Source organism: Aeribacillus sp. FSL k6-2211 (genome assembly GCF_037966125.1).
GTDB lineage: Bacteria > Bacillota > Bacilli > Bacillales > Aeribacillaceae > Aeribacillus > Aeribacillus composti.
On record NZ_CP150190.1, the window covers coordinates 2,291,165 to 2,406,507 of the forward strand.

Annotated in this window: 114 protein-coding genes (2 of these 114 running past the window's edge); 3 read left to right on the forward strand and 111 right to left on the reverse strand. The window is 40.3% G+C overall.

Features of this window, described 5'->3' with window-relative positions:
- From NSU19_RS10960 to NSU19_RS10970, 3 genes are all read right to left on the reverse strand, one after another.
- Nucleotides 1-2,248, reverse strand: partial view of a GLUG motif-containing protein gene (locus NSU19_RS10960; RefSeq protein WP_339196496.1) — the 5' portion only. It extends 635 nt beyond the left edge of the window; only the first 2,248 of its 2,883 coding nucleotides appear in the window; the start codon lies at nucleotides 2,246-2,248; the stop codon falls past the left edge of the window.
- 85 nt (nucleotides 2,249-2,333) lie between these two features.
- Nucleotides 2,334-3,593, reverse strand: coding sequence for a group II intron reverse transcriptase/maturase (gene ltrA / locus NSU19_RS10965; protein ID WP_094245397.1), 1,260 nt, complete (start codon nucleotides 3,591-3,593; stop codon nucleotides 2,334-2,336).
- A 485-nt stretch (nucleotides 3,594-4,078) separates the two neighbouring features.
- Nucleotides 4,079-4,417 (reverse strand): hypothetical protein, encoded by a 339-nt coding sequence (locus tag NSU19_RS10970; protein WP_339196498.1) that lies wholly within the window; start codon nucleotides 4,415-4,417, stop codon nucleotides 4,079-4,081.
- Nucleotides 4,418-4,981: 564 nt separating this feature from the next.
- Here NSU19_RS10970 and NSU19_RS10975 point away from each other — a divergent pair.
- Entirely contained in the window at nucleotides 4,982-7,561 is a 2,580-nt protein-coding gene (locus tag NSU19_RS10975; protein ID WP_339196500.1) for a LuxR C-terminal-related transcriptional regulator, read from the forward strand.
- A 241-nt stretch (nucleotides 7,562-7,802) separates the two neighbouring features.
- Here the strand turns inward: NSU19_RS10975 and NSU19_RS10980 are convergent, their stop codons facing one another.
- The 94 genes from NSU19_RS10980 to fabG all read right to left on the reverse strand — a co-directional run bounded on the left by NSU19_RS10980 (nucleotide 7,803) and on the right by fabG (nucleotide 98,386).
- Complete coding sequence (locus NSU19_RS10980) at nucleotides 7,803-7,985, reverse strand: YfhD family protein (RefSeq protein WP_063386722.1); 183 nt, start codon at nucleotides 7,983-7,985, stop codon at nucleotides 7,803-7,805.
- A gap of 103 nt (nucleotides 7,986-8,088) precedes the next feature.
- The gene (locus NSU19_RS10985; protein ID WP_339196502.1) at nucleotides 8,089-8,217 is read right to left on the reverse strand and encodes a YfhE family protein; all 129 of its coding nucleotides are present in this window, start codon (nucleotides 8,215-8,217) and stop codon (nucleotides 8,089-8,091) included.
- Nucleotides 8,218-8,300: 83 nt separating this feature from the next.
- On the reverse strand, nucleotides 8,301-10,613 hold the full coding sequence (locus NSU19_RS10990; protein ID WP_339196504.1) for a DNA translocase FtsK: 2,313 nt from the start codon (nucleotides 10,611-10,613) through the stop codon (nucleotides 8,301-8,303).
- 135 nt (nucleotides 10,614-10,748) lie between these two features.
- The gene (locus NSU19_RS10995) at nucleotides 10,749-10,967 is read right to left on the reverse strand and encodes a YlzJ-like family protein (protein WP_066246452.1); all 219 of its coding nucleotides are present in this window, start codon (nucleotides 10,965-10,967) and stop codon (nucleotides 10,749-10,751) included.
- Nucleotides 10,964-11,698 carry a ClpP family protease gene (locus NSU19_RS11000; RefSeq protein WP_066246454.1) on the reverse strand — a complete coding sequence of 245 codons (735 nt, stop codon included), beginning with the start codon at nucleotides 11,696-11,698 and terminating at the stop codon, nucleotides 10,964-10,966. The genes NSU19_RS10995 and NSU19_RS11000 overlap by 4 nt, the downstream gene beginning before the upstream one ends.
- A gap of 120 nt (nucleotides 11,699-11,818) precedes the next feature.
- Nucleotides 11,819-13,474, reverse strand: a complete 1,656-nt coding sequence (locus NSU19_RS11005; protein WP_063386718.1) for a ribonuclease J — start codon at nucleotides 13,472-13,474, stop codon at nucleotides 11,819-11,821.
- 187 nt (nucleotides 13,475-13,661) lie between these two features.
- Complete coding sequence (gene dapA / locus NSU19_RS11010) at nucleotides 13,662-14,537, reverse strand: 4-hydroxy-tetrahydrodipicolinate synthase (protein ID WP_117016776.1); 876 nt, start codon at nucleotides 14,535-14,537, stop codon at nucleotides 13,662-13,664.
- Between the two features lie 22 nt (nucleotides 14,538-14,559).
- The gene (gene dapG, locus NSU19_RS11015) at nucleotides 14,560-15,774 is read right to left on the reverse strand and encodes an aspartate kinase (RefSeq protein WP_339196507.1); all 1,215 of its coding nucleotides are present in this window, start codon (nucleotides 15,772-15,774) and stop codon (nucleotides 14,560-14,562) included.
- A 66-nt stretch (nucleotides 15,775-15,840) separates the two neighbouring features.
- Nucleotides 15,841-16,884: an aspartate-semialdehyde dehydrogenase gene (asd, locus tag NSU19_RS11020; protein ID WP_063386716.1), complete on the reverse strand. Its 1,044-nt coding sequence runs from the start codon at nucleotides 16,882-16,884 to the stop codon at nucleotides 15,841-15,843.
- A gap of 127 nt (nucleotides 16,885-17,011) precedes the next feature.
- Nucleotides 17,012-17,602, reverse strand: a complete 591-nt coding sequence (locus tag NSU19_RS11025) for a dipicolinate synthase subunit B (protein WP_063386715.1) — start codon at nucleotides 17,600-17,602, stop codon at nucleotides 17,012-17,014.
- Nucleotides 17,586-18,500 (reverse strand): dipicolinic acid synthetase subunit A, encoded by a 915-nt coding sequence (dpaA, locus tag NSU19_RS11030; protein ID WP_066246456.1) that lies wholly within the window; start codon nucleotides 18,498-18,500, stop codon nucleotides 17,586-17,588. The genes NSU19_RS11025 and dpaA overlap by 17 nt, the downstream gene beginning before the upstream one ends.
- Nucleotides 18,501-18,657: 157 nt before the next feature.
- Nucleotides 18,658-18,918, reverse strand: a complete 261-nt coding sequence (locus tag NSU19_RS11035; protein ID WP_063386713.1) for a YlmC/YmxH family sporulation protein — start codon at nucleotides 18,916-18,918, stop codon at nucleotides 18,658-18,660.
- Nucleotides 18,919-19,047: 129 nt separating this feature from the next.
- Nucleotides 19,048-20,304, reverse strand: a complete 1,257-nt coding sequence (locus tag NSU19_RS11040) for a pitrilysin family protein (protein ID WP_339196511.1) — start codon at nucleotides 20,302-20,304, stop codon at nucleotides 19,048-19,050.
- Between the two features lie 23 nt (nucleotides 20,305-20,327).
- Entirely contained in the window at nucleotides 20,328-21,284 is a 957-nt protein-coding gene (locus tag NSU19_RS11045) for a polysaccharide deacetylase family protein (protein ID WP_339196514.1), read from the reverse strand.
- Between the two features lie 102 nt (nucleotides 21,285-21,386).
- Nucleotides 21,387-23,498, reverse strand: a complete 2,112-nt coding sequence (gene pnp, locus NSU19_RS11050) for a polyribonucleotide nucleotidyltransferase (protein ID WP_063386710.1) — start codon at nucleotides 23,496-23,498, stop codon at nucleotides 21,387-21,389.
- Between the two features lie 162 nt (nucleotides 23,499-23,660).
- Nucleotides 23,661-23,930 carry a 30S ribosomal protein S15 gene (gene rpsO, locus NSU19_RS11055; protein ID WP_063386709.1) on the reverse strand — a complete coding sequence of 90 codons (270 nt, stop codon included), beginning with the start codon at nucleotides 23,928-23,930 and terminating at the stop codon, nucleotides 23,661-23,663.
- A gap of 128 nt (nucleotides 23,931-24,058) precedes the next feature.
- Nucleotides 24,059-25,039 carry a bifunctional riboflavin kinase/FAD synthetase gene (gene ribF / locus NSU19_RS11060; protein ID WP_339196516.1) on the reverse strand — a complete coding sequence of 327 codons (981 nt, stop codon included), beginning with the start codon at nucleotides 25,037-25,039 and terminating at the stop codon, nucleotides 24,059-24,061.
- Between the two features lie 21 nt (nucleotides 25,040-25,060).
- A complete protein-coding gene (gene truB, locus NSU19_RS11065) occupies nucleotides 25,061-25,942 on the reverse strand; it encodes a tRNA pseudouridine(55) synthase TruB (RefSeq protein ID WP_339200013.1) in 882 nt (293 codons plus the stop codon).
- A 107-nt stretch (nucleotides 25,943-26,049) separates the two neighbouring features.
- Nucleotides 26,050-26,409 carry a 30S ribosome-binding factor RbfA gene (gene rbfA, locus NSU19_RS11070; protein ID WP_063386706.1) on the reverse strand — a complete coding sequence of 120 codons (360 nt, stop codon included), beginning with the start codon at nucleotides 26,407-26,409 and terminating at the stop codon, nucleotides 26,050-26,052.
- Nucleotides 26,410-26,425: 16 nt separating this feature from the next.
- Nucleotides 26,426-26,704: a DUF503 family protein gene (locus tag NSU19_RS11075; RefSeq protein WP_063386705.1), complete on the reverse strand. Its 279-nt coding sequence runs from the start codon at nucleotides 26,702-26,704 to the stop codon at nucleotides 26,426-26,428.
- Nucleotides 26,704-28,866, reverse strand: coding sequence for a translation initiation factor IF-2 (infB, locus tag NSU19_RS11080; RefSeq protein WP_130156276.1), 2,163 nt, complete (start codon nucleotides 28,864-28,866; stop codon nucleotides 26,704-26,706). The genes NSU19_RS11075 and infB overlap by 1 nt, the downstream gene beginning before the upstream one ends.
- A 19-nt stretch (nucleotides 28,867-28,885) precedes the next feature.
- Nucleotides 28,886-29,185 (reverse strand): YlxQ family RNA-binding protein, encoded by a 300-nt coding sequence (locus NSU19_RS11085; protein ID WP_063386703.1) that lies wholly within the window; start codon nucleotides 29,183-29,185, stop codon nucleotides 28,886-28,888.
- Nucleotides 29,182-29,466 (reverse strand): YlxR family protein, encoded by a 285-nt coding sequence (locus tag NSU19_RS11090; protein WP_063386702.1) that lies wholly within the window; start codon nucleotides 29,464-29,466, stop codon nucleotides 29,182-29,184. The genes NSU19_RS11085 and NSU19_RS11090 overlap by 4 nt, the downstream gene beginning before the upstream one ends.
- A 12-nt stretch (nucleotides 29,467-29,478) precedes the next feature.
- Nucleotides 29,479-30,600 (reverse strand): transcription termination factor NusA, encoded by a 1,122-nt coding sequence (gene nusA, locus NSU19_RS11095; RefSeq protein ID WP_063386701.1) that lies wholly within the window; start codon nucleotides 30,598-30,600, stop codon nucleotides 29,479-29,481.
- A gap of 23 nt (nucleotides 30,601-30,623) precedes the next feature.
- Nucleotides 30,624-31,100, reverse strand: coding sequence for a ribosome maturation factor RimP (gene rimP / locus NSU19_RS11100; RefSeq protein WP_063386700.1), 477 nt, complete (start codon nucleotides 31,098-31,100; stop codon nucleotides 30,624-30,626).
- Between the two features lie 173 nt (nucleotides 31,101-31,273).
- Complete coding sequence (locus NSU19_RS11105; protein WP_339196519.1) at nucleotides 31,274-35,599, reverse strand: PolC-type DNA polymerase III; 4,326 nt, start codon at nucleotides 35,597-35,599, stop codon at nucleotides 31,274-31,276.
- 118 nt (nucleotides 35,600-35,717) lie between these two features.
- Entirely contained in the window at nucleotides 35,718-37,418 is a 1,701-nt protein-coding gene (locus NSU19_RS11110; protein ID WP_339196522.1) for a proline--tRNA ligase, read from the reverse strand.
- 35 nt (nucleotides 37,419-37,453) lie between these two features.
- Nucleotides 37,454-38,713, reverse strand: coding sequence for an RIP metalloprotease RseP (gene rseP / locus NSU19_RS11115; RefSeq protein WP_063386697.1), 1,260 nt, complete (start codon nucleotides 38,711-38,713; stop codon nucleotides 37,454-37,456).
- A 14-nt stretch (nucleotides 38,714-38,727) separates the two neighbouring features.
- Entirely contained in the window at nucleotides 38,728-39,876 is a 1,149-nt protein-coding gene (gene dxr, locus NSU19_RS11120; RefSeq protein ID WP_339196524.1) for a 1-deoxy-D-xylulose-5-phosphate reductoisomerase, read from the reverse strand.
- A complete protein-coding gene (locus NSU19_RS11125) occupies nucleotides 39,873-40,685 on the reverse strand; it encodes a phosphatidate cytidylyltransferase (protein ID WP_063386695.1) in 813 nt (270 codons plus the stop codon). Before NSU19_RS11125 ends, dxr begins: the two co-directional genes overlap by 4 nt.
- A gap of 14 nt (nucleotides 40,686-40,699) precedes the next feature.
- A complete protein-coding gene (locus NSU19_RS11130) occupies nucleotides 40,700-41,473 on the reverse strand; it encodes an isoprenyl transferase (RefSeq protein WP_063386694.1) in 774 nt (257 codons plus the stop codon).
- Between the two features lie 117 nt (nucleotides 41,474-41,590).
- Complete coding sequence (gene frr, locus NSU19_RS11135) at nucleotides 41,591-42,148, reverse strand: ribosome recycling factor (RefSeq protein ID WP_063386693.1); 558 nt, start codon at nucleotides 42,146-42,148, stop codon at nucleotides 41,591-41,593.
- A 2-nt stretch (nucleotides 42,149-42,150) separates the two neighbouring features.
- Nucleotides 42,151-42,873 (reverse strand): UMP kinase, encoded by a 723-nt coding sequence (gene pyrH, locus NSU19_RS11140; RefSeq protein ID WP_063386692.1) that lies wholly within the window; start codon nucleotides 42,871-42,873, stop codon nucleotides 42,151-42,153.
- 109 nt (nucleotides 42,874-42,982) lie between these two features.
- Complete coding sequence (gene tsf, locus NSU19_RS11145; RefSeq protein WP_063386691.1) at nucleotides 42,983-43,864, reverse strand: translation elongation factor Ts; 882 nt, start codon at nucleotides 43,862-43,864, stop codon at nucleotides 42,983-42,985.
- Between the two features lie 76 nt (nucleotides 43,865-43,940).
- Nucleotides 43,941-44,642 (reverse strand): 30S ribosomal protein S2, encoded by a 702-nt coding sequence (gene rpsB, locus NSU19_RS11150; protein WP_063386690.1) that lies wholly within the window; start codon nucleotides 44,640-44,642, stop codon nucleotides 43,941-43,943.
- 149 nt (nucleotides 44,643-44,791) lie between these two features.
- On the reverse strand, nucleotides 44,792-45,271 hold the full coding sequence (locus NSU19_RS11155; protein ID WP_066246479.1) for a hypothetical protein: 480 nt from the start codon (nucleotides 45,269-45,271) through the stop codon (nucleotides 44,792-44,794).
- Nucleotides 45,272-45,299: 28 nt separating this feature from the next.
- Nucleotides 45,300-46,070: a FliA/WhiG family RNA polymerase sigma factor gene (locus NSU19_RS11160; protein WP_063386688.1), complete on the reverse strand. Its 771-nt coding sequence runs from the start codon at nucleotides 46,068-46,070 to the stop codon at nucleotides 45,300-45,302.
- Nucleotides 46,071-46,105: 35 nt separating this feature from the next.
- Nucleotides 46,106-46,603 (reverse strand): chemotaxis protein CheD, encoded by a 498-nt coding sequence (locus NSU19_RS11165; protein ID WP_063386687.1) that lies wholly within the window; start codon nucleotides 46,601-46,603, stop codon nucleotides 46,106-46,108.
- 4 nt (nucleotides 46,604-46,607) lie between these two features.
- Nucleotides 46,608-47,234, reverse strand: coding sequence for a chemotaxis protein CheC (locus tag NSU19_RS11170; RefSeq protein WP_066246481.1), 627 nt, complete (start codon nucleotides 47,232-47,234; stop codon nucleotides 46,608-46,610).
- Nucleotides 47,218-47,691, reverse strand: a complete 474-nt coding sequence (locus NSU19_RS11175) for a chemotaxis protein CheW (RefSeq protein ID WP_063386685.1) — start codon at nucleotides 47,689-47,691, stop codon at nucleotides 47,218-47,220. Before NSU19_RS11175 ends, NSU19_RS11170 begins: the two co-directional genes overlap by 17 nt.
- A gap of 25 nt (nucleotides 47,692-47,716) precedes the next feature.
- Entirely contained in the window at nucleotides 47,717-49,777 is a 2,061-nt protein-coding gene (locus tag NSU19_RS11180; RefSeq protein ID WP_063386684.1) for a chemotaxis protein CheA, read from the reverse strand.
- Nucleotides 49,778-49,796: 19 nt separating this feature from the next.
- The gene (locus NSU19_RS11185) at nucleotides 49,797-50,849 is read right to left on the reverse strand and encodes a chemotaxis response regulator protein-glutamate methylesterase (RefSeq protein ID WP_063386683.1); all 1,053 of its coding nucleotides are present in this window, start codon (nucleotides 50,847-50,849) and stop codon (nucleotides 49,797-49,799) included.
- Nucleotides 50,850-50,854: 5 nt separating this feature from the next.
- On the reverse strand, nucleotides 50,855-51,730 hold the full coding sequence (locus tag NSU19_RS11190; protein WP_339196530.1) for a MinD/ParA family protein: 876 nt from the start codon (nucleotides 51,728-51,730) through the stop codon (nucleotides 50,855-50,857).
- Nucleotides 51,731-51,736: 6 nt separating this feature from the next.
- On the reverse strand, nucleotides 51,737-52,825 hold the full coding sequence (gene flhF, locus NSU19_RS11195) for a flagellar biosynthesis protein FlhF (protein ID WP_339196533.1): 1,089 nt from the start codon (nucleotides 52,823-52,825) through the stop codon (nucleotides 51,737-51,739).
- Nucleotides 52,825-54,858, reverse strand: coding sequence for a flagellar biosynthesis protein FlhA (gene flhA / locus NSU19_RS11200; protein WP_066246489.1), 2,034 nt, complete (start codon nucleotides 54,856-54,858; stop codon nucleotides 52,825-52,827). The genes flhF and flhA overlap by 1 nt, the downstream gene beginning before the upstream one ends.
- 23 nt (nucleotides 54,859-54,881) lie before the next feature.
- Complete coding sequence (flhB, locus tag NSU19_RS11205) at nucleotides 54,882-55,964, reverse strand: flagellar biosynthesis protein FlhB (protein ID WP_339196536.1); 1,083 nt, start codon at nucleotides 55,962-55,964, stop codon at nucleotides 54,882-54,884.
- On the reverse strand, nucleotides 55,961-56,734 hold the full coding sequence (gene fliR / locus NSU19_RS11210) for a flagellar biosynthetic protein FliR (RefSeq protein ID WP_339196539.1): 774 nt from the start codon (nucleotides 56,732-56,734) through the stop codon (nucleotides 55,961-55,963). Before fliR ends, flhB begins: the two co-directional genes overlap by 4 nt.
- Before the next feature lie 8 nt (nucleotides 56,735-56,742).
- Entirely contained in the window at nucleotides 56,743-57,012 is a 270-nt protein-coding gene (gene fliQ, locus NSU19_RS11215) for a flagellar biosynthesis protein FliQ (protein ID WP_063386677.1), read from the reverse strand.
- Between the two features lie 17 nt (nucleotides 57,013-57,029).
- Nucleotides 57,030-57,695 (reverse strand): flagellar type III secretion system pore protein FliP, encoded by a 666-nt coding sequence (fliP, locus tag NSU19_RS11220; protein WP_063386676.1) that lies wholly within the window; start codon nucleotides 57,693-57,695, stop codon nucleotides 57,030-57,032.
- Nucleotides 57,692-58,333 carry a flagellar biosynthetic protein FliO gene (locus tag NSU19_RS11225; protein ID WP_339196542.1) on the reverse strand — a complete coding sequence of 214 codons (642 nt, stop codon included), beginning with the start codon at nucleotides 58,331-58,333 and terminating at the stop codon, nucleotides 57,692-57,694. Before NSU19_RS11225 ends, fliP begins: the two co-directional genes overlap by 4 nt.
- Before the next feature lie 12 nt (nucleotides 58,334-58,345).
- Nucleotides 58,346-58,708 carry a response regulator gene (locus NSU19_RS11230; protein ID WP_063386674.1) on the reverse strand — a complete coding sequence of 121 codons (363 nt, stop codon included), beginning with the start codon at nucleotides 58,706-58,708 and terminating at the stop codon, nucleotides 58,346-58,348.
- Between the two features lie 21 nt (nucleotides 58,709-58,729).
- Nucleotides 58,730-59,809, reverse strand: a complete 1,080-nt coding sequence (gene fliY / locus NSU19_RS11235) for a flagellar motor switch phosphatase FliY (RefSeq protein ID WP_339196544.1) — start codon at nucleotides 59,807-59,809, stop codon at nucleotides 58,730-58,732.
- The gene (gene fliM / locus NSU19_RS11240; RefSeq protein ID WP_063386672.1) at nucleotides 59,802-60,800 is read right to left on the reverse strand and encodes a flagellar motor switch protein FliM; all 999 of its coding nucleotides are present in this window, start codon (nucleotides 60,798-60,800) and stop codon (nucleotides 59,802-59,804) included. Before fliM ends, fliY begins: the two co-directional genes overlap by 8 nt.
- A gap of 33 nt (nucleotides 60,801-60,833) precedes the next feature.
- A complete protein-coding gene (fliL, locus tag NSU19_RS11245) occupies nucleotides 60,834-61,262 on the reverse strand; it encodes a flagellar basal body-associated protein FliL (RefSeq protein ID WP_066246495.1) in 429 nt (142 codons plus the stop codon).
- Nucleotides 61,255-61,473 carry a flagellar FlbD family protein gene (locus tag NSU19_RS11250; protein ID WP_063386670.1) on the reverse strand — a complete coding sequence of 73 codons (219 nt, stop codon included), beginning with the start codon at nucleotides 61,471-61,473 and terminating at the stop codon, nucleotides 61,255-61,257. Before NSU19_RS11250 ends, fliL begins: the two co-directional genes overlap by 8 nt.
- Before the next feature lie 25 nt (nucleotides 61,474-61,498).
- Nucleotides 61,499-63,028 carry a flagellar hook-basal body complex protein gene (locus tag NSU19_RS11255; RefSeq protein ID WP_094246041.1) on the reverse strand — a complete coding sequence of 510 codons (1,530 nt, stop codon included), beginning with the start codon at nucleotides 63,026-63,028 and terminating at the stop codon, nucleotides 61,499-61,501.
- A gap of 35 nt (nucleotides 63,029-63,063) precedes the next feature.
- Nucleotides 63,064-63,507, reverse strand: a complete 444-nt coding sequence (gene flgD, locus NSU19_RS11260; RefSeq protein WP_063386668.1) for a flagellar hook assembly protein FlgD — start codon at nucleotides 63,505-63,507, stop codon at nucleotides 63,064-63,066.
- Between the two features lie 9 nt (nucleotides 63,508-63,516).
- Entirely contained in the window at nucleotides 63,517-64,788 is a 1,272-nt protein-coding gene (locus NSU19_RS11265) for a flagellar hook-length control protein FliK (protein WP_339196547.1), read from the reverse strand.
- Nucleotides 64,789-64,832: 44 nt separating this feature from the next.
- Complete coding sequence (locus NSU19_RS11270; protein ID WP_327862757.1) at nucleotides 64,833-65,456, reverse strand: hypothetical protein; 624 nt, start codon at nucleotides 65,454-65,456, stop codon at nucleotides 64,833-64,835.
- Nucleotides 65,457-65,465: 9 nt separating this feature from the next.
- Nucleotides 65,466-65,909 (reverse strand): flagellar export protein FliJ, encoded by a 444-nt coding sequence (gene fliJ, locus NSU19_RS11275; protein ID WP_063386665.1) that lies wholly within the window; start codon nucleotides 65,907-65,909, stop codon nucleotides 65,466-65,468.
- Complete coding sequence (fliI, locus tag NSU19_RS11280; protein WP_063386664.1) at nucleotides 65,906-67,222, reverse strand: flagellar protein export ATPase FliI; 1,317 nt, start codon at nucleotides 67,220-67,222, stop codon at nucleotides 65,906-65,908. Before fliI ends, fliJ begins: the two co-directional genes overlap by 4 nt.
- Nucleotides 67,223-67,227: 5 nt before the next feature.
- Complete coding sequence (gene fliH, locus NSU19_RS11285; RefSeq protein WP_161939796.1) at nucleotides 67,228-67,980, reverse strand: flagellar assembly protein FliH; 753 nt, start codon at nucleotides 67,978-67,980, stop codon at nucleotides 67,228-67,230.
- Entirely contained in the window at nucleotides 67,973-68,974 is a 1,002-nt protein-coding gene (fliG, locus tag NSU19_RS11290; protein WP_063386662.1) for a flagellar motor switch protein FliG, read from the reverse strand. Before fliG ends, fliH begins: the two co-directional genes overlap by 8 nt.
- Nucleotides 68,975-68,987: 13 nt before the next feature.
- Nucleotides 68,988-70,592 (reverse strand): flagellar basal-body MS-ring/collar protein FliF, encoded by a 1,605-nt coding sequence (fliF, locus tag NSU19_RS11295; protein WP_063386661.1) that lies wholly within the window; start codon nucleotides 70,590-70,592, stop codon nucleotides 68,988-68,990.
- A 46-nt stretch (nucleotides 70,593-70,638) separates the two neighbouring features.
- Nucleotides 70,639-70,935, reverse strand: coding sequence for a flagellar hook-basal body complex protein FliE (gene fliE / locus NSU19_RS11300; RefSeq protein WP_063386660.1), 297 nt, complete (start codon nucleotides 70,933-70,935; stop codon nucleotides 70,639-70,641).
- 16 nt (nucleotides 70,936-70,951) lie between these two features.
- A complete protein-coding gene (flgC, locus tag NSU19_RS11305; RefSeq protein WP_063386659.1) occupies nucleotides 70,952-71,395 on the reverse strand; it encodes a flagellar basal body rod protein FlgC in 444 nt (147 codons plus the stop codon).
- Nucleotides 71,395-71,784: a flagellar basal body rod protein FlgB gene (gene flgB / locus NSU19_RS11310; protein ID WP_063386658.1), complete on the reverse strand. Its 390-nt coding sequence runs from the start codon at nucleotides 71,782-71,784 to the stop codon at nucleotides 71,395-71,397. The genes flgC and flgB overlap by 1 nt, the downstream gene beginning before the upstream one ends.
- Before the next feature lie 348 nt (nucleotides 71,785-72,132).
- On the reverse strand, nucleotides 72,133-72,912 hold the full coding sequence (gene codY / locus NSU19_RS11315; RefSeq protein WP_339196556.1) for a GTP-sensing pleiotropic transcriptional regulator CodY: 780 nt from the start codon (nucleotides 72,910-72,912) through the stop codon (nucleotides 72,133-72,135).
- Nucleotides 72,913-72,944: 32 nt separating this feature from the next.
- Nucleotides 72,945-74,348 (reverse strand): HslU--HslV peptidase ATPase subunit, encoded by a 1,404-nt coding sequence (gene hslU / locus NSU19_RS11320; RefSeq protein ID WP_339196559.1) that lies wholly within the window; start codon nucleotides 74,346-74,348, stop codon nucleotides 72,945-72,947.
- Nucleotides 74,349-74,363: 15 nt separating this feature from the next.
- Nucleotides 74,364-74,906: an ATP-dependent protease subunit HslV gene (gene hslV / locus NSU19_RS11325; protein WP_339196561.1), complete on the reverse strand. Its 543-nt coding sequence runs from the start codon at nucleotides 74,904-74,906 to the stop codon at nucleotides 74,364-74,366.
- Between the two features lie 14 nt (nucleotides 74,907-74,920).
- A complete protein-coding gene (gene xerC / locus NSU19_RS11330; protein WP_339196564.1) occupies nucleotides 74,921-75,832 on the reverse strand; it encodes a tyrosine recombinase XerC in 912 nt (303 codons plus the stop codon).
- A 63-nt stretch (nucleotides 75,833-75,895) separates the two neighbouring features.
- Nucleotides 75,896-77,203 (reverse strand): FADH(2)-oxidizing methylenetetrahydrofolate--tRNA-(uracil(54)-C(5))-methyltransferase TrmFO, encoded by a 1,308-nt coding sequence (gene trmFO, locus NSU19_RS11335; protein ID WP_339196567.1) that lies wholly within the window; start codon nucleotides 77,201-77,203, stop codon nucleotides 75,896-75,898.
- Nucleotides 77,204-77,321: 118 nt separating this feature from the next.
- Nucleotides 77,322-79,400: a type I DNA topoisomerase gene (gene topA / locus NSU19_RS11340; RefSeq protein WP_339196570.1), complete on the reverse strand. Its 2,079-nt coding sequence runs from the start codon at nucleotides 79,398-79,400 to the stop codon at nucleotides 77,322-77,324.
- 160 nt (nucleotides 79,401-79,560) lie between these two features.
- Complete coding sequence (gene dprA, locus NSU19_RS11345) at nucleotides 79,561-80,526, reverse strand: DNA-processing protein DprA (protein ID WP_082830336.1); 966 nt, start codon at nucleotides 80,524-80,526, stop codon at nucleotides 79,561-79,563.
- Nucleotides 80,504-81,406 carry a succinate--CoA ligase subunit alpha gene (sucD, locus tag NSU19_RS11350; protein WP_066246522.1) on the reverse strand — a complete coding sequence of 301 codons (903 nt, stop codon included), beginning with the start codon at nucleotides 81,404-81,406 and terminating at the stop codon, nucleotides 80,504-80,506. The genes dprA and sucD overlap by 23 nt, the downstream gene beginning before the upstream one ends.
- A gap of 17 nt (nucleotides 81,407-81,423) precedes the next feature.
- Complete coding sequence (gene sucC, locus NSU19_RS11355; RefSeq protein WP_063388418.1) at nucleotides 81,424-82,584, reverse strand: ADP-forming succinate--CoA ligase subunit beta; 1,161 nt, start codon at nucleotides 82,582-82,584, stop codon at nucleotides 81,424-81,426.
- A gap of 118 nt (nucleotides 82,585-82,702) precedes the next feature.
- The gene (locus NSU19_RS11360; RefSeq protein ID WP_063388419.1) at nucleotides 82,703-82,972 is read right to left on the reverse strand and encodes an EscU/YscU/HrcU family type III secretion system export apparatus switch protein; all 270 of its coding nucleotides are present in this window, start codon (nucleotides 82,970-82,972) and stop codon (nucleotides 82,703-82,705) included.
- Complete coding sequence (locus NSU19_RS11365) at nucleotides 82,969-84,456, reverse strand: hypothetical protein (protein ID WP_339192943.1); 1,488 nt, start codon at nucleotides 84,454-84,456, stop codon at nucleotides 82,969-82,971. Before NSU19_RS11365 ends, NSU19_RS11360 begins: the two co-directional genes overlap by 4 nt.
- A 5-nt stretch (nucleotides 84,457-84,461) precedes the next feature.
- Nucleotides 84,462-85,223 carry a ribonuclease HII gene (locus NSU19_RS11370; RefSeq protein ID WP_339200015.1) on the reverse strand — a complete coding sequence of 254 codons (762 nt, stop codon included), beginning with the start codon at nucleotides 85,221-85,223 and terminating at the stop codon, nucleotides 84,462-84,464.
- 298 nt (nucleotides 85,224-85,521) lie between these two features.
- A complete protein-coding gene (gene ylqF / locus NSU19_RS11375; RefSeq protein ID WP_063388422.1) occupies nucleotides 85,522-86,376 on the reverse strand; it encodes a ribosome biogenesis GTPase YlqF in 855 nt (284 codons plus the stop codon).
- A gap of 9 nt (nucleotides 86,377-86,385) precedes the next feature.
- Nucleotides 86,386-86,937, reverse strand: a complete 552-nt coding sequence (gene lepB / locus NSU19_RS11380) for a signal peptidase I (RefSeq protein WP_063388423.1) — start codon at nucleotides 86,935-86,937, stop codon at nucleotides 86,386-86,388.
- A 211-nt stretch (nucleotides 86,938-87,148) separates the two neighbouring features.
- Nucleotides 87,149-87,490: a 50S ribosomal protein L19 gene (gene rplS / locus NSU19_RS11385; protein WP_063388424.1), complete on the reverse strand. Its 342-nt coding sequence runs from the start codon at nucleotides 87,488-87,490 to the stop codon at nucleotides 87,149-87,151.
- Nucleotides 87,491-87,619: 129 nt separating this feature from the next.
- Complete coding sequence (gene trmD / locus NSU19_RS11390; RefSeq protein ID WP_063388425.1) at nucleotides 87,620-88,354, reverse strand: tRNA (guanosine(37)-N1)-methyltransferase TrmD; 735 nt, start codon at nucleotides 88,352-88,354, stop codon at nucleotides 87,620-87,622.
- A complete protein-coding gene (gene rimM / locus NSU19_RS11395) occupies nucleotides 88,351-88,872 on the reverse strand; it encodes a ribosome maturation factor RimM (RefSeq protein ID WP_066246531.1) in 522 nt (173 codons plus the stop codon). The genes trmD and rimM overlap by 4 nt, the downstream gene beginning before the upstream one ends.
- A gap of 10 nt (nucleotides 88,873-88,882) precedes the next feature.
- Nucleotides 88,883-89,263 (reverse strand): YlqD family protein, encoded by a 381-nt coding sequence (locus NSU19_RS11400; protein ID WP_063388427.1) that lies wholly within the window; start codon nucleotides 89,261-89,263, stop codon nucleotides 88,883-88,885.
- Between the two features lie 184 nt (nucleotides 89,264-89,447).
- Nucleotides 89,448-89,678, reverse strand: coding sequence for a KH domain-containing protein (locus NSU19_RS11405; protein ID WP_063388429.1), 231 nt, complete (start codon nucleotides 89,676-89,678; stop codon nucleotides 89,448-89,450).
- Nucleotides 89,679-89,690: 12 nt separating this feature from the next.
- Entirely contained in the window at nucleotides 89,691-89,963 is a 273-nt protein-coding gene (rpsP, locus tag NSU19_RS11410) for a 30S ribosomal protein S16 (RefSeq protein ID WP_063388430.1), read from the reverse strand.
- A gap of 96 nt (nucleotides 89,964-90,059) precedes the next feature.
- On the reverse strand, nucleotides 90,060-91,400 hold the full coding sequence (ffh, locus tag NSU19_RS11415; RefSeq protein WP_066246533.1) for a signal recognition particle protein: 1,341 nt from the start codon (nucleotides 91,398-91,400) through the stop codon (nucleotides 90,060-90,062).
- An 11-nt stretch (nucleotides 91,401-91,411) separates the two neighbouring features.
- Nucleotides 91,412-91,744: a putative DNA-binding protein gene (locus NSU19_RS11420; protein ID WP_063388432.1), complete on the reverse strand. Its 333-nt coding sequence runs from the start codon at nucleotides 91,742-91,744 to the stop codon at nucleotides 91,412-91,414.
- A gap of 94 nt (nucleotides 91,745-91,838) precedes the next feature.
- Entirely contained in the window at nucleotides 91,839-92,822 is a 984-nt protein-coding gene (gene ftsY, locus NSU19_RS11425; protein WP_063388433.1) for a signal recognition particle-docking protein FtsY, read from the reverse strand.
- A gap of 16 nt (nucleotides 92,823-92,838) precedes the next feature.
- Nucleotides 92,839-96,405: a chromosome segregation protein SMC gene (gene smc / locus NSU19_RS11430; protein ID WP_339196576.1), complete on the reverse strand. Its 3,567-nt coding sequence runs from the start codon at nucleotides 96,403-96,405 to the stop codon at nucleotides 92,839-92,841.
- A gap of 86 nt (nucleotides 96,406-96,491) precedes the next feature.
- On the reverse strand, nucleotides 96,492-97,232 hold the full coding sequence (rnc, locus tag NSU19_RS11435) for a ribonuclease III (RefSeq protein ID WP_094246063.1): 741 nt from the start codon (nucleotides 97,230-97,232) through the stop codon (nucleotides 96,492-96,494).
- Nucleotides 97,233-97,345: 113 nt separating this feature from the next.
- Complete coding sequence (locus NSU19_RS11440) at nucleotides 97,346-97,579, reverse strand: acyl carrier protein (RefSeq protein WP_063388436.1); 234 nt, start codon at nucleotides 97,577-97,579, stop codon at nucleotides 97,346-97,348.
- A 63-nt stretch (nucleotides 97,580-97,642) separates the two neighbouring features.
- Entirely contained in the window at nucleotides 97,643-98,386 is a 744-nt protein-coding gene (fabG, locus tag NSU19_RS11445; RefSeq protein ID WP_063388437.1) for a 3-oxoacyl-[acyl-carrier-protein] reductase, read from the reverse strand.
- Nucleotides 98,387-98,818: 432 nt separating this feature from the next.
- On the opposite strand from fabG, the gene NSU19_RS11450 reads away from it, so the two are divergent.
- Nucleotides 98,819-100,048, forward strand: a complete 1,230-nt coding sequence (locus NSU19_RS11450) for an IS110 family transposase (protein WP_027725928.1) — start codon at nucleotides 98,819-98,821, stop codon at nucleotides 100,046-100,048.
- Nucleotides 100,049-100,175: 127 nt separating this feature from the next.
- Here NSU19_RS11450 and fabD read toward each other — a convergent pair whose 3' ends face one another.
- From fabD to NSU19_RS11480, 6 genes are all read right to left on the reverse strand, one after another.
- Entirely contained in the window at nucleotides 100,176-101,132 is a 957-nt protein-coding gene (gene fabD, locus NSU19_RS11455; RefSeq protein WP_339196579.1) for an ACP S-malonyltransferase, read from the reverse strand.
- 2 nt (nucleotides 101,133-101,134) lie between these two features.
- Nucleotides 101,135-102,136, reverse strand: a complete 1,002-nt coding sequence (plsX, locus tag NSU19_RS11460; RefSeq protein ID WP_339196581.1) for a phosphate acyltransferase PlsX — start codon at nucleotides 102,134-102,136, stop codon at nucleotides 101,135-101,137.
- Nucleotides 102,120-102,722: a transcription factor FapR gene (fapR, locus tag NSU19_RS11465; RefSeq protein WP_063388440.1), complete on the reverse strand. Its 603-nt coding sequence runs from the start codon at nucleotides 102,720-102,722 to the stop codon at nucleotides 102,120-102,122. Before fapR ends, plsX begins: the two co-directional genes overlap by 17 nt.
- 92 nt (nucleotides 102,723-102,814) lie before the next feature.
- Nucleotides 102,815-104,860 (reverse strand): ATP-dependent DNA helicase RecG, encoded by a 2,046-nt coding sequence (gene recG / locus NSU19_RS11470; protein WP_339196583.1) that lies wholly within the window; start codon nucleotides 104,858-104,860, stop codon nucleotides 102,815-102,817.
- 127 nt (nucleotides 104,861-104,987) lie between these two features.
- A complete protein-coding gene (locus NSU19_RS11475; RefSeq protein WP_066246543.1) occupies nucleotides 104,988-106,655 on the reverse strand; it encodes a DAK2 domain-containing protein in 1,668 nt (555 codons plus the stop codon).
- 17 nt (nucleotides 106,656-106,672) lie between these two features.
- Nucleotides 106,673-107,035 (reverse strand): Asp23/Gls24 family envelope stress response protein, encoded by a 363-nt coding sequence (locus NSU19_RS11480; RefSeq protein WP_063388443.1) that lies wholly within the window; start codon nucleotides 107,033-107,035, stop codon nucleotides 106,673-106,675.
- 238 nt (nucleotides 107,036-107,273) lie between these two features.
- Between NSU19_RS11480 and rpmB the strand changes: the two genes are divergently transcribed.
- A complete protein-coding gene (rpmB, locus tag NSU19_RS11485) occupies nucleotides 107,274-107,462 on the forward strand; it encodes a 50S ribosomal protein L28 (RefSeq protein WP_063388444.1) in 189 nt (62 codons plus the stop codon).
- 681 nt (nucleotides 107,463-108,143) lie between these two features.
- On the opposite strand, the gene spoVM is transcribed toward rpmB, so the two are convergent.
- From spoVM to fmt, 8 genes are all read right to left on the reverse strand, one after another.
- Nucleotides 108,144-108,224, reverse strand: coding sequence for a stage V sporulation protein SpoVM (gene spoVM, locus NSU19_RS11490; protein ID WP_063388445.1), 81 nt, complete (start codon nucleotides 108,222-108,224; stop codon nucleotides 108,144-108,146).
- A gap of 220 nt (nucleotides 108,225-108,444) precedes the next feature.
- Entirely contained in the window at nucleotides 108,445-109,092 is a 648-nt protein-coding gene (rpe, locus tag NSU19_RS11495) for a ribulose-phosphate 3-epimerase (RefSeq protein ID WP_063388446.1), read from the reverse strand.
- Nucleotides 109,093-109,094: 2 nt separating this feature from the next.
- Nucleotides 109,095-109,979, reverse strand: a complete 885-nt coding sequence (rsgA, locus tag NSU19_RS11500) for a ribosome small subunit-dependent GTPase A (protein ID WP_339196585.1) — start codon at nucleotides 109,977-109,979, stop codon at nucleotides 109,095-109,097.
- Nucleotides 109,980-109,997: 18 nt separating this feature from the next.
- Entirely contained in the window at nucleotides 109,998-111,965 is a 1,968-nt protein-coding gene (gene pknB / locus NSU19_RS11505; RefSeq protein WP_339196587.1) for a Stk1 family PASTA domain-containing Ser/Thr kinase, read from the reverse strand.
- Nucleotides 111,959-112,717: a Stp1/IreP family PP2C-type Ser/Thr phosphatase gene (locus NSU19_RS11510; protein WP_339196590.1), complete on the reverse strand. Its 759-nt coding sequence runs from the start codon at nucleotides 112,715-112,717 to the stop codon at nucleotides 111,959-111,961. Before NSU19_RS11510 ends, pknB begins: the two co-directional genes overlap by 7 nt.
- Before the next feature lie 4 nt (nucleotides 112,718-112,721).
- Nucleotides 112,722-113,783 (reverse strand): 23S rRNA (adenine(2503)-C(2))-methyltransferase RlmN, encoded by a 1,062-nt coding sequence (gene rlmN, locus NSU19_RS11515; protein ID WP_339196593.1) that lies wholly within the window; start codon nucleotides 113,781-113,783, stop codon nucleotides 112,722-112,724.
- Nucleotides 113,783-115,129, reverse strand: a complete 1,347-nt coding sequence (gene rsmB / locus NSU19_RS11520) for a 16S rRNA (cytosine(967)-C(5))-methyltransferase RsmB (protein WP_339196596.1) — start codon at nucleotides 115,127-115,129, stop codon at nucleotides 113,783-113,785. The genes rlmN and rsmB overlap by 1 nt, the downstream gene beginning before the upstream one ends.
- Nucleotides 115,126-115,343, reverse strand: partial view of a methionyl-tRNA formyltransferase gene (gene fmt, locus NSU19_RS11525; protein ID WP_339196598.1) — the end only. It continues 718 nt past the right edge of the window; the window shows 218 of its 936 coding nt (coding positions 719-936); its start codon lies off the right edge, out of view; its stop codon occupies nucleotides 115,126-115,128. The genes rsmB and fmt overlap by 4 nt, the downstream gene beginning before the upstream one ends.

Here is a 115,343-nt window from a genome sequence, read left to right on the forward strand (position 1 = left end):
CAAATCTTGCCATAATTTCGACGTTTTGAGCTGGAATCGTGTAAGTAAAAGTCGGCTCTGTACCTACTTCTATGCCTTCTACGGTCCAATTGATGAAACGATACCCTTTATTTGGTGTCGCTGTTAATGTAATGTTTTCTCCATATTGGTAAGTACCTTCTCCTGAAATCGAACCGCCTTCAGGATGATTTGATTTTACTGTTACTTTATAAGTTAATTTTTCAAAATGAGCTACAATTTCTGCGTCTGTTGCTTGGACAGTATACGTGAATTTTAGATTTTTACTTACTTCAGTACCATTGACAGTCCAATTGACAAAGCGATAGCCCTCATTTGGTGTGGCTTGTAATGAAATTTGGTCCTCAAAAAGATACTTTCCACTATTACCTGTGACTGTACCACCTTTTGGATCGTTTGCTTTCACCGTCACTTCATAATAGGATAGCTTCTCAAAGTTGGCGAGAATTTCAACGTCTTTTGCTTGGACAGTAAAAGTAAATGTTGGATTTTTACTTACTTCTTTACCGTCGACAGTCCAATTGACAAAGCGATAGCCCTCATTTGGTGTGGCTTGTAATGAAATTTGGTCCTCAAAAAGATACTTTCCACTATTACCTGTGACTGTACCACCTTTTGGATCGTTTGCTTTCACCGTCACTTCATAAGATTGTTTTTCAAAATACGCAATGATTTCTACATCCTGTGCTGGCATTTTATAAGTAAAGGTTGAATCGGTTATTTCAGTCGTACCATTGATGACCCATTTCACGAAGCGGTAGCCTTCTTTTGGCGTTGCCTGAAGTTCTATTTCCTCATCATATTCATAACTTCCACTTGCTCCTTTTGTAATCGTACCGCCATTTGGATCATTCACGTTTAAAGTAAGCATCTTGCTGATTTTCTTAAAATTCGCCACAATCGTAATATCTCCAGGTGAGATGGTGTATTGGACAGTTGGTTGGTGGTTCAACTCTACGTTGTCGATTGTCCAATTGACAAATTGATAGCCTGTGTTAGGTTGTGCCATCAAGTTCACTTCTGTTCCAGGCTCATATTGCCCTTGTCCTGTTAATGTACCGGCATTTGTAAAATTAGATTGCAAAGTTACCGTACTTTTTCTTGCAGCACCGATTCCCTCCGTTGTTTGTAATGTAGGATAACCACTTTTATCCATCTTCCATATATGATTAAAATCCCATCCTAAAGCTACATAGGTTTGTTGATTTTGCGCTTCTTCTATACTAATGTCTGTGCCGTTAACACCGTTAGGATTTGTAATATTAAGTATCATATCTTTTAAGGCATAAATATTTGAGAAATTTGGATAATTAGAATCATACTTACCGATGACTTCACCAATATAGATATCACCTTTTACATTTAGATTTATTTGTGCATTTAAAGCGAAGGAATTTAAAGTCTCTCCATTTCCCAATTGCCCAATTAATCCACCGATATGGACTATCCCTGTTACATCTCCTTTTGCGTAAGTTTTTGTTATTTTACTAAATGATCTTCCAACTAATCCACCAACATCAACATCGCCATCTACATCCCCGGTGGCATAGCTGTTTGTGATACTGCCACCACTAGTCTCTCCCACCAATCCACCTATATATGTACCACCTGTTACTTTTCCAGTGGCGAAAGTATTTTCAATTGTGCCTCCAACATTTCCTCCTATTAGTCCACCGACAGATCTTCTTCCTGATACATCCCCTGTCGCATAGGCATTTGTGATTTGCCCATTTGTATTCTGGCCTACTAAACCACCAATATACCATTTGCCATTTACATTTCCTGTGGCAGTGGAGTTTTTAATTGTGCCGTTTTCACTTTTTCCGATTAATCCCCCAACATTGTTTCCAATACCTTGAACATCTTTTGTCGCAGAAGCATTTTCAATTGTTCCGCCATTATGATATCCGATTAGCCCGCCGACATTTTCTGCGCCTTCTACAGTTACTTTGGATAGCAGGAATGTAATATTTCCACTGTTATATCCAACTAGCCCGCCGACAGAATTTTTTCCTTTTACGGTTCCTTCAGCGAGAGAATTTTCAATGGTACCTTGGTTGTATCCAACGATTGCCCCGACATTCTCTTTATCGCTGGTGTTTATATTGACATTTTTTAAGATGACAAATTTAATGACGGCATTTGAATCGGTTGCGCCAAACAAGCCGATGTCGTTTGTCGGGGATTGTTGAATGGTTAAATTGGATATCGTAAATCCGTTTCCATTCAATGTTCCCGTAAATCGAGTAGGAGGGGGTGACTAACCCCCGACCTCTCACACCACCGTACGTACCGTTCGGTATACGGCGGTTCAATTAAGTATGACGTAGTGCTTGATATCTTTCGAATAGACTTCTTAACCCTCGACGCTTCCAATAGGAGTTGTCGAGGGTTTTGTGTAGGATGGGACTGCAGGCAATCCGCCAATATTTCTTGCGTGTATTGCCCCATTCGAATGCTTTATGGCTTGGAACTTCTAATCCTCTGAGTTTCCGAATTCTTGTTTTCGGGGTTTTCCATTCTTTCCACAAACACATCCGAAGCCTTCGTCTAATCCATTCATCAAATTCTTTGAACTTACTTGGTGTTTCTGCCAAGGCAAAATATCCGCACCATCCCATTAAATACTTATTCAGTTTCTCAATCCTTTTCTCCATTGGATACGGTTTCGACCTTGATGTAATTTCACGGATCTTGTTCTTCAAACGTTTCACACTTTCGTTCGCAATCCGTACCTTTGGAGTCTTATTGAGTGTGAAGCTGAAACCGAGAAACTTCCGTTTCCAAGGACGGTCTACCGCCGATTTCTCTTTATTTACCTTGAGCTTTAACTCCTTCTCTATAAAGTTCGTAATGGAGTTCATGACACGAATTCCTGCTTTCTTTGTTTTCACATAGATGTTACAGTCATCCGCATACCGAACAAACTTATGTCCACGTTTCTCAAGCTCTTTATCCAATTCATGAAGCATGATGTTTGATAAAAGTGGACTAAGCGGGCCGCCTTGAGGCGTTCCCATGTCCGTTTCCATTACCACTCCATTGATCATCACGCCTGATTGAAGATACCGGCGAATTACCTTCAGTAGAATTCGATCTTTGATCGTTTTCGCCAAGATCCCCATCAGTTTGTCGTGATTCACCTTGTCAAAGAATTTCTCTAGGTCTATATCGACTACCCAACGATATCCTTCTTTGATATAACCCTTTGCTTCCCTAACCGCATCATGTCCCCTTCTACCTGGTCGGAAACCATAGCTATGGTTCGAGAAGGTCGGATCAAAGATTTTCGTCAACACTTGGGCAATCGCTTGTTGGATGAAACGATCCGTCACGGTAGGGATCCCTAGAAGTCTTACTCCACCGTTCGGTTTCGGGATTTCGACTCGACGGACGGGTAAGGGCTTGTAGGTTCCTTCTCTCAACGACTGTCGAATGGAGTCCCAATTTTCGTAGAGGTGTCTTCGTAGGTCTTTTACGGACATGCCATCTACTCCGTGACCTCCTTTATTCTGTTCGACTCGTTTCAGTGCCGCCAGGAGATTTTCCCGTGACAAAATCATTTCCATCAACATTGATATCCTCTCCACGTGAACGAATTCTTCTATTTGTGCCATCTTCTGCTCCACCCTCTTGAAGTCCCCCGTGGGATTCACCACTTCCTCCTTCAAGTAAGTCCTATCGGATTGTCTGCTTCCACACAGAAGATGAACGCCTAGCGATTCGTTCTCCTTAATTGTTCAGTCCTTCCTCTTTCGTCTCGAGCTCGAAAAGAGTACTATGACTTCTGCTGACTTCTGACTGTTCAGTTATCTATCACTAGATAGGTTACCAAGGTTACTTGGCGTGCCAGCCAGACCTCCCCGGGTAAGAGTGTAATCTTTCCTTCCATCCATCTGCTTCATTTACTCTGTATCACCTTCGGCAGAAAGGGCTTTGTTTTGTCTTGCAAACTCACCCAGTGATACCTAGCCTCATATGAAGTTCGTGTTCCTCAGACCGGAAGTTTGCCGCTCGCTTCCTTCAGATTCCGCGTCACCACGGACACCCTTGCGTTAAGCTAACTGCTACTTCTGCCTTCGCAGCTCGGGACTTTCACCCTATAGATTACACCCATGCCGGGCGCACAAGGAGCGGACTGGCTTCCTATTGGAACCCATTCTGATTCTAAATCCGATAAATCGATGTTTGCCGCTAACTTAAAATGCCTATCTAGATAATTTCTGACGTTGTCTAGCTGCTCGGCAGTTTTAATTAAATACGGGTCATTCGGATCGCCTGAGCCGCCAGCAAATTCAGCGGATTGTGCTTCGACAATCGGCAGCTGGTGCAGCAGGGTGAATATAACTAACAGAAAAGCTAGATTGGTAGATACAATTTTTGTGAAACGTTTTGACACGAAATATCTCTCCTTTTGCAAATCATTCGTAATTTTTTACACATGTTTGCATTAGTAAGTATGCCAGTCTAAAAGAAACTTTTAATTATATGTGGAAGTTGGTTATATACAATTGGTTGAAGCATTTGAGCAATTTTTCTATTAACGTGATGCATTTAAATATTATATATACTAGAATTTATTTGTTTGTAAATCGACCAAAAGGTTGAAGGACTGGGTGGAATTGATAGGGAGATGTTGGTAATAAAGGCGTTTTGACATGTAGAAAACCGTTTTCTTTTTTGTTTGTTTGTCGAATAATCTATGGACATTTATGTGTAATATAGCGAATATTCAAAATTGACTATTTTTAAACATAACTATAGTATAAATTGTGTAAGAAATTGTTATTATTTAGAGGTTTTGATCGAAATATGATGAATTGAATTTGTTCATTTTTTGTTCCACTGCTGTTGACATGCGTTTTGCACTAACTATGAGGTATTCTTAGTCTTAGTTAGTTTAATTTTGCAAAATGTGATAACGTTCTAAAAAAACAGAAGGGAATAAAAAGGGGTTAACGGAATGATCATTGAAACGAAACTTTTTGTCCCGAAAACAAGGGGGAAATTAATTGTCCGTTCCCACTTGAATCATCGTCTTAATGAAGGTCTTTACCGAAAACTTACTATAATAACTGCTCCTGCAGGGTACGGCAAGAGTACGTTACTCAGTGAATGGGTAACAACAATCGATGCACATATTGGATGGATATCTCTAGATGAAAGCGACAATAATCCGGCTCAGTTTTGGGCACATACCATTGGAGCGCTTAAACGAGCTAATCCATCATTTCGTGAAAAAGTTGAGAGGCATTCGATAGAAATAGATTTGTATGGAAATACGCACATTTTTAAGTTAATCAATCTTTTGCATCAATTTTCTGAACAAACGGTGTTGGTTTGGGATGACTTTCATGTTATTAAAGATCCATCCATTTTGGATGGATTGTCTTACTTACTAGAACGTATACCTGCACATGTTCATTTTTATATTGCCACTCGTAATCAACCTATTTTGCCGATATCCCGATTGCGCGTTGAAGGTAATCTCGTTGAACTGGTCGCAGATGATCTGCGGTTTGACATCGAAGAGACAAAAGCTTATTTTAACCAGTGCACTGAGTTGACTTTTAATAACATTGAACTGTTGGACATCTTTCAACGTACGGAAGGTTGGGCTGCCGGGATGCGGATGGCAGCTTTATCCATTGATAATAAATTAAACGGGACGAAGGTTGCTTTGGATATGTCAGGAAAGCAGCGTCATGTGGCTGATTATTTTTTTGAAGAGGTACTAAGCAAACAACCGAAGGACGTTCAACAGTTTTTAATGAAAACATCTATATTGGAACGAATGAATGCTTCCTTATGTGAAGCGATTACCAATGAAACGAATTCATCCACTATTTTGCACCAGCTAGAACGGGAAAACCTGTTTCTTGTGTCATTAGATAAAGACCGAGAGTGGTATCGTTATCATCACCTTTTCCAAGAGTTTTTGCACATGCAACTTCAATTGTCTAGTCCAGAACAAGTGAAAGCTTTGCATGAAACAGCAGGTCGATGGTTTGAGGAAAACGGTTTTCAACAAGAAGCTTTGGAACATTATTTGTCTAGCGGAAATTATGAACACGCCCTTCGTTTACTAGAAAGAATGCTCCCTCTTATGCCAAATTATGAATGGGCGGTTTTGCACCAGTGGCTGAATCGAATTCCGAATTCCGAGCTTTTTAATATACCGATATTTTTTTTAATGAATATTGCGTCTCTTTATTTAACAGGCTATATTTTTGAAGCAACAGAAAAATATTGTTGGGCAATCGATAAACTGGAAAATCATCCTAATTTACTTTCACAAAAAGATAAACAACATTATGGAGCAGGATTGGATTTCCTTGTGGCATTTCGCTCTTTTTTAGAAAAAGATTTTGAGTCTTTTGTAGAATATTCTAAAAGATATTTAGAGCAAGACCCTGACGGTGGGTTTCTTCCTGAATTCGGCATTGAACAAGACGGCTATCATCCGATTTGGGATATTTATTTAACATGTGAAAGTGAAAATCTTTATAAAACAGAAGAAACTTTGCGAATGTTATTAAACATGTGGGGGAAGACAAGACATACATTGTTTTTAGCTCATTTATGTTTAGATTACAGTGTTTTGTTATATGAACGAAACCGCTTGGAAGAAGCTGAATATTATACTCAAAAAGCTTTGGGGATTGGGAAAGAGTGTGACAATCTAAATTTTGTAGTGAAAGCTTCCTTAATGTTGGCGCAAATTGCTGCTTATAGTAACCGTAAACATAAAAGTGACCAAATCATTCATCAATTGATCATCGATGTGGAGCAAAGAAAAATTCTAAGACTATTAAAAGAAATTAAATTGTTCCAAATGCGAGATATGTTAAAAGATGGTGAATTAACTGCGGTGGTAAACTGGGCAAACGAAAATGGCTTTTCTGTATCGGATGAAATTTCCGTTGCGATGATTGAAGAATATGAGTTATTCGCTAGAATGTTATGGATGCAAGGACAAAAAACGGAAGCTATGAACTTGACAAATCGCTTGCTCACTCTTGTGGAAAAGGAAAGAAAACCTCGACACGTTATTCGTCTCACTATTTTGAAAAGTTTATTACTTGCTCAGCAAAATCAAATGCTTGAAAGTTTTCAAGTATTAGAAAATGCACTATCTTTTGCACTCCCCAATGGGTTTTTAAGAGTTTTTCTAGATGAAGGAATGCATTTAGAACAATTACTTAAACGATATGTTCAAGGAGTAAGAAACCACTATATTAATCGATCGAAACACGTTAATTTAGATGATGTGAAAAGATTGCTTGAAAAGATGTCAATGGAATGTTTTGTCAAATCATCAGAAGGAAATGCAAATTTAAGCGAGCATTTGTTAACCAATCAGCAAATGAAAGTTTTAAAACTGATGCAAGAAGGACTTTCGAATAAAGAAATGGCAGAAGAATTGGATGTTTCATTATCTACTGTCAAAACTCATATTAATCATTTATATCGTAAATTAGGAGTCCATAATCGTATGTTAGCTATTAAAAAAGCTCAGGAATTGAATTTGTTTTCCGAATAAAAAATCTAGTTTGAATTCAATTGTGAAAAAAATAAGCTGTAATACTAGAATTTAAACGAAATCTAGAAAAATAAACGTCTTGCAAATTGTTTTGAACTATAAAAATATGCTTGGGATGAAATCTTTACGAACCTATCAGAGATATCCTAAATTATGGAATAATAGTATCTAAAAAGACAACAGAAAATAAATTCTGTTGTCTTTCATCATTATTTTTCAGGCACAGCTTTTGAAACAACCTTTATGTTCTTTTCTGTTGCCTTTTGTCCGCTGCAGCAGAGCGAGCCAATGCTTGAAGATCGTCCTTGTCGGCAAGCTCTCTTGAAAATTCAATACTTTTGCCGTCTGACTTCAAATTTTTTGGCACTTGCGGCAGCTTAGCTTTGTTTTTATCACGCGCTTTTTGCTTATGTGCTCTTCCCATTTTGCGCACCTCCGCAAAGAGGGTGTAGACAGTTGCTTTCACAACATGTCCTATCCATTAGGGTGACATGTTCGGAGCATTTTATAATTGGCATTTTTATGCTTTAATGGCTTTCATGTTTTTCTGAAAAGCCTCCCGCTCTGTCAGCCATTTTAAACTCTCTCGAATAAGTGACTTCTTGGGCGCTGCTCAAACTGCTTTTTGCTTTTTTACGTTTCGCATCTTTTGCCATCCATCGATCTCTCACTTTCTAGTAAATGTAGTTTTAGTATGCCCGTTATTTAAATATTTTTTACATGAAAAACACGAAAATTTTTATGACAAACGTTCCTCCAGCTCTTCTTTAGAAATCAACACTTGGCGCGGCTTGCTTCCCTCATAAGGTCCGACTACCCCTCTCTCTTCCATGGCGTCAATTAATCTCGCAGCTCTTGAGTAGCCGATTCTAAATCTTCTTTGCAGCATGGATACACTTGCACTTTGCATGTCCACAACTAGTTGAACCGCTTCATTATATAATTCATCATCAACATCTCCATGATCCTCGGAATCTTCGTTTGGAATCATTTCTTCTTGATATTGCGCCTTTTGTTGTGAAATGACGTAATTCACGACTTTTTCCACTTCTTCATCTGATAAAAACGCTCCTTGAACACGAATCGGCTTTGATGATCCGACTGGCAAAAACAGCATATCTCCTCTTCCGAGCAGTTTCTCAGCTCCCCCCATATCCAAAATAGTGCGTGAATCGGTTTGGGAGGACACACTAAAGGCAATTCTCGATGGAATATTGGCTTTTATGACTCCTGTAATTACATCAACAGACGGACGTTGAGTCGCAATAATTAAATGAATGCCAGCAGCACGGGCCATTTGCGACAAGCGTGTAATCGAATCTTCTACATCAGAAGAAGCCACCATCATTAAATCAGCAAGCTCATCCACGATGACGACAATAAAAGGAAGCTCAGGCTGCTTCTCTTTTGACAGCGAATTTTGCCTTCTGATCATTTCATTATATCCTTCAATATTGCGCGTTCCAGTATGTGAAAACAGCTCGTATCTTCTTTCCATTTCATTTACTACTTTTTGCAATGCGAGCGACGCTTTTTTCGGATTTGTCACAACAGGAGCCAATAGATGCGGAATCCCATTGTAAACACTTAATTCGACCATTTTTGGATCGATCATCATCATTTTCACTTCATGAGGCTTCGCCCTCATCAAAATGCTTGTAATAATCCCGTTAATGCAGACGCTTTTTCCGCTGCCTGTTGCACCTGCGACAAGCAGATGCGGCATTTTGTTCAGTTCAGCCAGCACCGCTTCTCCAGTTATATCACGTCCTAAGCCGATCAGCAGCTTGGAATCAGGGCGATCGTTCATTTTGGATTCCAGCACCTCGCGCAATGACACCATCGCAATTTCTGAATTCGGCACCTCAATTCCAATTGCAGACTTTCCCGGAATCGGCGCTTCAATCCGAATATCTTTTGCTGCTAAAGCCAGCGCCAGGTCATCGCTTAAACTGACAATTTTGCTTACCTTCACCCCGACATCCGGGTACACTTCATATTTTGTTACAGCAGGCCCTAAATGTACTTGGGTAACCTTTGCCTTCACTCCAAAGCTTTGGAAAGTGCGCTCTAGTTTTCTCGCATTATCGTAAATATTCCGCTTATCGGCATGCTGACCGCTGTATTTTGGAAGAGACAGCAAATCAATCGGAGGCAATTTATAATCTTTGTTTTCTATCTCCTGAAAGGCGATCGGCTCATCCTTTTCTTCAAACGTAATTTGTTCCTGCTTTAAATTATTTTCGGGCTCTTTTTTATCATTTGTCATGATTTCCGGATGGTCTGTAAAACTGGAAATAATCGGTTCAGATGTATTTTCTTCTAAATGTTCATCTTCTTGTTCTTGATCGTCTTCAGCCTGAACCTTATTGGAGCGATGCTTCTTTTGCTTTTTCTTTTGTTTTTTTACTAAGGAAAATAAGTTCTTCATATCATCCACAAAGGCAAAAAATTGTTTTTTGAAAATCCGGCCGATGGACTCAACAATTTTGGAGAGGCTGTTTCCGAGTGATTTTCCGGAAATTAAGATGCAACCAATTATGATCAAGACAATGGAAATAATTCGAGTGCCCCCTGAAGAAAATAAATAGTATGATGCAGCAAAAAAAACGGCGCCGATCATTCCTCCTCCAAGATCTTGAGCGCTTGCCTCCCCGTTTAATTCCTTTAAATACATCTCCCAAGTATTCAATATAACGCTTGGAGAAGCAAAAACTCCTCCCTTTGACAAATTTTCAAACAGCTTCATATGGCTGAGAATTAAAATTGAGCCAACTATAAGATAGATCCCGAGCCATCTTCTCGTTAAAAAATGAGGGAATGTCTTTTTCCAAAATATATATATGGAAAACCATAATAATCCTAGCAAAAAGATAATAAACCATTCTCCAGCGAAGAACCGAAAAAAGGAGACAAGCGCTTTGCCAGCAAATCCAAATTCGCTTAAAGCGATTATCGACAATGATAATAGCAGAAGTCCCGCTATTTCAAATTTTAGTTTATTTTGCCAATCCGTTTTTCTCTTTTTTCGTTTTCTTTTCACTTTTGCCACTTTAATCCCACCTATGTATTATGTAAAACAAGAACGCAGCCACTATTTGGCTGCGAACGACTGTTTGTGTCCATATTATATCATACAAACTTGAATTTAGGTATGCTAGCAACGATGTTGTCTTTAAAAGGAATGTTAGCTTCGAAAAAAAGGTACTTTTTGACCGGGGAAAACAGATTCCAATAAATAATGGTTTGGATTGGTTGAAAGCACTCTGACGATTTGGCATTGATTTTCTCCCGTTTCTTCTATTAATAATGAAATGCCGTTCATCTCAATAATGTGCCTTTTTTGAAAAGCTTCTTGATCTGATGGAAAAATGAGCTCTTCAGGAACAGTCGTGTATAAAATCATTGAAGGATGTCCCCTCCTTTTCCATTCTTTCTTTCTAAAATAAGTTCGTTCAATTTTTTCATCGCGCTTCCTACACCACCTATTTCATCGATCAAGCCGTACTTAACCGCATCTTGACCGATAACATTTGTTCCAATATCCCTTGTTAAATTTCCTTTTGAAAACATCAGCTCTTTAAATTTATCTTCTGTAATATTGGAATGCTTTGTTACAAAACTAATAACCCGCTCCTGCATTTTATCAAGATATTCAAACGTTTGCGGAACACCAATGACCAAACCGGTTAACCTTATCGGGTGAATCGTCATCGTAGCCGTTTCCGCAATAAATGAATAATCGCATGACACAGCGATGGGCACACCGATAGAATGTCCGCCGCCAAGAACGATGGATACAGTCGGTTTCGTAAGCGAAGCAAGCATTTCAGCGATCGCAAGTCCTGCTTCAACATCGCCGCCGACAGTATTTAAAATGACGAGCAGTCCTTCTATTTTCATATTTTGTTCAATCGCCACAATTTGCGGAATGATATGTTCATATTTCGTTGTTTTATTTTGAGCAGGGAGCTGTATATGTCCTTCAATTTGACCGATAATGGTCAAACAATGAATGTTTGTTTCCTGATCCATTTGCGGAATGTTTGTTTGTCCTAACTGCTGAATTTTGTCAACTACATTTTCGCTTCCCTTTTCCACTGGCTGAACAGTCGGTTGATCAGCATTTCCGTTCATCCCAATCATCCTTTCTTCTTACCGTTATGATGTTAGTATGAACGGAATCCATTTTTTCATACGGCTAGGAAACCGTTTAAAAAATGAGAAAAAAGCAGGCTTCGTCGACCTGCTTTTTGTCTAAACCTCCATAATAATTGGCAAAATCATCGGGCGGCGCTTCGTTTGCTCATATAAAAATTGATTCAAGACGTCGCGAATGTTTTGTTTCATTGTTGACCAGTCCATTGAGACATCTTCCATACAAGACGACAGTGTGTCATGCACCATTTTCGTAGCTTTGGAAATTAAGCTTTCAGACTCACGGACATACACAAACCCTCTTGATATAATTTCAGGACCAGCGACAATTTTTTTCATCTCTTTGTTTAACGTAACAACAACAATTAAAATGCCGTCCTGAGATAACAAACGCCGGTCTCTTAGCACGATATTTCCAACATCTCCTACACCAAGCCCGTCAATGAGTACATTTCCAGAAGGTACTTTTGTAACCGTTTTGGCAGATTTAGGGGTGAATTCAACCACATCTCCTTGATCGAGCAAAAAAATGTTTTCTTCGCGTATTCCGATCGATTGCGCAATTTTAGCATGCGCTATTTGCATTTTAAATTCACCATGAACGGGAATAAAGTATTTTGGTTTCATTAAATGTAGCATAAGCTTCAGCTCTTCTTGGCAGCCATGACCAGAAAAAAACGCTTTTTTATCAATCGAAACAACATTGGCTCCTGCTCGAAACAGCAAATCAATCGTTTTCGAATAAATAAGTTCTTGTCCGGGTGTTGGGGTCTGAGCAATTAAAACCGTATCATCGGAAGTTATATGATGTTGCTTGTGAATGCCTTTTGCCATTTTTGAAATTTCCGCAAGCGGATCGAATGAATCGCTTGCACATAGTAGAACAGAGTTTTGTTTTTCAAGCTTTTTTAAATGCGACACCGGAATAAACAAATCATCGTCAGCCTTTAAATACCGTAATTGTCTTGCAAGCTCAATAATTTTGGCAAACGATTTCCCTATAATTGCTATTTTTCTTCCAGTCTCAACTGCGGCATTGAAAATTTGCTGAATTCGGTAAATATTCGTCTCTGCTACAGATACAACAACTCTTCCAGGCGAATTATACATAACATCGTTGATCATTTCTCCGGCAAGAGCTTCGGAACCAGAAAAGCCGGGTCTTTCTGCATTGATACTGTCGGAAAGCAAACAAAGAACTCCGCTATTACCGATTTCCGCCATTTTACCAAAATCAAGAAAATGACTTCCGATCGAGGATTGCTCTAATTTAAAATCGCCTGTATGCACGATCGCTCCCATTGACGTATGGAAACAAACTCCCATAGAATCAGGAATATTTGAGAATGTGCGAAAAAAAGAAACCGTCACTTGAGGAAAATGTACAGGCTTTCGCATATTCACTTCGCGAAAATCAGCGGTAACAGAATATTGCTTCATTCTTTCTTTTGTCAAGGCAATTGTCCATTTCGTTCCGTAAACTGGCGCATTGATATGTTTTAAAATGTAGAAAATCGCACCGATCCGATCCAATCTGCCATTTGTTAAGAAGATGGCCCGAACCCTATCTTTACGTTCAAGCAAATATGTAATATCCGGTATCACCACATCAATTCCGAGCATCTCGTTTTCAGGATATTTCAAGCCGGCATCCACAATAAAAATATCCGAGTCGATTTCGACGATGTACAGGTTTTTTCCGACTTCCCCAACCCCTCCTAAAGCAATAAGTTGAATTTTTTCAGCTTTTTTCATAAGTGTTAGTGATCCTCCCTAAATATCCCCGTCCAAAGCACTTAGCAATATTATACCTGATGAAAGAAATGGAATACAAGTTAATTTATATCAGGCACACTTATCCGAAAAATTAAGCCGCTAGACACAGCTGTTTTGAATGGGGCAGAGTGGAATTTTTAAAATAAAAAAAGGCTAATCACGATGATCAGCCTAATTCATGGATCACAGCGGCTAATGATGTTCGCTCATCTGTTGTTAACGGAACTAACGGCAAGCGCACCGGACCAACATCCAGACCTTTTATTTGCAGCGCTGCTTTCACTGGAACAGGGTTTGGCGCCTTAAACAGTTCTTTCATTAATGGGAGAAGTCTTCGATGAAGGCTTCCGGCTTTTTTCACATCACCTGACAAAAAGGCTTGAATCATTTCTTGCATTTCATCTCCTACAACATGGGAGGCTACAGATATGACGCCATCACCGCCTATTGATAATGTCGGCAGCGTTAAGCTGTCGTCCCCAGTGTATAAAGCAAAATCATCTGGCGTTTTCTCGATAATTTTGGCCATATTATCAAGATCTCCGCTAGCTTCTTTAATCGCAACGATATTGTCAATTTCCGATAGACGAATAACCGTTTCAGGCGCGATCGAGGACGATGTTCTGCCAGGCACATTGTAAAGCATCACAGGAAGATGCGTGCTTTCTGCTATCGCTTTAAAGTGCTGATAAATCCCTTCCTGATTCGGTTTGTTGTAGTATGGAGTGACAAGCATAATCGCATCGACGCCGGTTTGTTCCGCCTTTTTTGTCAGTTCTATGGAAGCTCTTGTATTGTTTGTACCTGTCCCTGCAATCACTGGAACTCTTTTATTGACAACAGAAACGACATGTTTAAATAAAGCGAGCTTTTCTTCCGTTGTTAAAGTTGGAGATTCACCCGTTGTTCCAGCCACAACAATTGAATCTGTTCCATGATGGATTAAATATTCTACTAATTTTTCTGTTTTTTGGAAATCAATATTCCCGTTATTGTCAAACGGGGTAACCATTGCAGTTGAAATTCTTCCAAACATACCCACTTGTTCCTCACACCTTTATCGATTATTTTCCAAGATCAAACGCTTTATGAAGTGCATTAACTGCTTGAATCATTTCACTTTCCTTCACAAGCACCCAAATTGTTGTATGGCTGTCTGCCGATTGCAAAATTTGTATCCCTTCCTCCGATAAAGCAGCAACGATTTTGGAAGCGACTCCAGGGACTCCTTGAATGCCTGCTCCTACAATTGAGACTTTTGCACAATGCCGCGTGATCATCGGATCATATCCGATCTCTTTCAAAATTCCAACAGCAAGATCCGTTACATCCCCATGAACAGTATATATGACACTCTTAGGGGTAATATTAAAGAAGTCGACGCTAATTCCGCTTGTAGCCATCGCTTTAAAAATTTCTTGATGAAAACGGAAATTCCCTTCTTTTGCATCTACTTTAATTTGCGTGACATCGGAAACATGAGCTATTCCAGTAATTAAACGTTCTTTTATGTCCGCACCTAGTTTATCCTGATGGTGAGAAGTGATGATCGTTCCTTTCGATTTAGAATAAGTGGAACGAATGCGAATCGGGATTTTGGCTTGCATAGCGATTTCAACCGCACGCGGATGAATCACCTTTGCTCCTTGATAGGCCAAATTGCAAATTTCCGTATACGTCACAAATGAAAGGGGCTTTGCATCCTTAACAATACGAGGATCCGCTGTCATAACTCCTTCCACATCTGTAAAAATGTCTACATATTCTGCTTTTAAAGCTGCTCCAAGTGCTGTTGCTGAAGTGTCACTGCCGCCGCGCCCAATTGTCGTCACATCTCCATTTGCTTGTGCTCCTTGAAAGCCTGCGACAACAACGACATCATTTGTTTCTAGAAGCCCGAGCAGGCGATCACATTTCAATTCTAATATTTTAGCATTTGTATGTTCACTTGTCGTCAAAAAACCTGCCTGCGCTCCGCTTAAAGCTGCCGCTTTTATTCCTTTCCCTTTTAGCATGCTAGTAAATACGACAGAAGAGATGATTTCTCCGCAGGACAGCAACATATCCTGTTCACGTTTGGAAATGGTGTCGATCCCGCCTTCCACAAGGCTGATCAGCGTATCTGTTGCGTACGGATCTCCTTTTCTCCCCATCGCTGATACGACGACGACCACTTTTTTTTTCTCAGACAAGGCTTCCTTTATATGTTCGTACGCATGTCTTCTGCCTTGTTCATCACGGACAGACGTTCCTCCAAACTTTTGAACAACAATGCTCATGATGTTCACCTCTATAAAATAACTAAACAGAAGAGAGCTGATGGCTTCAACTCTCTTCTTTTCACCTTATACTAGTTTCAGTTTAATTAAACTTTCGGCAATTTGTACAGAGTTTAATGCTGCCCCTTTTAATAAATTGTCGGATACAACCCAAAGGTGGAAGCCGTTTGGCCGATCTAAGTCTTTGCGAATTCGGCCTACAAATGTATCGTATTTGCCTTCTGCAAAAGCAGGCATTGGATAAATTTGATTTGCCGGATCATCTTCAAGCGTAACGCCAGGCGCATCTCTTAATACATTGCGAATATCATTTACAGTAACATCGTCCCTGTCGATTTCAATGTAGACTGATTCTGAATGCCCGATGACGACCGGCAAGCGGACGCAGGTCGCTGCAACTTCCAGATCCTTCATATGCATAATTTTTTTTGTTTCATTGATCATTTTCATTTCTTCAAATGTAAATCCATTTTCCTGGAACTTATCAATTTGCGGAATTGCATTAAACGCAATTTGATAATGTTTTTCGTCACTTTTAACAGGTAAAATTTCAGGTACAAACGGCTTTCCTTCTAAAATCGCTTTAGACTGTTCTTTCAATTCCTGAATCGCTTGTGCCCCCGCACCTGATACTGCTTGATAAGTGGAAACAATGACTTTTTTCAGCCCGAACGCTTTACGGATCGGCTGCAATGCAACAACCATTTGGATCGTCGAACAATTCGGGTTGGCAATAATACCGTTATGCCATTTTATATCCTCTTCGTTCACTTCCGGTACTACGAGAGGAACGTTTTCATCCATTCTAAATGCGCTCGTATTGTCGATCACGACCGCGCCTCTTTTAGCTGCTTCCGGTGCAAGCTGCTTCGACACGCTTCCTCCAGCGCTGAAAAGAGCGATATCAACCCCTTCAAAGCTCTCCGGTTCCGCTTTTTGTACTGTGATTGGTTTTCCTTTAAATGTAGCTGTCTTTCCTGCAGATCGTTCGGATGATAAGAGCGTTAAAGTTTCCACAGGAAAATTTCTTTTTTCCAATGTTTCGATCATTCGTGTTCCTACTGCTCCAGTTGCTCCGACAACTGCTACATGAAAACCTTTTTGAGCCATTTTCTATCTATCTCCTTCCAAAATGCATCAGAGTCGAATAATCATGTATTCGTATTACGTTTAATTGTATCACAGTAGCCAAAAAAAGTGATGAGCGATTTTTCATGAAAGCGTTTTATTTGTTTGATTATTTTTTATGTTCAATAATAACCGGCTGAAGCTGTCTATGTTCAAGCGCATGTTCAACTGTTTCCACTAACCGATCCATATTCGCCACCATTGAATTCGGTTTTTGGTGGGGTGCATCTTGGCCGAACGGAACAAAGAAAATATTTTTTGCCGCCATTAGCTTCATTAAATTTACGCCATTTAACCCGAGAGCATCGTTTGTAGAAATGGCTAGTACAACGGGGCGATGGTTTCTCATAGTCGCTTTTGCAGCCATCAATACAGGAGAGTCCGTCAAGGCATTCGCCAGTTTGCTCATCGAATTGCCGGTCATCGGCGCAATGACCATGCAATCAAGAGGAATTTTCGGACCTAAAGGCTCGGCATCCACGATCGAATCAATTACTTGATTTCCAGTCGCTTCTTCAATTCTTTTGACCCATTCTTCTCCTTCCCCGAATCTAGTTGTTGTCGTCTTTACGGTCGAGGTGACAATTGGCAAAACGTTTGCTCCTTTTTCAACGAGCTTTTGAATTTGCGGAAATACCGCATCATAAGTACAATGAGAGCCTGTTAAACCAAATCCGATCCGTTTACCTTTCACTTCCATTATCCATACTCCTTTCAAGCTGATGCTGTTCAGTTAAAAGGATTGTCAACGCATTCGCCAAAATTTGGCCCGCTGTCCTCGGTGCGACAATTCCTGGAAGACCAGGTGCTAAAATGGCTTTCATACCTCTTTTTTCAGCATAGTGGAAATCGGTTCCTCCCGGCTTTGATGCTAAATCGATAATAAGAGCGTGGACAGGCATAGCTGCCAAAACATTAGAAGACAACACCAACGCTGGAACTGTATTTATGCAAATATCGATCGACGACAATTCGTCCTTCAGTTCACTCAAATGAAACGGCTTCATTCCCATTTCCGTGATCCTGGCCAAATCTTTCTGTTTGCGAGCGCCTACCTTCACATTAGCTCCTAATGCTGCAAAAGTGCGGGCAACACTCATTCCTGTCCGTCCAAATCCGATAACGGCAATGTTGGAACCATGAATGGTAAAATCAGTATGTTGAATAACGAGCATTATGGTCCCTTCTACTGTCGGAATGGAATTATATATCGCTACATCATCACGGTCCAGTATCGGTACAAGCTTTCGTTTTTCTTTTTCCATTAACTCTTCTAAATATTTTGTGCGTATCCCAGAATAAAAGATGCAATGCTCAGGAGTGGAGGCCACCATTTCTCTTGTCAGTACGATTTCTTCAGCGGAAAAAACTGCTTCGACCTGTCCTTCGCTTCCGGTTCCTGAAACAGGCAATATTACTGCGTCCATTCCTTCCAGACTAATATTATGGCTGTTTATTTTTACTGATCCTGTATACCCATGTTCAAGCTGATCAAATCCGATTAAAAATAGATTGGCATCGTGCTCTGATAGCCTTCGGATCACCTCTAGCTGCCGGGCGTCACCGCCAATTACAGCAACGTTTAAGCCAGTTAACATCCTTTTTTTCACCTTCTTTATGGCAATTCAGTTCAGTTTCGAAAACCATAATTAGCTCCCTGTTTTAAGCATATTATGTAGGCGGCAGCCGATAGGTGAATCGCATCGAAAAATTGCCAAAAAAATAAAGCCGGCTTCTTTAGCCGGCGGATCTTCATTAGTCATCAATTTTATTTAAGGAATTTTCCGGTACGTCAATAATGATCATATCTTGACCAATTTTTTTGATATGCTCCCACGGTACTCGAATATCATGTCCTTGTTTCCTTAAACCGAACCACTTTAAAGAAGGAATAATAAGCGCCGTGATTTGTCCAGTTTCCGCATTGATTTCAAAGTCTGTTTGACCGAGCACGCCTAGACGTTCCGCTCGTTTTACATCGACGATTTCTTTTCCGCTTAACTCGGATAAACGCATAGTATTGGCTCCCCTCTTTCATTATAAATATACGAACATATTCACAGGCAGAGATTGATTCGAAACTGATGAACATAGCTTTCCATACATGTATACGTTTTTGGCAAATAAAAAATGCCCGCCAATCCATCATAGCAGGCATTTTAATTCTGGAATTGCAGAAGAAAGATTCTCTTCTGGACTAATTAAAGATACAGCATATTCATCTGTAAAAATATGTTGAATAAGTTCATTGACGCTCATGATATCAACACGGTTAACCGTTTCGATAATTTCATCCAAAGATCGATGTTTGCCTAAGAGCAGCTCATTTTTGCCGTTTCTGCTCATTCTTGCATTTGTACTTTCAAGACTAAGCATTAAATTCCCTTTAATTTGTTCTTTTGAATGCATTAATTCTTTTTCAGTAATACCGCTTTTTTTCAATTTTTCAATTGTTTGAAAAATCGTTTCAAATAAAATATTCAGCTGGTTTCTTCCAGTCCCACCGTAAATTGTGAGCACTCCGCTGTCTTCATATGAAGTGTGGTAAGAGAAAATAGAATAAGCAAGCCCTTTTTCTTCCCTCACCTCTTGGAATAATCGGCTTGACATGCTCCCGCCCAAAATATTGTTTAACACAATTAAGCTGTAAATGTCGTCATGACCGACTCTCAACCCTTTAAACCCAATGCAGAGATGCGCTTGCTCCGTCTCTTTTTTCTTGGCGATTTTTTGGTCCAAAAAAACCGGTTCCTTATATTTTTCTTTTTTATGAGACGACTTAAAATTGCCGAACCATTTCTCAACCTCTTGAATAAAGCTTTCTTGAACGTTTCCAGCTACTGAAATGACGATATTGTCAGGAGTATAGTATTTTTCCATATAGCTTTTCAACGCATCGCCGTTAAAACTAGATAAAGTTTTTTCTGTGCCTAAAATCGGATAGCCAAGCGGATGATCGCCAAACGCAGCCTGGCTTAACAAATCGTGCACAATATCGTCTGGAGTATCTTCATACATTTTGATCTCTTCTAAAACAACATTTCGTTCTTTGTTTAATTCTTCTTCTTCAAATACTGAGTTAAAAAACATATCAGCCAGCACTTCAAGTGCATAATTTGCATGCTCATCGAGCACTTTTGCATAATAGCAGGTGTATTCTTTTGAGGTGAAGGCATTCACCTGACCGCCAATTTTGTCAAAAGCTTCTGCAATTTCTCTAGCTGTTCTTTTTTCTGTTCCTTTAAAAAACATATGCTCTAAAAAATGAGAAATGCCGTTTGTTTCTTTCGTCTCGTTTCTAGAACCTGTGCCAATCCAAACTCCGATAGCAACGGAGCGAACAGTCGGAATGGATTCTAAAATGATTCTAACACCATTTTGGCATGTATATTTCTTGATCAAATTGTAACCCCCTGTTCTTCCAATCAGTCAAGACGTTTTTCATCCAGCAGACTAGAAAGTGAACCGATGGAAAGATTTTTTTCTTTAATCTTTTTAATTAATGAATCTAGACTCTCTGCGGTCGATGACGTCGGATGCATTAAGATCATGGCGCCGTTATGAATTTTTGACATCACTCGATTGATTAACGTTTCAGGCCGCGGCTTTTGCCAATCAATCGTGTCAACAGACCACATGATCGTTTCCATGTTCATATCTGCCGCTATATCTACGACCTCCTTGCGAAAGCTGCCGCTTGGAGGCGCAAACCATTTCACGTTTTTTCCTGTCGTCGCTTTGATGATTTTGTTCGTCTCTTCCATCTCTTGTCTAATTCTTGCAGACGGCAGGCGGGCCATATCTGGATGCGAGTATGAATGATTTCCAATTTCATGGCCGCTTTCTACAATCATTTTAGCCAGTTCAGGATTTTCTTTTACCCATCTTCCTTCTAAAAAAAACGTCGCTTTGACATGGTGCTTTTTTAGCACGGCCAACATTTTAGGAAGATACTCATTTCCCCATGCAACATTTATTAAAAAGGATACCATTGGCTTATCCGGATGTCCACGGTAGATCGCTTCGTTCGGCAAATCGCTTAAATGAACAGAAGGCGGAATTTGCTTGAATACAAGAAGCTTCGGATCAAAAGAACCCTTTTTCTTCATTCTCTTATACGATTCGTCAATGTCGACTGATCGCCCATTATAACCGGGCGTTTTTTTCCAAACTCTATGTATTTCAGCATTTTCCGGAGGAATTTCATACTCTTTTGCTTTGGCAACGATTTCTTGATACAACGAATCTCCGCCAGATACAGCGAATTCATGTTTTGCTTTTAATTGCTGGAGAAAGATCAATGTATAACGATTATCCAATATGACATAAGAAAAAAGTATGATCAATATAAAAATGGCTATTTTCCCTTTTTTTCGCTTCATCTCAACATCCCCTTTTTCACTTATAAAACTATGAAAAAAGGGGACAAGATAGAACTGCCAACCGCAAAAATGGAAAAGAAGCCGGGTTTTCCCTGGCTCCGGTCAAGACTTTTGCTGCTCTTTTTGGTCCCTTAAAACGGCCTTTCTTGATAAATTGACACGACCTTGTTTATCGATTTCCATCACTTTGACTAAAATTTCATCACCGACTGACACAACATCCTCCACTTTTCCTACCCGCTCTTCTGCAAGCTCAGAAATGTGGACAAGACCATCTTTTCCGTTAAACAGTTCCACGAATGCGCCGAATTTCTCGATCCGTTTTACTTTTCCTAAATACATTTGTCCGACTTCAATTTCTCTTACAATATCTTCAATAATTTTCTTCGCTTTTTTATTCATTCCTTCGTCTACGGAAGAAATGTAGATTGTGCCATCTTGTTCAATATCGATTTTTACTCCTGTTTCTTCAATGATTTTGTTAATTTGTTTTCCGCTAGGTCCAATCACGTCACGAATTTTATCCGGATTGATGACCATGGTTAAAATTTTTGGAGCATATGGCGATAATTGTTTTCTCGGTTCAGAGATTGTCGCCAGCATCGATTTCAAAATTTCAAGGCGGCCTTTGCGAGCTTGTTTTAACGCTTCTTCTAAAATTTCACGGGACAAGCCTTTAATTTTAATGTCCATTTGCAGCGCGGTGACGCCTTTTTCTGTACCAGCGACTTTAAAGTCCATATCACCAAGCGCATCTTCCATGCCTTGAATATCTGTTAAAACCGTATAGTTGTCACCAGATTTTACAAGTCCCATTGCAATTCCAGCAACAGGCGACTTAATCGGCACGCCGGCATCCATCATCGCTAAGGTGCTTGCACAAATGCTCGCTTGTGAAGTTGAACCATTTGATTCAAGCACTTCTGAAACGAGACGAATTGTGTACGGAAAATCGCGCTCGGAAGGTATGACTGGCTCAAGCGCTCTTTCTCCCAACGCTCCATGACCAATTTCCCGTCTGCCAGGACCCCTCATCGGACCGGTTTCCCCGACACTAAATGGCGGGAAGTTGTAGTGATGCATGAACCGCTTTGATTCTTCCACGCCGAGTCCGTCAAGTATTTGTACGTCTCCTAAAGCTCCGAGCGTACAAATAGACAAAGCTTGTGTTTGGCCGCGGGTGAAAAGACCTGAACCGTGCGTGCGCGGCAAAATTCCGACGGAAGACGATAATGGACGGATTTCGTCAATTTTTCGTCCGTCAGGTCTCACTTTTTCTTCTGTAATGAGACGGCGCACTTCCTCTTTCACGAGCTTGTGCAAAATTTCTTTTACTTGCTTAATCGTTTCTTCATCTGCTTCTTCTTCCTCAAATATTGCGACAGTTTTCTCTTTCACTTCATTAATAGCATCTTCGCGGGCGTGTTTTTCAGGCACTTGGATAGCTTGCAATAAGTCGGCAAGAGCCATTTCACGAACTCTTTTTTCAAGCTCCTCATCGATTTTATATAATTCGACTTCCATTTTTTCTTTTCCGATTTTTTCTACAATCTCTTCTTGGAATGCAATCAAACGTTTGATTTCTTCATGGCCAAACATGATTGCTTCTAAAATCGTTTCTTCAGGCACTTCATTGGCTCCTGCTTCCACCATGTTGATGGCATCTTTCGTGCCGGCTACGATTAAATGGATATCGCTTTTCTCAAGCTGTTCGACAGTTGGATTAATGATAAACTGGTCATCAAGGCGGCCGACCGTGACTCCGGCAATCGGACCTTCAAACGGAATGTCCGATATTGACAGCGCGAGCGAAGATCCAAACATAGCCGCCATTTCGGAAGAACAATCTTGGTCGACGCTCATCACCATGCTGACTACTTGAACCTCATTGCGAAACCCTTCTGGAAACAGCGGGCGAATCGGTCTATCGATTAAACGGCTCGCTAAAATAGCTTTTTCACTCGGTCTACCCTCTCGTTTAATAAACCCTCCCGGGATTTTACCGACAGCATAAAGCCTTTCTTCATAATTGACCGTTAGGGGAAAGAAATCCACTCCTTTTGCTTCCTTCGAAGCGGTTGCCGTACATAAAACAACCGTATCTCCATAGCGGACTAAAACGGCGCCGTTCGCTTGCTTCGCCAGCTGGCCGATTTCAACAGTCAGCTTCCGTCCGGACCAATCTATGGAAAAAACATGTTTCTCTTGATCCATACTTGTTTTGAACCCCTCTTTCATTGACAAAGTCTATCTTCGCACATAAATTGTACAAAAATGTTATTTTTAAACTTTTCAATCTATATCGTTTTTATGTAATCTGTCATAAACTTTTTTGAATACAGTAAAAAAGCGGGAAATCTCCCGCTTCCATACAACTTAACGACGCAAACCGAGTTTATTGATGAGTTGACGGTACCGTGCAACATCTTTATTGCGCAAATACGTCAACAAATTACGGCGTTTCCCAACCATTTTCAAAAGACCTCTGCGTGAATGGTGGTCTTTTTTGTGAACGCGCAAATGCTCATTTAAAATGTTGATTTTTTCAGTTAGGATAGCAATTTGCACTTCAGGAGAACCAGTATCTGATTCATGTGTTTTAAATTGCTCAATCACTTCATTTTTCCGTTCTTGCGTTAAAGCCATCCTTGTCCACCTCCTAAATATAATCCCCGGCTACCTAGCAAGCGTCGGTGACTCGCGTTGCCACGCAGCGGTTAAAAGTTACAAGAATAAGAATACTATTTTTCCCAAGAAAAAGCAAGGAGGTTCCATTAAAAATTTTTTTCAGCCGTGATTTTATCCGATTCTGTCAGCCGCTGAAAAAAATCTTTAGCTTCCTTGATGTCCCGTTTGATTTGGGCAATTAATTCTTCCACACCAGAAAACTTTTGTTCACTGCGTATTCGTTTGAACCATTTTACGGTCACATCTATATCATAAATTTCTTCATGAAAATCAAAAATATGAACTTCTATGCTCGGCTTGTCCGGTCTTTTTTCATGAAATGTCGGCTTATAACCGATATTGCATATGCCCGCATATTCCTTCCCATTCATGCTGATTTTGACCGCATATACCCCTGTCGGAGGAGTAATGTAGGATTCGCTTAGTTCAATATTTGCGGTTGGAAAGCCGATTGTCCGCCCTCGCTTTTCTCCATGGATTACCTTTCCGGATACTTGATGAGGCCGCCCTAGAAGAGAGCATGCATAAGAAACATCACCATTTTTAATAGCGTTTCGAACGAGGGAAGAGCTGATTTTTCTTTCACCGTCTGTCAGCTTTTCAACCGTCGTATGCGTAAAGGCTCCTCTTGAATAGAAAGGCAAAGTTTCCATTGTCCCTTTTCCAAACCGGCCGAATGTAAAATCAAAACCGGCCACAACGTGAATGGCATTTAATCCGATAATATATTGATCGACAAATTGTTGAGGCTGAAGCGAGCTAAAGCTTTCTGTAAATTCGACTAAATACAATCGATCAATTCCAAGATCTTCAATAAACTTCAGTTTCTCTTGTAAAGGAGTAATATATTCTATTTGTTGAATATTTTTTTTTAAGACGATGGATGGGTGCGGATCAAATGTCATCACCGCACATTCAACATTTAATTCTTCAGCCTTCTGTTTAGCTGTTTGAATGACTTTTTGATGCCCTTTATGGACTCCATCAAAAAATCCGAGCGCCATTACCGATTTCGGCACATTTTGTTTTGCCAAATGGTGTGGATGTGTTATTTTTATCATTTTCACCGAAAGTTCCCCTTTTCTTACCTATTCATTCGTTTTTAACACCTTGACGGGTTTAAGCACATTGTTTTTTTCTGAATGCTTTTTATATATGGCAATAATTTCTCGATTATTCCATATTGCTACAACATCATTTTGTCCAATATGCTGGAAATCCTCGTTCATTTCCAACATCGCTCCGTTTTTTACTTTCTTTGCTAATGTATCATTTATTTTAATTTTCGGCAATTGATTTAATGCTTCCTCTATGGTAAGAAAACCGTTTGGCAAATCTCCCGTTTTTAAACATTGCTCGACCGCAGAAAACGTGACGCAGTCATGTAAATGAAAACGGCCGGATCTTATTCGCACCAATTCAGACATGTGAGCAGGATACCCTAATTTTTCTCCAATCATGACCGCGAGAGTTCGAATATATGTCCCTTTTGAGCAAGAGACTTGAATGGAAAAGGAAGCCGTTTTGTCATGTTGTTTTATATCGCTTAAAAGGTGCATGGCATGAATGACAACCCTTCTTTTCGGCCTTTCGACTACTTTCCCTTCACGCGCGTATTCGTATAATTTTTTTCCATTTACTTTTACTGCAGAATACATTGGCGGAATTTGTTCAATTTCTCCGCGAAAGCTTTCCAGCACTCGTTCAATTTCCTCTTTTGATGGCGGGAGCTTTACTTCTTTTACAGCAATAATGCTTCCAGAAGCATCCTCTGTTTCAGTGGCAGCTCCTAATGTTACTTCAGCGATGTATTCCTTATTCTCAGCCATTAAATATGACGAAATTTTTGTTGCCTTGCCGATGCAAATAGGGAGCACGCCTGAGACATCCGGATCTAATGTACCAGTATGCCCCGCTTTTTTCGTTCGAAACAATTTGCGCACTTTTTGGACACAATCATTTGAAGTCATTCCTCTAGGTTTATGTAAGAGAAGAACGCCGTCCACAGTCACACCTTCCTTTTGCCAGCTGCAATCATGAAAAAAGAACCCGTTACACAATTGTGAAACGGGATGCCTCAGCTTTCATGATCTCTTTCTTCTTTTTTCAATTCATGGATTAATGATTCGATTCGATTGCCATAATCAATTGTCTCGTCAAATTCAAAATGAATTTCCGGAGTTTTCCGCAGCCGAATCCGCGACCCGATTTCAGAGCGGATAAATCCTTTGGCTTTCGCCAGCGCCTTCATCGTGTTTTCCTTCTGTTCCTCATTTCCCAATACAGAAATATATACTTTAGCGATTTGCAAATCCCCTGTTAAGCGAACGTCCGTTACAGTTACAAATCCAATTCTCGGGTCTTTAATTTTTCTGCCAATAATATCGCTTAGCTCTTTTTTCATCTGTTCAGCTACTCTGTTTGCTCTTAGGCTCATTTCATCACCTCATTTGCTAAAACCAGTCAAATGTTGTAATGGTTCGTTCAATTTCAGGAAAAGAATCGATCAACTTCAATGCCTGGTTCAGTTCTTTTTCCGCGATGGCGCGGCTCGATGCAAGGCAGGCAATGCCGATTTCGGTCCGCTGCCATGCATCCTGAAAGCCGATTTCTGCAACACTGACATTAAATTTGTTTTGCAGTCTTTTTATAATTCGTTGCACTACTGCACGTTTTTCTTTTAAAGAAGAAGCTTCAAAAATCATGCATTCACATGATACCATTCCGAGCATTATTTTTTAACTTCCTCCATGATGAACGCTTCAATCGTGTCGCCTTCTTTAATATCGTTAAAGTTTTTAATCGTAAGTCCGCACTCATATCCTTGAGCAACTTCTTTTACATCATCTTTAAAACGTTTTAAAGTGTCAATTTCTCCTTCAAAAATCACGACTCCGTCCCGAATTAAGCGAACGCCGCTGTCTCGTGTAACAGAACCATCTGTGACGTAGCAGCCGGCAATTGTACCGATTTTAGAAACTTTGAATGTTTGCCGCACTTCAAGGGTACCGATCACTTTTTCTTCGTATTCAGGATCAAGCATACCTTTCATAGCCGCTTCGATTTCTTCGATCACTTTATAAATGATGCGGTGAAGGCGAATGTCGACGTTTTCCGCTTCCGCTGTTCTCTTCGCATTCACATCCGGGCGAACATTAAAGCCGATCACAATAGCGTTGGAAGCAGAGGCAAGCATGATGTCATATTCCGTAATGGCACCGACACCGGTGTGAATGATTTTTACTTTTACTCCTTCAACATCGATTTTTTGAAGAGCTGATGAAAGAGCTTCAACGGAGCCTTGCACATCTGCTTTGACGATTAAATTAATTTCTTTCATATCATTTTGCTTAATTTGTTCAAATAAATCATCAAGGCTTAGCTTTGTCTTTTCGCTGCGCTGCTCTTCCAGCTGTTTTTTTGCACGGGCTTCACCGATTTGACGCGCTTTTTTCTCATCTTCAAATACCATAAATCTGTCGCCGGCTAATGGAACTTCATGAAGACCGGTGATTTCAACCGGAGTGGACGGTAAAGCTTCTTTTACACGTTTTCCGACATCATTCACCATCGCACGCACCCGTCCATATGTGTTTCCGACAACAATTGGATCACCGACACGAAGCGTTCCGTTTTGAACAAGCAATGTTGCAACTGAACCTCTGCCTTTATCAAGCTTTGCTTCAACAACCGTACCGGTTGCAAGACGATTCGGATTCGCTTTTAACTCTTCCATTTCCGCAACGAGCAAGATCATTTCCAATAGTTCAGGAATTCCGTCACCTTTTAATGCCGAAATTGGCACAAATATCGTGTCGCCGCCCCAATCTTCCGGTACAAGGCCATGTTCCGTTAATTCCTGCATCACACGGTCAGGATTTGCCGTCGGCTTATCCATTTTGTTGACCGCTACAATAATCGGCACATTCGCAGCTTTTGCATGGTTAATTGCCTCAACTGTCTGCGGCATAACACCATCATCTGCAGCAACGACTAAAACAGTAATATCTGTTAATTGAGCACCGCGGGCTCTCATTGTTGTAAACGCTGCATGGCCAGGTGTATCTAAAAATGTGATCTTTTTCCCTTCCACTTCAACCTGGTAAGCGCCGATATGCTGCGTAATGCCTCCAGCTTCGCCTTCAGCCACTTTTGTTTTTCGAATGGAATCTAAAAGAGTCGTTTTCCCATGGTCAACATGCCCCATAATTGTCACAACAGGAGGACGGCTGACAAGATCTTCTTCCTTGTCTTCGATTTCATACTTTTCAAATTCCGTTTCATCGAAAACAATTTCTTCTTCCACTTCAACGCCGTATTCAGAAGCGATCAGTTCGATAATGTCCTTCTCCAGCTCTTGGTTGATTGTTGCCATGACGCCGAGCATCATGAGCTTCTTAATGATCTCTGACGGTTCTTTATGGAGTTTGTTGGCAAGCTCAGCGACTGTTAAAGAGCCTTGATACGTAATTTTGGACGGCAATTCTTTTTTGCTTGGAGCTTCATTTTGAACCGCTTTTTTGTTTTTCTTTCCATTTTTTTTGTTTTTATGTTTCGTTTGTTGAATCGGAACGTTTTGTTTGCGTTCCTCGCGTTTTGGAGAAGGTTTTTTGCCTGATTTTTTCTTGTTCAATACGATATCCTCATCGTCATCAAATGGAATGTCATCATATGCTGCATGCTTTTCTGCCTTTTGTTTTGGTTGATGATCTTTTTGAACGTTTTTCTTAGGTTGTTCCTTTTGATATCGTCCATTGAGTTTTTCAATTGTATTGCTGTCGATCATTGACATGTGGTTTGCAACATTTATATTCATTTCTTTTAATGTATGGATTACTTCTTTGCTCGTTATATTTTGTTGTTTTGCATATTCATATACTCGCATTTTACCCATACGTTCACCCCCAAAGTAGTTATTCAAGTAGAAGCTTCAACTTCTTGGCAAAACCTTCTTCCGTCACGGCAACAACTACTCTTTCTTCCTTACCGATCGATTGCCCAAGTTCGTATCGGTTTGGGGCAATCACGAGCGGAACTTTATAAAACGAACATTTATCCGTAATTTTTTTCTTCGTGTTAGAAGAAGCATCGTCTGCCAATAAAACGAGTTTTGCACGCTTATTTCGAACCTCTTTCAAAACAAGTTCTTCTCCTGAAATCACTTTTCTTGCCCGATAGGCAAGGCCTAATAAAGATTTCCATTGTCCATTCATGGCAATGAAGGTTTCTCCTTCTCAGCTAGCTGAATTAATTCATCATATATAGATTCCGGAACAGGCGCATCTAAATGGACGGATAGCACATTTTTCTTTTTCGCCTTTAAAATGCAGTCTTTATCAAGAGTGATATAAGCACCGCGTCCATTTTTCTTTCCTGTTAAATCAACCGAAACTTCTCCTTCTTTCGAACGAACGATTCGAACAAGCTCCTTTTTGGGTCTCATTTCGCCAGTCGCCACACATTTTCTCATCGGAATTTTCTTTTGCTTTGCCACTGGTAACCACCTCTATTCGTCTTGTTCTTCTCCGTGTTCATCATCCGTATTGTCAAATTGGAATAAACTATCATGCTCTTCGCGAGGATAGATGTTCAGCTCTCTCGCTTCCGATTCGCTTTTAATATCAATTTTCCATCCGGTTAATTTGGCAGCGAGGCGAGCGTTTTGCCCTCTTTTGCCAATCGCAAGGGATAATTGATAATCAGGAACGATGACGGTTGTAGCTTTTTCCTCTTCATCGACAATAACGTCCAAAACTTTTGAAGGACTTAAAGCATTTGCAACAAATTCAACAGGATTTTTAGACCAGCGAACGATATCAATTTTTTCGCCATTCAACTCGTTTACAATTGCTTGAACACGCTGGCCTTTTGGTCCAACGCATGATCCGACCGGGTCAACTTCCGGATTGTCGGAATGAACCGAAATCTTTGATCTGTCACCTGCCTCCCGGGCGACTGATTTAATTTCCACTGTCCCGTCATATATTTCCGGAACCTCCAATTCGAATAAACGCTTCAACAGCCCCGGGTGTGTTCTGGAAACAAAAATTTGTGGTCCTTTTGTTGTTTTTTCTACTTTTGTAATGAATACTTTAATTCGGTCATGAGGTTCGTATTTTTCATTCGGCATCTGTTCCGATTGTGGGAGGAGAGCCTCTATTTTCCCTAGACTTACGTATATATATTTGGGATCAGTTCTTTGGACGATTCCGGTCATGATATCTTCTTCACGATCAATAAATTCCGAATAAATGACTCCTCTTTCGGCTTCACGAACTCGCTGCGTAACGACTTGTTTCGCAGTTTGTGCAGCTATTCGTCCAAATTCTTTCGGTGTCACTTCAATTTCAACGACATCGCCGATTTCATATTGGGGATTGATGTTCATCGCATCATGGATGGAAATTTCCAAACGGGGATCCGTTACTTCTTCCACCACTTCTTTTCTCGCAAACACCTGCATCGTACCTGTTTCGCGATTAATATCGACACGCACGTTTTGCGCTTGGTTAAAGTTGCGTTTGTATGCAGAAATGAGGGCAGCTTCAATCGCATCTATAATGACATCTTTACTAATGCCTTTTTCTTTTTCTAATACTGTCAAGGCATCTAAAAGTTGGCTGTTCATAAAATGATGTTCCTCCTCATCACTTAAATATTAAATGAAACGGCAAGTCTAGCTTTTGCAATTTTTCCCCAAGGAATTTCCACTTGTTTAGTTTTTGTTTTCACTCTTATTTCGAGTGTGGCAATCTCGCCGTCAAAATCCGTTAAAACCCCTTCAAAATGTTTTTCCCCGTTGATCGGCTCGTAAGTTTTGAGTGCGACATTTTTCCCGACAGCCTTTTCAAAATCGGCCTTTGTTTTTAAAGGGCGTTCAGCGCCTGGAGAAGATACCTCCAAGAAATAGTTGTGAGGAATCGGATCGATTTCATCCAGCTTTTCGCTCAAACGTTCGCTTACCATACCACACTCTTCAATATCGACACCATCTTCAGAATCAATAAAAAGCCGTAAATACCAATTTTTTCCCTCTTTTACATATTCAATATCTACTAGTTCCAGCTGCAAATTTTCAAGAATTGGCGATGCTAGTTCTTTGACGAGATCTGTTATAGATTGGCTCATATTTTCCTCCTTAATTTCAGCGTTTCAGAAAGGGACATCTATTTAATCGTCATAAAAAACTAGTTCCAATAGGAAAGAGTGGGTTTTTTCCCCACTCTTTCGTTAGGCTTTTTTTAGCATTTCCATAAATGAATATAACATAACCTTTTCAGGTTTGCAAATTGAATCGCAAATCAGAAAAGGGAGAGCTGATTTTGCTCAGGCAGCGATGCCAAACAGCCATGATTTTCAAGATATTCCATAATCGTTTTTGAAATTTTTGTCCGCTCCTGCAGATCCTCTTTGGATAAAAATTCTCCTTCTTCTCTCGCTTTGACAATATTGATGGCCGCGTTCGTACCAAGCCCTGGTATCGAATTAAACGGTGGTATCAGGCTGTCGCCGTCAATAATGAATTCTTTGGCTTGAGAGCGGTATAAATCTACTTTTTGGAATGAAAATCCACGCTCCGTCATTTCAAGTGCCATCTCCAATACGGTCAGCAAGCTCTTCTCTTTTGGAGAAGCATCGAGCCCTTTTGCACTGATCTCTTCAATTTTCGCTCTGATTGCGGTGCTACCTTTGATCATCGTTTCGATGTCAAAATCGTCCGCTCTGACTGTAAAATAAGTTGCATAGAATAGCAGAGGAAAATGCACTTTAAAATATGCAATCCGCACAGCCATTAATACATAAGCTGTCGCGTGAGCTTTTGGAAACATATATTTGATTTTTTTGCAAGATTCAATATACCAGTCTGGAACGCCGTTCTTTTTCATCTCTTCTTCCCATTCGGGAATCAAGCCTTTTCCTTTCCGAACCGACTCCATAATTTTAAAGGCTAACGACGGCTCCAATCCTTGATAGATTAAATAAACCATAATATCGTCGCGGCAGCCAATGACCTCACTTAATGTACATGTGCCGCTTTGAATCAGTTCTTGTGCGTTTCCTAGCCAAACATCTGTCCCATGGGACAATCCTGATATTTGGACAAGCTCTGAAAATGTCGTCGGTCTTGTTTCCTCCAACATTTGGCGGACAAATCGCGTGCCGAACTCTGGAATCCCTAGAGTGCCCGTTTTACAGCCAATCTGCTCCTCTGTCACGCCAAGTGATTCGGTTGAGGAAAAGATTTTCATTACTTCCGGATCATCTGTTGGAATGGTCTTCGGATCGATTCCGCTTAAATCTTGAAGCATTCTGATGACCGTCGGATCATCGTGCCCTAGTATATCAAGCTTTAATAAGTTATCGTGAATGGAGTGGAAATCAAAATGTGTCGTTTTCCAATCAGCGCTTGTATCATCTGCCGGATATTGAATTGGAGTAAAATCATATATATCCATATAATCGGGAACAACGATGATTCCTCCGGGATGCTGTCCTGTCGTCCGCTTGACCCCCGTACATCCTTTCACAAGCCGATCGACTTCTGCACTGCGGAAATGCAGATTATGATCGTTCATGTAGCCGCGGACAAATCCGAAAGCTGTCTTTTCGGCAACGGTGCCAATTGTTCCTGCACGGTACACTTTATCTTCACCAAACAGCACTTTCGTATAATTGTGTGCTCTCGGCTGATATTCACCTGAAAAATTCAAATCAATATCAGGCACCTTGTCTCCTTTAAATCCTAGAAACGTTTCAAACGGTATGTCATGCCCGTCCTTTTTATATGGTGCTCCGCATTGAGGACAATTTTTATCAGGAAGATCGTATCCGGATCCTACAGAGCCGTCATTGAAAAATTCGGAATGCTTGCATTTTGGACAAACGTAATGAGGCGGAAGAGGGTTCACCTCAGTAATTTCCGTCATCGTGGCAACAAAGGATGAGCCGACTGATCCCCTTGAACCGACCAAGTACCCGTCATCCAAAGATTTTTTTACTAGTTTGTGAGATATCAAATAAATGACGGCAAATCCGTGGCCGATAATGCTTTTCAACTCTTTTTCAAGCCTTGCTTGAACGATTTCCGGCAATGGGTCTCCGTATATTTCTTTGGCACGATTGTAGCTCATTTCCCGAATTTCTTCTTCGGCACCGTCTATTTTCGGTGTATACAGATCATCTTTAATCGGTTTTACATCACCTATGAGAGAGGCGATGTACTGGCTGTTTGTCACAACAATTTCTTTCGCTTTTTCATCGCCTAAAAAACGAAAAGCATCCAGCATTTCATTTGTTGTACGGAAATGCACATCAGGCAATGTATGGCGGTTTAAAGGATTCGCTCCCCCTTGCGAAGAAATTAAGATTTTCCGGTAAATTTTATCTTCCTTGTTTAAATAATGGACATTGCCTGTTGCCACAACCGGAATCGACAGCTTTTCCCCTAGTTTGACTATGTTTGCAATGATTTCTTTGATCGCTTGTTCATTTCGAACCTGCTCCGTCTCAATTAGAGGGTAATATACTTCCGGCGGATGCACTTCGAGAAAATCATAAAATGAAGCCATCTCTTCAACTTCTTCTGGACCTTTTTGCATCATTGCTTCGAAAATTTCTCCCTTGTCGCAGCCTGAACCAATTAAAATGCCTTCCCTATGCTTTAACAATACAGAACGGGGAATGCGCGGAACGCGATAAAAATATTGTACATGGGAAAGAGATACAAGCTTAAATAAATTTTTCAGCCCTGTTTCATTTTGCACAAGAAGCGTCGCGTGAAACGGTCTTGCCCGCTCATACGCTTTTGAATCCCCAGTCCGCTCATTCAGCTCATCATGATAAAGAATTCCTCGTTCATTTACCTCTTGCAGCAATTTTACAAGCAAATAGCCGGTTGCTTCCGCATCATAAATGGCTCTATGATGCTGTACAAGCTCTATATCAAACTTTTTGCACAATGTATTCAGGCGGTGGTTTTTTAAATTAGGATATAAATATCTTGCAAGTTCAAGAGTATCAATGACAGGGTTGTCCGCCTTTTTAACCTGCAAATATTTTTTGTAGCCTGCATTAATAAAGCCCATGTCAAAGCTTGCATTGTGGGCAACTAAAATGCTGTCGGCAGCCCATTCTTTAAATTTGTACAATACTTCATCGACGTCGGGAGCATTTTGAACCATATCATCGGTAATTCCCGTCAGTTCTATCGTTGTTGCTGAAAGCGGATGGTGAGGGTTGGCAAACGATTCAAATCGGTCGATAATTTCCCCGTTTTTTATTTTCACCGCTGCAAGTTCAATGATCGTGTCGTATACAGCCGAAAGCCCTGTTGTTTCAACGTCAAACACAACAAAGGTATCTTCGCTTAAAAGTCTGTGCGATTCGTTATAAGCAATCGGTACACCGTCATCAACAATATTGGCTTCAAGACCGTAAATCATTTTAACGCCAAACTTTTTGCTTGCAGCATATGCCTCTGGAAAAGATTGGACAACTGCGTGATCTGTCAATGCAATCGCTTCATGGCCCCACATTTTAGCTTGTTCAACAAGATCTGTGATCGATGTGACGGCATCCATTTGGCTCATCTGCGAATGAAGGTGCAATTCCACCCTTTTCTCTCCTTCAGGTGCGGTATCGAGCCGTTTTTTCGGGTTGATTTCATTAATGTCATTAGCAATCATGACAAGATCACGAACAAATGTATCGTTTTGAATGCTTCCGCGAACTTTCAGCCACATTCCTTTTTTGATCGATGCAAGCAATGCATTATCTTCTTTATCGCGGCCGAACATTTTGACTAAAATGGAATTGGTATAATCGGTAATTTTAAACGTGCATAACGTTCTTCCGCTTTTTAATTCCTTTGTTTCCGCCTCAAAAACATATCCTTGAATGACGACTCTCCGCTCTTCATCAAAAATGTTATCAAGAGTGCGAATTTCTTCGTCATCTTTTATTTTGTATCCGATAATAAGAGGACCTTCCTGCTTTTTAGACTCCTGAGTTTGATTTTCCTTTCCATTTTGCTTCATTTCCATCATTGCTTGTAAAATCCGCTCTTCGTCTTCTTTTTGCTTCTGCTCCAAAAATTTTTCCCATTCTTCGTTAGATGCATCGATCACCGTGTCGATAGTCAGCTTTGGAAAGCCGTACTTCTCGTACGCCTGCTGGATGATGGGGCCGTATTTTTTCTTGATCGTTTCATTTTCCGTCTCATTTCTCGTGCGAATCATTAATTTTTGCTTTTCCAGCTTCGGCATTTGTTCTTTTAACAGTGATAATATCGGCGGAGAAACCCCCTCCATTTCTTGGAGGCAAAACTCCCAGTAGTCTTGAACGAGCTGTTCATCATATTCTTGTTTCACAGTTGTAATGTGAAACGTAACATTGGCTAAATGAGAAAATGTTTTGTTCAATCTTCTATCAAACAATTGCAGGATACGAAATGGAAGAATGTTTTCAAGCCGAAAAGAGAAATCCCATAATTTAGATTTTTTATGAACTGTTAATTTTAAGATCGCTCCGTTTTGGAAATAAGGGTAGATTTGATCATCCGTCATTTCAAGCTGTTTCAGCAAAATCTGAAACCGTTCTTTTTGCTGCTGCAAGTCTTTATCATCCATTGGTTTCCCCTCTTTCCCAAAAAGTTAATAGGGGGCTTGACCCGTTTGACAAATTATCATAAAGGCAAGACCCCCTACTCTTTACCTATGCCAGCTTCATCTGCGGCATCCAGCTTCATTAGCGGAGAAGTTTGGCAAGCTGCTCTTTTAGCTGATCAACAGAAACTTCTATACTATTTCCGCTTTTTCTTTCTTTCACTTCTACAATCCCTTCACCAGCTCTTTTTCCGATCGTTATTCTGACAGGAATGCCAATTAAATCACTGTCAGCAAATTTCACACCCGGCCGTTCAGCACGATCATCATAAAGGACTTCGTATCCTTTCGCCTGCAAATCGTGATAAATTTGCTCTGCAACCTTGACTTGTTCTTCGTTTTTCATATTAACCGGAATAAGGTGGACTTCAAACGGAGCTAATTTATTAGGCCAAATAATTCCATTTTCATCATGAAATTGCTCGACCACCGCAGACAGTAAGCGTGAAACACCGATACCATAGCATCCCATGATGATAGGGTTTGTTTTTCCCTTTTCATCTAAAAATTCTGCCTTCATCGCTTCACTGTATCTTGTGCCAAGCTTAAAGACGTGGCCGACTTCAATGCCTTTCGCGAACTTGATCCGTCCCTTTCCGTCCGGGGAAGGGTCCCCTTCCTGAATAAATCTTATATCTTCATACTTGGTAACGGTAAAATCCCGATCAGGGTTTACTCCGATATAGTGCAAATCGTTTTCATTTGCCCCGCATATTCCATTTACGACTGCCTGAACTGCATAATCTGCGACAATTTCCACTTTGTCGGATGCGCCGATCGGTCCTAAAAATCCGGGTGAAACTCCCATTACCTGCTCTGTTTCTTCAGCTGAAGCAAGTTCAACAACTGATGCCTGATAAAGGTTTTTAAGTTTCACGTCATTGACCTCATGATCACCGCGGACAAGAACAAGAACGAACTTTTCATCTACTTTAAATAAAACGGATTTTATTAATTTTTCCTTCGGAACTTGGAAAAACTGCGCCACTTCTTCAATGGATTTTTTGTTTGGCGTTTCTTTTTTTTCAAGCTCCATGAGCGGTTCGTCAACCTTTTCATAAGATGCAACTACCGGAGCCATTTCAATATTTGCTGCATAATCGGACGAATCAGAATATGCGATCGTATCTTCTCCGATTTCCGAAAGCACCATAAATTCATGAGTATCTTTACCGCCCATTGCTCCCGAATCAGCGATGACTGCGCGAAAGTTCAACCCACATCGAGTAAAGATGCGTCTGTATGCTTCTCGAACCTGTTCGTACACTTCATCTAAGCTTTCCTGTGTAGCATGAAAAGAGTAAGCATCTTTCATAATGAACTCTCGTCCCCGCAAAAGACCGAACCGCGGACGCTTTTCATCCCGGAACTTCGTTTGAATTTGATAAAGGGTGAGCGGCAGACGTTTATAAGATTTGATCTCATCTTTTACCAAACTTGTTATAACTTCTTCATGAGTCGGACCTAAAGCAAAATCACGTTCATGACGGTCTTTCAATCTCATTAATTCTGATCCGTATGAATACCAGCGGCCAGACTCCTGCCAAAGTTCTGCTTGCTGCAAAGCCGGCATCAGCAGCTCCACCGCTCCGATCCGGTTCATTTCCTCTCTGATAATATTTTCAATTTTGGTTAACACTCTATGAGCAAGAGGCAGATACGAATAAACACCGCTAGCTGTCTGCCGAATGTATCCGGCACGCAACAGCAGCTGGTGGCTTTTAACTTCCGCATCTGCTGGATTTTCTCTCATTGTGGGTATAAATGACTGACTCTGTTTCATTTAAAGCACCTCGAATTTGATTTCTATATTATTTTTTAAAGGAAAAACTTTTGGATGTCATTCCATGTCACAACGAGCATTAACAGCATTAGAAGTGCAAATCCGATAAAGTGGACGATCCCTTCTTTTTGTCGATCAATCGGTTTTCCCCGGACCGCTTCAATGGCAAAAAACAATAAGCGTCCTCCATCTAGAGCTGGAATTGGAAGCAAGTTCATAATGCCAAGGTTAATGCTTAAGAGAGCCGTCCAGCTTAATAGGCTTGTCAAGCCTGTTTCTGCAACTTTTCCTGTCATATCATATATGCCGACAGGTCCAGAGAGCATATCAATTGAAAATTGTCCGGTTATCAGCTTCCCAACCGCAAATATTATTTCTTTCGACCATGTATAGGTCTCAACTAAGCCATATTTCAAAGAACCGAAAAATGTTTTTTCAACCGGGGAATAAACTCCTATTTGGCCGATCGTTTTGTTTTCGGATTTCACAGAATCCGGCGTTACCGTCATTTCCAATTCTTCTCCGGAACGTTCAATTGAAAAAAGAAGCTCATTCTCCGGATTTGCTCTGATCATTTCAACGACATCTTTCCACGAATTCATCGGCGTCCCTTCTATTTCTTTTACAACATCGCCTTCCCGTAATCCTGCTTGTTCAGCCGCGCTGTCAGGGACGATTTCTCCTAAAACCGGTTCGTTCACGGGCACTCCTTGGCTTAGACCGAGGTAAAACAAAACTAAAAACCCTAATAGAAAATTCATAAAAGGTCCGGCAGCAATGGCGAGCGTTCTTTGAACGAGCGTTTTTGAAGCAAATTGCCTGTTATAAGGTGCAATTTGAATTTCTTCACCGTCAACTACATAAAAGGATGTTTCGCTTACTTCAAACCTTTTTAGACCGCTGTCTTCTCCATCTTCATAGCCTGTGATAAACATTCCATGTTCCAAATCTGCTTGTTCAACTTCAATCACTTTTGCATTAGGATACTTTTCTTTTCTGTTTAAAATAATTTTTTCAACTTGTCCTTTCTGATTAAACAATAGTCCAACCTGATAGCCAGGTTTGACCTCAATCATCTCCGGGTCTTCCCCCGCCATGCGCACGAAGCCGCCGATAGGCAAAAGCCTGATCGTATAGACCGTTTCTTTTCGTTTAAACGACAAAATTTTCGGCCCGAAGCCGATTGCAAATTCACGGCATAAAATGCCTGCCCTTTTCGCCATAACTAAGTGCCCTAATTCGTGGAAAAACACCAATACGCCAAAAATAACGACAAATGCGATCACCGTGTTCACTTATTTAACCACCTCTAATTAATTAAAGATTGAACAAACTGTCTTGTCCTTCCATCCGCTTCTTGTATATCCTCCAAGGTCGGATTGAAAAGCGGAGCATGTTCTTCTAATGCCCTTTCTACAAGTTCTTCTATCTTTAAAAACGGAATTTTATCTTCCAAAAAAGCATTGACTGCCACTTCGTTCGCTGCGTTTAAAACAGCAGGCATTGTACCTCCTATTTTACCCGAATCAAAAGCAAATTTTAAGCAACGGTATCGATCAAAATCAATTTTTTCAAAATGAAGCTGTCCATATTTTGTTAAATCCAATCTTTCGCTTTCATAAGAAGGAATTCTATTTGGATATGTAAGCGCATATTGAATCGGTATTTTCATATCAGGAGTTCCAAGCTGCGCTATGATGCTGCCATCATGAAATTCGACCATCGAGTGAATGACGCTTTCTTTATGCAGCAGCACATCAATTTGGTCGTATGAAACAGAAAACAGCCAATGTGCTTCAATGACTTCAAGCCCTTTGTTCATCATCGTCGCAGAATCGATCGTTATTTTTGCGCCCATTGACCAGTTCGGATGGTTTAACGCTTCCTTAACTGTAACATGCTTTAATTCATTTCGCGATTTATCCCGAAAGCTTCCTCCTGAAGCCGTTAAAATAAGCCGTTCGACGCTTTCCTTTTTTTCCCCGTTCAAGCATTGGAAAATCGCGGAATGTTCACTGTCCACAGGAAGAATTTGCACATTGTGTTTTCGAGCATAGTCGGTCACAATTTGTCCAGCTGTAACAAGTGTTTCCTTATTCGCTAAAGCGACCGTTTTTTTCGCTTCGATCGCTTTTAGTGTTGGAATAAGCCCGACGCTCCCAATGACCGCATTCACTACTATTTCGCCTTTATGATAAACAGCCGTTTCACACAGCCCGTCATGTCCGTATGTAAGCTGACAGTTAGAAGGGATGTTCAAACGAATTTGATCATAAATTTCACGATTTTTGACAGCAACAAGCTCTGGTTTAAATTCATGAACAGCCTTCAATCCAAGTTCGATATTTTCTCCAAATGACATCGCAACTAGCCTGAATGAATCCGGATTTGCTCGAATCACATCGAGAGTTTGCTGCCCAATAGATCCTGTCGCACCCAGCAAAATAATTTTTTTCACATTGTCACCCCTTGTCTACTGATCAATTGGATGAAGAAATATAAAATCGGCATAATAAAAATCAAGCTGTCAAAACGGTCAAGAACTCCCCCGTGGCCTGGAAAAATCGTTCCGGAATCCTTTGTGCCGTAATGGCGTTTAAAAGCGGACTGTACTAAATCCCCCATTTGTCCAACAATAGAAACAATGACGGACACAAAAACGGTTTGAACATATGTCGGTAAAAAATTTGCAAAATAGTGGAAAATTAATCCAACCAAAATTGCCGAGAAAATCCCTCCGAAAAATCCTTCGACTGTTTTATTAGGGCTGATTTCAGCTGATAGTTTTTTCTTTCCGAAGGCTCGGCCGATAAAGTAAGCGCCTGAATCAGTCGCCCAAATCGTTAGCAGAGCAAACAAAAGCTTGTCTAGACCTAACACTCTCATTTCAATAAAAAAATAAAATCCGACTCCCACATATATGATCGCAATGAGCGCAAATCCAACGTCATCAAAAGAAAATTGATTTTTTGAAAACACTGTATAGATCAATAACAGGATCGCGCCAAAAAAAAGAAAGCCAGTTTTACTTATATGTATTTGATGAAGCAAATCAATATAACGGTTTGGGAAAATTAAAATCCATAAAAGGATAAAGCTGAACAAAACTGGAAATGAAAATAAATGAAATCGTTTCATTCTAAATAATTCAAACAATCCAACTGATGCGAGCACATAAATAGCAATTGTCAGCGGAAGTCCGCCAATAATGACAATTGGTACAAATAAGGCTAAAGCACAAATTGCTGTAATAATTCGTGTTTTCATTTTTTTAGCTCCTTCTATACGCCGCCGAATCTGCGGATTCTCTGCTGATATTCGCGGATTGCCTCCAAAAAATGGTGTTCATTAAAATCCGGCCAGAGCACATCCGTAAACCAAAATTCAGTATAAGCCAGCTGCCAGAGCATAAAGTTGCTTAGCCGAATTTCTCCGCTTGTCCGAATTAACAGGTCAGGATCTTTGAGCTTTTTCGTCATTAAATAGTTGGAAAACAATTGTTCATCTATGTCATCTATATGTAGTTTTCCATCTTCGCGGTCTCTTAATATTTTTTTTACTGCTTCAACAATTTCTGTTCTGCTGCCATAGTTCAACGCAAAATTTAAAATCAGCCCGGTGTTTTGCTTCGTTTCATTCACAGCTTTCTTCACAGCATTTACCGTATAATCGGGGAGCATAGATTGATCGCCGATAACCCGAACTTGCACGTTTTCCTGTATTAATTCCGGCAAAAAAGTCGATAAAAATTCGACCGGAAGGCGCATTAAATAATTAACCTCATCTTTTGGCCTTTTCCAATTTTCTGTTGAAAACGCATATAAGGTCAAAACTTTGATGCCGATATCGCTCGCTAATTTCGTAATTTTTTTAACTACTTTCATTCCTTCCCGATGGCCGGCCATCCTAGGCAGCGATCTTTTTTTCGCCCATCTTCCGTTTCCGTCCATGATGATGGCCACATGTTCCGGTATTTCATTTACTAAAATGTTTTCTTTCGCCACCAAGTTTTTGGAACCTTTGCTGCTCTTTTTTTTATAAGGAAAATTAAACATAAGAATCCTCCACCGAGAATAATATGACATTAAAAAATGTAGCAAATCCTCTTGAAAAAAAAACCCCCTGTGAGAAAAGAGGGTTTTTAGCACATTTCTATTGTACATTCATTTTGTTTAAACTTCCATGATTTCTTTTTCTTTTTCTTTTGTTGCGGAATCAATTTTTTTAATGTATTCGTCCGTCAGTTTTTGTACATCATCTTGAAAACCGCGCAGTTCATCTTCTGTAATGTCGCCCGCTTTTTCTAATTTTTTTAATTCATCATTTGCGTCTCTGCGAATGTTTCGCACAGCGACTTTTGCATCCTCTGAATATTTGCGAACTACTTTTGTCAGTTCTTTTCTTCGCTCTTCCGTCAATGGAGGAATGGCAATGCGGATAACGGATCCGTCCGATGTCGGCGTTAATCCAAGATCAGATTTTAAAATTGCTTTTTCAACCTCACCGATTGTCGATTTGTCATAAGGTTGAACAACAAGCAAACGTGCTTCTGGCGTGGAAATCGATGCCAATTGATTTACAGGAGTTGGAACTCCGTAATAGTCGACCTGAATTTTATCAAGCAAAGACGCGTTTGCCCGGCCTGCACGAACACCTGCTAATTCACGTTTGAAAGCTGATAAAGCTTTTTCCATTTTTTCTTTCGCTTGTGAAAGAACTTGTTTAGACATGTTTATTTCCCCCTTACAATTGTTCCAATATTTTCTCCTAAAACAGCACGTTTAATGTTGCCTTCTTCCATAATCGAGAAAACAATTAAAGGAATATTATTGTCCATGCATAATGAAGAAGCTGTTGAATCCATGACAGCCAACCCGTCTTTTAATAAATCTAAATAAGATAACTCATCATATTTTACCGCTGAGGCATCCTTTTTTGGATCTGCGCTATATACACCATCTACATTATTTTTCGCCATTAAAATGACATCTGCTTCGATTTCAGCGGCTCTTAACGCAGCCGTTGTGTCTGTTGAGAAATAAGGATTTCCTGTTCCTGCTGCGAAAATGACTACTCTTTTCTTCTCCAAATGGCGAATGGCTTTTCTTCTTATGTACGGTTCTGCGACTTGTCGCATTTCAATTGAAGTTTGCACTCGGGTAGGAATGCCGAGTCCTTCCAAACTATCTTGTAAAGCTAAAGAATTCATAACAGTCGCCAGCATTCCCATATAGTCTGCTGTTGCCCGATCCATCCCCATCTCGCTGCCGATTTTGCCTCTCCAAATGTTTCCGCCGCCAACAACTACTGCGACTTCTACACCCATTTCAGCAATTTCCTTTACTTGTCTGGCAATTGACTGTATGACGGAAGGATTAATTCCAAAGCCTTGAGCTCCAGCAAGCGCCTCTCCACTTAATTTCAGCACGATACGATGATATTTTGGCGTACTCATATTAACCTCCAAGCTATTTCTTGACGCTATATATAGAAAAGTTGAAACAAAGGGTTTTCAAAAAGAGGGAACACTCGCTTGTGTTCCCTTCTTAACATTTTCATGACTTTTATTTCTTAATTTGATTCATAACTTCTTCAGCAAAATTTTCTTGACGCTTTTCAATTCCTTCTCCAACTTCATAGCGAACAAACGCTTTTACGTTTGCGTTTTGTGCTTTGACGAAATCGCGTACTTTTTGATCAGGATTTTTTACAAAATTTTGCTCTAAAAGGCAAATTTCCTCAAAAAATTTGCCGAGGCGGCCTTCAACCATTTTTTCTACAATGTTTGCAGGTTTTCCTTCTTGAAGAGCTTGTTTTTTAAGAACTTCGCGTTCGTGCTCCACTTCAGCCTGAGGAACATCTTCACGAGAAATATAACGCGGATTAACCGCTGCGATATGCATTGCTACATCTTTTGCAGCAGATTCATCATTTGTGCCTTCAAGCACCGTTAATACTGCAATGCGTCCGCCCATGTGCAAGTAAGCGCCGAAGACATCTTGATCATTTTTCTCGACAACTTCAAAACGGCGTAATGTAATGTTTTCGCCAATTTTAGCAATAGCAGCATGGATGTATTCTTCCACTGTTGAACCGTTTTCCATTTTGGAAGCCAATGCGTCTTTTAAATCAGCTGGTTTGCTTGCCAGCAAGTGTTTAGCCAAATCTTCAATTAATTGTTTAAAAGAATCATTTTTTGCAACGAAGTCTGTTTCGGAATTCACTTCCAAAATAACAGCTGTATTGCCGTCAGTTTTGATTAATGTCAAGCCTTCTGCAGCGATTCGGTCAGCTTTTTTCGCAGCTTTCGCTATGCCTTTTTCACGAAGATAATCTATTGCTTTGTCCATATCACCATTTGTTTCAGTCAATGCCTTTTTGCAGTCCATCATGCCTGCACCGGTTTTTTCCCGAAGCTCTTTTACCATTTGAGCAGTAATTGCCATAAAAGTTCCTCCTTCAATTCGTATGCTTAAAAAAGGTGATAAAAGGCTAAAATCCCCTCTTATCACCTTTTGTCATTTAGGCAGTTGTAGTTTCTTCGCCTTGTTTGCCTTCTAAAACAGCATCTGCTATTTTGGAAGTTAACAATTTGACGGCGCGGATTGCATCATCATTTGCAGGGATTACATAATCGATCTCATCCGGATCGCAGTTTGTGTCAACGATGCCGATAATCGGAATATTTAATTTGCGAGCTTCCGATACAGCGATGCGCTCTTTGCGAGGATCGATAATATAAACAGCATCAGGCAGCTGTTTCATTTCCTTAATGCCACCTAAAAATTTCTCAAGGCGTTCCAATTCTTTTTTCAAACGAACTACTTCTTTTTTCGGCAATACATCAAATGTGCCGTCTTCTTGCATTTTTTCAATTTCTTTTAAACGAGCAATTCGTTTTTGAATTGTAGCAAAGTTCGTTAATGTTCCTCCCAGCCAGCGCTGATTGACGTAAAACATTCCTGCACGTTCTGCTTCTTCTTTAACAGATTCCTGCGCCTGCTTCTTCGTACCAACGAATAAAATGTTGCCTCCATTTGCAGCTAACTCTCTTGCAAATTGATACGCTTCCTCAACTTTTTTTACTGTTTTTTGAAGGTCAATGATGTAAATTCCGTTCCGTTCAGTGAAAATATAGCGTTTCATTTTCGGATTCCAACGGCGTGTTTGATGACCGAAATGAACACCAGCTTCTAATAATTGTTTCATTGAAATAACTGACATTTTCATTCCTCCTAATGGTTTTTCATCCTCCGCCCGCTTCATTTTTAAGCATGACTGCACAAAACAGCACCGATGCTTAAATCAACAGACGTGTGTATTAGCACCAAAAACAAATATAACATATGGAAGTTTGGCAATCAAGAAAGAATTCAATCGTTTTGTTGAAATTTCATGACGAGTTCAATTTCTGTTTTGCCGACATGTAATGTTTGTGCGATTTCGTCTATAGTATATCCTTTCTCTAATAATTGGAATACTTGTTTATGCAAATTTTTTCTTTTATCTTTAGGCTCTTCTATAAGCTCTGCATCCTTGTCGATAGGCTCTACATCCGCGCTCGTGTCTTTCTGGATTGTGCTCACTTCCACCTTGTCTTCCAGCTGCGTAACTAATTTTTCGAGATCAAAAGAACCGGGCTTGGCGCTGTTTTGCTCGAGCTGTTCAAGAAATTGTTTGTTTTCTTCTTTTAATTCCAATAAAAACATCGCGAGCGAATCTTCTGCTTCTTTTAATAATTGTTCCTGCTTTTCTTCTATTTTTTTTACATTTTGATAGCGAGTATAAAGGAGAATGATAAAGTAAAACGAAACGATGTGCAAAACAAAGCTCAGTAAAAGAAATACCGCCATGTTTCAACCTCATTTAATTGTATTCTTTTTAAGATAAAAGCTTAACGAGCGTTCCTTTTAATTTATATAATGCTTTCGAATGAATTTGCGAAATTCTCGAAGTGGACAAATTCAGCACGTTTCCTATCTCTGTTAATGTCAGCTCTTCTTTATAAAACAAGCTTAATACGAGCTGCTCCTTATCGTTTAATTGTGAGATCAATTTTGTTAAATGCTCAAATAATTCCTCTTTTAACAGATGCTCTTCCGGAGTTAATGTTTTATCATCCTTAAGGACAATGTTCATCTGTTCCCCTTCTTCTTGGTCATGCAATTGTTCATCAATTGACAAGACATTGGCAAAAAAGTTTTCATTGACGACATGAACGACTTCTTCGGGTGTCATACCCAACTCTTCTGCAACTTCATTAGGCGTCACATTGCGATGATATTTTTGCTCCAACCGCTCAATGGCTGCTTCCACTTTTTTTGCTTTTTCCCGAAAACTTCTTGGAAGCCAATCTTCTTTCCTTAGTCCGTCAAGAATGGCTCCGCGTATGCGGAAGGATGCATACGTATCGAATTTTAAATCTCGTGTAGGGTCAAATTTTTCCAGTGCATCATATAATCCCATCAATCCAAAACTTATTAAATCATCTTTATCGACATTTTTTGGAAGACCCACTGAAATACGACTGACATGATATCGGACAAGCGGCATATATTTTTTGACGAGCATGTTGCCCGCATCTTGATCACGGTGACGAAACCACTTGTCCCAGTACACCCTTTCATCATTCAGTGTCATCGATTGGACCATTGCCTTTTTCCTCCTTCTAAAATGTCAATCTCCGGCTATATTTGCTTCACTCCAAGATTGACGGTGCGAATCGTCAAAATGAATGAATTCGTATCAAATTCAATGGTTCTTCCATTTTTACCGCCAACATCTTCGCTAACGATAGGGATATTACTGCTCAACAAATGCTGTTTGACCGCTTCAACATTTCTCGGACCTATTCGCATGATTTTGGAAGATGGCCGATGCGGAAACATTTCAGCTCCTCCAGCTATTTTCGCTTTAAAAAACATGATGTTTCCTCCATAGTTTTTTAAAAGACGAATTAATTCTGTTACAGCCGTATCCGCATATTTTGCACAATTTAAAGGCTCCTTGTTTGAAAGCGAAGAATCAGGCAGCATTATATGAGCAAGTCCTGCCAATTTATTTACATCATCATAGATGACGAGTCCGACGCAAGATCCTAATCCAGTTGTTCGAATTTTCCACGGAGCTTTCACAACATTCATTTCCGAAATACCGACTTTTACAACATTTTCAAAATGCCCCATTTCACTAAACCTCTAATATGTCAAAAATTTTTTTATATGACTGTGAGTCGGGCAGAAAGAAAATATGCCCTCTTATTAATTCGGAATCTTGATGCCCTTCTTCTTTTATAACAGCATCGATGACAAGTGCTTCATCACTTTCAAGCGAAAGCTCGATCAGAGCATGACTGATAATCGCGCCGAACATATCACATTGGATGGCAGGAACGGACGGATTAACCATCAAATTGGTCATGTTCGATAAAACAGATAAATAGGATCCAATTAGGATGTTGCCGAGCTCCTGCAAAACAGAGCATTCCATTTCTTTCATAGTTGAAGCATCCTGAAGAACATAATCATTCATTAATGCTTTTGCATATTTTTTAGCCTGCGGGATCGGCAAAATGAAAAACATCGATCCAGTTATATCCTCTTGAATGCGGATGTATACAGCCGTAACCTCTGTTTCCGCACCGCCTGCTAAATCCATCACATCGTTAAAAGAGGCGACATAAACGTTCGGAACTTTCATTTCAATTTTTTTATTAAGAAGTTGGGACAGACTCGTTGCGGCATTTCCCGCTCCGATATTGGCAATTTCCTTTAATATATCGATCCTTTTGTTTGATAAATCAAACAACTTGCTCATGCTCTATTACCCTCTGATTTTCTTTGCTCAGCACTTTTTCAAGGTCAAGGAGCATAATCAGCCGTTTATCCAATTTTGTAATTCCTTTTATAAACTCGGTTTCTACTTGTTCGATGACGCTTGGAGCAGGTTCAATACTGTCTTCAGATATATCGACGACATCATTGGCAGAATCAACAATCAATCCAACTTCCATTTCATTTTGAACAGCTATAATCACTCTCGTCTGATCCGTTATTTCTTTTTCCGGCATATTCAATCTTTTTCTTAAATCTATGATCGGAGTGACAACACCGCGCAAATTGATGACTCCTTTTATATAGTCAGCTGTTTTCGGAACGCGGGTGATATGGTCAACTTTTTCAATCGATTTCACATTTTGTACAAAAACCCCGTATTCTTTGTCTTGCAGCTGAAAAACTATGACCTTCTGTTCATTAAATACACTATTTGCCATTCTCATCTTCCCCTTCCATCAAGCATTACTGGATTAATGCATTACAATCAACGATCAATGCAACTTGACCGTCTCCTAAAATTGTGGCACCTGAGATGGCGAATACATTTGTCAAATATTGTCCTAACGATTTCAAAACAATCTCTTGCTGACCGATGAAGGAATCGACAACTAAACCAGCCATTTTATCTCCTTTTTTGACAACGACGATTGAAACATAATCTTGGTCATCCTCGGCGTCCACTTCAAAAATTTCTTTTAAAAACACTAGAGGTACAATTTTTCCGCGATAATCAATCACCTTGTTTTGATGTGTCTGTAAAATATCTTCTTTTTTAATAACAAGGGATTCAATGATAGACGAAATCGGAATACCGTATTTTTCATTTCCAACTTCAATGAGCATGGCGGAAATAATCGTTAATGTCAGCGGGAGCTGGATCGAGAATAAAGATCCTTTTCCTTCTTCCGACTCGATGGTGATGCTTCCTCCGAGCGATTCGATTGTATTTTTCACTACATCAAGCCCTACACCCCGTCCAGAGACATCTGAAATTTTTTCAGCCGTTGAAAAGCCTGATGCGAAAATGAGTTCATGAATTTGTTTTTCCGTTAATGTTTCGCTTGCCTCTTTTGTAACGATTCCCCGCTCAATAGCTTTTTGCAATACCTTTTTCTGATTAATTCCTGCACCGTCGTCTTCGATTTCGATAAAGACATGATTTCCGCTGTGATATGCGCTGAGCCGCAGCGTTCCTTCTTCTTTTTTGCCATATTTCAGGCGGGTTTCAGGCGTTTCAATCCCATGGTCGATCGCATTTCGGATTAGATGCACAAGCGGATCGCCAATTTCATCAATGACGGTCCGATCCAATTCGGTTTCTGCGCCAGTGACAACTAAATTGATTTTTTTATTTAAATCGCGGGCGAGATTTCTCACCATTCTCGGGAAGCGGTTAAAAACGGTTTCGATTGGGATCATGCGCATATTTAAAATAATGTTTTGCAAATCAGCTGAAACTCTGGACATTTTCTCAACCGTTTCTTTCAGCTCCGAGTGATTTAATTCTTTTGATATTTGCTCCAAACGCCCTTTGTCGATGACTAATTCTTCAAACAAGTTCATTAAAATATCGAGGCGCTCAATGTTGACGCGGATCGTCTTTTGCTGGTTTTTCTTCTGTTTTTGGCTAGTGTCTTTCGAGCTGTCCTTCTGCTGACGGCTTTGCTTGCTGGAAACAGTAGTTTGTTTGCTAGCAGCAGTTTGTTGGCTGGCATTAGATTGTATGCTGGAAACAGACTGCTGTACTCTTTCAGTACTTGGCTTTTCTACATTCACTTTTTCAACTAGTACTTCTTCAACCTCTGAAATTTTCAATAGGCTGTTCCGGATAAAGTCCTTATCTTCCTTCGTAATGTAGGCAACCGAAAAATTGTTGTCAAACTTTTCTTCTTCGAGTAAATCAACAGAAGGCGATGATTTGACCACTTCCCCGTGCTTCTCAAGCAATTCAAAAACCATAAATGCTCTCGCTGCTTTTAAGATGCAGTCTTCTCGAAGCCGAATGTTGATTTCGTATACTTGAAATCCTTGTTCAATTGATTGAAGAATGACCGTCCTGTCATATTCATCAAACTTCAGTTTTTTCACATCCTGCACTTGTTCTCTTGATGTTTCATTTTCAGCTGTCTCATCTTCAATTTGTTCTCCGCTTTCAATCGCTTGCAGTTTTTTCACAATGGCCGAAACATCTTTTTTGCCGTCTCCTCCATCCGCAATCGATAAAACAATTTCCTCCAAATTCTCCAATGCTTCAAAAAGGACATCCATAATTTCAGGCGTTACTTCTAATTTTTGATTGCGAATGGCGTCAAACACATTTTCTATTTTATGTGTTAAATCGGCTAAATCTTCAAACCCCATCGTTGCGCCCATTCCTTTTAATGTATGGGCGGAGCGAAAAATTTCGTTCACAATTCCTAAATCATCCGGATTTTGTTCAAGCTCCAAAAGCTTTTCGTTGCACGACTGCAAATGTTCTTTACTTTCTTCAATAAAAATGTCCAAATATTGATTCATTTCCATGGCAGCACACTCCTTGGATTTAGATCAGCTTTTGAATTAAATACGGAATTTCCATTAAATCTTCCACGTAATCAACCACATTCGCTTGGATGGCGGATTTTGGCATCCCAAATATAATGGAGGTTTTTTCGGACTGTGCGATCCCTGTCGCATCTGTCCTTTCTTTTAATGCTTTCAATCCTTTTGTCCCGTCAGAACCCATTCCCGTTAAAATACAAGCAATCGTTTGATAATATTTTAAATTCGATAAAGATTCAAACAGTACATCTACTGAAGGTCTGTGCCCTCTCTTTTTTTCCGATTGATCCAGTTCAATGAATAAATTCCCTTGTTTTTCTATTACTTTCATATGGCTGCCTCCAGGCGCTATGTATGCTACCCCATTTCTGACGATTTCTTGATGCTCGCCTTCCTTTACTTCGATGTTTGACATTTCATTTAATCGTTCAGCCAACGATTTTGTAAATCCTGGCGGCATATGCTGTACGATGAAAATCGGCGAATTCAGGTTTTTCGGGAAGCATGGAACGATTTTTTGAAGGGTGCTCGGTCCGCCAGTAGAAGTTCCAATGGCAATTAAAGATTTTTTTCGCTGTCGATGGCTCTTTTCTTTCATCATCTCCTTTCGAGGAAATGTGTCGATCTCTTTTTTTAACATCTGAACTTTTTCTTTTGCCCGTTTTGCTGCTAGAACTTTTGCAATTAATTCTTCTTTCACTTTAAATATGTCAAGAGATATGGAGCCGGAAGGTTTCGGGATAAAATCAAACGCTCCGAAAGCTAAAGATTTTATCGTGTTTTCGGCTCCTTCTTTCGTCGAACTTGAAAGCATAATGACTGGTCTTGGAAACTTGTCCATGATAATCTGCAAAGTATCAAGCCCGTTTAAAACCGGCATTTCAATATCTAACGTCACAACATCAGGATCAAGCTCTGCGATCTTTTCAATTCCTTCTTTTCCATTTTTAGCTGTGCCAATCACATCGATGGAAGGACTCTCTAAAAGCAAATCGGAAATCAACTTTCTCATAAATGCCGAATCATCAATAACCAAAACCTTTACACGACTCAAAAACATCACCTACTTGAAAACAAAGATCTAAGAGAATGAATAAATCCTTTTCTTTTTATTTTACCATTTAAGTACATCTCTGTTATATTTTCTAGTGCTTTCGATATAGGAGCATTCGGAAAACGCAAAATAAACGGAATTTGTTCCATGACTGATTTCTGCACATGATCATCCTCCGGCAAACTGCCGAGCAAATCAATTGTTTTATGTAAAAAACGCTCTGCAGTGGTTCTAATTTTTTCCCATGTTTCTTTCGCTTCAATGTTTTTCTTGAATCGATTGACAACTACTTTCATCACCTTTTCTTGATCGAACTGGTGAATGAGCTTTATCGCACTGTAGGCGTCCATAATCGATGTCGGTTCAGGCGTCGTAATGACGATAATTTCGTCCACTGCAAGCAAAAATTTCAAGCTGTCTTTCGAAATTCCTGCCCCCATATCAAATAAGATGGTGTCGTATTTCTCTATTATTCTTTCAAGCTCGTAAAGAAAAAATTGAAACTCTGCTTCATCGATTGTGACAATATTGGAAAGGCTCATTCCTCCTGACAAATACTGCAAATTTAAAGGACCTTTTTTGATAATTTGTTCAATTCCAATGCGGTTTTTCAGCAAATCGACAATTGATCTTTCTTGATACTGCTGTCCAAGCAAAAGATCGATGTTTGCCATCCCAATATCGCAATCTACCAGCAGTACACGGTCGTTTCGTTTTTTGATCAAGTTTAAAGCGAAATTTAAAACGAAATTCGATTTGCCGACTCCCCCTTTTCCGCTAATCACAGCCACTGTTTTTGCATGACGGTTAGGCGGAGAGTCTTTTATCACCGAATATTTGTTTTGTTGAACAATCTTTCTGAGTTGTTCTGCTTGATCCATATCCTGCTACCCCATTAAATATTGAATAAAAGTTTCATGATCGAGCTTATGAATGTCGTCTGGAACATCTTGACCGTCAGTCATATATCCGGCACCAATCTTTGTTTTGTAGACGATGTTATACATAGCTCCATAAGAGGAGGTTTCGTCATGTTTAGTAAAAATAAATTGATGAATCGGCAAATGAGAAAATTGGTTATAAACTTTTTCCATATCTTCAAATTTTGAAGTTAAAGAAAATACTAAAAATGTTTCCATTTCATCCTGAAAGTCAATGGTTTCGCTTAAATCTTGCACATATTGCTGCTCAAGGAAGTTCCGGCCCGCTGTGTCAATAAAAACGATGTCGCAGTCATTCAGCTTCTTTTTCCCTTCCTGAAAATCAAATGAGTTATAACAAACTTCAAGCGGGGCATTTAAAATTTCGGCATATGTTTTTAATTGATCGATCGCAGCAATTCGATAAGTGTCCGTCGTAAGAAATCCGATTTTTTTCTTGTAATTTATTTTGCAGATTGCGGCAAGCTTTGCCAATGTCGTCGTTTTTCCAACACCGGTTGGTCCTACAACATTCACAAATTTTTTTGAAAAAGTAATGCCGTGAAAAGGAATGTCCGAAATTCTCTTTTTTAACTCTTTCTTCAATTGAAATTCCAGTTGTTCGTTTGTCAGCTTTTTTTGATGAATCAAATACGTTTCCAGTATAGATGCGATCACATCCTGTTTAATCGGTTGCAGCAAACCTAACGAATCGATTTTTTGTTCGATCTCTTTTAGGTCAGGATGAATAACAGTACTGTTTACGGACATGGATTGAACGAGATCCTTCAGTTTTTTTATTTCATTCAGTACAGGAGCCATCTCTAATTGTTGGTCCGTTTGATGTTCTATTTTTTCATTTTGGGACCCGCTGATCATTTCATCTTCTTCGTCAATGCCCGCCACCACTTCAATCATTTTTTTCTTAAACATTCCTAGAAATCCACCAGTATAGACGACTTTCGAATTGAGGATGACAGCATTTTGACCGAGTTGGCTGCGAATCGTCTTCATCGCCTCTTGCATAGTATGGGCTTTGAATTTTCTAATCTTCATTAAATATTCACCACTCCGACACTTTGTACTTCAATGTTTGATTCAAGTTCGTTGTATGACAATACGGGTACATCAGGCAAATATCGCTCGATCAGCTGCCGTGCATACATTCTGACAGAAGGCGAGCAGAGCAAGATTGGCGTTTGCTCTTCCATTGCCAGCTGTTCCACATTTTTGGCAATGGCTTCGACAATCCTTTGTGATACATGCGGCTCCAATGACAAAAAGGTTCCTCGTTCTGTTTGCTGCACGCCATCGGCAATGGCTTTTTCTACTTGAGCGGAGAGAGTAATGACTTTCAATGTCTCCCCTTCTTTTGCATACTGGCTTGTAATTTGTTTTGCCAGCGACTGTCTTACATATTCAGCTAAAATTTCCGGATCTGTTGTAAATTTGGCATAGTCAGCTAATGTTTCAAAAATAACCGGCAAATTTCGAATAGAAATTTTTTCTTTAAGCAGTTTCGCCAAAACTTTTTGAATATCTCCTATAGAAAGTGGATTCGGCGTAACTTCTTCCACTAATATCGGGTATGTTTCTTTTAAATGATCGACAAGCTGTTTTGTTTCGTGTCGTCCAAGCAATTCATGAGCATGCCTCCGGATCGTTTCCGTAATGTGAGTAGAAACAACGCTAGGAGGATCGACGACCGTATATCCTGCCAATTCAGCTTGTTCTTTTAAATGTTCGCTGATCCATTTTGCAGGAAGTCCAAACGAAGGCTCAATTGTGTCAATCCCTTCAATCGAATCATTATCCATTCCTGGCGCCATCGCCAAATAATGATCGAGCATAATTTCACCTTTCGCCGCTTCGTTTCCTTTAATTTTTAATCTGTATTCATTCGGCTTTAATTGGATATTATCCCGTATTCGGACGACAGGAATGACAAGGCCCAATTCTACGGCAAGCTGCCTTCTGATCATTACGATCCGATCCAACAGGTCTCCCCCTTGTCCGCTATCAGCAAGAGGAATTAAACCATATCCGAATTCAAATTCAATTGGATCCATCGATAAAAGATTCATCACTTGCTCCGGACTTTTCGCTTCGTTCATTTCCACTTCTTCTTCAACAATCTCTTCGTCTTTTTCAATTTGTTTCTTCGTACGATTCATCGCAAATGCTAAGAAAGCAAACATGAGAGCGATCGGAGTTGTTACGATCGGACCAATCGGAGTAACAATACCTAAAATAAAGATGATTCCTGCGGTAACATACAGCAGCTTTGGAAATGCTAAAAGCTGGTTCGTAATGTCTTGTCCTAAATTTCCGTCAGAAGCAGCTCTCGTGACAACAATCCCTGTTGCCGTTGAGATTAATAAAGCTGGAATTTGGCTGACTAATCCATCTCCAACTGTAAGAAGCGTGAATTTTGAAACAGCTTCTTGAAAAGAAAGCCCCTGCTGGATCATGCCGATGATAATTCCGAAAATAATATTGATCAGCACAATTATGACACCAGCAATCGCATCTCCTTTTACAAATTTGCTTGCTCCGTCCATTGCGCCATAAAAATCTGCTTCTCTTGCAATCGTTTCTCTCCGTTTTTTTGCCTCGTCTTCCGAGATGATTCCCGCATTCAAGTCTGCATCAATACTCATCTGCTTACCGGGCATGGCATCAAGCGTAAAGCGGGCTGCCACTTCTGCTACCCGTTCAGATCCTTTTGTAATGACAACAAATTGAATAATAACTAAAATGATAAATACGACAAAACCAACAAGGATATTTCCACCGACAACAAAAGTTCCAAACGTTTCCACGACTGTTCCCGCTTCTCCATTAGCTAAAATCGAACGCGTTGTGGAAACGTTTAAGCCGAGTCGATATAACGTTAACAAAAGCAAAAGAGAAGGAAAGATTGAAAATTGTAAAGGCTTTTCAATGTTCATGGATGTAAGGAGGACGAGCAAGGCAAGAGATATATTAATGATAATCAATATGCTCAGCAGCCATGAAGGCAGCGGGATGATAAGCATGGCAACAATTAAAATGACAGCTACTATAACCGATAAATCTCTTGCTGACATGATACTTCCTCCTAGCAAAATTGTTACACTTTTTGTTTTTGACGATAAACATAAGCTAAAATTTCAGCCACAGCCTTAAAAAATTGTTCAGGAATCATCTCGCCAATTTCCACTTGGTCATACAAGGAACGAGCGAGCTGCCTGTTTTCGACTGTTATGATTTCATGGGCTTTGGCAATTTGCTTGATCTTTTGCGCGACAAAATCTGTTCCTTTTGCAACTACGACAGGTGCATCGTGTTCCTTTTCATCATACTTTAAGGCAACTGCATAATGAGTAGGGTTCGTAATGACGACATCAGCTTTCGGAATTTCCTGCATCATCCTTCTCATCGCCATTTCCCTTTGTTTCTGTTTAATTCTCGATCTAATTAACGGGTCGCCTTCCATTTTTTTGTACTCATCTTTTACTTCCTGCTTAGACATGCGAATGTTTTTTTCGAAATCCCATCTTTGATACAAGTAATCTAGCAATGCGATGAACAAAAGCGCACCTGAAGCATATAGTCCTATCTGCACCGCCAGCTTTGAAATTGAAGCAAAAGCTCGTTCAAGCGGCATTTGCGGAAGTCGCAAAATCTCCTGCCAATTGAAATAAATATACGCAAAGGTTACCCCGCCGATAAAGAAAACTTTTAAGATCGATTTCAAAAGCTCGACAATTGCCCGAGTGGAATATATGCGTTTAAAGCCTTCAATCGGATTCAGTTTATTTAATTTCATTTTCAACGGTTCAGTTGTAAAAAGAAATCCAACTTGAATATAATTACTGAAAACCCCAGCAACGAAGGCTGCTATCATGAATGGAGCGGTAATTTGAGCGCCTTCCAATACATATTTATTAAAGATTGAATGCACATTTTCTTCTGTGATATCCGTCAACAAATAATCTTCAAAAGTAGAATGGAACATGTTTAAAATATTATCAATCACCGTTTTCCCGAAAAACAGCAATGACAGAAAAACTAAAAACATGGTGATGGCTGTGTTCAAATCGGGACTCTTGGCAACCTGTCCTTTTTTCCTTACATCCTGCCGCTTTCTCGGAGTCGCTTTTTCCGTTTTTTCACCGGCAAAATATTGCAAATCTAACGGTAAATAATTCATGCGCCATCACCTAATAAATTCATTAAGGTTCTCATCACATCGAACATGTATTGGAAAAGCCCCTGAATCAGCATAAATATAATGCCTAAAACGAGCACCATCATCAGAAAGCTGACGCCAATTTTAATGGCAAACCCAATGACAAATACATTCATTTGCGGAACTGTCCGGGCAACAATCCCTAGAGCAAGGTCAACTAAAAAGAGCGAAGCGACTATCGGAAGCGCCATTTGAAATGCTACGAGAAACATTTTGCTGAACGCCTTCAAAACTTGTTCGGCAACAGCTCCATCAGAAATCGGAATAAAATATTGATCCGGAGGGATTACTTGAAAACTGTATACAATCCCGTTAATCAGCATATGGTGCCCGTTTAGGCTCAGCATGAGCAATAGGGCAAAAGAATAAAGAAATTGTCCAATTAACGGCGTTTGAACTCCTGTCTGCGGATCAATAATATTCGCGATGATAAACCCCATTTGAAAATCGATTAAGCTTCCTGCAATGTGGACAGCTGACATGATGATATATGCGATCAGACCAATGAATAGTCCGATTAAAACTTCTTTAATAATTAGCGGGTAGAAATTCGCATCTAAGTCAACCTTTCCCTCATCGATCGTCATGACGATGATAAGGGAAAGGAAAAAAGACATGCCAATTTTAAACCGCATCGGAATATTCCGATATGAAAATAATGGAAGCGTTGCAATAAAAGCTGTTATTCTTGTAAACACAAGCAAAAAAAGCGGATAATACTCCAGCATCATCATTCAACTCATCCAACAAATTGATTGAGATTGCTGAAAATATTATGTGTATACGACAAAATGACAGATAGCATCCATGGGCCAAAAATAATCAATCCGACCAAAACAGCCACAATTTTTGGTATGAACGCCAATGTCTGTTCCTGTATTTGTGTCGTTGCTTGAAAGATGCTGACAATTAAGCCGACAACAAGCGATATTAAAAGAAGTGGCCCACTGATCATTAAAGTTGTATAAACCGCTTTTTCTGCTATGGAAAGGATCATTTCGGTACTCATTGGCTCACCTACTTATTTTAAAAACTTTGCAGCAATGATTTGACAACTAAGTACCAGCCGTCCACGAGCACAAACAGCAATATTTTAAAAGGCAATGATATCATGACAGGAGGAAGCATCATCATTCCCATTGACATGAGGACACTTGATACAACCATGTCAATGATTAAAAAAGGAATAAAGATCATAAAACCTATTTGAAACGCTGTTTTTAATTCGCTGATGGCAAATGCAGGCACTAAAGCCACGAGCGGAATATCGTCAATCGTCTCAGGATTTTCAATATTGGCGTAATTTAAAAACAAAGCTAAATCTTTTTGTCTCGTATGTTTGCTCATAAATTCCTTTATCGGCTTTTCCGCCTGTTCATACGCTTCCTCAATGGTTATTTCATTATTGAACAAAGGATTCAAAGCTTTTTCATGTATTTCTTGAAAAGTCGGTCCCATTATAAAAAAGGTTAAAAAAAGTGCAAGGCCGATGAGCACTTGGTTGGGCGGCATTTGCTGGGTAGCAAGCGAAGTTCGCACAAACGATAACACGATGACGATGCGCGTAAAGCAAGTCATTAAAATCAATATCCCTGGTGCAATTGACAAAACGGTGAGCAGAAGCAAAAGCTTCACAGTCGTCGCAACATTTTCCGGATCATTTTGATTAAAATAGCTAAAAAACTCACTCATTTTTTTGATCCTTTCTGCCGAAGACGCTGCATCTGTTCACGTCTTTCTTTTAATAGTGATTCCAGCTCTTTTTTGAAGGAGGTCTTCTCGCTACCCTTTTGTTTATGATTATTTAGAATGAAGCGCATCATATTTTGTTCAAAAGCATTGTTGCCGGGCTCTTTCTGCATGTCGATAATTTTCTTATATTCCTCTTCATCATTAATTTCTTGTAATAGTTCAATCGTATCCCCGACGCCAACGATTAGAATGCGATTCCCCACCTTCACCAGCTGGATGGACTTGTTTTGTCCTAAGGAAATGCCGCCGAGATTTTGTAAGTATTTAGTTTCTTGCGGAAGCTTCATTTTTTTGTTTAAAAATTTTAATAAAAAGATTAAGAGACCTAAAACAAGAATAAGTGTAAAAATCATTTTCAAAACATCGAATACTGATAAGGAGGTGCTGTTGCCACCATCTTCAACCAATTCGTTCGTCGCTTTCTCTTCTTTTTTTTCATCCTGTTGATCGGATGTCTGCTGTTTTAAATATTCCTCAACGGTGGGATTTTTCGCGGCTGCATGCACAAAATCGGCGTTTATTGGAACATAAAAAAACAACAGCCATAAACAGCACAAATATGTAATACATCGTTTCAATGCAAATGCTCCTTATCCCAATGTCTTTTGAATAGCTTCCAGTACACGATCGGCCTGAAAAGGTTTCACAATAAAATCTTTGGCACCAGCTTGAATAGCATCGATTACCATTGCCTGCTGTCCCATCGCTGAACACATGACAACTTTTGCATTTGGATTAATTTTGCGTATTTCCTTTAAAGCAGTGATGCCATCCATTTCAGGCATTGTAATATCCATCGTGACTAAATCAGGCTGCAATTCTTTAAATTTTTCGACTGCCTGCGCACCATCTGCAGCCTCTCCTACTACTTCATATCCATTTTTTGTCAATATATCTTTGATCATCATTCTCATAAATGCTGCATCATCAACGACTAAAATCCTTTTTGACATTTTGCTCCTCACTCCTATCAACTATTTTAGATTCATTATCCGATCTGCTTGACTCATGATATCCGTTACGCGAACACCGAAATTTTCGTCGATGACAACTACTTCACCTTTTGCTACCTTTTTGCTGTTTATGAATATGTCGACTGGCTCCCCGGCCAGCTTATCAAGCTCGATAATGGATCCTTTAGACAATTCCAAAATTTGTTTGATGGATCTTTTTGTTCTTCCAAGCTCAACCGTTACATTTAAAGGAATGTCGAGCAGCAGCTCCAAATTGTGCGTGTCTACAGATTGATTCGTTTGTTCATCAAACGTCGCAAATTCAACAGGTTTAACTTCAACAGGCTGAGCTTTTTCCTTCTCGCTTTTTTCTATATGCAGCTGTTGATTTTCTCGCGCTTCTTCAGGTTCTGTTTGCACGTTATTTGATGCCTCTTTGCCCGCTTTATTCATTAATTCAACAACGAGCTGTTTAGCAAAATCAAGGGGTAAGAGCTGCATAATATTCGAATCAATTAAATTGCCGACAGTTAATCGGAAGGATACCTTCACAAGCAGTTCATCATCAGGAATAGCATCGGTTCCTTCCCCTTCTTTAACATTCAATAATTCGAGGCGAGGCGGTGAAATATCTATTTTTTTATTTAAAACGGTTGACATTGATGTGGAAGCAGATCCCATCATTTGATTCATCGCTTCCTGGACAGCACTTAATTGAATTTCCCCCAATTCATCCGGGTTGGAACCATCCCCGCCAATCATTAAATCAGCAATGACAGCAGCATCGCTTTGTTTAATTACAAGCAGATTGCTGCCGGACAGCCCTTCTGTAAAAACTACTTCTATTGCTACGTATGGATGTGGAAACTCCTTTGCCAGTTCTTGCTTATTAATAATTGACACGCTCGGAGTAGTGATTTCTACTTTTTGATTAAGCAAGGATGATAAAGCTGTAGCAGAACTGCCAAAAGAAATATTTCCTATCTCCCCAATCGTATCTTTTTCAATATCATTCAATAGATTGTCAGTTTCAGTTGATTCTTGATTTCCCCCTTTTAATAGAGAATCGATTTCCTCTTGTGACAACATGTTATCAGTCATCAGCTTCGTCACCTCTCTCTATGTGGCCTAATATTTGAACGGCCAGCTTCTTGTTCTTTTTGCCAGGCTGTCCAAAAAATTTAGGGACGTCACCTACTTTAATCACCAACGGGTCGCTGGTCGATTGATCAAGACGGATCATATCCCCCACTCGCATTTCAAGAAACTCTTGAACTGTCACAACGGACGTCCCTAATTCCGCAACCACCGGAACTTCTGCAAGCTTTATCCGGTTTTTGATTACTTCCGTTTCCACAGAGTTTTGGGCTTTCCTTTCTGATTGCATCCAATAATGGACGGAAAGCTTTGGAATAATTGGTTCCAACACAACATGGGGAATACAAAGGTTTATCATTCCGCTCGCTTCTCCCACTTGTGTATTAAGGGAAATAACAACAACTGTGTCATTTGGAGATACCATTTGCAAAAATTGCGGATTTACCTCAAATTCCTGCATGCAAGGCTCAATGTCCAAAATGGTACTCCAAGCTTCACGGTAGTGCTCCAAAGTTTTTTCGAAAATGGATGCAATAATTTTCATTTCAATTTCTGTTAATTGTTCAATCTTATTCATGGAAGCCCCGAAACCGCCCATTAACCGATCCATCATTGCGTACGCAATATTTGGGTTCACTTCCATAATAATTCTTCCATCAAGTGTCCCAAGTTCAAAAACATTTAAAACCGTCATTTTCGGAATGGAACGGACAAACTCTTCATAGGGCAGCTGGTCTACAGACGTGACGGTTATTTGGACATATGTCCGCAATTGCGCAGCAAAATACGTCGTTAAAAGCCTTGCGAAATTTTCATGCACTCGAGTAATGCTGCGAATTTGATCTTTTGAAAAACGAAGAGCACGTTTAAAATCGTAAACTTTTATTTTCTTTGCTTCTTCTTCTTTCTTTAATTCATCAACATTCATTTCACCGGTCGTTAATGCAGATAATAGCGCATCAATTTCACTTTGCGATAAAATTTCATTTGACATAATGAGAACATCACCTCCTTATCCCTTTTTTGTCTATTGAAGGATAAAGGAAGTCGTGTACACTTGTTTCACTTCTCCTTCTTGTAAAAGCGCATCGACCTTCTTTTTAATCGTATCTTTAAAGCGGTCCATTCCAGCTTGCCCTTCCAAATCTTTTGCTTCCATATTTGCCAGTTCGGTTATAATAATATCTTTTATTTGAAATTCTCTCTTTTCTAATTCTTCTCTCGCTTTTTTGTCAGATGCTTCAATTTTGAAAGAAAGTCTTACAATATTTTTACTTTTTAAGTTTGTCGTAATTTCAGGAACATCAAATGACGATTCCACCACCTCGTCGATGGAGCGGTTTTTCGCTTCTACCGGATCCTTCGTAAAAAATTCCATGACGACAAACGTAGTCAGTGCAGCAATTCCAACGGTTGAAATGACGATTAATAATGCTGTTATAAATTTTTTACTCATTTTCTTGTCCCCCGAAATAGAAAGCTTTCCCAAAACCAAATTGTTTATAAAGCTCATTGATTTTTGTTACTACTTCCGTCTGTGAATCTTTTACTATATATTTTTTGCCGGATATTAACGTAATAGTCGTATCAGGAAACGATTCAATCCGTTCGATTAACAACACATTCAGATAAAAAGCTTCGCCATTCAGTTTTGTTAATTTGATCACGTTTCAAGCTCCCCCGTTCTTCCTATTAACGTTTTAAGCCAAGGAGCTCCTGCAAAATTTCGTCAGAAGTTGTGATGATTTTCGTATTTGATTGAAAACCTCTTTGTGCCACAATCATTTCCGTAAATTCTTCCGCCAAGTCCACATTGGACATTTCTAGTGAACTATTAATCAATGAGCCTGCTCCATCCTCTCCTGGAACGGAAAGTTCGTTAAGCTGCAGCCCATTGCCATTTTTGTCGATAGAACCAGAGTTAGGCGTTTCTCTAAAAAGATTGCTTCCGATTTTTTCTAATCCTTCTGGATTTGGAAAGTTCGCAAGCCGGATTTGTCCAGCGACTTTTAACTGACCGTTTCGATCAATAAACGTAACCTTTCCATCAGGCCCGATGCTAAAGCTTTTAGCCGAAAGCGGAATTTGGATGAGACCGGCTTCTCCGCTCAACGAATCCGTCCATTGCGCCTCTTTTAAACTTTCGGCAATATCTTCGTATTTAATGACTGCTTGCCCAACATTGTTAAGGGCAACTTTATAATTCTCAATTGTCCCGATCAACTTCGTCATTAAATCAAGCGTATTCGTGTCAGCACTTGAACCTAACGGGATAGCTGTTGACGGATTTTGCGGATAATCCCCCGCTGTAATCGGCAGAATCGGATTCGTGATTGTTGTAATGACGTCAGTATATGGCGGTGTATTGTTAAAATTATTAATAGAATTATTTAATTGTCCGATTGCCGTTTCAAACTGGTTTCGAATATTCCCAAACCCTGACGTTGGGTTTGTAATGGCTGCATTAAACTCTGTCCATATATCAATTAAAGCATTACGTGCATTTTGCATAGAGGTGTATAAAGGTGATGGGTTTTGTCGTCCGTCTTTTTCCCATATTTCCACCGCATCATTATATGCTTCATAAGCTTCCATCAATGCATTCGCTCTTTTTGAAATGTCTCTCAACGATTCATACATATTTTTATAAGGTGTATTGAAAGACGTGATTTGCTGAAGCGCTGCATTTGCTTTTTGAATTCCTTGATCTGTCGGAGGAATTTTTTCACCTGTTTCGCCAATTAAGTAAAGCCCTTCGCCAGTTACTAAATATCCGTTTGCATCCAAATAAAAGTTTCCAGCGCGGGTGTATGCTAAATCAATAGCTCTATCAATGGCGCCCAAAATTTTATTGTCTCCAAATTGTCCTGCATAATCAATGTTGACTCTCGTTAAATCGGTAATCACTCCGACAGGAAAAAAACCGTCTCCGCTGATCGCTACATCAAGAAGTCTTCCCGTTGATTGAGTTGGTCCAGATGTATGAACAGTGTCGATTGTTCCGATTGCCGCACCCAAACCTACCTGTGCTGGATTTATACCTCCTCGTCCATTTACAGCGGCGCTAGCGCCTGAAATTTGCTGGTTGACTAATTCTTTAAAAGTGACACGTCCTTTTTTGAAGCCGTACGTGTTGACATTCGCGATATTGTTGCCAATGACATCCAATTTTAATTGGAAATTTTTCATTCCGCTAATACCAGAATACATGGAACGCAACATATGAACCTCTCCCTTTCTTTAAAATGTTAATATTATTATCCTTCCTGATCAGATGAATCGTTTTCTCCAGCTTCGGATACTTTCGTAATACTTGAGCTTTCCACTTCATCGCCGTTGGCAAGCGCAATGATGACTGTATCTCCATTCATCCGCACGCTTTTGACAATGCTCTGCTTTTGCTCACCTTCTTTTGAGTATTCTACCGATTTGCCGATGAGCTGCGAATATTTGATGAGTGCATCCGATTTTAAAAAGGCTTCAAGCGATTTATTCATGTTTGTTATTTGTTCCAATGTTGAGAAATTCGCCATTTGAGCAATAAACTCTTTATCTTCCATTGGATTTAGCGGATCCTGATATTGCAATTGGGTAATCAATAACTTCAAAAAATCATCTTTTCCAAGAGTTGACTTAGCTTCCCTTGCTTTGTTTTCTGTATAGGTCGATAACAAATAGCTGTCGATGGAAATTCCGCTCATAAGAACCTCCTATATAATGGCATTTACATACTCTTTTAATTTTTCCATAAAAGTTTGGTCGTTCTGCTGTTCATTTTGATGCTTTTCTTGATCTTCCCCGTTATGTTGCTGCGAATTGCCACGTCCTCTTTTTTCTTGAAAGAAATAATGCTCTTCGTCAAAAATATCAAAGCGGTCAATTTGCAATGTTACATTCGGCAGCGAATGCTTTAACTGCTGAATACTATGCTCTAACAATTCTTTCGCTGATTGAGTCGATGTCTTAATTTTGGCGCTCATTTGGTCGCCATCTTTTATTAATTGAATGGTAATGGTCCCTAAATGCTCCGGAGTGAGCCGTATCGTCAATTTTTGTGCGCCATTAGGAAGCTGGCCAAATCGACTTGTTTTTATTACGTCTTTTAACTTTTGAAAAAATTCCTCTTGGACGTCTATACTCAGTTCAGAATCAATTTGCGAAGCCGGATTTTCTGAGCCAAATTTGTTTATGTATGATGTAAGAGTCAACTCAAACGTATCCTTCGTTTGGCCCGTTAGGAAATTTCCAACACTTTTTTGTTCAGCACGGCTCTCTTGTTGAACAAACTCCATTAGAGGATGCGTTCTTGCCAATATTTCCTCACGCTGCACAAATGGTTTCTTATTCGTGTCCATTTGTTGTATAAAATGAAGCGGCTCTGATGTTTCTAGATCATTAGGCAATATGTCAGCTATGGTAGCACTGTGATTCTCATATTGTCCAATCCGAACAGCTGTTAAAATATTTTGAAGCATCGTGCTGCCTAGATCGCCATACTTTCTAGTAATGGTTTCAAAAACTTCGAGCATTCGAATAAACTCGTTCGGCTCATTTCGTTGCAAATAAGCTAAAATAGCAGTGATTTGCTGAAAAAGTACAGTTTTTTCCGGACTTTGCTCCGCATGATCAACATTCAGTTCCATATTGCTCGCAAATGTCAATTCCAACTTTTCAGAAGAAGGTTGGCTGACAGAAGATAAACTGCTGTCTTCTCTCTCCTGTTTGTCTTGAGCGTCTGTTTCCTGATCGTGCAAAATGTCAAGAGAGAGCCAATTTTTGATCGCATTTTTCAACTCTTCTAAGATAGTTGTTTCGATTTCAAATTTTTGCGGTTCATTTCCTTTCACCTGATCGGCTGGCTTCATGTTCACAAGCTGATCAAAAAACGTTTGAAAAGTTGACTCTTCCTTTTTTTCTTCTCCGTTTGTTGATTGTATGTTTCGCGTGTTCAATTGGAAAAACTGCAATTTAATGGCATCCATTTGTTCACCTCCTGTAATATGATCAGAATGTTCATGTAAGTTATTTATTGAGCAGCTGCCTCTTCAGTTGCTGATGGTACAGATTCGGCTGCTGGTTGTTCAGATTGAGCTGCTGCTTGCTCGGATAACAACTTCGTATATTTGGCAGCGTCTTGGGGAGTCATTTTTTCTAAAATTCTAGCAAGCACGGCTTTTTTTAAAGATGATAGTATGCTGATTGCTTCATCATCAGAAAGCTCTGTAATGATGGCAGCTGCTTTTTTACTTGACATTTCTCCATATACTTTCGCAATATCAACGGCTTGTTGTTGATTTTTTTGCGGATTGGTTTGAGCTGCGTTTTCCAATGAGTTGATTTGCTGTGTCAGCTCTTGTATTTCTTCATCCTTGCTTTTCAGCTGTTCTTGCAGCTGATTGATTGTGCTTTCCTGCTCTTCAATCTTTTGCTTGAGCTCTTCTTGCTCTTTTTCCAGCTGCTCGTTCAGCCTTTCAAGATTTTCTTGCTTCTGACCTCCTTGCGCTAAGTCCGAAATAATCGGAATATTTTGGGCCGGCAGAATGCCGAGAAAAAACATGACGATTACGGCGACAAGCCCAAGACTAAAAAGTGATAAAAATATGGTCAAGAAAGTTTTTAAACCGCCTCGTTTCTTTTCTTTTTTCGCCATTATTTCCACCTAATTTCTATGAAACGAATATGTAATGATTGATATTTCATCCATCATTTTTCCTTCTTCTCGTTTCCTTAGCTCCATAAATTTCTTGTAATCTTTTTCTTTTATTTTTTCATATTGCTTTACTTCTATATGTTTTTGCATCAAAATCGACTGTTTTTCATTCATCGCATTACGAGAATAAATGACAAGCTGCTGGTAATGCTCAATTGTTTTTTCCAAATTTTGAACAAACTGTTGATACTGCTTAATTTCTTGAACGGACATCCCTTTGTTCAATTTTTCTTCTTGAAGCTTTACGAACTCCTCTTTTTGCTTTAAAAATGTATACAGCTTTGTTGCAACTTTTTTAAAATTTTCAACGGAATCTTCATATTCTTTTGATGATTTTCGTTTCTCATTTTCCTTTACATCCAATATTTTTTGATAGCGGAAATGGTATGTCATGTCTTGTCACCTTCTTCAAGTAGCGAAATTAATTGCTGTACGCTTTCCTCAAATGTTATTTTTTCATTCATATGCTGCTGAAGAAATCCGTTTATTTTCGGATAATAATCCATTGCTTGATCCATTTCTTTTGAAGAGCCTCTTTTATATGCGCCGATCTTAATTAAATCTTCTGACTCGGTATATGTAGAGTACAATGCTTTCAGTTTGTTCGCAGCTTCGAGATGCGCCGGTTCGACAATATGGTTCATAAGGCGGCTGACGCTTTTTAAAATATTAATTGCAGGAAAATGTCCTCTATTCGCCAACTCGCGATCGAGCACAATGTGCCCGTCCAAAATTCCTCTCACAGTATCCGCTATCGGTTCGTTCATATCATCGCCATCAACTAAGACAGTATAAATGGCTGTGATCGAACCCTTTTCATTATTTCCTGTTCTTTCTAAAAGTCGAGGAAGCATGGCGAACACTGAAGGGGTGTATCCTTTTGTCGTCGGCGGTTCCCCAACAGCCAGTCCAATTTCCCTTTGCGCAATCGCTACTCTCGTGACTGAATCCATCATAAACATGACATTATATCCTTTATCTCGAAAATATTCTGCAATCGCCGTTGCAGAATAGGCAGCTTTAATTCTCATTAAAGCCGGCTGATCGGAGGTTGCCGCCACAATAATCGTCCGCTTTAGCCCTTCTTCCCCTAAATCTCTCTCAATAAATTCTCGAACTTCTCTTCCCCTTTCACCTATTAAGGCAATCACATTTATATCTGCTCCTGAGCTTCTTGCGATCATTCCGAGCAAAGTACTTTTTCCAACGCCGCTTCCTGCAAAAATACCTACCCGCTGACCTTTCCCAATCGTTAAAAAACCGTCAATTGCTTTCACACCCACTTCAATTTTTTTAGTGATCGGCGGCCGGGTTAACGGGTTCGGCGGCTCATTTTCAGACAGAATAGTCGTTAAACCTTTTGGAAGATTGGATCCGTCCATTGGATGACCAAATGCATCTAATACCTTTCCGATCAGGCTGATTCCCGATTTTATTTTCAGGGGCGAGCCTGTTGCTTCTACGACACAGCCAGGTGCAATTTGGTTGACCTTTGTAAACGGCATTAATAGAATATTTTCTTCTTTGAATCCGACAACTTCTGCCAGCGTTTTTTCATTTTTCCCTACATGTACATAGCAAACATCACCGATGGAGCATTCAGGTCCGCGTGATTCAATCATGAGTCCGACTACTTTTTTCACTTTTCCATATCTCTTATAAGAGTCCAGCCGATCTATATGGTCGATCAATTGAGCTAGTTTCAATCACTTCAATCCTCCCTGACAAGATTTAACAGCTTGCTTTTTAATTGCTCCAGCTGTGTATCAATGCTCGCATCAATTTTTCCAAATGGCGATTCTACACAAATTCCGTTTTCGGGCAAATTTACATCCGGAAAAATATAGAGCTCCGTTTTGGTTGTAAATAGTTCCATTAATTCTTCTTTTTGTTCAAGCATAAATTCATATTTGTCAGGGTGAACGTATATTTTGACTTCTGGATATTCCTTTACTTCACAAATCACTTCGCGAACCAATCCAGTAAACAGTTCAGGCTCTCGCTTTAGGTTGGCTGCAATAATTTTTTCCGCTACTTTTACAGCAATTTCAATAATGGTTTCCTCGGAAGCTTCTATTTTTTTCTCATAATCTTTTTTGGAAAGCTGGACTACCTGTCTGGCAGATTCAATCACATTTTCATACTCTTGAAGTCCATCTTTTTTCCCTTTTTCAAAACCGGCTTGATACCCTTCTTTTCTTGCTTCTTCTATTAGGCGCGCTTTTTCTTCCTGCCAAGCTTCCCTTTCTTTTTCGATCTCCTTAAGCAATCGCGTTTTTTCTTCTTCAGCTTTTTCTAAAATTTTCTCTGCTTCCAAATGGGCTGCCTCAAGGAACTGTGAACGCTGTGTGTTCTCTTCTTGATCGGAAGCGGCGAACTCTTCCTGAATTTGGATCGTTCTGATCGTCAATTTGTGCGGCTTGTGCAATGACCAAGCATGGCCGGATTTTATGACTCTAGACAATGATTTCATCTCCTTGTCCTCGAGCGATCACAATTTCGCCAGCATCCTCTAATCTTCTTATCACTTCAACAATTCTTGATTGCGCTTCTTCTACATCACGAAGCCGAACAGGACCCATGTAATTCATTTCCTCCTTGAATGTTTCCGCCATTCTAGTTGACATATTTTTAAAGACAATTTCTTTCACTTCATCCGACGCAACCTTTAACGCCAGCATGAGATCATTATTATCCACTTCGCGAATGACGCGCTGAATGGCGCGGTTATCCAAGGTAACAATATCTTCAAATACAAACATCCGCTTTTTGATTTCTTCGGCCAGTTCGGGGTCCTGCACTTCTAGTGCTTCCAGTATCGTTCGTTCTGTCGAGCGGTCGACACCGTTTAACACTTCCACTACTGTTTCGATTCCACCCGTTTCTGTGAAATCTTCCGTTACAGTAGAAGAAAGCTTCTTCTCTAAAACTTGTTCAACTTCATTAATTACTTCAGGGGATGTGCGGTCCATAATGGCGATTCTTCTTGCAATATCCGCTTGAACTTCCTGAGGCAAGCTCGATAAAATTTGTCCCGACTGCTTGGCATCCAGATAGGACAAAACTAAAGCGATCGTTTGCGGATGCTCGTTTTGTATAAAGTTTAAAATTTGAGCCGGATCTGCTTTTCTAACAAAATCAAACGGCCGTACTTGAAGAGAAGATGTCAGCCTTCTGATTATTTCACTTGCCTTTTCCCCTCCTAATGCTTTCTCAAGCACCTCTTTCGCATATTGGATCCCCCCTTGGGCAATATAATCTTGCGCAAGGGCGATTTGATGAAACTCTTCAATCACTTCTTCTTTTTTTTGCGAATCCACTTTCCGTACACTCGATATTTCTAATGTAAGCTTTTCAATTTCTTCTTCCGTGAGGTGTTTATAAACGGAAGCAGAAGCTTCCGGACCTAAGGAGATCAATAAAATAGCAGCCTTTTGCCTACCGTTTAACTTTTTCATATGTCATTTCCCCCTAGTCTTCATAGAGCCAAGTGCGCAACAGTTTAGCGAATTCGTCAGGCTTCTCTTTGGCAAGCTCCTCAAGCTTTCTACGCTGCTCATTTGCTTTCGTTTGCTCGACAGATTCTTCTTCTTGCACAGGCTGCGGCACCACTTCTTCTATTTCGTCAAATTCATCATCTTCATACTCATCTTCTTCGTCTCTCCGTCTTTTCCACCACCATAGGAATAACAAGCCAAGAAGCAGAATGCCTGCTCCAATTAACACATAGCCCCAAATTGGGAATGATGATGGCTCCTCCAGATCATCCGCATTTATTTTGCCTGAAAACGGCTGAACAGAAACTACGATTTTATCCTCAATGTCTTGATCCGTTAACGGCTCGGCCTCCGGATCTTCATTGATGCTTGTCCGAACAATTGTTGATAAAATTTGTTCAATATCATCTACACTCTGCTGCGGCAACGAATTTGGATTTTCCGGATTCGGGGGCTCAACCATGACTTGAATGCCCAGATCTCTAATTTTATATGGACTTTCAACAATTTCCCGTTTGATCCGGTTTACCTCATAATTAATTCGGTCTTCAATTTTTTCATATTCTCCTTCTCCGTTTACACCGGCAGCCTGTTGATATGTATTCGGGACATCTGTTTGACCTGTTCCAGCAACGCCGGCAGCTTGCGCCCCAGTACCTGTGTATGTTTCCGTAATCCGTTCTGCACTGATGGCAATTCCTTCATTGTTCTCCTCATCAACTGGCTCGACTAAGTTTTCTTCCCGCTTTTCCTGGGTAAAATCAATATCAGCTGATACGTTGACAACCACTTTGTCTTGGCCCATCATCGTACCCAGCATTCTTTGCACTTGCCGTTGAATATTTTTTTCAATTTCCGATTTGATTTCAAGCTGGGAAGCAAAATTAGTGCCAGGTGTGTCCTCTTGTTTCAAATCATAATAATCAAAATTTTGGTCCATTATAACAATGTTTTCAACAGGTAAATTCGGCACGCTCTTGGAAACAAGGTGATAGAGTGCGTTCACTTGCGATTGGTCAAGCTTGTAACCCGGCTCCAAATTTAAAACAATGGAAGCTGATGCTTCTCCTGCGTCCTCGCCGACGAATACCGTTTCTTTAGGTAAATTGACCATCACTTTAGCGTTTTTTACGCCTTCGATTTCTTTAATTAAATTGGCCAGTTCTGTTTGTGTAGCTTTTAATTTTAATACATCAAATTCATTATCTGTCATGCCAAAACCGATATTTTGTCCAAAATACGAATAATCGATATTTCCGCTTTCAGGAATACCTTCAGCTGCAAGCTCCACTTTCAGTGCATTTGCTTCGCTTTCCGGCACTTTAATAGTTGTTCCGTTATCGGCTATTTCCGATTGAATCCCTTTGTTATCGAGGGTTTCTTTGATTCGGCCAGCTTCTTCCAATGATAAATTCGTATATAGCGGTATCATTTTCGGTTTTGACAAAACTATTGACGAAACGATAATGGCAATGATGATGAGCGATGCGCCTCCGATGATGAGGGCTTTTTGCCATTTTGTCCTTTGCCTCCAAAATGACAAAATTGTATCCTTTATTTGCAGTAGTTTTTGATTCATTCTTTCTGATCCCCCGATAATGACATTCCATTTCTAAATAGACTAATTATATTTGCATTCTCATCACTTCTTGATAAGCTTCAATGACTTTATTCCTGAATTCAACAGTTGCTTCAAGTAAAATGCTCGCTTTTTGTGCTGCGATCATGACATCATGAAGCTCTACATTTTGTCCTGCTGCAAGAGCATTTGTCAGCCGATCGGAATTTAATTGAGCTTCATTGACAGCTTCCAGCGATTTTTTCAACATATCTGAAAAGGATGATTTCCCAGAATTTTCCGTACTTTGTGCTCGGTTTTCAAGCTGAATCGATTGAGTCGGAAAAGAAATTTGCTCAATCATTTACATCACTCCTATTCTATTTCCCTATTTCCAATGCTTTCAGCAGCATGTTTTTCGATGCATTAAAGCTTGTAACATTTGCTTCATATGAGCGCGTGCTGCTGATCAAGTCGACCATTTCTTTTAAAGGATCTACATTTGGCAAAGAAACATAGCCATTTTCGTCTGCATCAGGATGGTCGGGATCATAAACGATTTTAAAAGGCGTCTCGTCCTCAACAATGGCTTGAACTCTCACGCCGTTTCCAACGCCTTTCAGCTCTTGATTCAGAAAAGCTGAGAAAGGTTTTGTATCCTCTGCTGTTACAACCATTTTCCGGCGGTAAGGCTGCCATTGCCCGTCCACATATTCAGCTCTAGTCGTCTCCATGTTTGCCATATTCGATGAAATGACATCCATTCTCAGCCGCTGAGCTGTTAAAGCTGATGCGGAAATGTTCAAAGACTGAAAAATCCCCATTATGTACGACCACCTTTTATTACTGTTTTTAATGAATTAAATTTGCCATTCAATCTGTCAATCAATGCATTGTAGAAAATTTGATTTTCCGCAAGCTTTGCCATTTCTTGATCAATGTCGACATTATTGCCATTATGCTGATAAGCACTGTTTGTCCTCGTTTCCACAATCGATGTGCTTTCGCTGCCCACAAAAGGAAGATGACGCGGATTGGTCCGATATGCATCCAGTTTTATTTGTTGATCCAAAACGTTTTTAAAATTAACTGTTTTCGCTTTATACCCTGGAGTGTCCACATTTGCAATATTATTGGCTATAACTTTTCCGTTTAAGGAAGAAATTCGAATTGCCTGCTCCAAATTGGCTATTGAATTAGAAAATATTTTCATTGCTCCCTCCAAAAGTATGATGATCTTGTATTGCAAAAGAAATAAGAAGTAAAAATGTCGAATTTTGCTAATTTATAAATATTATTTTAAAAAAGAAACAGCTTAAAGTCTATGTATAATTTGTAAAAAATCGTCGTACATTGCGATTATTTTTTTTCTAGTTCTAAATGACTATCACTTTTTTAACATTGGAATTTGATTCTGCAGCTTTTTCAGAGGGATAAGTAGGAGGTTAGAACTTATTGAAATTGGACAAATCAGCCGATTTTCAAGAAGAAATTTGTAGAAAACATTTATAAAAAGCTGCTTCAAAAGGTTTGATAAACAAACCTTTAGAGCAGCTTTCTTTTAATGGTTTTTTAATTTTTCTAGTTCAACTAAAAATTTGTTGTTTAACACTTTAATATATGTGCCTTTCATACCAAGAGAACGAGATTCAATGACACCAGCGCTTTCTAACTTGCGAAGCGCATTGACGATCACAGATCTGGTAATGCCGACGCGGTCAGCAATTTTGCTTGCAACTAGCAATCCCTCTGTGCCGCTTAATTCTTCAAAAATGTGTTCGATCGCTTCGAGTTCGCTGTATGATAAAGAGCTGATCGCCATTTGGACAACCGCTTTGCTTCTCGCTTCCTCTTCAATTTCCTCAGCTTTTTCTCTTAAAATCTCCATTCCAACAACAGTTGCCCCGTATTCAGCCAATATTAGGTCATCATCATTAAATTGGGTTCCCAGTCTAGATAATATAAGGGTTCCTAAGCGGTCTCCGCCTCCGATGATCGGTACAATGGTCGTATATCCGTTTTTAAAGAGCTCGCGGTTCTCAACAGGAAATGCAGTATATTCGCTATATACATCTAAATTTGGTGACGTTTCGGTAATATTAAATAAACTTTTCGTATACTCTTCAGGAAATTTTCTTTCCTCCAGCATTTTTTTCATGCGGTCATTATCTATTTGCTTGTTCAAGCCGAAGCCTAATACTTTTCCTCGGCGGCTGAGCACAAAAATATTTGCTTCAATGACTTCACTTAATGTTTCCGCCATTTCTTTAAAATTAACAGGTTTTCCTGCCACCTTTTGCAGCATCGCATTAATTTTTCTTGTTTTTTCTAATAACTCCATGATCTCAAATCCTCCTAAAAAATTTCATCTTTTTATAAAATAAATTGACTTAAATCTTTGTTTTGAACAATTTTATTTAATTTTTCTTCCACATAGTTCGGTGTAATCACAACCTTTTCTAAATTTATATCCGGCGCTTCAAACAACAAGTCTTCCAGCAGTTTTTCTAAAATGGTATGAAGCCTTCTTGCTCCAATATTATCTGTATCTTGGTTCACTTGGTAAGCAATTTCAGCAATTTTACGAATAGCTTTGTCAGAAAATTCTAATTTTATACCTTCCGTCTCCAATAATGCTTCATATTGTTTTAATAAAGCATTATCCGGTTCAATTAAAATTCGGACAAAATCATCTGCCGTCAGCTTTTTCAATTCCACGCGAATCGGAAAACGTCCTTGCAATTCAGGGATTAAATCCGATGGCTTCGCGATGTGAAAAGCGCCAGCTGCAATAAAGAGTATATGATCGGTTTTTACGGTGCCATATTTTGTTACAACTGCAGATCCTTCCACGATTGGAAGTATATCTCTTTGCACACCTTCGCGGGAAACATCAGCACCAGAACTGTTGTGGCCGTTTTTGGCGATTTTGTCGATTTCATCGATAAAAATGATGCCTGATTGTTCCGCGCGTTCAATGGCAAGCTGTGTCACTTCGTCCATATCAATCAGTTTTGCTGCTTCTTCATTCGTCAAAACCTTTCGGGCGTTTTTCACAGTAAGCTTTCTTTTTTTCTTCCTTTTTGGAAGAAGACTGTTCAAAGCATCCTGCATATTATAGCCCATCTGCTCCATCCCTGTCCCTTGCAGGAGATCGAACATAGAGGGCTGCTGTTCCTCAATTTCAACCGTAACAAAATGATCTTCCAGTTCGCCTGCTGCTAATTTGCGCGCGATTTCTCTCCGCTTCTCCTTTAGATCCTGTTCATTTTCTCCCTGAGTTTCGAACGAATTTGTTTGTTGATTTCCTCCGAAAAGCATTTCTAAAGGATTTTTGTAAGCAGCCTGTTTTTTCTTACTCGGGACGAGGAGCTCGACCAGCCTGCGATTGGCGTTTTCTTCCGCTTGAGCTCTTACTTCCTGCATTTTTTCTTCCTTCACAAGCCGGACGGAAGTTTCCACTAAATCGCGAACCATCGATTCCACATCTCGCCCGACATACCCTACTTCTGTAAATTTTGTTGCCTCCACCTTTACAAAGGGCGCGCCGACGAGCTTTGCAATTCTCCTAGCAATTTCAGTTTTTCCAACCCCAGTCGGACCAATCATTAAAATGTTTTTCGGAACTACTTCATCGCGAATTTTTTCATCCAATAAGCTTCTCCGGTATCGATTTCTTAACGCAACAGCAACCGCTTTTTTCGCTTCTTCCTGACCGACTATGTATTGGTCTAATCGTTCAACAATTTGTTTCGGAGATAATTGCATTTTTTTCATTCGCCTCCCTCCTTTCTAAAGTTCCTCAACGATAATGTTATTGTTCGTAAAAACGCAAATATTTGCTGCTATTTCTAGAGCGGATTTAGCGATTTCTTTGGCAGACATTTGTTCACCGGCATATTGTTTCAATGCACGGCCTGCAGCAAGGGCATAATTTCCCCCTGAGCCGATAGCTAAAATGCCATCATCCGGTTCGATTACTTCACCCGTCCCAGAAAGGAGCAGAAGCTTTTGGGCATCCATCACAATTAACATTGCTTCTAATTGTCTTAATACTTTGTCGCTTCGCCACTCTTTTGCCATTTCCACAGCCGCTCTTGCCAAATTGCCGTTATACTCTTCCAGGCTGCCTTCAAACTTTTCAAACAGCGTAAACGCATCAGCAACAGATCCCGCAAATCCAGCAAGCACTTTTCCATTAAAAATTTTTCGGACCTTTCGTGCTGTATGCTTCATCACAACTTGATTGCCAAGTGTTACTTGTCCATCACCTGCCATCGCGCATTGTCCTTTATGGCGAATGGCAAAAATCGTTGTCGCATGAAATGTTGACAATTGCAAGCCTCCCTTTAAGAATCTTTTGCTCGTGGATGGTAGGCCATATAAACATTTTTCAAATGGTCTTTTGACACATGGGTATAAATTTGCGTTGATGATAAATGAACATGGCCCAAAAGTTCTTGAACACTTCTTAAGTCAGCTCCAGCATTTAAGAGGTGAGTCGCAAAAGTATGCCTAAACATATGCGGATGAAGATGCAGATTTTTTGCTGAAGCATCTATCAGCTGTTTTAATATATACCGAACTCCCCTTGCTGTTAAAGGCTTTCCCCGATGGTTTACAAACAAAAAGCGATGATCCTGTCCGGACTGATTTTTCATCAGCTTGCTTCTGCCATCATGGATATATCGTTCCGCTGCCTGACGTGCATAGCTTCCGAAAGGCACATAGCGCTGTTTGTTTCCTTTTCCATTTACTAAAATGGTCTCAATGGAAAAATCCAGGTCTTCAAGGCGAATTTCGCATAATTCGCTTACACGGATTCCCGTTCCATATAAAAATTCCAAAATCAATTGATTCCGCTGCCCGAGCGGATCATTCAGGTCGGAAATGGAAAACAGCATTTCCAGCTCCTCATCAAATAAAAATCTAGGGATCGCTTTTTTTTGCTTCGGAAGTGACACTAAAGAAAAAGGATTATCCGTTACATATTTTTCCCGCAAAAGAAAATGATAAAAAGTTCTAATGCTTGAAATTTTACGGGAAATGGATGTTTTGGAATACTTTTTGCTTAAATCCGTCAAAAAAATACGTATATCTGAATATTGAACGTCATCCAGCCTTTCTAACCCTTCTTTTTCCATAAAAGAAAAAAAATCATTCAAGTCATGCAGATAATTCACAATTGTATATTGTGAATAATTTTTTTCAATTTGTAAATATTCAATGAATAAATTTAAAAAATTCTTAACATTTTCCACTATTAGCACCTCACAAAGGGCTACTAAATCGTATCACATTTGCAGTAGCCCTTTCAATCCATTTTATAATTTTTTCGAAATTTTTTGAATAGTTTGAAGTGCTCTTTTTGCCAATTGTTCATTTCTTTCTTTTTTCACTTTAATGTGGGTGTCAAGCGGTTTAAAAAGACCAAAATTCGCATTCATCGGCTGAAAATTATTCGGATCTGCCGTTGTAATATACTTTGCCATGCTTCCCATTGCTGTTTCATCAGGAAATTCAATCAATTCCTTTCCCAAAACGAGGCATGCCGCATTAATGCCTGCTATTAATCCGGAAGCAGCTGACTCAACATAGCCTTCTACGCCAGTCATTTGTCCGGCGAAAAACAAATCCTCGCGCCCTTTATATTGATAAGTTGGTCTAAGCAGTTTCGGGGAATTGATAAACGTATTTCGATGCATCACTCCATATCTGACAATTTCCGCCTTTTCAAGCCCCGGAATCATCTGAATGATTTCCTTTTGCGGACCCCATTTTAGATGAGTTTGGAAGCCGACGATATTATACAAAGTCCCTGCCGCATTATCCTGCCGCAGCTGGATGACGGCAAAAGGACGCTTTCCTGTTTCGGGATGCTCCAAGCCGACAGGCTTCATCGGTCCGAAAAGAAGCGTTTTCTTTCCTCTCTTTGCCATGACTTCAATCGGCATGCATCCTTCAAAAAAGATTTCTTTCTCAAATTCTTTTAGAGGAACAGTTTCCGCGCTGATTAATGCCTCATAAAAGCGGTCGAACTCTTCCTCTGTCATCGGACAGTTTAAATATGCAGCCTCCCCTTTGTCGTATCTTGATTTCAAATATACTTTTTCCATATCAATGCTGTCTTTTTCAATTATCGGTGCGGCTGCGTCGTAAAAATATAAATATTCCTCGCCAGTAAGCTTTTTTAATGCTTCCGATAATGCTTCTGAAGTTAAAGGTCCTGTCGCTATTACCGTCGGCCCTTCTGGAATGTCCGTTACTTCTTCGTGAAAGACGGTAATATTGGGATGTTCTTTCACCCGTTTAGTGACGATATCCGCAAATTCGTGGCGATCAACGGCAAGTGCACCCCCAGCCGGAACGGAACATTGATCAGCAGCCGAAATAATTACGGAGTCACACATTCTCATTTCTTCTTTCAATACTCCGACTGCATTTGTCAAAGAATTGGCTCTCAACGAATTAGAGCAGACCAGTTCAGCAAATTTATCCGTATGATGGGCCGGAGTTTGCTTTTTTGGACGCATTTCGTACAAGCGAACTTGAATGCCTCTTTTGGCAATTTGCCATGCCGCTTCGCTTCCAGCTAGCCCAGCACCGATAACGTTGACAACTTGATTGTTCATTTTAGCACTCCTCCGTCTTTTTAAAAGCTCTCTTCTTGTTGTGTTTTCGAAAAAAACTGCCGAAATATCTCCATGAAGAAGGTGAGCTTTACATTGCTCACCAAAGAGAAGATATTTGTTAACGCTGCGGTTCTTCTTTATAGTCGCAAGAAGAACATTGCACTTGAACACCTTTTTTCAAACGTTTTTCTACCAAAATTTCTCCACATTTCGGACATTTTCTTTCAACCGGCTTTTCCCAAGAAATAAAATCGCACTCTGGGTAACGGTCACATCCATAAAATACGCGGCGTCTCTTCGACTTTCTCTCCACAATATTTCCCTCATGGCATTTCGGACACTTCAAACCGATTTCTTTTAAAATCGGTTTTGTATTGCGGCAGTCTGGAAAATTGGAGCAAGCCAAAAATTTTCCGTACCTTCCCATTTTGTAAACCATTTCGCTTCCGCATTTTTCACACTTTACACCGGCATATTCATCTTTTATTTCTACCTTTTCCATTTCATTTTCGGCTTTTTTAACATTCTTTGAAAAATCATGATAAAATTCATCAATAATTTTTACCCAATTTACTTTTCCTTCTTCAATATCATCTAAATCATGCTCCATTTTCGCAGTAAATTCCACATCCAAAATTTCAGGGAAAAATTCCATCATCAGCTCGTGGACAATTTGGCCAAGTTCTGTTGGGACAAATCGTTTGTTTTCAAGCGCAACATACCCTCTTCTTTGAATGGTATCGAGCGTCGGTGCATAAGTAGAAGGACGTCCTATGCCTAATTCCTCCAGCGTTTTGACAAGCCTCGCTTCCGTATACCTTGGAGGCGGCTGTGTAAAGTGCTGCTCCGGTTTTAAATCTTTTGAAAAGATTTTATCCCCTTCCTGAAGATCAGGCAAAAGACGATTGCTTTTATCTTCTTCTTGATCGTCCGTCCCTTCTACATATACTTTCATAAAACCATGGAATTTGATTTTTGAACCGTTTGCACGGAATATAACACCATTGTTCTCCAAATCAACGCTCATCGTATCCATGACAGCCGGCGACATTTGGCTCGCGATAAATCGTTCCCAAATCAGTTTGTATAATTTATATTGGTCTTTTGTTAAAAAGTCTTTTATTCCATCCGGATTTCGAAAAGCGCTGGTCGGCCGTATCGCTTCGTGAGCATCCTGAACATTGCCTGATTTCTGACTTCCTCTCGTTTTGGCTTGCGCATATTCACTGCCAAACATCTTTTCAATATAACTGATTGCCTCCGATTTCGCTGTGTCTGAAATTCGCGTGGAATCGGTACGCATATAAGTAATCAATCCGACAGTGCCTTCCTTGCCGAGGTCTATTCCTTCATACAGCTGTTGTGCTACCATCATCGTTTTCTTCGCACGGAAATTGAGTTTCCTTGCAGCTTCCTGCTGTAAAGAGGAAGTAGTAAATGGAGGTGCAGGATTTCTTCTCCGTTCTTTTTTTGTTACTTTCGTTACAGTAAACTCATTTCCAATAACTTTTTGGAGCACCTGTTTTACATCTTCCTCTGTTTTCAACTCCTTTTTTTTGCCTTCAACACCCCAAAAAGCAGCTTCAAACGACTCCGTTCCTTTAAGAAAGTCTCCGTTAATCGTCCAATATTCCTCAGGCTTGAAATGTTTAATTTCATTTTCACGATCGATAATTAGACGGACAGCAACAGATTGAACTCTCCCGGCACTTAAACCCTTCTTTACCTTTTTCCAAAGGATCGGGCTGATATTGTAGCCGACCAGCCTGTCTAATACCCTTCTTGCCTGCTGGGCATCAACTAAATCCATGTTAATAGCTCTTGGCGATTTAAAAGAATCTTTGATCGCATCTTTTGTAATTTCATTGAACACAACGCGGCAATCGGATTGGATATCAATATCTAAGCTTTGCGCTAAATGCCACGCAATCGCCTCTCCCTCTCTGTCCGGGTCGGCTGCAAGAAAAACTTTTTTCGCCTTTTTGGCAGCGTTCTTGAGCTCTTTCAGAACCGGCCCTTTCCCTCTTATCGTGATGTATTTTGGTTGAAAATTGTGCTCTATGTCAACTCCCATTTGACTTTTAGGCAAGTCCCGAACATGGCCCATTGAAGCCTTCACGGTATATTTTTTTCCTAAATACTTTTCAATTGTTTTCGCCTTTGCTGGCGACTCCACAATGACTAAGTAGTCCGACATTCATTTTTCCTCCTTAAGAGGTTTTCTCTCTTTTTATGCATCAGTTTATGAAAATGATTGTTGATCATTCAACTGTTAAAATAATCTTCACTATTATTAAATATTCCAATGCATTTTGTCAAACAGTATTCATCAGCTTCCGCCTTTAGACGCAAAAAAATTATTTTTCTTCATACATCGGCTTTAATTCTTCTATAATCTCATCAGGTGACAGGGCAAGCGCTGCCCCTTCCTTTAACAATTGTATATTCCCTTGAAATAATGGATCAAATAATGGCACCGGGGGTGAAAAAACGATTCTCCCTTGTTCCAAAGCATGCTGGGCAGTGATAAGAGAACCGCTTCGTTTGGAAGCTTGAGCAACAAAGGTTCCTAAGCTTAATCCGCTAATAATTCTATTTCGCATTGGAAACATCCATTTTTCCGGTCTTTTATATGGAGGATGCTCAGAGAGGAGAAGATGCTCCTTTTGGATGATTTTAGCCAGCTCCATGTTTTCCTTCGGATAAATATGATCAAATCCGCCAGCGATTACGGCAATTGTTTTCGAATTCTCCTCAATGGCCGTCCAATGGGCTTTCGCATCAATACCGAGGGCAAGCCCGCTGATTATCGTAAATTTTTGCTTCGCCAAATGCGTAACAAAATATTGAACAAGGTCGCAGCCATATTTCGATGCATGACGAGTTCCGACAACGCTTAAATTTCGGATATTTTTTAATAGACTAATATCCCCTTGGCAAAATAAAACGGGAGGCGGATCAAAAATATGCTTTAAATACGTTGGATAATGGGAATCAATGATCGTAATCAGGTGGATATTCCTGTTTTTATAATAGTTTAGCAGGCTCTCCGTTGAAATGGATTGGTAATCTTCTATAAACGTTGAATAGTTTTTAGGAGGAATAAACAGACGGGTGGCTAATGTTTGAGGCGTTAGATGCAGAGCTTCTTCATACATGCCTTCCTGTTCAAAAAGCTGAACGATTCTTCTCTTTGCCGCACCTTTGCAATGAGCGAGTTTTATTAATAAATTTCTAGGATTAATAGCCCTCACCTCAATTCTATAAAGAAGGAATAGCCTTGTGGCTACTCCTTTTGTTTTAATGAGTTTTGCATTTTTCATATAAACCTTTTTCTTTTAAAACTGAGATTAACGTCTCGCCAATAACGGAAGGAGTATCTGCGACTTTAATACCACATTCATTCATTTTCTTAATTTTTTCCGCTGCTGTTCCTTTACCTCCGGAAATAATTGCGCCCGCATGTCCCATGCGTTTTCCTGGAGGTGCTGTTTGTCCGCCGATAAATCCTACGACTGGTTTTGTCATGTTTGCTTTAATCCACTCAGCTGCTTCTTCTTCCGCTGTACCCCCGATTTCACCAATCATAATGACGGCATATGTTTCCGGATCTTCGTTAAATGCTTTTAGCACGTCAATGAAGTTTGTGCCGTTTACAGGGTCCCCGCCAATTCCAACAGCCGTTGACTGACCAATGCCTGCTTGCGATAGCTGATGAACCGCTTCATATGTCAAAGTACCTGAACGGGAAACGACTCCGACATGTCCCTTAGTGTGGATATATCCAGGCATAATGCCGATTTTACATTCGCCAGGTGTGATGACTCCCGGGCAGTTCGGTCCGATTAATCGAGTTTTCTTTCCTTCCATGTATCTTTTTACTTTGACCATGTCTAAAACCGGGATATGTTCTGTAATACAGATGACTAGGTCAAGCTCCGCATCAACCGCTTCCATAATGGCATCCGCTGCAAAAGGAGCTGGGACATAAATAACGGAAGCATTGGCACCGGTTTGTTTCACCGCTTCTTCAACCGTGTTGAAAACCGGAACTCCTTCGACTTCCTGACCGCCTTTGCCTGGGGATGTCCCGCCGACAATCTTCGTTCCGTATTCAAGCATTTGTTTCGTATGGAATAATGCAGTAGATCCAGTAATCCCCTGAACGATTACTTTTGTATCTTTATTAATAAATACGCTCATTCTTCTCCCTCGCTTTCCTATTTCACTAATGAAACGATTTTTTGCGCCCCGTCTGCCATAGACTCTGCAGATGTAATATTTAGGCCTGACTCTTCTAGTATTTTTTTACCAAGCTCAACATTCGTTCCCTCAAGACGAACGACTAGCGGGATCGTCAAGCCAACTTGTTTTGTCGCTTCAACGACACCTTGTGCGATGACATCGCATTTCATAATGCCTCCAAAGATATTGACGAAAATCCCTTTTACGTTTTCATCCGACAAAATAATTTTAAACGCTTCCGTAACCTTTTCTGCCGTTGCGCCGCCGCCGACATCTAGGAAGTTTGCTGGCTCACCGCCGTAATATTTAATAATATCCATCGTTGCCATGGCAAGACCTGCTCCGTTTACCATGCACCCGATATTGCCATCAAGAGCTATGTAGCTTAAATCATATTTTGAAGCTTCAATTTCTTTCGGATTTTCCTCATCTAAATCACGATATTCCAACACATCTTTTTGACGGTATAATGCATTGGAGTCAAAGTTTAGTTTGGCATCCAAAGCCATAACCTTTCCGTCGCCTGTAACGACAAGCGGGTTAATTTCCGCAATGGAGCAATCCTTTTCGACAAATACTTGATAAAGTCCCAACATAAATTTAACAGCTTGTCCGACTAATTCTTTCGGAATGTTAATGTTAAATGCGATTCGGCGAGCTTGGAAAGGTTGAAGTCCTACTGCCGGATCAATATATTCTTTGAAGATTTTTTCCGGTGTTTTCGCTGCCACTTCTTCAATTTCGGTGCCGCCTTCTTCAGACGCCATCAAAACAACGCGGGAGGTTGCGCGATCAACAACAAAACCAACATAATATTCTTTTTTAATGTCACAGCCTTCTTCAATTAAAAGACGTTTGACTTCTTTTCCTTCTGGTCCTGTTTGATGTGTAACGAGCGTTTTTCCTAACAATTCACTAGCATACTCGCGAACCTCTTCTAAACTTTTCGCTACTTTTACTCCGCCAGCTTTCCCGCGGCCGCCAGCATGAATTTGCGCTTTGACTACCACTACGTCAGTACCCAGCTCTTTTGCAGCTTCAACCGCTTCCTCAACGGAAAACGCAACTTTGCCGTTCGGTACCGTGACGCCGTATTTTCTGAGGATTTCTTTCCCCTGGTACTCATGGATATTCATATCCCATCCTCCTAACTTATGTATCTTAGCCTTTTCGAGGCAATTTTAGACTGCGCTTTCATTGTATAAAAATGTTTCATCATTGTCTACCATTCTTTATAAAAAGACGTCGTTTATTTCATCTTTGCTGGTCTAAGCGGTATATAAAGCTTAAAAGCTCAGCTACCACTTCATAAAGCTCCTCGGGAATTTGCTCATTTATTTCCACTTCTGACAAAAGTTCAATAAGCGAGGGATCTTCTTGAATCGGAACATTGTTTTCTCTAGCTTTTTCAATGATTTTTTCAGCGACATACCCTTTACCTTTTGCCGATACTTTTGGCGCGGCGTCCTTTTCATCGTTATAGCTGAGGGCAACAGCTTTTAAATCTTTTGTTTCTTTTTTCATATTTTGATGTCCACCTTCTGGTAAGGTTGTCCGGAAATGACCTTTTGAGTTTGTTCATCCGTTTTTCCCTTTTGGATAGAAACTCCTGTTAAAACATAATTGATTTGTTTTAAATTTTCCTGAAGGCTTCCCAAATGCTGAACAATATCACTTTCTTCAAGAATGTCGTTGTAAATCGTAACTTTTACAGCGCGATTTTGAATGAATACGTCCACTACTGTTTCTTTTATTTCTTTTAAATACAATGAAAAAACGATTCGGCAAAAATTAGGATTTATTTTTTCTGTTTCGTCTTTTTTTCCGTTGATTTGGATTGTAATATCCGTCCATTGCTCTCCTAACTGAATGGGGACATGAATAAAAAATTGTTCAACAGGTCCTTTTTGTTCCCGCATAAAATGCTGTCCGTTTATGTAATCTAAAGCGCGCTCCATCGCCCCTCTTAAACTTGAATGTTCCATATTTTGCAAATATTTTATAAGCAGTGTCTTTAATGGCCATTCACTCTGACCGCTACTGCTTTCAGCATGTTCAAATAAGCCGATTTTGGCTATCGCTGTTTTTAACAATTGTTTCACTTCTTGAGCGGAAACGTTGTGGATGCTTTGCTGAAACATTGCTTTCAGCGTATTTTTTTCTTCCGCGTTCAGCATTTGTCCAATTCTACTTCCGTCCGCCTTGTCTTTTGTGAATGGTTGAAGCGATGCTTGCTCACTGTTTTCATTCAGTATAAGCTGCTTAATGGCTAGCGGATTTTCTTTCATCCAAAATTCAAGCTTATTCAACAATTGCTTGGAAAAGGTGTCATTTCTTTCTCGCAATATTTGGTTCACTTCTTCGGCTTTATATAGAAAACGAAGGTTTGTAAGCTGAAACAGGTTTCGGTTTAGATCTTTCATGTCCTCGGCTCTTCCGCTATTGTTTAACATTTCGTCTAATTGAAAAAGGAGCTGAGACAGCTTCTTCTCATCTTGAACAGCCAGCAAAGGACGGATGACATGCTCCGCAATTGGCAGTTTTTTTTCAAAAGCGATGAGAAGCGCCTGAAATAAACTTTCACGAGGAGCTTTTCCCTTAAAGGACTGCAAAATGTTGATGGCAAGAGCCAAGTCTTTTTTGGAAAAAGGAATTTCATTTTCCAGCAGCAAATCAATAAGCTGCGAGGCCATATTGTCAGCAGGCAGGCGGAAATGTTCAAGAATAGCTCGGCCTGTATGACCTTCATCTTTTTCCGGAAACAAAAGCTTCAGTCTGATTCCGCTTTCCGTTACTTCAGTCTGAAACCAATAAGTTTTCATTGCTTGAATATCCGCCTCAACAGCAGCGGTTAATTTCATTTTTCCAATTGCAAGCAATGCATGAGAATTAGGATAAATTTTCAACACTTTTCCTTTCACAATCTCTTGATCTTGAAATGTTTTGGCCGCGGGATCAAAAAGAGATTGAAGACTTATCTTCCTAAGAAGAGCAGATATTTCATTCATTCTTATCACCCGTTAAAAAAGTTTAACGCATCTTGTACCGGAGCAAAGCTTTTCCGATGATGCTCCGTCACACCGTGCTTCTCGATCGCTTCCAAATGCTGCTTTGTACCGTAGCCCACATGACGTTCAAAGCCGTATTCCGGAAATTGCTTTCCCAGCTCTTCCATGTACCTGTCTCTCACAACTTTTGCGATGCAGGAGCTTGCTGCAATCGTAATGCTTTTTTCATCACCCTTAATGATGGAAAGCTGCGGAATATTAATTGGTAATTCAAGAGCATCAATCAATAAATGATCCGGCTTTGCCTGCTTTAACTGATCAATGGCTAAAAGCATTGCTTTTTTTGTCGCATTGTAAATGTTTAGCTCATCAATTTCTTTTGCCGACACAAACCCAATCCCGACATCTACTGCCAGATCCATTATGTATTGAAAAAACTCTTCCCGTTTTTGCTTCGAAATTTTTTTCGAGTCCGTCAGCCCCGGCAAATAAAATTCATCAGGCAAAATCACGCAAGCAGCAACGACCGGACCTGCAAGACACCCTCTTCCCACTTCATCAATGCCTGCCAGCATTCGAAATCCCTTTTCTTTCAATTCTCTTTCGTATTTGCACATGTTTTGAAACTGCTGTCTCAATTGCTGCTCTTTTTCATATTGCTTCAGCCATTTTTTTACTAATTTTTGGACGGTTTTCCGCTCATCTTTTTGGCAGGCAAGAAAAAAAGGGTCGTTTATATCATGGATGGCACTGAGCTTTTCTTCAATTTCCTTCGCCGTTAAATTCAACTTTCTTCAACCTCTCCCTTAATATTTGCATTTGTAAATTTCGTTCGAATAGTTAGTACATGAACGGCTTCCTCGGCTGCAATTTGATTAAGCGTCTATTTTTCACATGCTCAAATGACTTTCAAGACTTTTTTACTATTTCTCGAAAGCTTCTTTGGAAGCTCTTTACCCGTCAAGAAAGGAAAACCGATTAACCGGTTAAGCGCCGATTGCACCGCTTCTCTCAAGTGAACGAGTTTTGTTAAAAATAAAATATAGACACGCGGAATGCGTGCCTTTATTCATTTGGCCGGTCAAAACTTATTTTCCCCAGCTTCAATGTCCGAACATCCCTTATGAACACTTCCGCCGTCTTGTCATAGTCTATCAGGCCGCCAGCTGATAAACAGCCTCTTTTTTTTCCAATATGATCAAATAAGTCGACGATTTCATTTTCATTTGATAGATTGTCGATTTGATAGCGATCCATTAAACGATCTGGATAATGCTTGATCAAGTATCGCATCGCATAAGCTGCTACATCCTGCAAATTTAAAATCTCATCCTTAATGGCGCCTGTCGCAGCCAGCTTCAGCCCGACTTCTTCATCTTCAAATTTCGGCCAAAGAATGCCTGGGGTATCGAGCAGCTCCAATTCTTTTCCTGTCTTGATCCAGCTTTGCTGTTTCGTTATGCCTGGACGATCGCCGGTTTTGGCAATGTTTCTTCCTGCAAGGCGATTGATCAGCGTTGATTTGCCGACATTCGGAATTCCAACAATTAATGCGCGGATCGCCCTTGGTTTTACCCCTTTTGCTTTCATTTTTTCACGTTCTTTTTCGAGCAGTTCTTTTGAAAGCTGCACGATTTGTTTTAGTCCTGATCCTGTTTGCGAGTCGATGGCTATTGATGCAATGCCCTGTTCTTTGTAGTACTGAATCCATTCTTTCGTAATGCTTTCGTCTGCCATATCCTTTTTATTTAAAATTAAAATTCTTTTTTTATTGGCAATAATGTCATCAATCATCGGATTTCTCGATGACTGAGGGATTCGGGCATCGACAAGCTCATAGACAATATCTATCAGTTTCAATTTTTCAACAACTTGCCGTCTCGCTTTTGCCATATGCCCTGGAAACCATTGAATCGTCATCTACTTCACCTACTTTACAACTCCAAATTCAGAAAGCGGCCAATAAACAAAATTAGTTTTCCCCATAACTGATTCAATCGGAATGGTCCCTATATGCCGCGAGTCTTTGCTGTATCTTCTATTATCACCCATAACAAACAATTCGCCTTCAGGCACAGTTGATCTTCCAATAATGTCTTCAAGTTTAAATGGTTCTGTTAAAGGGCCATCCACGCCGTTTTGTTTATATTTTTCCAAGTATGGCTCTTCATACTTCTTGCCGTTAATGTAGAGGGTGTCATCTTTATATTCTATATGATCGCCAGGCAAACCGATGACACGCTTAATGTAGTCTTTCTCTTCCGTTGCATGAAAGACGACAATGTCAAAGCGTTTTATTTCACCAAGCTTCGTTCCGATTTTATTCACGATCATTCGGTCCTGGTCTTGTAATGTCGGCATCATGGAAACTCCATCAACGACAATCGGAGCAAAGAAAAACGTCCGAATGACGACCGCCAACAAGACGGCGACACCTAGAGCTTTCATCCACTCAAAAAATTCATTTTTTTTACGTGACATTTCTTTCACACCTTTATGTTTTTAAAATGGTTTTTTATTTATTTTAATACAATTATTGGCTTAACAAAAGAACATGTCCACCTATTTTTAAACAGATTATGCTTTCGCTAAATAATTTTTTCCAAAAATATTAAATGAATTCATAAGTGAATGACTGCTCACATGACAAAAGGGCCTGTATTGAATACAAGCCCTTTTTATGTTCGAATGTTTATCTTTCTTTAATGCGAGCTGCTTTACCATGTAGATTGCGCAAATAGTAAAGTTTTGCACGACGCACTTTGCCTCGGCGAACAACTTCGATTTTCGCAATTCTTGGAGTGTGCAGCGGGAATGTACGTTCAACACCTACGCCGTAAGAAACTTTACGAACGGTAAATGTTTCGCTAATACCGCCGCCGCGGCGTTTAATCACAACTCCTTCAAAAACCTGAATCCGTTCACGGGAGCCTTCAACAACCTTCACGTGAACACGGACGGTATCCCCAGGTCTAAATTCAGGCAAATCTGTGCGAAGTTGTTCTTTCGTAATTTCTTCAATTAATTTTTGCATCGCAATCATCTCCTTCCAACAGATGCTCATACAAGATGCTTGCAGCGGAACATCGTTTTAAAAAGACAAGACCGGCTGTCTATGTCACAAAACGTATCTTATCATAGGAAACAAACCATTTGCAAGCATTCATTTCGCCTTTTTTATTTCTTCCAGCCATTTTTTTTGCTTTTCCGTTAAAGAATAGCCGTCCAATAAGTCAGGTCTGCGCTCCCATGTTCTTCGGAGCGATTCTTTTTCCCGCCATTCGGCTATTTTTTCGTGATGGCCTGACAATAACACATCAGGCACCTTCATCCCCCTGAATTCAGCAGGGCGGGTGTAATGCGGATGTTCAAGCAGTCCCGTTGAAAAAGAATCATTTTGGTGCGATTCTTCATTTCCGAGAACACCTGGTAGAAGACGCACAACACAGTCAATGATGACCATCGCGGCAAGCTCGCCACCTGTCAGGACAAAGTCTCCAATTGAAATTTCGTCTGTCGCAAGAAAACGGATTCTTTCGTCGTAGCCTTCATAATGCCCGCAAATAAATATTAGATGATCTGCTTGAGCCAGCTGCTCTGCTTTTTTTTGGGTAAAGCGTTCTCCTTGCGGACAAACAAGTATGACTTTCGAATGCTGTGCGTTTCGCTTTTCTTTTACAGCCTCAACAGAATGAAAGATCGGCTCCGGCTTTAATACCATGCCGGCACCGCCACCGTACGGATAATCATCGACCGACTGATGCTTGTCTGTTGAATAGTCTCGAAAATTAATAACGTTAATCGAAACAGCATCCTTCTCCTGAGCTTTTTTTAAAATCGATTGGTTAAAAACTCCAGCGAACATATCAGGAAATAAAGTCAGTACATCGATAATCATTTGTCCAATAACCCTTCCATAGGAAAAATGATGACTCGCTTCTCTTTCACATCAATATGTTTCACAACATCCTCGATATATGGAATCAACAAATCTTTTTTGCCTTTTCGTTTGACAACCCACACATCGTTAGCACCGGGCGTTAAAATTTCATTTATGATCCCCAGCTCATCGCCGTCTTCGGTATACACGGAGCATCCGATAATTTCATGAAAATAATATTCTCCTTCATCCAGGCTGCCAAGCTGGCTTTCTGGAACCTTTATGTCTGAGCCTTTAAACGGCTCAACCTCATTGATCGAATCATACCCTTCAAAAGACAATAAATCAAAATTTTTATGAATTCGATGAGATTTGACAATGACTTCAACAGGCTCTTTGTCTTTTTGAAAAATGTATAAACGGTTTCCGCGTTTATATCGCTCATCAGGAAAATCAGTTACGGAAACGACGCGCACTTCGCCGCGAATTCCGTGCGTATTGACAATTTTTCCGACTTGAAACCATTTTTCGGCCATATGATCACCTCTAGCGAATCTCTTTTACTACTCCATCTTCGATCACAATCGTTTTTTCATTCAGCAATTGATCCCAGTTGTCGCCTTCTTTTACTTCGATTACTGCGTTCACTTCCCGTTCTTTTAATTCGCTGCCTAGAGGGAGCATATCGATTTGCTGAAGCTTAAATTCCATCAACTTCATTTTTTCCTTTCTTTTGTTGATTTCCTGATGGTACTGGGAAATGATGGACTGGTTTTTTGTTGTTTTTTCAGCTTTTTTCAGCTGAAAATATAATTGATCGCATTCCCGTTTCATTTCTTCTTTTTTTGCCTGCCATTTATGAATCAGTTTTTCCTTGCTGTTTTCCGTCAATATTTGCTTTACTGTGATCGGATAAATGATTTTCATTCCTCTCTCCTCCAGTCATAAAATTGCTCCGAGGAGTATATTCATGGAAGATCCCTCCCGGCTTTTCCCTTCTGGCCAGAAGAGGGAGGTCTGGAATCGTCGCAATTTCAAATGTGATTTTTTGATCCTGCGAAATCAGCTTTTCTTCTTTTGTAAAAAAGGCGAGGAGCAATCCCCTCACCTTTTAATCATTAATTTTAAGCGTTACTCTCATTGATTTGCCGCTAGCCGCTGCATAAACGACCGTCCTGATCGCTTTTGCAATACGGCCTTGTTTTCCAATCACTTTGCCAATATCGTCTTGGTGAACAGAAAGAGTATATACAATTTCACCTTTTTTCTCCTCTCTGTTCACCTTGACTTCATCCGGATGATCAACAATAGCTTTGGCAATTGTTGTTATTAACTGTTCCATAATAATCACACATTATTTACTATATTTCGCATTGTGGAATTTTTCCATAATCCCTTGTTTCGAAAACAGGTTACGAACAGTGTCAGACGGTTTTGCACCGTTTTGAAGCCACTTAAGAGCCAATTCTTCGTCAATTTTCACTTCAGCAGGATCCTTTACTGGATTGTACGTACCGATCGTTTCAATGAAACGTCCATCTCTAGGAGAACGGGAATCAGCTACAACAATGCGATAAAATGGAGATTTTTTTGCACCCATGCGTTTTAAACGAATTTTAACTGCCATATTTTTTTACACCTCCGAAATATTTTCAACAAAATAGAATATTATCAATGATCAAAAAGTTTGTAAAGTGTTTTTTCTTAACAGAATAAATTTTTATTACATAAAAGGAAATTTAAATCCTTTTCGCTTGCCTTTTGTCATTGAAGTCATTTGCTTCATCATTTTTTTCATTTCTTCAAACTGCTTTAAAAGCCTGTTTACTTCCTGGACAGAAGTACCGCTCCCTTTAGCAATCCGTTTTCTTCTGCTTGCATTAATAATTTCCGGCTTCTCTTTTTCTTCTTTTGTCATGGAGCGGATGATCGCTTCAACGTGGCTTAGCTGCTTTTCATCAACTTGAATGTTTTTCAAGCCTTTCATTTTCCCTGCACCAGGCAGCATGGAAATCAACTCATCAAGAGGACCCATGTTTCTTACTTGTTCAAGCTGCTCTAAAAAATCATCGAAAGTAAAAGACATCGTCCTCATTTTTTCTTCCAGCTGCTTCGCTTTCTCCTGATCGACGTTCTCTTGAGCCTTTTCGATCAGGGTCAAGACATCTCCCATTCCTAATATACGCGATGCCATTCGTTCGGGATGAAACGGTTCGAGCGCATCCAGCTTTTCGCCCATCCCGGCAAATTTAATCGGAGCACCTGTTGCCGCACGAATGGAAAGCGCAGCACCGCCACGTGTATCCCCATCAAGCTTTGTCAAAATAACACCGGTAATGCCAAGCTCATCATGAAAGCTTTTTGCCACATTGACGGCATCTTGTCCAGTCATGGCATCGACAACGAGAAAAATCTCATCAGGATTTGCAGCTTCCTTCACCTGCTTTAATTCATCCATCAGATTTTCATCGATATGCAAGCGTCCGGCTGTATCAATGAGAACATAATCATGATGCTCATTTTTGGCATATTCCAGCGCCTGTTTGGCTATTTCAACAGGGCTTACCTTGTCGCCGAGTGAAAATACAGGCATGCCAAGCTGCTTTCCTAATGTTTCTAATTGTTTAATGGCTGCAGGACGATAAATATCAGCTGCAACAAGAAGCGGGTTTCGGTTATGTTTTTTTCGCAAGTAGTTGGCAAGCTTTCCAGTCGTAGTCGTTTTCCCTGCACCTTGAAGGCCCGCCATCAAAATCACCGTCGGCGGCCGTTTGCTTACGGCAATTTTGCTCTGCTCGCCGCCCATCAGCTCGGTCAGCTCTTCTTTCACTACTTTGATAACTTGCTGGCCTGGTGTCAAGCTTTTCATGACTTCCTGGCCAACAGCCCTTTCGCTGACTTTCTTAATAAAGTCTTTGACGACTTTATAGTTGACGTCCGCTTCCAAAAGAGCAAGACGAACTTCCCTCATCATTTCTTTGACATCCGCTTCAGAAACCTTTCCTTTGCCGCGGATTTTAGCCATCGTGTTTTGCAGTCGGTTGGCTAATCCCTCAAAAGCCATGGCGGCTCCTCCTAATCCAGTTTTTCCAAAAGATGAAGTAGTCGGTCAAATTCTTCCTTCATTTCTGATTGGAAAGGCAGACCTTTCAGCTTTTCAATTATTTTTTTACGCTCTTGAAATTTCTTGAACAGCTGAAGCTTCTGCTCGTATTCCTCCAGCATCATTTCCGTCCGTTTTATGTTGTCGTACACTGCCTGGCGGCTGACGTTGTATTCTTCAGCAATTTCACCTAGGGAGTAATCATCCAAGTAGTACAGAGACATGTAGCTTTTTTGCTTTGGCGTCAACAACGACTGATAAAAATCAAATAAATAATTCATCCTCGTTGTTTTTTCAAGCAACATCAACACCCCCTGTTGTTAAGTGAATTGCCTTTACATGTTTTTAGTGTATCGATTCTAACTGTAGATGTCAAGTTTTTTTCTTAACACAATTACGTTACGCTTCATCTACTAAATCGGCAAACAGCCCATAAACATATTTCTCTGCATCAAATTTCTCAAGATCGTCCATTTTTTCGCCAAGCCCCACCAGTTTTACAGGAATGTTCAGCTCATTTCGAATGGCTAGAACAATTCCTCCCTTCGCAGTGCCATCCAATTTTGTCAAGGCAATTCCAGTGACATTTGTCGCCTCCGAAAACTGTCTTGCCTGGCTCATTGCATTTTGTCCTGTTGTCGCATCAAGGACAAGCAGCACTTCATGCGGAGCACCTGGAATTTCCCGTTCGATAACCCGCTTTACTTTCTCAAGCTCTTTCATTAAATTCATCTTATTTTGAAGCCGTCCAGCAGTATCACATAATAAGACGTCTACTTTTCGAGAGCGAGCGGCCTGAATGGCGTCATACACGACGGCAGCAGGATCAGAGCCTGCCGATTGTTTAATCACATCTACGCCAACCCGATCCCCCCAAACTTCCAGCTGTTCGATGGCGCCTGCTCGGAACGTGTCGCCGGCAGCAAGAAGGACAGATTTTCCTTCTTCTTTTAATCGATGTGCAAGCTTTCCGATCGTCGTCGTTTTTCCAACACCATTGACGCCAACAAACAATACGATGTTTAACCGGCCGTCTTCAATGTTTAAATCGGTAGGAGCGCCGTCTTCTCCTTGATAAATTTCAACAAGCTTTTCGGAAATGGCAGCGCGCACTTCCTTCGGTTCTTGAATGTTTCGCCTTTTCACTTCCATTTTCAATTCATCGATCAAGTCCATGACCGTTTGAACGCCGACGTCGGCAGTAATCAAAATTTCCTCTAATTCCTCGAAAAATTCTTCATCAACCTTTCGATAGCGCGAAACAAGTTCATTTAAGCTTTCTGTAAAAGAGCTTCTCGTTTTTTCAAGCCCTTCTTTAAATTTTGCCGTTACTGAATCCTTCTGCTTTGAAATTTTTTCTTTTAATTTCTTAAAAAAACTCATTTATTTTTTCTTCCTTTCACGACGATTTCACATATCTAACTGTATCTTCCAAGCGGACGGATACAACTTTTGACACTCCCGATTCTTGCATTGTCACACCATATAAAGCATCCGCTTCTTCCATCGTCCCTTTCCGGTGGGTGATGACAATAAATTGAGTATTCTCACTGAAACGCTTCAAAAATTTAGAAAATCTTTGAACGTTTGCTTCATCCAATGCCGCCTCTACTTCATCGAGAACACAAAACGGAACAGGACGTACCTTTAATATGGAAAATAGAAGGGCAATTGCGGTCAAAGCGCGTTCGCCTCCGGACAGCAGGCTTAAATATTGCAGTTTTTTCCCTGGAGGCTGAGCAATAATGTCCACTCCGGTGTTTAACAGATCGTCGGGATTTGTCAAAATTAAATCCGCTTTTCCGCCTCCGAACAGTTCTTTAAAAACGATATCGAATTGAGAACGTATTTTGGCAAACATTTGGGAAAACTGCTTTTTCATTTCTTCATCCATTTCGGCGATGACTTTAAAAAGAGTTTCTTTTGCATTCAATAAATCGTCCCTCTGTTCTGTTAAAAACTCATGCCGTTCACGCACCCGCTCGTACTCATCAATTGCCCCTAAGTTTACGGTTCCAAGCTCTTCTAATGCCAGTTTAATCAGCTTTACTTTTTTCTTCGCCTCTTCTTTCTCCATCTGTAAAGGAAAGCGGGCCTTTGCTGCTTCAAAAGTTAGCTTATACTCATTTTGCAAATAATTCAAGAGCTGATCAAGCTCCACATCCAGCCTGTTTAATTTCACTTCTTCATCTTTTAGAACGTCCGTCAGTTGTTTATGAGCGCGCTTCAGCTCTTTCCATTCTTTTTCTTCTCGTTCCAGCTCTTCTTGCATGCTCATTCGCTGGCGTCTGCGGGATGCGATCAATTCAATTGTTTTATTTTTGTCCTCAAGCTTCTCCTTTTTTATTTCTTCCAATTGGATTTCACCGGAGTGGTCGCGGTCGATTTCATCCAATAATAGTTGTAAATCTTTTTCCGCCTCTTTCTTTTTTTGATTCGCCAGATGATATTCTTTTTCAAGGCGTGCTAATTGTTCCTTACTATTTTTAAAGGATTCCTCTTTTCCTGCAAGAATAATTTTGAGCTCTGTTATTTCCTGCATCCATTCTTCCTTTGATTTTTGCTGTTTCTCCTTCTTCTCGGCCAGCTGACGAATCTCTGAATCTAGCTGTTGTATTTGTCCTTCCATTTGTTCGATGGAGGACAGCAATTTTGTTTTTCTTTCATCTAACTTCTCCTGTTCTTCTACATAGGCGATTTTTTCAGCATCGTAAAGCTTCAAATGATCATTAATATTTCGCTCTTTTAATTCAATTTCCCTCAAGCTGCCCTTCAAAGCTTGCTCTTCCATTCGCAAAGAAGATCCTTCTTCCCGCAGATCATCAAGCTCTTTCTCTTTTTTGGCAATCGATTGCTTCAGATTTTTTACTTCTTTTTCGAGCAAAGCTGTCTTTTCTTCCATTTCCGCAATTTTGTCGCGAATCGACTCAAGCTCTCGGTTTTTAGTAAGGAAAGAAGGTGATTTCTGCTTCACCGCTCCTCCTGTCATCGATCCGCCTGGATTGACTACATCGCCTTCAAGCGTAACAATTCGGTGAGAGTACTGAATTTGTTTGGCAATCGCATTTGCCCCTTCCAACGTTTTTGCGATAATAACGTTTCCTAACAGATTTTCTATGATCGGCTTATATGCTGATTCATATTCCACGAGTTGAGACGCTATCCCGATAAAATCAGGATGGCTTTCTGCAATCGAAAGCTGATATTTCGGGATTGAGCGGCCTTTGATGACAGATAAAGGAAGGAACGTCGCTCTGCCGAATGCATTTTTCTTCAAAAACGCAATCGCCTGTCTTGCCGATTCTTCATCGTCAACGACTATATGCTGGCTTGCCGCGCCAAGAGCAATTTCAATGGCTGTTTCATATTCATGTTTCGTTGTCAACAGCTCGATAGCAGCACCATGTATGCCTTTTAGCTTGTTTTTTGCTTTTAAAACTTCGCGGACACCTTGGAAGAAACCGGTATAATCCTCCTGCATCGCCTCTAGCATTTCTTTTTTTGATTTTGCTTTTTGTAAATATTGATATGCTTGATAAAGCAGCGATTCCTTCTTTTCATATTGTTGTTTTAGGCTTTCCAACGTTTTTAAGCCTGTATGATAAGAGGAAAGCTGATTTTGCAATGTTTTTCCGATTTTAGAAAGCTGTGCTTCTATTTTCCCTTTCTCTTTTTTCAGCTCTTTTCTTTCGGAAATATATTTTTCGTTTGCCTCGTCTAAGCGGTCTGCTTTGACTTTTCGCAAGCTTAGCTGCTCCTCAATATAATTGATTTCATTTCGAGCGCTTGCCAGTTCATTTAATTTTTCAAAATAGTCACTTTTTAGCTGCTCAAGCTTTTCCTCGATGTTTCCATCCAGGCTTAGCAGCTCGTTTTCTTTTTTTTGCAGGAAGGATTTTAGTTCTTTTACTTCTTTTTCGCATGTTTCATAGACGCTTTTTTGCTCTTCTTTTTCTTTTAATAAATGATTTATTTGTTCAGTCAGCTCAGCGATTTGCTCTTTCAACTGCTGTTCGTTTTGCGCCGCATGTTTTTTTCTTTCTTTTAAAACTTCTTTTTTCCCTTCAAGCTTCTCCAGTTCTTCGCTTGCCAAAAGAAGAACTTGCTGCAAATCATTGATTGATTCATCCAATGCACTGATTTGATCCCGCATTTCTTCCAGATTCGCTTCTTTTTTTTGTATTTGCGATGTCAGCTCTAGTTCGCGATCGCGATTTTCTTCGACCGAACGCTTCAATGCTTCCCATCTATCATGAAGCTCTTCAATTTCATGCGCGAGAAGAGCGACCTCATGCTGCTTCAGTTCTTCCTTTTTATCCAAATAATCCTTTGCAATAGATGCCTGCATTTTAAGGGGCTCAATTTGCGCATTCAGTTCATATAAAATGTCTTGAACTCTATTTAAATTTTCTTCAGTTTCAGCAAGTTTTATTTCAGCTTTCTTTTTTCGGGTTTTATATTTTAGCACACCAGCCGCTTCTTCAAAAATTGTCCGCCGATCTTCCGGTTTCGCGCTTAAAATTTCTTCAACCTTTCCTTGGCTGATAATTGAAAACGCTTCTTTTCCGAGACCGGAATCCATGAACAGGTCGATAATATCTTTTAAGCGGCAAGATTGCTTGTTTATAAAAAATTCACTTTCTCCAGAGCGGTAAACTCTTCTTGTCACACTTACCTCATGATAATCGATCGGCAAAAACTGATCGCCGTTATCAAGAGTTAAAGTGACTTCCGCCATATTTAAACGTTTGCGAGTATCGCTTCCAGCAAAAATAATATCCTCCATTTTGGATCCTCTTAATGATTTTGCTGATTGCTCCCCAAGAACCCATCGAATAGCTTCTGTTATATTCGATTTTCCGCTCCCATTTGGGCCGACAACAGCGGTAACGCCGCCAGCAAAATCAACGCTGATCCGATCTGCAAAAGATTTAAATCCTACGATATCTAAACGTTTGAGGAACATGGTGATCCCCTTTCATTCCAAATAAGTCTTTCCTATTTTACCATAACAAAAAATGATCGGAGCAATATCAATAAAAAATCCCCCGTTTATTTTTGGGGGAATTCGCCTAATTTTTGCAATCCTTGTTCAGCTGCATGCTGTTCTGCTTCTTTTTTGGAACGGCCCACTCCTGAACCGATCACCTCTCCGTTTAAAGATACGGTTGCAACAAATTCTTTATTGTGAGCGGGGCCTTTTTCTTCCAAAATTTTATAATCCAAAACACCTTTTCCGTCACGTTGAATAAGCTCTTGCAATCTGCTTTTAAAATCCATCACATGAGAAAAAGCACCTTCGTCGATTTTCGGGAAAACGACCTTATTTAAAAAAGAAGTGACTGACTCAAGGCCTTGATCCAAATACAAAGCGCCGATAAATGCCTCAAAGACATCAGCTAAAAGAGCTGGACGACCGCGCCCCCCAGTCATTTCCTCTCCTTTTCCGAGCAAAACGAGTTCGCCAAAAGAAAGCTCGTTGGCAAAAGTAACAAGCGATGGCTCGCAAACAATGGCAGCTCTCAGCTTTGTTAAATTGCCTTCAGACATTGTCGGATATTTTTTATACAAGTACTCCGAAACCGTCAGCTCCAATACTGCATCACCTAAATATTCCAGCCGTTCATTGTCTTCATACGGTTTTTTGCGATGCTCATTCACATAGGATGAATGTGTAAAAGCCTGAAATAAGAGCTTTTCATTCGTGAACGTAATGCCGATTTTTGCTTGGAAATCACGAAACTTTTCTATTTTTTTTAAAAAATTTTTTTTTAAATTTGTTTTGTTAGGCATACGTTACCTCCATTTTCTAAACAAATGAAACAACCTCTACTTTATGTTAACAAAAAAAGGGATGAAAAGGGAGAAAGCCCCGCAAAGATACGGGACTTTTTAAAAACATGCAATTATAGTTTACTCTGTATGTAATTAACTGCATCCCCTACAGTCACAATTTGTTCCGCTTCTTCGTCGGAAATTTCCATGCCGAACTCATCTTCTAATTCCATAACAAGTTCAACAACGTCTAGGGAATCAGCGCCGAGATCGTCTTTAAAAGAGGATTCAAGCTTTACTTCAGATTCATCAACTCCGAGACGGTCGACGATGATCTTCGTAACACGCTCCAATACATCTGCCATAACTTTCACCTCCCTCCAGTATTATAGAAGATTTGTCTTCATATTACTACAACGAATTCAAAATTAATACATGACCATTCCGCCGTCGAGACAAAGTGTTTGCCCTGTCATATAGGAGCTTTTATCAGAAGCAATGAATGTTACCATATTGGCAATATCATTCGGCTCGCCGAAACGTCCGAGCGGAATTTGTTTGAGCATTTCATTTCTTATTTGTTCAGGGAGCTGATCCGTCATATCGGTTGAAATAAAACCTGGCGCTACAGCATTTACTGTAATATTTCGGCCCGCCAGCTCCTTCGCAGTCGTCTTCGTCAGTCCGATAATCCCGGCTTTAGCCGCTACATAGTTTGCCTGTCCAGCATTACCAGCTATACCGACGATCGATGCGATGTTGATGATCCTGCCGGAACGCTGCTTCATCATTTGTCTTGTGACCGCTTTTGTACAATTGAAAACGCCTTTTAAATTTATGTTGATCACGTCGTCCCATTCTGATTCTTTCATTCGCATAAGCAAATTATCTTTCGTGATTCCGGCATTATTTACAAGAATGTCGAGACGTCCGAATCGTTCGATTACTTCATTGACCATGCTGTTTACTTCATCAGCATTTGCAACATTAGCGCGAATGGCAAAAGCTTTCCGTCCTAAGGATTCAATTTCTTTAACCACTTCATTGGCTTTTTCCTCATTACCAGAATAATTTACAGCAACATCCGCGCCATTTTTGGCAAGATCAATAGCAATCGCTCGGCCGATTCCGCGGCTTCCTCCCGTTACAAGAGCCGTTTTCCCTGAAAGCATAATCATACCTCCTCGTATACTAAGTTTCAGAAAGTTTTTTTATCGAATTTCCAGTCCGATACGCTCCTTGACAATCGCATATCTTGGGTGGTTGCCTTTGTGGGAGGGGCGCGCCCCTCCCACAAAGGGTTGAGCGTACCGGGGTTGGACTTTTCGCAATGTTCCTGGATAATGGTCTTAGGATCATCGGGGATACTCTTCTCACTCCTGTAGCTTTGACTACTTGTAAAGTCTGTCTCCTCGGCCCCTGTTTGGACGTCTAACCCGCAGGCTGTTCCCGTTGGTTTTCCCCATGCTGGAAGGAGCAGCTTCCAGGGCAGCCCATGGTCCAACGTGAGTTCTCATATGCGAGGGTGACTGGTCAACAGGCGCGATCCGGGGGCATCCCGAAGAGTCCGACCCCTCGATCCTACAACAATAGGAGGTGATCTCATGAAACTCTACGTCGGGATCGACGTGAGCTCACGCGACTTAGCCACCTGCATTATGGATCATGAAGGAAATACGTGCGCACGCTTCAAAGTGGATAATCATCTTCTGGGCGCCACCTTCCTTCGGGATCAAATCCTCCTGTGGGCTAACAAGCGAAAGCCAACCGAAATTCTGATCGGGATGGAAGCCACCTCGGTCTACAGTTGGCATCCAGCTATGTTTTTCCACCAGCAGGAGGCCTTGCAGGCTTGGAACGTCAAGGTGTTTACGATCAATCCAAAGCTCATTCGCAAGTTTAAAGAAGCCTATGTCGACTTGGAGAAAACGGATGACATCGATGCTTGGATCATTGCGGATCGGCTTCGCTTCGGCCGTCTGAAGATGACGGCTGTCCTCAAGGAGCAGTTTCTCGCGCTTCAGCGACTGACACGCATGCGATATCATCTCGTCCACCAGTTAACCCGTGAGAAACAGTATTTTCTCCAGCACTTGTTTTACAAATGCAGTTCCTTTACCCAAGAGGTGGACAGTTCGATCTTCGGACATGCCATTCTCGAACTGCTGCTTGAGTCGTGGAGCCTCGATGACATCTGCCAAATGGATGTCAAGCAGTTGGCCGACTTCCTGCGCCAAAAAGGGCGCAATCGCTTTGCCGATCCGGAATGCATCGCCAAGTCGATTCAAAAGGCGGCCCGTTCGTCGTATCGGTTGTCCAAGTGTGTCGAGGATTCCATCGACTTGCTGTTAGGGCTGTCGATTCAATCAATCCGCAGCCTGCAATCGCAGCTCAAAGAGCTCGATAAAGCCATTACCCGCCATCTTGAAGGCATTCCGAACACACTGCAAACCATCCCAGGCATCGGACCGGTTTATACCGCAGGCATCCTGGCCGAAATCGGGCAAATCGAGCGGTTTCACAACCAGGCCGCCTTGGCAAAATATGCCGGCTTGACATGGTCCAAGCACCAATCGGGCCGTTTTCAAGCCGAGGACACCTCCCTCATTCGTTCCGGCAATCGCTATCTCCGTTACTACCTAGTGGAGGCTGCCAACTCGGTGCAACGGCATGATGCGACGTTTCGTGCGTACTACCGGAAGAAGTATGAGGAAGTGCCCAAACACCAACATAAACGAGCCCTCGTCCTCACCGCTAGAAAACTCGTGCGTGTGATCGATGCGCTGCTACGCAACGGTCAAATCTACACGCCAAGAAAGGGGGAAGATCGATAAGAGGATCGATCTGGTATACCAATATCAACCTTTAGACCCAGTTTATTACATGTACCAATACTGGGTTTCTTCAGTATTGCCTTTTTTCGGATCATCGGACAAGGGAATTTCCAATTTCTATGATTTTTCACCTTGACATATTACCGCAGGACTTTATGTCATGAACAACTGCTTCTAATGATGACAAATCAAAAATATTGTATGTTTTAACGCTGCGATCCACCTTTTTGACAAGACCTGTCAGAACTTTTCCAGCACCGATTTCAATAAACGTTGTCACCCCTGCTTGAATCATCGACCGTACACTTTCTTCCCATCGAACAGGAGAATAAAGCTGCTCAATCAAAAGGCTCTTGATTTCATCTTTATTTTGAACAGGAGCAGCAGTCACGTTTGCGATGACAGGAACGGATGCATCTTGAATGGTCACTTCATCAAGCACTTTGGACAGCTCGCTGGCAGCCGGCTTCATCAATTCAGAATGAAATGGACCGCTTACTTCCAGCGGGATTACCCGCTTGGCGCCCTTTTCTTTAGCAAGCTCCCCAGCTCTTTGTACTCCTTCTTTTGTTCCAGAAATAACGATTTGCCCGGGACAATTTAAATTTGCCAGTTGTACTAGTGTGCCTTCATTCGAGATTTGTTTTGTTATGTTTTCAAGTTCTTCCTGCACCATACCTAAAACGGCAGCCATGGATCCTTCTCCTGCAGGAACCGCTTTTTCCATCAGTTCACCGCGCTTTCTTACAACATAGACTGCATCTTCAACTGTCATGACGTTTGCCGCCACTAATGCTGTATATTCACCCAGGCTGTGTCCGGCAACATAATCAAAAACGACTTCATACTGTTTCAATGCTTCAAAAATCGCAGCGCTTGTCGTCAGCAGTGCAGGCTGTGCATTGTATGTTAACGTCAATTCTTCTTGCGGACCGTTGAAAATAATAGAAGTTAAATCAAAGTCTAAACGTTCATTTGCTTTTTGAAAAATTTCCTTGGAAATGGGAACTTGATCAAAAAAATCTTTTCCCATACCGACTTGCTGAGAGCCTTGTCCCGGAAACAGAAGAGCAGTTTTCCCCATTGTCAATCCCCTTTCAATTGCATGTTCTGAATCGTTTCTTCTATCGTTGAAGATACGGAGTTCGCCACTATTTCCCGAGCCTGGCGAATAGCATGAAAAATAGCCAGCTCATCGGATGAACCGTGGGCTTTGATCACCGGTGCTTTCAGCCCGAATAAGCAAGCCCCGCCATGCTCTGAATAATCCATTTTTTTCTTTAGTCCTTTTAATTTCGGCTTCAAAACAGCTGCAGCAATTTTCGCTGTAAAAGAGCTTGTCAACGCATCTTTCATCATGGCAAATACCGAAAGTGCTGTGCCTTCAATGGCTTTCAAAGCAATGTTTCCTGAAAAACCGTCCGTTACTACAACATCAGCCGCTCCTGACAGCAGGTCGCGCGCTTCTACATTGCCGACAAAGTTGATCGGCGATTGAGACAGAAGTTGAAAAGCCTGTTTAGCTAATTCGTTCCCCTTTTTCTCCTCCGTTCCAATGTTGAGCAAGCCAACTCTCGGAGATTTGATCCCTCTCACCTTTTCTGCATAAACGGAGCCCATGATTGCATACTGCTGCAGATGTTCCATTTTCGCATCTGCATTAGCGCCGACATCGAGCATCACAAAGCCTTTTCCATCAAGGGTCGGCAGCGTTGGTGCCAGCGCCGGCCGGTCGATGCCGTTTATACGGCCGATAATAAACAGACCGGCAGTCATAAGCGCGCCTGTATTCCCAGCTGAAATGCAGGCATCCGCCTTTTTGTCGCGAACTCTTTCAGCCATAATGACCATCGACGCATTTTTTTTTCTGCGCACAGCCCGAACAGGTTCGTCGTCATTTTCAATTTTTTCTTCTGTATGAAAAATAGAAACGTTTGTATGTCTTCCTTCTAACAATGGAGTGATCAGCGACTCATTTCCGATTAATTCAATTTCCAAATCAGAAAATTCATCAAGCGCCCTTAATGCTCCTTTTACAACCGCTTGAGGCGCGTTGTCTCCCCCCATTGCATCAATGGCTATCTTCATGTTTTGCCCCTTCCTTTTTAGATTGATTCGCAGATCTGAACATTTCAAATTCACCTGAAAAAACGAGTTCGTTGCCGACATAGCTGTTTACTTCAACAAATGTGCGGCCTTTATCTCGGTCAATGCGAGTGACTTTTGCTTTTGCGACAACGCGCTCATTTTCTTTTACTTGCCGTGTGAAACGGATTGTCGCTTTAGCCGTTAATGCCAATTCATCATCAATGCAAGCAACGGCAAGAGAGTTCGCTTGTGCAAATAGATGATGGCCGCGTGCAATTTGATTTCGGCTAAAAACATGCTCTTTTTTAACATCAAAAATCGAAATAGCTGATTTATCGAGCTCAAGATCAATAATTTCACCGATCACTTCATCAATCGGAAGGGATTTGACTTCATCTTCAAGTTTTCGTTCAGCGACATGCTTGATTCGTTCTCTTAATTCCGGGATCGACAGTTCTAGTCTGTCCAAACGGATGGTTTGGACGCTGACGCCAAATTTTTCAGCTAATTCTTCATCTGTAATAAAAGGCGTTTCTTGAATTGTTTCCAACAATAAACGCTGTCTTTCCTTTTTACTGCGTCTCATTTTTTACACCGTCCGACTAGTATTAAGACTAGGTACTAATAACAAGTATATAATCAAAGAAATAAGTTTGCAACAATGAATTCTTTTTTTGGCTAATCCAGCTTCTCTCCGCTCAACACTCCGGAAGCCTCTAAATCATCGCGGAGCGGCGCAAATTGTTCATCTTTCCAAAAAGCATCAGACTGAATCAGTTGGGCAGCGTCAGATCTCGCAGTTTCAAGCGCTCTGTAATCATGGACCATGTCGGCGATTTTAAACTCTGGTATGCCGCTTTGTTTTTTGCCGAAAAAATCTCCTGGACCTCTAAGCTCCAAATCTTTTTCAGCTAAACGGAAGCCGTCATCTGTTTCCGTCATAATTCTCATTCTTTCTTTTCCTATTTCTGATTTCGGATCTGAAAGCAGTATGCAATAGGATTGCAAGCTTCCTCGGCCAACTCTTCCTCGCAGCTGATGGAGCTGGGCAAGACCAAACCGCTCCGCATCGTAAACTAACATGACCGTGGCATTCGGTACGTTTACGCCCACTTCCACTACTGTCGTGGAGACAAGAACTTGCACTTTATTTTCGCTAAAATCCATCATCACCTGATTTTTCTCTTCTTGTGACATGCGTCCATGCAAAAGGCCGATTTGAATTCTGCCCTGATAAAATTGAGTTAATTGACTGTGCACTGTCACAGCATTTTCGACATCCAAATTTTCCGATTCTTCAATTAACGGACAAATCACATACGCTTGATGGCCCTTTTTCACTTCTTTTTCAATAAATATTAGAATTCGGGTTAACATTTCCGGCCGAACCCAATATGTTTTTACCTTCTTTCTTCCGGAAGGCATTTCATCAATGATGGAAACATCCATTTCGCCAAATGCAGTTATTGCAAGAGTTCTTGGAATAGGAGTTGCCGTCATAAATAACACATCTGGGAATTCTCCTTTTTCCCGCAATATTCTTCGCTGATTGACGCCGAACCGATGCTGTTCATCCGTAATCACAAGCCCTAAACGGCAAAAATTCACTTCCTCCTGAATAAGGGAATGCGTCCCTATGATCATGTTAATGTCCCCGGATTTTAACTGAAGAAGCAGCTCTTTTCGTTTTTTCCCTTTGATTGAGCTTGTTAATAAAGCGATGCGGACAGACGTATGCGAAAAAAGATTTGACAATGATTTCGCATGCTGCTCAGCTAAAATTTCCGTCGGAACCATCAATGCCGCTTGATAGCCGCTTAACACAGCGGCATACATCACAATGGCAGCAACTGCGGTTTTCCCTGATCCAACATCTCCTTGAAGAAGGCGGTTCATCCTGTAGGGTGAAGACATATCGGATAAAATTTCCGAAACGACACGCTTTTGTGCGTTTGTTAATGAAAAAGGAAGCGTGTCGATAAAGGATTGCAATTCTTTTCGATCAAATTGATGAGAAATTCCTCTTGAGGAAGACCTGCGAAAATGTTTAATCGCCTGCATTTTCAATTGAAATAATAAAAATTCTTCGTAAACAAATCTTCTTCTTGCTTGTTTCAGTTCATCGGCATTTTTGGGAAGGTGCATGGCTCTTACCGCTTCTTCTTTCATCGGCAATTTATATCGCTTCCTGAGCATTTCCGGCAAATTTTCTGGAATAAAACTGGAATACGACTGGATGGCGGTCCTGATAATCCGTTTTAGCTCTGAAACAGTCAACTTTCCGCGGACTGAATAAACGGGTTCTACTTCTTGATTTTGCTTATGAGGCCCAAAATGAATCTGTTGAACATTGACAGTTTGCCGATTGCGGTCCCAAATGCCAGAGACGGTAACAACTTGATTGATAGCAAGCTTCTGTTTGTAATATGGTCTATTAAAACAAACTGCAGTGACAACATAACGGCCGACAAGCATGCGAAAGGAAAGACGCGACCGCTTCTTTCCGTAATAGGTCAGCAATGGCTCGCTGTAAACCTTTCCTTCGACTGTCACCCTTTCTTTATGCTTCACTTCAGCAAGATCCTTTAAACGGTTGTCTTCATAGCGATTAGGAAAATAATAAAGCAAATCAGAAACAGTATGTATTCCCATATCATGCAGCAAACGTTCTGTTTGTTCTCCTACCCCTTTAACCGCTGTGACCGGTTGTAGCAATTGGTTCATGTTCTGTTTGCAGCTTTGAACTTAGCCGCGGGAAACCTCCTTTAAAACCGTTTGAAATATCGATATTTAGTTTACCAAAAATACTTAAACCGTGAAATAAAAAGAGGAAGGCCGAAGCCCTCCTGCTCTACTCAACTGAAAAAATATAAGAATATAATGGCTGATTTCCATTATGAACCTCAATTTCGATATGTTCATAATGATTTTCAACATGTTGGACTAATTGGTCTACTTCGTTTTCGGATGCATCTTCTCCTTGGAGAATCGTCAATATTTCATCCTCTTCATCGATCATTTGATCCAACAACTTTTTGGCAGCTTCAAGCTTGCTTTTATCTTTTGCGACGATGGTTTTCTCGTAAATCCCCATGAAGTCTCCTTTTTCTATCGCAAGTCCGTCAATACTTGTATCCCTTACAGCATATGTGACTTGTCCTGTTTTCACATTCCTGCTTGCTTCCTCCATCGCCTTTACGTTTTCCTCTAAACCGAGTTCAGGATTGAAAGCCAGCAGGGCGGATAATCCTTGAGGAACGCTTTTCGTTTCAATGACTCTTATATTTTTATCAGTTATTTGTGCTGCTTGATTGGCTGCCATAATGATATTGGAATTGTTCGGCAAAATAATAATATTCTCTGCGTTCAACTGTTCGACAGCCTTTACAAAATCTTCAGTACTTGGATTCATCGTCTGGCCGCCTTCAATAATTTTTGTTGCACCAATTGATGTAAAAAGATCGGAAATTCCCGAGCCCATGGCAACCGCGATAATTCCGTACTTTTCATTTTTGGGTGCCGCCGGTTCAGTAGATAATACATTTTCCGTTTGATTATTGACAATTGTACTATGCTGCTCGCGCATGTTTTCAATTTTCATATTCAATAAGCTGCCGTAGCGCTGCCCGTATGTCAATACCTCGCCAGGCTGTTCAGAATGGATATGTACTTTGACAAGTTCATCATCGGCAATTACTAAAAGCGAATCTCCGAACCGGGATAAATCTTCGCGAAATTTCTTTTCAGAAAACGGCTCTTTTTCTTTTTCAAACCGAACCATAAATTCTGTACAATATCCATATTTAATATCTTCTGTATTAATATGACTTTGTGCATTTTTATGATGCTCTGCACTTACCAGTTTGTCCATCGAAGGAAGCTTAGGGGATTCGGAAATTTTCTCTCCCTTTAATTCTGCCAAAAATCCCTCGTAAATAAATACAAGTCCTTGTCCACCGCTGTCCACAACGCCCACTTCTTTTAGGACAGGCAGAAGCTCAGGCGTTCTCTTTAATGACTCCTTTGCTTCTTTTACCACTTCTTCCATAACAATTGTCAGATCATCGGTTGATTTAGCTGTTTTAACAGCTTTTTTCGCAGCATCTTTTGCAACCGTTAAAATGGTCCCTTCAACAGGCTTCATAACAGCTTTATAGGCAGTATCAACACCTGCTTGAAAAGCTTTAGCAAATTCATCCGCATTGATCGATTCTTTTCCTTCAACTGCTTTTGCAAACCCACGAAAAAGCTGGGATAAAATAACCCCAGAATTTCCACGCGCGCCCATTAACAGACCTTTTGCAAATGCTCCAGCTACAGAACCGATATTTGATGAAACATGTTTTTGTACTTCTTTTGCTCCAGCTGTGATGGATAAATTCATGTTTGTTCCCGTATCCCCATCCGGAACAGGAAAAACGTTTAACGCATCCACCACTTTCGCATTATTAGATAGATGATTCGCTCCTTGAATCACCATTTCCGCAAAGCGCTTCCCATCAAGCAAAGTATTGGCCACAAATGTTTCCTCCTTCTCTACGGATTCGTAACACGAACCCCTTGCACATATATGTTAATGGAATCGACAGATAATCCAAGAATTTGATTTAATGTATATTTCACTTTTGTTTGAACATTATGAGCAACTTCTGATATTTTTGTTCCATAGCTGACAATAATATACATATCAATATGAACGCTCTCTTGTTCTTGGCGGACGATCACTCCACGGCTGAAATTTTCTCGCCGTAAAATTTCTGAGAGTCCGTCTTTAATTTGATTTTTGGAAGCCATTCCGACAATTCCGTAACAATCAACAGCTGCACCGCCGGCAACTTGTGCGACTACATCATTCGAAATTTCGATCTGGCCATATTTCGTTTTTAATTCGATGGACATTCGAGTTCCTCCTTTAGCATACGTTCATTACAAACATTTTACTATATGATGATTTGGATTTAAAGAAATGTCATGGCTCCCTACATAATAAGAGCATTAATACATGATGATGTCAAGCGTAAATTCTTGAAAGTGAGGTGAATTTATATTGCAATGATCAAGGGTGTATGTTACATTATTATAGTATCTTGAAACATTGTCAAAATAGCAATTTCCTTGCAAGTTAGGAGGTATAGAAATGGCTCGTAAATGCGTGATTACTGGCAAAAAAACAAGCTTTGGCAATACACGCTCTCACGCTATGAACGCTTCAAGACGCAAATGGGGAGCGAACCTTCAAAAAGTGCGAATTCTTGTGAATGGAAAGCCAAAACGTGTATACGTTTCTGCACGTGCTCTTAAATCTGGAAAAGTTGAGCGTGTATAAAACAAAAGTTAGACGACAAGAGGTTGGATTATGATCAGAAGAAATCGGCGAATCCCGATATCTTCTGATCAAAAGTATTTCGAAAATAAGCGTTTAAAAAATCGGCGCTTTAACAAACTTCTGACCGTTTTGTTTCAATACTCTTTATTCACCTTTTGAAGCACTCCCAATGTCACATTTCTTCAAGCACATTCTTCTTTTTAGGCGAATTCTGCAACTTTAAAATCCACGTTAATATGAAATTTTTTCAAACTGCTAAAAAAACTACATAGGTTATTTACTACATATTAACGATCGGAATACATTCCACTTTCTCAAACAGTTTGCCTTGCCTTTCTTCAGCCCGATCCGTGTTCCTTTTGGCATACACAAAATCAACCGCATAAAGTCTACTTTAAATTAAAAAAATTCTTTTTTACACAAAAAAAAATGGAAGAAAAATGAGGCAGCTTTTTAGTATTGAAGACAAAAACCCCTGCCATTTACTGTATTTGTTGAAAGTTTGCTAAAAACGAAGGCAACATGCACTTAATCGGTGTCCTCTATTATTTTTTCCAGTTGAAGCCGAACATTCTAACAGAATGGTAAATCCCCACAATATAATTTGGTATAAAAAAAGCTTGTAGAGTTCACACCATTCGGCTTTGTCTACAAGCAGAAAGCACCTTGATAGGTGCTTCTTTAATCTTTCTTAAATGAACCGAGCATTGCCCGTATAATTCCTCCTAAAAACCTCGGAAGCTTAATTGTATAAAATCTCATTTATATTTACCCTCCCCATGAGAAATCTAAAAAACGTCTATAAGTAGCATATTCATCATCCGTATTTTAGATACTAATTAGAACGTCTTCATCAACTTTTCTTACAATATCTTTATGCATGAAAAAAATAAAAAAGTACTTGACATCTATTGAAGAATCAACATAAAAATGAAAAATTTTTTCCTTTAAATGTGAAAAGAACCGCATATAAACGGTTCTTTCACATTCCTCTTATAGATTTGATCGCTTGTTTGCGATCTTTTTCATTATAAATGGCTGATCCTGCCACAAGCACATTTGCTCCAGCTTCCACACACAATTTGGCTGTTTCAGCGTTGATGCCGCCGTCCACTTCGATCTCAACTTGCAAATTTCTTTCTTTCAAGATGCTGGAAACTTGCTGAATTTTTTTGATGACTGATGGAATAAACGCTTGTCCACCAAATCCAGGGTTAACCGTCATCAAAAGCACGAGATCAACATCTTCTATTACATGCTCGATCATCGATACAGGAGTATGTGGATTTAAAACAACACCTGCTTTCACTCCATTCGATTTGATTAAATGGATCGTTCGATGAAGATGCGGGCATGCTTCCGCATGAACGGACAACAAGTCGGCTCCTGCTTCAACAAAAGCAGGAATATAACGATCAGGCTGTTCAATCATTAAATGAACATCAAGCGGCAGCTTGGTCACTGGGCGGATCGCTTGCACAATGAGCGGACCGATCGTAATATTCGGCACAAAGTGGCCGTCCATCACGTCAACATGAATGTAATCCGCTCCTCCTTTTTCCACATCAATAATTTCTTCTGCCAATCTAGAAAAATCTGCGGATAAAATCGAAGGTGCAATTTTAACCATGTTCAATACCTCGGCTTTCTTTCTTTTATCTCTTCTAAAAACTGAAGATAATGTTCGTATCTGTAGGAGGAAATATCGCCATTTTCAACCGCTTCTTTAACGGCGCATTTTGGCTCCTTCTGATGAAGACAGCCTCGAAATTTACATTGAATGCTAAATTCTTTTATCTCTGGAAAGCAATTCGGCAAGTCATCAGCTTCTATACCCGTAAACTCCAGCGAACTAAATCCGGGCGTATCGGCGACTAGTCCCCCTCCCAATGAAATGAGCTCTACATGTCTCGTTGTATGCTTTCCTCTCCCCAAATGATCGGAAATTTCTCCTGTCTTCAATTGCAAACGGTGATCCAGGCAGTTCAACATGGAGGATTTGCCAACTCCAGATTGCCCGGCAATCACTGAAATGCGGTCTTTTAAATAAGGAATGACCTGTTTAACTGTTTCAGGCTCTTTTGTAGTCATCAAAAAGACAGGATAGCCAATTTTTTCATAATCTTTGGCAAACTGACGAATCTTTTCATCTATTACATGATCTGCAATTAAGTCAATTTTTGTAATGCAAATGATCGGGCGAATGTTTTTGGCTTCCATTAACACCAAAAAGCGATCCAGCAGCTTGGCGCTAAAATCTGGACTTACAGCGGAAAAAACTAAGATCCCTTGATCAATGTTTGAAATGGGCGGACGGATCAATTCATTCTTTCTTTGCAAAATTTCTAGAATGTAGCCTTCTTTTTCATTTTCCGCCTGAAAAATAACTTCATCTCCAACTAGAGGGGAAATTTTATTTTTTCGAAACACCCCTCTTCCCCTGCATTGATAAAGCTTATTTTCAGCCAATACGTAATAAAATCCGCTTAACGCTTTAACAATTTTGCCTTTTGGCATACATGACCTCCTTTTTCATTAATTTTCAGGATAAGGAACTGTTTCAGTTTTCACCACTTCATTATTCAGCAAAACTTGATAATAAGCGGATTGACCAGGTTGAATCGTCAGCTCAATTTTCTTTTTGGTAGGCTTTGATATTTTAAATGTTTCATAAGGTTCACCGATAGAATGCTCAGCATCATTGATATAAATACCCACTTCCGCTTCTTCGCCGTGAATTTCGGGATCAAACGGGATCTCTACTTCACGGACGACTTTTTTGTCCGGCTTTTCTTCCGGACCTATGGAAATAACCACTTCTATTTTTTCACCTGGAAGCACTTTTTTTCCTGCACTCGGTGATTGGGAAATCACTTGACCGGCAGGAACTTCATCGGAATGTTCTTCTTTCTTTGAAAAAGATAAACCTTCTTTTTCCACATAGTCCTTAACAGCTTCTTCTGTGTATCCCGTTAAATCTGCAAGCGTGATTTTTCTCGGTCCTTTGCTCACGGTTAATGTAATTTCATCTTCATCAGGAATGAGCTCTGCTCCCTCACTCGGAGATTGGTCAATGACAGTTCCTTCCTCTTCGCTGCTATATTCTTCCAATACTGTAATGTTGGAAAATCCTTTTACTTCAAGGAGCTGTCTTACTCTCTCGATATCCTGTCCGATATAATTATCAAGCGTTACCTTTTTCTTGCCTGCACTTTCATAAATGATAATAGAAGAACCTTCTTCTACCATTTCTCCTGCTTCTGGTTCTGTCCTTATGACATATCCTTCTTCAATTTCATCGTTTTCCAGCAAAATCGTGTCTTTGACATCAAATCCTTCCTTCAGCAATTGGTTGACAGCTTCCTCATATGTTTTCCCTCTCACATCAGGCACTTCTACATCTTTTGGAAGGATTAGTTTAGGAAGAACGAGAAGTGCTAAAATGATGGCTATGATGACTACAGCTGTCGCCATCCATAACATTTTCAGCCATTTTCTTTTTTTCTTAGGGCTTACAATATTTTCATGCTTTTGTTCCTTTTCTGCTCCCGACGGCTGCCGATCCTTTGCATGATGAATGATTGTTTGTTCCCCAGTTTCAGGTATATCATGTAAAACAATCGGATGGGTGATCGTTTTTTCGTCGTTATCAGGTATTTCAAATTTCTTTTCATCTAATCTGTCTGTATTAAAGGCAGTGCGAATATCTTCTCCCATTTCTTCCGCAGAGGAATAACGGTGAAGAGGGTCTTTCGCCATCGCCTTTAAAATAATATTTTCGACGCTTTGGGGGATCTCAGGGTTCCATCTCTTTGGAGACGGAGCTTCTGATTGCAAATGCTTTAAAGCGATTGATACGGCCGATTCCCCGTCAAAAGGGAGCCTGCCTGTCAGCATTTCATACAGGACGATGCCGAGCGAATAAATGTCAGATTTTTTTGTTGCAATCTGACCTCTCGCTTGTTCAGGCGACAAATAATGTACAGAGCCCAGCACGGAATTAGTGTGGGTAATGGTTGTTGATGTCAAAGCCATAGCAATCCCAAAATCGGTCACTTTAATGTTCCCGAGGTTGTCAATAAGTATATTGTGCGGCTTTATATCTCTATGGACAATTTGATTTTCGTGTGCGTGAGCAATGGCTGATACGATTTGCTCCATTAAATTTAATGCTTCTCTAGGATGCAAAGGTGCATTTTGCTGGATGTACTGCTTTAACGTCTTGCCTTCCACATACTCCATCACGATGTAGTAAATGTTATCTTCTTCGCCGACATCGTAAATGCTGACGATATTCGGATGGGCAAGGCTTGTTGCCGATTGTGCCTCTCTCCTAAATCTTCGTATAAACTCATCATCATCTGAAAAATCTAGTCGTAAAATTTTAATGGCAACGTCGCGTTCTAAAATAATGTCTCTTGCTAAATAAACGTTTGCCATTCCTCCTCCGCCAATCACTTTCAAAATTTTGTAACGGCCGCTAATCCGCTTGCCGATCAGCATGTTCCATCACTCTCGCGGCTGATGACATGTTTATAAATAATGACAGAAATATTGTCATCGCCGCCGTTTTCATTTGCTAGCCGTATTAATTCCTTCGCTTTTTCTTCCAGTGATTGGTCGGATGATAAAATTGATTCCATTTCATGTTCCTGCACTTTATTCGATAAACCGTCAGAACAAAGAAGCAAATAATCGTTTACTTCTAGGACGACTGTTTTAATATCTGCATCGACAGATTGTTCTGTGCCGAGAGCTTTCAATAAAATGTTTTTTCGCGGATGCTCTTTCGCATCCTCTTTTGAAATTTGTCCCGATTTCACAAGCTCGTTCACTAATGAATGATCATCGGTAATTTGAGCAAAACCGGCTTTATTTAACAAATAGCATCGGCTGTCACCAATGTGGGCGATTGTAGCAAAGCTTTCAGTACAGATGGCACCGACAAACGTCGTGCCCATTCCTTTACATTCCTTATGTTCATTCGCATATGTCAAAAGTTCTTCGTTGACTTCGGCAATATGATCGTTTATCCAGCTCTCCGCCTGCTCGGGATGTTCCATTTTTTCCGCTTCGTTCCAGCTTTTTTCAAAATGCTCGATCGTCATTCTGCTTGCGACATCGCCTGCGAGGTGGCCACCCATTCCGTCAGCCACGACAGCTAAAATTTGCCCGTGTCGGTTAAGAATGGCACTTGCGGCGTCTTCATTATGGGTTCTGACCTTTCCTTTGTCAGTAAAAACAGCGGTTTTCATTTATTCACCTCGTCTCTATTTTTCGCTCTTTTGCCCTTAACTGTCCGCAAGCTGCATCAATATCGTGTCCATGTTCTCTTCGGATCGTGACATTAATCCCTTGTTCCTTTAATGTCCGTTCAAATCGAAAAATTTGATCTTTGCTCGTGCGAACATAATTCCGCTCCGGAACATAGTTGACTGGAATTAAATTCACGTGGCATTTTAAATCTTTTATTAGCTCAGCAAGCTCGAGTGCGTGCTCCACTTGATCATTTACGCCTCCAAACAGTCCGTATTCAAATGAAATTCGCCGCCCTGTTTTGTCAATATAATATTTGACTGCCTTCATTAAATCAGGAAGCTTAAAAGCTTTATTGATCGGCATTAGCTTTGTGCGCAGTTCTGTATTCGGTGCATGGAGGGAAATAGCTAAATTGATTTGTAAATTTTCATCAGCAAATTGATAAATTTTAGGGATAATTCCGCTCGTTGAAACAGTAATGTGGCGGGCGCCAATGTTCAATCCTTTTTCGTCGTTGATGATTTTTAAAAATGACATCATTTCTTCATAGTTGTCAAAAGGCTCTCCAATCCCCATTATGACGACATGGCTGACTCGTTCGCCGATTTCATCTAATATTTGCTGAACTTTTATGACTTGAGCTACAATTTCCCCCGCAGATAAATTTCGTTTTAATCCACCTAATGTGGAAGCGCAAAAGGTGCACCCGATTCGGCAGCCAACTTGTGTTGTCACACATACTGAGTTTCCGTAATTATGCCTCATTAACACCGTTTCAATGGAATAGCCGTCATGGAGCTCAAACAAAAATTTCATCGTGCCGTCTTTTGACGTTTGCTTAACAATTGTTTTCAATGTTGTCAAATCGAAATGCTCCGCCAATGCTTCCTTCAATGACTTTGGCAAATTGGTCATTTTATCGAAAGAGGCAACGCGTTTTTTATACAGCCATTCAAAAATTTGTGCTGCTCGAAAGCTTTTTTCGCCTTGTTGTTCAAGCCATTCTTTTAAATCGGAATATTTTAACGAATAAATAGATGGTTTTACTTGCATCTTGTCCATCATTGTACCTTCCTTCTCAAAGCCGCGATAAAAAATCCGTCGGTATTGAAATATTGCGGCAAAATTTGCACAAAGCCGTTTTCGACGTATTGTCGAACTTTTTCCGGCATTCGATCTTGTAACGTCTCATCTAATTGAAAGTCATCATGCTCCTTTAAAAAATATTTTATCATCTCCTCATTTTCTTGTTTATCTATTGTGCAAGTGCTATAAACAAGCAAACCTCCAGGCTTCACCAAATCAGCTACGGAAGCTAATATCTTTTTTTGCACTGATGTTAAAGAAAGAATATCTTCTTCTGTTTTCGTATATTTAATTTCCGGTTTTTTTCTTATGACACCGAATCCGCTGCACGGTGCATCCACTAAAATTTTATCGAAGCTGTTTGGCGGAAAATGCTCCGAGGCGTTGCGGCTGTCCAGCACTTTTGCGTTTACATTCAAGAGCCCAAGCCTTGATGCTTGCTTTTCGATGAGCTGGATTTTATGCTCGTGCAAATCTAGGGAGACGACTTTACCCGTATTATTCAAAAGCTCTGCAATATGAGTTGACTTCCCTCCCGGAGCTGCACATGCATCCAAAATTTGCTCTCCTTCTTTTACATGTAAAGCTAGCGAGACGAGCATCGAGCTTTCATCTTGAATGGTGAACCAACCTTTTTGATAGAGGCTCGTATTCGCTAAATTTCCTTTTACAGCTTCGATGGCCTCATCAACCAGCTTTCCCTTTACCGCCTTTATTCCTTCTTTTTCCAAAGCAGCGATCGCCTGAGGAACTGTCGTTTTCAGCTTGTTCACTCTAGCTGTCTGTTTAGCATGCAAAAGCTGCGAGGATAATATATTTTCCGCAGTCTCAAACCCGTATTGACTCGCAAGCCGTTCGACAAGCCATTTCGGAGCGCTTGTCTTTACCGCTGTACGCTCAATCGGATCTTGTATATCTTTAATGGTAGGGAGGCCTTTTCGTTGAATATTTCGCAAAACACCGTTTACTAGAGCCGCAATCCCTTTATGTCCTCTCTTTTTGGCGATTTCCACTGCCTCATAAAGAACCGCGCGGTCAGGAATCCGATCTAAATACACCATTTGATAAAGCGATATTCTTAAAAGCTGGATCACCCAATTGCTAATTTTTTTCTTTTTCTCTAGAAAATGCGATAAATAGTAATCAAGAGTCAGCTTCCGCTGGATGGTTCCGTAGACAAGCTCTGTCAATAAAGCAGCATCTTTTTGCTCCAATTCATATTTATCAATCCATGTATTTAGCAGCAGGTTGCTGTATGCTTGTTTTTCTTCGATGGCCACTAGTAAATCCATTGCTAGTTCTCTTGCATTTCGTTTTTTCATTCGAATGTCATCCCTATTTCAATTTGCGTTCCTCTTAAAAATTGCTCGCAGCTCATTTTTTTCTTTCCGGACGGCTGAAGCTCAATAATTTTAATGGAAACGTCATTTCCTGTTGCAACAACGAAACCGTCCTTGTCGACGAAAACAATTGTTCCAGGCTCTGCTTGGTGTTCTTTCTTCACTTTTTCTCCCCACCAAATTTTAATCGTCTTTC

Bases quoted from the DNA above. Each gene is read 5' to 3' on its own strand.
- smc (WP_339196576.1), bottom strand. From the start codon at position 96,405: ATGTTCCTCAAACGTTTAGATATCGTAGGATTTAAATCTTTTGCAGAT.
- NSU19_RS11035 (WP_063386713.1), bottom strand. From the start codon at position 18,918: ATGCGTTTATCCGAGTTAAGCGGAAAAGAAATCGTCGATGTAAAACGA.
- flhB (WP_339196536.1), bottom strand. From the start codon at position 55,964: ATGAATTATTTACCGTTAGATTTGCAATATTTTGCCGGTGAAAAAACG.
- flhA (WP_066246489.1), bottom strand. From the start codon at position 54,858: ATGTCAGCAAGAGATTTATCGGTTATAGTAGCTGTCATTTTAATTGTT.
- rlmN (WP_339196593.1), bottom strand. From the start codon at position 113,783: ATGGACAAGATGCAAGTAAAACCATCTATTTATTCGTTAAAATATTCC.
- topA (WP_339196570.1), bottom strand. From the start codon at position 79,400: ATGTCGGACTACTTAGTCATTGTGGAGTCGCCAGCAAAGGCGAAAACA.
- fabG (WP_063388437.1), bottom strand. From the start codon at position 98,386: ATGCTTTCAGGGAAAACGGCTCTTGTAACGGGAGGAAGCCGCGGAATC.
- trmFO (WP_339196567.1), bottom strand. From the start codon at position 77,203: ATGAACAATCAAGTTGTCAACGTTATCGGTGCTGGGCTAGCTGGAAGC.
- NSU19_RS11420 (WP_063388432.1), bottom strand. From the start codon at position 91,744: ATGTTGCTTGAAAAAACAACGAGGATGAATTATTTATTTGATTTTTAT.
- NSU19_RS11480 (WP_063388443.1), bottom strand. From the start codon at position 107,035: ATGTCCATCGAATTAAAAACGAAATATGGCCAGATCGAAATTTCGAAT.
- rpsP (WP_063388430.1), bottom strand. From the start codon at position 89,963: ATGGCAGTTAAAATTCGTTTAAAACGCATGGGTGCAAAAAAATCTCCA.
- fliQ (WP_063386677.1), bottom strand. From the start codon at position 57,012: ATGAGTACCGAAATGATCCTTTCCATAGCAGAAAAAGCGGTTTATACA.
- NSU19_RS11000 (WP_066246454.1), bottom strand. From the start codon at position 11,698: ATGAACGGAAATGCTGATCAACCGACTGTTCAGCCAGTGGAAAAGGGA.
- fliL (WP_066246495.1), bottom strand. From the start codon at position 61,262: ATGAGTAAAAAATTTATAACAGCATTATTAATCGTCATTTCAACCGTT.
- ylqF (WP_063388422.1), bottom strand. From the start codon at position 86,376: ATGACGATTCAATGGTTTCCAGGGCATATGGCAAAAGCGAGACGGCAA.
- pnp (WP_063386710.1), bottom strand. From the start codon at position 23,498: ATGGATCAAGAGAAACATGTTTTTTCCATAGATTGGTCCGGACGGAAG.
- rpsB (WP_063386690.1), bottom strand. From the start codon at position 44,642: ATGTCAGTTATTTCAATGAAACAATTATTAGAAGCTGGTGTTCATTTC.
- NSU19_RS11005 (WP_063386718.1), bottom strand. From the start codon at position 13,474: ATGAAAAAAGCTGAAAAAATTCAACTTATTGCTTTAGGAGGGGTTGGG.
- flgD (WP_063386668.1), bottom strand. From the start codon at position 63,507: ATGAGCGGAATTTCCATCGACAGCTATTTGTTATCGACCTATACAGAA.
- fabD (WP_339196579.1), bottom strand. From the start codon at position 101,132: ATGGGGAAAACTGCTCTTCTGTTTCCGGGACAAGGCTCTCAGCAAGTC.
- infB (WP_130156276.1), bottom strand. From the start codon at position 28,866: ATGGGTAAAATGCGAGTATATGAATATGCAAAACAACAAAATATAACG.
- hslU (WP_339196559.1), bottom strand. From the start codon at position 74,348: ATGAAAAAAATGCAATTATCTCCGAAACAAATTGTTGAACGATTAGAC.
- NSU19_RS11400 (WP_063388427.1), bottom strand. From the start codon at position 89,263: ATGAAAATCATTTATCCGATCACAGTAAAGCAAATATTGACGGAAAAC.
- NSU19_RS10980 (WP_063386722.1), bottom strand. From the start codon at position 7,985: ATGGGAAGAGCACATAAGCAAAAAGCGCGTGATAAAAACAAAGCTAAG.
- rbfA (WP_063386706.1), bottom strand. From the start codon at position 26,409: ATGAGCCTAAGAGCAAACAGAGTAGCTGAACAGATGAAAAAAGAGCTA.
- rpe (WP_063388446.1), bottom strand. From the start codon at position 109,092: ATGGTTAAAATTGCACCTTCGATTTTATCCGCAGATTTTTCTAGATTG.
- NSU19_RS11190 (WP_339196530.1), bottom strand. From the start codon at position 51,730: ATGGATCAAGCAGAACAACTCAGAAAGATTGTTCAACAAAACAAATAT.
- rsgA (WP_339196585.1), bottom strand. From the start codon at position 109,979: ATGCCAAAAGGCAAAATTGTTAAAGCGTTAAGCGGATTTTATTACGTA.
- NSU19_RS11270 (WP_327862757.1), bottom strand. From the start codon at position 65,456: ATGGCGAAAAAAGAAAAGAAACGAGGCGGTTTAAAAACTTTCTTGACC.
- NSU19_RS11360 (WP_063388419.1), bottom strand. From the start codon at position 82,972: ATGAAAAAAGAAACAAAAGATTTAAAAGCTGTTGCCCTCAGCTATAAC.
- rplS (WP_063388424.1), bottom strand. From the start codon at position 87,490: ATGCAAAAATTAATTGAAGAAATTACGAAAGAACAACTTCGCACAGAT.
- rimP (WP_063386700.1), bottom strand. From the start codon at position 31,100: ATGAGCCAATCTATAACAGATCTCGTCAAAGAACTAGCATCGCCAATT.
- fliM (WP_063386672.1), bottom strand. From the start codon at position 60,800: ATGTCAAATGAAATTTTATCGCAAAGTGAAATTGATGCGCTATTATCT.
- NSU19_RS11265 (WP_339196547.1), bottom strand. From the start codon at position 64,788: ATGGATGCCATTAAATTGCAGTTTTTCCAATTGAACACGCGAAACATA.
- NSU19_RS11230 (WP_063386674.1), bottom strand. From the start codon at position 58,708: ATGTCAAAAAGGATTTTAGTCGTTGATGATGCAGCATTTATGAGAATG.
- NSU19_RS11130 (WP_063386694.1), bottom strand. From the start codon at position 41,473: ATGTTTAATTTTCCTTATAAAAAAAAGAGCAGCAAAGGTTCCAAAAAC.
- fliR (WP_339196539.1), bottom strand. From the start codon at position 56,734: ATGATGCTGGAGTATTATCCGCTTTTTTTGCTTGTGTTTACAAGAATA.
- NSU19_RS11075 (WP_063386705.1), bottom strand. From the start codon at position 26,704: ATGCTCGGAATGGTATCATGTGAATGCATGATTTTTGAAGCTTCTTCT.
- fliP (WP_063386676.1), bottom strand. From the start codon at position 57,695: ATGAGTGAGTTTTTTAGCTATTTTAATCAAAATGATCCGGAAAATGTT.
- rnc (WP_094246063.1), bottom strand. From the start codon at position 97,232: ATGCCTAACAAAACAAATTTAAAAAAAAATTTTTTAAAAAAAATAGAA.
- flgC (WP_063386659.1), bottom strand. From the start codon at position 71,395: ATGGGGATTTTTCAGTCTTTGAACATTTCCGCATCAGCTTTAACAGCT.
- NSU19_RS11175 (WP_063386685.1), bottom strand. From the start codon at position 47,691: ATGGCAAATAGTGTATTTAATGAACAGAAGGTCATAGTTTTTCAGCTG.
- NSU19_RS11105 (WP_339196519.1), bottom strand. From the start codon at position 35,599: ATGGATGATAAAGACTTGCAGCAGCAAAAAGAACGGTTTCAGATTTTG.
- tsf (WP_063386691.1), bottom strand. From the start codon at position 43,864: ATGGCAATTACTGCTCAAATGGTAAAAGAGCTTCGGGAAAAAACCGGT.
- dpaA (WP_066246456.1), bottom strand. From the start codon at position 18,500: ATGTTAACTGGCTTAAACGTTGCTGTAATTGGCGGTGACGCCCGGCAG.
- sucC (WP_063388418.1), bottom strand. From the start codon at position 82,584: ATGAATATCCATGAGTACCAGGGGAAAGAAATCCTCAGAAAATACGGC.
- NSU19_RS11025 (WP_063386715.1), bottom strand. From the start codon at position 17,602: ATGGAAGTGAAAGGTAAACGGATCGGATTTGGTTTAACAGGCTCTCAT.
- frr (WP_063386693.1), bottom strand. From the start codon at position 42,148: ATGTCTAAACAAGTTCTTTCACAAGCGAAAGAAAAAATGGAAAAAGCT.
- ftsY (WP_063388433.1), bottom strand. From the start codon at position 92,822: ATGAGTTTTTTTAAGAAATTAAAAGAAAAAATTTCAAAGCAGAAGGAT.
- NSU19_RS11045 (WP_339196514.1), bottom strand. From the start codon at position 21,284: ATGAAGCGAAAAAAAGGGAAAATAGCCATTTTTATATTGATCATACTT.
- fliJ (WP_063386665.1), bottom strand. From the start codon at position 65,909: ATGACATACCATTTCCGCTATCAAAAAATATTGGATGTAAAGGAAAAT.
- fliG (WP_063386662.1), bottom strand. From the start codon at position 68,974: ATGAAAAAGTTAAACGGTAGGCAAAAGGCTGCTATTTTATTGATCTCC.
- pknB (WP_339196587.1), bottom strand. From the start codon at position 111,965: ATGCTGATCGGCAAGCGGATTAGCGGCCGTTACAAAATTTTGAAAGTG.
- pyrH (WP_063386692.1), bottom strand. From the start codon at position 42,873: ATGAGTACGCCAAAATATCATCGTATCGTGCTGAAATTAAGTGGAGAG.
- dprA (WP_082830336.1), bottom strand. From the start codon at position 80,526: ATGAAAAATGCAAAACTCATTAAAACAAAAGGAGTAGCCACAAGGCTA.
- ffh (WP_066246533.1), bottom strand. From the start codon at position 91,400: ATGGCTTTTGAGGGATTAGCCAACCGACTGCAAAACACGATGGCTAAA.
- truB (WP_339200013.1), bottom strand. From the start codon at position 25,942: ATGACTTCAAATGATTGTGTCCAAAAAGTGCGCAAATTGTTTCGAACG.
- asd (WP_063386716.1), bottom strand. From the start codon at position 16,884: ATGGCTCAAAAAGGTTTTCATGTAGCAGTTGTCGGAGCAACTGGAGCA.
- spoVM (WP_063388445.1), bottom strand. From the start codon at position 108,224: ATGAGATTTTATACAATTAAGCTTCCGAGGTTTTTAGGAGGAATTATA.
- NSU19_RS10995 (WP_066246452.1), bottom strand. From the start codon at position 10,967: ATGATTTTATACACGACTGTTCCTGAAGAGCTCATTTTTCCATCAGAT.
- NSU19_RS11170 (WP_066246481.1), bottom strand. From the start codon at position 47,234: ATGAGCAAGTTGTTTGATTTATCAAACAAAAGGATCGATATATTAAAG.
- NSU19_RS10985 (WP_339196502.1), bottom strand. From the start codon at position 8,217: ATGGCAAAAGATGCGAAACGTAAAAAAGCAAAAAGCAGTTTGAGCAGC.
- fapR (WP_063388440.1), bottom strand. From the start codon at position 102,722: ATGAGACGCAGTAAAAAGGAAAGACAGCGTTTATTGTTGGAAACAATT.
- sucD (WP_066246522.1), bottom strand. From the start codon at position 81,406: ATGAGCGTATTTATTAATAAAGATACAAAAGTAATCGTTCAGGGGATT.
- ltrA (WP_094245397.1), bottom strand. From the start codon at position 3,593: ATGTTGATGGAAATGATTTTGTCACGGGAAAATCTCCTGGCGGCACTG.
- nusA (WP_063386701.1), bottom strand. From the start codon at position 30,600: ATGAACAGCCAACTTTTAGATGCCTTGACAGTATTAGAAAAAGAAAAA.
- NSU19_RS11165 (WP_063386687.1), bottom strand. From the start codon at position 46,603: ATGGGGCATTTTGAAAATGTTGTAAAAGTCGGTATTTCGGAAATGAAT.
- NSU19_RS11450 (WP_027725928.1), top strand. From the start codon at position 98,819: ATGAAACTCTACGTCGGGATCGACGTGAGCTCACGCGACTTAGCCACC.
- NSU19_RS11085 (WP_063386703.1), bottom strand. From the start codon at position 29,185: ATGAATGGACAATGGAAATCTTTATTAGGCCTTGCCTATCGGGCAAGA.
- NSU19_RS10975 (WP_339196500.1), top strand. From the start codon at position 4,982: ATGATCATTGAAACGAAACTTTTTGTCCCGAAAACAAGGGGGAAATTA.
- rpmB (WP_063388444.1), top strand. From the start codon at position 107,274: ATGGCTCGTAAATGCGTGATTACTGGCAAAAAAACAAGCTTTGGCAAT.
- dapG (WP_339196507.1), bottom strand. From the start codon at position 15,774: ATGAGCATTGTTGTTCAAAAGTTTGGAGGAACGTCTGTCCGTGATGAA.
- NSU19_RS11125 (WP_063386695.1), bottom strand. From the start codon at position 40,685: ATGAAAACACGAATTATTACAGCAATTTGTGCTTTAGCCTTATTTGTA.
- NSU19_RS11155 (WP_066246479.1), bottom strand. From the start codon at position 45,271: ATGGCGGTATTTCTTTTACTGAGCTTTGTTTTGCACATCGTTTCGTTT.
- NSU19_RS11160 (WP_063386688.1), bottom strand. From the start codon at position 46,070: ATGGTCCAATCGATGACACTGAATGATGAAAGGGTGTACTGGGACAAG.
- NSU19_RS11510 (WP_339196590.1), bottom strand. From the start codon at position 112,717: ATGAAAACCGCTGTTTTTACTGACAAAGGAAAGGTCAGAACCCATAAT.
- flgB (WP_063386658.1), bottom strand. From the start codon at position 71,784: ATGAAAATATTTTCTAATTCAATAGCCAATTTGGAGCAGGCAATTCGA.
- NSU19_RS11440 (WP_063388436.1), bottom strand. From the start codon at position 97,579: ATGGCAGATGTATTGGAGCGTGTTACGAAGATCATCGTCGACCGTCTC.
- fliY (WP_339196544.1), bottom strand. From the start codon at position 59,809: ATGACTGATAACATGTTGTCACAAGAGGAAATCGATTCTCTATTAAAA.
- rpsO (WP_063386709.1), bottom strand. From the start codon at position 23,930: ATGGCTTTAACGCAAGAACGGAAAAATGAAGTGATTGAGCAATTTAAA.
- NSU19_RS11110 (WP_339196522.1), bottom strand. From the start codon at position 37,418: ATGAAACAGAGTCAGTCATTTATACCCACAATGAGAGAAAATCCAGCA.
- NSU19_RS11405 (WP_063388429.1), bottom strand. From the start codon at position 89,678: ATGGAACAGTTAATAACAACAATTGCCAAAGCTATTGTTGATCATCCG.
- NSU19_RS11255 (WP_094246041.1), bottom strand. From the start codon at position 63,028: ATGTTGCGTTCCATGTATTCTGGTATTAGCGGAATGAAAAATTTCCAA.
- rsmB (WP_339196596.1), bottom strand. From the start codon at position 115,129: ATGAAAAAACGAAATGCAAGAGAACTAGCAATGGATTTACTAGTGGCC.
- lepB (WP_063388423.1), bottom strand. From the start codon at position 86,937: ATGTCACGTAAAAAAAATGAATTTTTTGAGTGGATGAAAGCTCTAGGT.
- codY (WP_339196556.1), bottom strand. From the start codon at position 72,912: ATGGAGTTATTAGAAAAAACAAGAAAAATTAATGCGATGCTGCAAAAG.
- fliF (WP_063386661.1), bottom strand. From the start codon at position 70,592: ATGAATCAAAAACTACTGCAAATAAAGGATACAATTTTGTCATTTTGG.
- recG (WP_339196583.1), bottom strand. From the start codon at position 104,860: ATGAACCAATTGCTACAACCGGTCACAGCGGTTAAAGGGGTAGGAGAA.
- NSU19_RS11365 (WP_339192943.1), bottom strand. From the start codon at position 84,456: ATGAATGAAATATCTGCTCTTCTTAGGAAGATAAGTCTTCAATCTCTT.
- rimM (WP_066246531.1), bottom strand. From the start codon at position 88,872: ATGGCCGAAAAATGGTTTCAAGTCGGAAAAATTGTCAATACGCACGGA.
- trmD (WP_063388425.1), bottom strand. From the start codon at position 88,354: ATGATTATCGATGTACTGACTTTATTTCCTGATATGTTCGCTGGAGTT.
- NSU19_RS11180 (WP_063386684.1), bottom strand. From the start codon at position 49,777: ATGGAAATGAATCAATATTTGGACATTTTTATTGAAGAAAGTAAAGAA.
- fliE (WP_063386660.1), bottom strand. From the start codon at position 70,935: ATGATTGAGCAAATTTCTTTTCCGACTCAATCGATTCAGCTTGAAAAC.
- plsX (WP_339196581.1), bottom strand. From the start codon at position 102,136: ATGAAGATAGCCATTGATGCAATGGGGGGAGACAACGCGCCTCAAGCG.
- flhF (WP_339196533.1), bottom strand. From the start codon at position 52,825: ATGAAGATTAGAAAATTCAAAGCCCATACTATGCAAGAGGCGATGAAG.